Source organism: Micromonospora sagamiensis, from assembly GCF_014680085.1.
Lineage (GTDB): Bacteria > Actinomycetota > Actinomycetes > Mycobacteriales > Micromonosporaceae > Micromonospora > Micromonospora inyonensis.
This window is the reverse complement of record NZ_AP023438.1, coordinates 1,898,251-2,011,916: the sequence shown is the minus strand read 5'-3', so window position 1 is coordinate 2,011,916 and position 113,666 is coordinate 1,898,251. Positions and strand designations below refer to the sequence as shown.

At 71.9% G+C, this 113,666-nt stretch carries 103 protein-coding genes, 3 pseudogenes and 2 CRISPR repeat arrays (2 of these 108 only partly in view); of the genes and pseudogenes, 63 read left to right on the top strand and 43 right to left on the bottom strand.

The window, feature by feature from the left end; all coding sequences use genetic code 11:
- A protein-coding gene (gene guaA / locus IGA62_RS08315) for a glutamine-hydrolyzing GMP synthase (protein ID WP_145815529.1) crosses the window boundary here: on the top strand, nt 1-1,174 show its 3' portion. The gene continues 380 nt to the left of window position 1, outside the view; only the last 1,174 of its 1,554 coding nucleotides appear in the window; its start codon lies beyond the left edge, outside the window; the stop codon is at nt 1,172-1,174.
- Between the two features lie 36 nt (nt 1,175-1,210).
- Here guaA and IGA62_RS08310 read toward each other — a convergent pair whose 3' ends face one another.
- Complete coding sequence (locus IGA62_RS08310) at nt 1,211-1,477, bottom strand: PspC domain-containing protein (RefSeq protein WP_145815530.1); 267 nt, start codon at nt 1,475-1,477, stop codon at nt 1,211-1,213.
- 144 nt (nt 1,478-1,621) lie between these two features.
- On the opposite strand from IGA62_RS08310, the gene IGA62_RS08305 reads away from it, so the two are divergent.
- The 3 genes from IGA62_RS08305 to pssA all read left to right on the top strand — a co-directional run bounded on the left by IGA62_RS08305 (nt 1,622) and on the right by pssA (nt 4,864).
- Complete coding sequence (locus IGA62_RS08305; protein ID WP_145815531.1) at nt 1,622-2,569, top strand: NUDIX hydrolase; 948 nt, start codon at nt 1,622-1,624, stop codon at nt 2,567-2,569.
- A gap of 118 nt (nt 2,570-2,687) precedes the next feature.
- Nucleotides 2,688-3,638: an NUDIX hydrolase gene (locus IGA62_RS08300; protein ID WP_145821723.1), complete on the top strand. Its 951-nt coding sequence runs from the start codon at nt 2,688-2,690 to the stop codon at nt 3,636-3,638.
- A 305-nt stretch (nt 3,639-3,943) separates the two neighbouring features.
- Entirely contained in the window at nt 3,944-4,864 is a 921-nt protein-coding gene (gene pssA / locus IGA62_RS08295; RefSeq protein ID WP_145821724.1) for a CDP-diacylglycerol--serine O-phosphatidyltransferase, read from the top strand.
- Between the two features lie 55 nt (nt 4,865-4,919).
- Here the strand turns inward: pssA and IGA62_RS08290 are convergent, their stop codons facing one another.
- From IGA62_RS08290 to IGA62_RS08280, 3 genes are all read right to left on the bottom strand, one after another.
- Nucleotides 4,920-6,173 carry a phosphatidylserine decarboxylase gene (locus IGA62_RS08290; RefSeq protein WP_145815532.1) on the bottom strand — a complete coding sequence of 418 codons (1,254 nt, stop codon included), beginning with the start codon at nt 6,171-6,173 and terminating at the stop codon, nt 4,920-4,922.
- Nucleotides 6,174-6,352: 179 nt separating this feature from the next.
- Nucleotides 6,353-6,646, bottom strand: coding sequence for a hypothetical protein (locus IGA62_RS08285; RefSeq protein WP_145815533.1), 294 nt, complete (start codon nt 6,644-6,646; stop codon nt 6,353-6,355).
- A complete protein-coding gene (locus IGA62_RS08280) occupies nt 6,643-8,178 on the bottom strand; it encodes a PspC domain-containing protein (protein ID WP_145815534.1) in 1,536 nt (511 codons plus the stop codon). Before IGA62_RS08280 ends, IGA62_RS08285 begins: the two co-directional genes overlap by 4 nt.
- A 195-nt stretch (nt 8,179-8,373) precedes the next feature.
- Between IGA62_RS08280 and IGA62_RS08275 the strand changes: the two genes are divergently transcribed.
- The 7 genes from IGA62_RS08275 to IGA62_RS08245 all read left to right on the top strand — a co-directional run bounded on the left by IGA62_RS08275 (nt 8,374) and on the right by IGA62_RS08245 (nt 16,602).
- Nucleotides 8,374-9,609, top strand: coding sequence for an ATP-binding protein (locus IGA62_RS08275; protein ID WP_145821725.1), 1,236 nt, complete (start codon nt 8,374-8,376; stop codon nt 9,607-9,609).
- Between the two features lie 2 nt (nt 9,610-9,611).
- Nucleotides 9,612-10,286 (top strand): response regulator, encoded by a 675-nt coding sequence (locus IGA62_RS08270; protein WP_145815535.1) that lies wholly within the window; start codon nt 9,612-9,614, stop codon nt 10,284-10,286.
- Between the two features lie 457 nt (nt 10,287-10,743).
- Entirely contained in the window at nt 10,744-12,378 is a 1,635-nt protein-coding gene (locus IGA62_RS08265; protein ID WP_145815536.1) for a peptide ABC transporter substrate-binding protein, read from the top strand.
- Nucleotides 12,379-12,478: 100 nt separating this feature from the next.
- Nucleotides 12,479-13,540, top strand: coding sequence for an ABC transporter permease (locus tag IGA62_RS08260; protein ID WP_145815537.1), 1,062 nt, complete (start codon nt 12,479-12,481; stop codon nt 13,538-13,540).
- A 71-nt stretch (nt 13,541-13,611) separates the two neighbouring features.
- On the top strand, nt 13,612-14,556 hold the full coding sequence (locus IGA62_RS08255) for an ABC transporter permease (protein ID WP_186499716.1): 945 nt from the start codon (nt 13,612-13,614) through the stop codon (nt 14,554-14,556).
- A 5-nt stretch (nt 14,557-14,561) separates the two neighbouring features.
- On the top strand, nt 14,562-15,599 hold the full coding sequence (locus tag IGA62_RS08250) for an ABC transporter ATP-binding protein (protein WP_145815538.1): 1,038 nt from the start codon (nt 14,562-14,564) through the stop codon (nt 15,597-15,599).
- On the top strand, nt 15,592-16,602 hold the full coding sequence (locus IGA62_RS08245) for an ABC transporter ATP-binding protein (RefSeq protein WP_145815539.1): 1,011 nt from the start codon (nt 15,592-15,594) through the stop codon (nt 16,600-16,602). Before IGA62_RS08250 ends, IGA62_RS08245 begins: the two co-directional genes overlap by 8 nt.
- 154 nt (nt 16,603-16,756) lie before the next feature.
- On the opposite strand, the gene IGA62_RS08240 is transcribed toward IGA62_RS08245, so the two are convergent.
- Nucleotides 16,757-17,104 carry a chorismate mutase gene (locus IGA62_RS08240; protein ID WP_145815540.1) on the bottom strand — a complete coding sequence of 116 codons (348 nt, stop codon included), beginning with the start codon at nt 17,102-17,104 and terminating at the stop codon, nt 16,757-16,759.
- Between the two features lie 427 nt (nt 17,105-17,531).
- Between IGA62_RS08240 and pcrA the strand changes: the two genes are divergently transcribed.
- On the top strand, nt 17,532-19,949 hold the full coding sequence (pcrA, locus tag IGA62_RS08235) for a DNA helicase PcrA (RefSeq protein WP_145815541.1): 2,418 nt from the start codon (nt 17,532-17,534) through the stop codon (nt 19,947-19,949).
- A gap of 45 nt (nt 19,950-19,994) precedes the next feature.
- Here pcrA and IGA62_RS08230 read toward each other — a convergent pair whose 3' ends face one another.
- Both IGA62_RS08230 and IGA62_RS08225 read right to left on the bottom strand, forming a co-directional pair.
- Nucleotides 19,995-20,798, bottom strand: coding sequence for a M23 family metallopeptidase (locus IGA62_RS08230; RefSeq protein ID WP_145815542.1), 804 nt, complete (start codon nt 20,796-20,798; stop codon nt 19,995-19,997).
- Nucleotides 20,799-21,072: 274 nt separating this feature from the next.
- On the bottom strand, nt 21,073-21,792 hold the full coding sequence (locus tag IGA62_RS08225; protein WP_145815543.1) for a M23 family metallopeptidase: 720 nt from the start codon (nt 21,790-21,792) through the stop codon (nt 21,073-21,075).
- A 405-nt stretch (nt 21,793-22,197) separates the two neighbouring features.
- Here IGA62_RS08225 and IGA62_RS08220 point away from each other — a divergent pair, with 405 nt between their 5' ends.
- The 3 genes from IGA62_RS08220 (at nt 22,198) to sucD (ending at nt 25,170) form a co-directional block, all read left to right on the top strand.
- Nucleotides 22,198-22,602 (top strand): cobalamin B12-binding domain-containing protein, encoded by a 405-nt coding sequence (locus IGA62_RS08220; protein WP_145815544.1) that lies wholly within the window; start codon nt 22,198-22,200, stop codon nt 22,600-22,602.
- Nucleotides 22,603-23,101: 499 nt separating this feature from the next.
- Nucleotides 23,102-24,280 (top strand): ADP-forming succinate--CoA ligase subunit beta, encoded by a 1,179-nt coding sequence (gene sucC / locus IGA62_RS08215; protein WP_145815545.1) that lies wholly within the window; start codon nt 23,102-23,104, stop codon nt 24,278-24,280.
- A gap of 2 nt (nt 24,281-24,282) precedes the next feature.
- Nucleotides 24,283-25,170, top strand: coding sequence for a succinate--CoA ligase subunit alpha (sucD, locus tag IGA62_RS08210; RefSeq protein ID WP_145815546.1), 888 nt, complete (start codon nt 24,283-24,285; stop codon nt 25,168-25,170).
- 69 nt (nt 25,171-25,239) lie between these two features.
- Here the strand turns inward: sucD and IGA62_RS08205 are convergent, their stop codons facing one another.
- Entirely contained in the window at nt 25,240-25,500 is a 261-nt protein-coding gene (locus IGA62_RS08205) for a hypothetical protein (RefSeq protein ID WP_145815547.1), read from the bottom strand.
- Nucleotides 25,501-25,660: 160 nt separating this feature from the next.
- On the opposite strand from IGA62_RS08205, the gene IGA62_RS08200 reads away from it, so the two are divergent.
- On the top strand, nt 25,661-26,959 hold the full coding sequence (locus IGA62_RS08200) for a cell division protein PerM (RefSeq protein WP_145815548.1): 1,299 nt from the start codon (nt 25,661-25,663) through the stop codon (nt 26,957-26,959).
- A gap of 125 nt (nt 26,960-27,084) precedes the next feature.
- Here IGA62_RS08200 and IGA62_RS08195 read toward each other — a convergent pair whose 3' ends face one another.
- The gene (locus IGA62_RS08195) at nt 27,085-27,756 is read right to left on the bottom strand and encodes a DUF4190 domain-containing protein (RefSeq protein ID WP_145815549.1); all 672 of its coding nucleotides are present in this window, start codon (nt 27,754-27,756) and stop codon (nt 27,085-27,087) included.
- Nucleotides 27,757-27,793: 37 nt separating this feature from the next.
- Entirely contained in the window at nt 27,794-28,087 is a 294-nt protein-coding gene (locus IGA62_RS08190; protein WP_145815550.1) for a CD225/dispanin family protein, read from the bottom strand.
- A 207-nt stretch (nt 28,088-28,294) separates the two neighbouring features.
- Here IGA62_RS08190 and purN point away from each other — a divergent pair.
- From purN to IGA62_RS08170, 5 genes and pseudogenes are all read left to right on the top strand, one after another.
- Nucleotides 28,295-28,912, top strand: a pseudogene (gene purN, locus IGA62_RS29575) (phosphoribosylglycinamide formyltransferase); the annotation flags it as partial.
- Entirely contained in the window at nt 28,913-30,484 is a 1,572-nt protein-coding gene (purH, locus tag IGA62_RS08185) for a bifunctional phosphoribosylaminoimidazolecarboxamide formyltransferase/IMP cyclohydrolase (protein ID WP_198501258.1), read from the top strand.
- Between the two features lie 231 nt (nt 30,485-30,715).
- Nucleotides 30,716-31,591 carry a bifunctional methylenetetrahydrofolate dehydrogenase/methenyltetrahydrofolate cyclohydrolase gene (locus tag IGA62_RS08180; protein WP_145815552.1) on the top strand — a complete coding sequence of 292 codons (876 nt, stop codon included), beginning with the start codon at nt 30,716-30,718 and terminating at the stop codon, nt 31,589-31,591.
- An 80-nt stretch (nt 31,592-31,671) separates the two neighbouring features.
- Nucleotides 31,672-32,622: a malate dehydrogenase gene (mdh, locus tag IGA62_RS08175; RefSeq protein ID WP_145815553.1), complete on the top strand. Its 951-nt coding sequence runs from the start codon at nt 31,672-31,674 to the stop codon at nt 32,620-32,622.
- A gap of 268 nt (nt 32,623-32,890) precedes the next feature.
- A complete protein-coding gene (locus tag IGA62_RS08170; protein ID WP_091451550.1) occupies nt 32,891-34,108 on the top strand; it encodes an NADP-dependent isocitrate dehydrogenase in 1,218 nt (405 codons plus the stop codon).
- A gap of 387 nt (nt 34,109-34,495) precedes the next feature.
- Here IGA62_RS08170 and galT read toward each other — a convergent pair whose 3' ends face one another.
- The 4 genes from galT to IGA62_RS08150 form a co-directional block, all read right to left on the bottom strand.
- Nucleotides 34,496-35,569, bottom strand: a complete 1,074-nt coding sequence (gene galT / locus IGA62_RS08165; protein ID WP_145815554.1) for a galactose-1-phosphate uridylyltransferase — start codon at nt 35,567-35,569, stop codon at nt 34,496-34,498.
- Nucleotides 35,566-36,378 carry a DeoR/GlpR family DNA-binding transcription regulator gene (locus IGA62_RS08160; RefSeq protein WP_145815555.1) on the bottom strand — a complete coding sequence of 271 codons (813 nt, stop codon included), beginning with the start codon at nt 36,376-36,378 and terminating at the stop codon, nt 35,566-35,568. The genes galT and IGA62_RS08160 overlap by 4 nt, the downstream gene beginning before the upstream one ends.
- 203 nt (nt 36,379-36,581) lie before the next feature.
- Nucleotides 36,582-38,111 (bottom strand): adenylyl-sulfate kinase, encoded by a 1,530-nt coding sequence (gene cysC / locus IGA62_RS08155; RefSeq protein ID WP_145815556.1) that lies wholly within the window; start codon nt 38,109-38,111, stop codon nt 36,582-36,584.
- Nucleotides 38,112-38,197: 86 nt separating this feature from the next.
- Complete coding sequence (locus IGA62_RS08150; protein WP_145815557.1) at nt 38,198-38,764, bottom strand: DM13 domain-containing protein; 567 nt, start codon at nt 38,762-38,764, stop codon at nt 38,198-38,200.
- A 154-nt stretch (nt 38,765-38,918) separates the two neighbouring features.
- Here IGA62_RS08150 and IGA62_RS08145 point away from each other — a divergent pair, with 154 nt between their 5' ends.
- From IGA62_RS08145 to IGA62_RS08130, 4 genes are all read left to right on the top strand, one after another.
- Nucleotides 38,919-39,833 (top strand): ABC transporter ATP-binding protein, encoded by a 915-nt coding sequence (locus IGA62_RS08145; protein ID WP_145815558.1) that lies wholly within the window; start codon nt 38,919-38,921, stop codon nt 39,831-39,833.
- Complete coding sequence (locus tag IGA62_RS08140) at nt 39,826-40,713, top strand: ABC transporter permease (protein ID WP_145815559.1); 888 nt, start codon at nt 39,826-39,828, stop codon at nt 40,711-40,713. Before IGA62_RS08145 ends, IGA62_RS08140 begins: the two co-directional genes overlap by 8 nt.
- Nucleotides 40,710-41,621 (top strand): ABC transporter ATP-binding protein, encoded by a 912-nt coding sequence (locus IGA62_RS08135; RefSeq protein ID WP_145815560.1) that lies wholly within the window; start codon nt 40,710-40,712, stop codon nt 41,619-41,621. The genes IGA62_RS08140 and IGA62_RS08135 overlap by 4 nt, the downstream gene beginning before the upstream one ends.
- A gap of 66 nt (nt 41,622-41,687) precedes the next feature.
- A complete protein-coding gene (locus IGA62_RS08130; protein ID WP_091451527.1) occupies nt 41,688-42,398 on the top strand; it encodes an ABC transporter permease in 711 nt (236 codons plus the stop codon).
- Nucleotides 42,399-42,521: 123 nt separating this feature from the next.
- Here IGA62_RS08130 and valS read toward each other — a convergent pair whose 3' ends face one another.
- Nucleotides 42,522-45,086: a valine--tRNA ligase gene (valS, locus tag IGA62_RS08125; protein WP_145815561.1), complete on the bottom strand. Its 2,565-nt coding sequence runs from the start codon at nt 45,084-45,086 to the stop codon at nt 42,522-42,524.
- Nucleotides 45,087-45,242: 156 nt separating this feature from the next.
- Here valS and IGA62_RS08120 point away from each other — a divergent pair, with 156 nt between their 5' ends.
- Nucleotides 45,243-46,745, top strand: a complete 1,503-nt coding sequence (locus IGA62_RS08120; RefSeq protein ID WP_145815562.1) for a hypothetical protein — start codon at nt 45,243-45,245, stop codon at nt 46,743-46,745.
- 49 nt (nt 46,746-46,794) lie between these two features.
- Here IGA62_RS08120 and IGA62_RS08115 read toward each other — a convergent pair whose 3' ends face one another.
- The 4 genes and pseudogenes from IGA62_RS08115 to IGA62_RS08100 form a co-directional block, all read right to left on the bottom strand.
- Nucleotides 46,795-48,633 carry an ABC transporter ATP-binding protein gene (locus IGA62_RS08115; protein WP_145815563.1) on the bottom strand — a complete coding sequence of 613 codons (1,839 nt, stop codon included), beginning with the start codon at nt 48,631-48,633 and terminating at the stop codon, nt 46,795-46,797.
- 383 nt (nt 48,634-49,016) lie between these two features.
- A pseudogene (locus tag IGA62_RS08110) lies at nt 49,017-50,735 on the bottom strand (ABC transporter ATP-binding protein); the annotation flags it as partial.
- 79 nt (nt 50,736-50,814) lie between these two features.
- Nucleotides 50,815-51,336, bottom strand: coding sequence for a methylated-DNA--[protein]-cysteine S-methyltransferase (locus tag IGA62_RS08105; protein ID WP_145815564.1), 522 nt, complete (start codon nt 51,334-51,336; stop codon nt 50,815-50,817).
- The gene (locus IGA62_RS08100; protein WP_145815565.1) at nt 51,333-52,817 is read right to left on the bottom strand and encodes an AlkA N-terminal domain-containing protein; all 1,485 of its coding nucleotides are present in this window, start codon (nt 52,815-52,817) and stop codon (nt 51,333-51,335) included. The genes IGA62_RS08105 and IGA62_RS08100 overlap by 4 nt, the downstream gene beginning before the upstream one ends.
- A 220-nt stretch (nt 52,818-53,037) precedes the next feature.
- On the opposite strand from IGA62_RS08100, the gene IGA62_RS29960 reads away from it, so the two are divergent.
- Nucleotides 53,038-53,550: a hypothetical protein gene (locus IGA62_RS29960; RefSeq protein WP_232624926.1), complete on the top strand. Its 513-nt coding sequence runs from the start codon at nt 53,038-53,040 to the stop codon at nt 53,548-53,550.
- A 245-nt stretch (nt 53,551-53,795) separates the two neighbouring features.
- On the opposite strand, the pseudogene IGA62_RS29955 reads toward IGA62_RS29960, so the two are convergent.
- Nucleotides 53,796-54,614 (bottom strand): annotated as a pseudogene (locus IGA62_RS29955) (EamA family transporter); the annotation flags it as partial.
- Between the two features lie 138 nt (nt 54,615-54,752).
- Between IGA62_RS29955 and IGA62_RS08090 the strand changes: the two are divergent.
- Entirely contained in the window at nt 54,753-55,265 is a 513-nt protein-coding gene (locus IGA62_RS08090) for a MarR family winged helix-turn-helix transcriptional regulator (protein ID WP_232624925.1), read from the top strand.
- A 230-nt stretch (nt 55,266-55,495) separates the two neighbouring features.
- On the top strand, nt 55,496-56,230 hold the full coding sequence (locus IGA62_RS08085; protein WP_145815567.1) for a Type 1 glutamine amidotransferase-like domain-containing protein: 735 nt from the start codon (nt 55,496-55,498) through the stop codon (nt 56,228-56,230).
- Here the strand turns inward: IGA62_RS08085 and IGA62_RS08080 are convergent.
- On the bottom strand, nt 56,208-56,807 hold the full coding sequence (locus tag IGA62_RS08080) for an exonuclease (RefSeq protein WP_145815568.1): 600 nt from the start codon (nt 56,805-56,807) through the stop codon (nt 56,208-56,210). The two genes, IGA62_RS08085 and IGA62_RS08080, sit on opposite strands and share 23 nt — an antisense overlap.
- Before the next feature lie 162 nt (nt 56,808-56,969).
- On the opposite strand from IGA62_RS08080, the gene ychF reads away from it, so the two are divergent.
- The 5 genes from ychF to IGA62_RS29950 all read left to right on the top strand — a co-directional run bounded on the left by ychF (nt 56,970) and on the right by IGA62_RS29950 (nt 61,107).
- Nucleotides 56,970-58,055, top strand: a complete 1,086-nt coding sequence (gene ychF / locus IGA62_RS08075) for a redox-regulated ATPase YchF (protein WP_145815569.1) — start codon at nt 56,970-56,972, stop codon at nt 58,053-58,055.
- Between the two features lie 14 nt (nt 58,056-58,069).
- Entirely contained in the window at nt 58,070-58,489 is a 420-nt protein-coding gene (locus IGA62_RS08070; protein WP_145815570.1) for a hypothetical protein, read from the top strand.
- A 9-nt stretch (nt 58,490-58,498) separates the two neighbouring features.
- Nucleotides 58,499-59,332 (top strand): alpha/beta fold hydrolase, encoded by an 834-nt coding sequence (locus IGA62_RS08065; protein WP_145815571.1) that lies wholly within the window; start codon nt 58,499-58,501, stop codon nt 59,330-59,332.
- The gene (locus tag IGA62_RS08060; RefSeq protein ID WP_145815572.1) at nt 59,310-60,164 is read left to right on the top strand and encodes a class I SAM-dependent methyltransferase; all 855 of its coding nucleotides are present in this window, start codon (nt 59,310-59,312) and stop codon (nt 60,162-60,164) included. Before IGA62_RS08065 ends, IGA62_RS08060 begins: the two co-directional genes overlap by 23 nt.
- Before the next feature lie 85 nt (nt 60,165-60,249).
- Entirely contained in the window at nt 60,250-61,107 is an 858-nt protein-coding gene (locus IGA62_RS29950; RefSeq protein WP_232624924.1) for an LPXTG cell wall anchor domain-containing protein, read from the top strand.
- Nucleotides 61,108-61,200: 93 nt separating this feature from the next.
- Here the strand turns inward: IGA62_RS29950 and IGA62_RS08050 are convergent, their stop codons facing one another.
- Complete coding sequence (locus IGA62_RS08050) at nt 61,201-61,797, bottom strand: TetR/AcrR family transcriptional regulator (protein WP_198501214.1); 597 nt, start codon at nt 61,795-61,797, stop codon at nt 61,201-61,203.
- 55 nt (nt 61,798-61,852) lie between these two features.
- Here IGA62_RS08050 and IGA62_RS08045 point away from each other — a divergent pair, with 55 nt between their 5' ends.
- The 5 genes from IGA62_RS08045 to IGA62_RS08025 all read left to right on the top strand — a co-directional run bounded on the left by IGA62_RS08045 (nt 61,853) and on the right by IGA62_RS08025 (nt 65,845).
- Nucleotides 61,853-62,611, top strand: a complete 759-nt coding sequence (locus tag IGA62_RS08045; protein ID WP_145815573.1) for an SDR family NAD(P)-dependent oxidoreductase — start codon at nt 61,853-61,855, stop codon at nt 62,609-62,611.
- 232 nt (nt 62,612-62,843) lie between these two features.
- Nucleotides 62,844-63,782, top strand: a complete 939-nt coding sequence (locus IGA62_RS08040; protein ID WP_145815574.1) for an NADP-dependent oxidoreductase — start codon at nt 62,844-62,846, stop codon at nt 63,780-63,782.
- A gap of 66 nt (nt 63,783-63,848) precedes the next feature.
- Complete coding sequence (locus IGA62_RS08035) at nt 63,849-64,262, top strand: nuclear transport factor 2 family protein (protein WP_145815575.1); 414 nt, start codon at nt 63,849-63,851, stop codon at nt 64,260-64,262.
- 126 nt (nt 64,263-64,388) lie between these two features.
- Entirely contained in the window at nt 64,389-65,171 is a 783-nt protein-coding gene (locus IGA62_RS08030; RefSeq protein ID WP_145815576.1) for a DUF4253 domain-containing protein, read from the top strand.
- Nucleotides 65,162-65,845: a class I SAM-dependent DNA methyltransferase gene (locus tag IGA62_RS08025; RefSeq protein WP_232624923.1), complete on the top strand. Its 684-nt coding sequence runs from the start codon at nt 65,162-65,164 to the stop codon at nt 65,843-65,845. The genes IGA62_RS08030 and IGA62_RS08025 overlap by 10 nt, the downstream gene beginning before the upstream one ends.
- Nucleotides 65,846-65,897: 52 nt before the next feature.
- Here the strand turns inward: IGA62_RS08025 and IGA62_RS08020 are convergent, their stop codons facing one another.
- Nucleotides 65,898-66,170, bottom strand: a complete 273-nt coding sequence (locus IGA62_RS08020) for a type II toxin-antitoxin system RelE family toxin (RefSeq protein ID WP_145815577.1) — start codon at nt 66,168-66,170, stop codon at nt 65,898-65,900.
- Nucleotides 66,167-66,436: a type II toxin-antitoxin system prevent-host-death family antitoxin gene (locus IGA62_RS08015; protein ID WP_145815578.1), complete on the bottom strand. Its 270-nt coding sequence runs from the start codon at nt 66,434-66,436 to the stop codon at nt 66,167-66,169. The genes IGA62_RS08020 and IGA62_RS08015 overlap by 4 nt, the downstream gene beginning before the upstream one ends.
- A 371-nt stretch (nt 66,437-66,807) precedes the next feature.
- Here IGA62_RS08015 and IGA62_RS08010 point away from each other — a divergent pair, with 371 nt between their 5' ends.
- Nucleotides 66,808-67,461: a M15 family metallopeptidase gene (locus IGA62_RS08010; RefSeq protein WP_145815579.1), complete on the top strand. Its 654-nt coding sequence runs from the start codon at nt 66,808-66,810 to the stop codon at nt 67,459-67,461.
- A 131-nt stretch (nt 67,462-67,592) separates the two neighbouring features.
- Nucleotides 67,593-68,292: a CRISPR direct-repeat array (repeat unit 28 nt; unit sequence GGATCACCCCCGCGTGCGCGGGGAACAG).
- 470 nt (nt 68,293-68,762) lie between these two features.
- Here the strand turns inward: IGA62_RS08010 and IGA62_RS08005 are convergent.
- Nucleotides 68,763-70,886: an N-6 DNA methylase gene (locus tag IGA62_RS08005; protein WP_145815580.1), complete on the bottom strand. Its 2,124-nt coding sequence runs from the start codon at nt 70,884-70,886 to the stop codon at nt 68,763-68,765.
- 309 nt (nt 70,887-71,195) lie between these two features.
- Between IGA62_RS08005 and IGA62_RS08000 the strand changes: the two genes are divergently transcribed.
- On the top strand, nt 71,196-71,903 hold the full coding sequence (locus IGA62_RS08000; RefSeq protein WP_232624922.1) for a hypothetical protein: 708 nt from the start codon (nt 71,196-71,198) through the stop codon (nt 71,901-71,903).
- Here the strand turns inward: IGA62_RS08000 and IGA62_RS07995 are convergent.
- Nucleotides 71,860-73,140, bottom strand: coding sequence for a serine/threonine-protein kinase (locus tag IGA62_RS07995; RefSeq protein WP_232624921.1), 1,281 nt, complete (start codon nt 73,138-73,140; stop codon nt 71,860-71,862). The genes IGA62_RS08000 and IGA62_RS07995 overlap by 44 nt on opposite strands.
- 261 nt (nt 73,141-73,401) lie before the next feature.
- On the opposite strand from IGA62_RS07995, the gene IGA62_RS07990 reads away from it, so the two are divergent.
- From IGA62_RS07990 to cas2e, 9 genes are read left to right on the top strand one after another with little or no spacing between them, the layout of a single operon-like run.
- Nucleotides 73,402-75,501, top strand: coding sequence for a UvrD-helicase domain-containing protein (locus tag IGA62_RS07990; RefSeq protein WP_145815582.1), 2,100 nt, complete (start codon nt 73,402-73,404; stop codon nt 75,499-75,501).
- Nucleotides 75,498-78,338 carry a CRISPR-associated helicase Cas3' gene (cas3, locus tag IGA62_RS07985; protein WP_145815583.1) on the top strand — a complete coding sequence of 947 codons (2,841 nt, stop codon included), beginning with the start codon at nt 75,498-75,500 and terminating at the stop codon, nt 78,336-78,338. The genes IGA62_RS07990 and cas3 overlap by 4 nt, the downstream gene beginning before the upstream one ends.
- 13 nt (nt 78,339-78,351) lie before the next feature.
- Nucleotides 78,352-80,013 carry a type I-E CRISPR-associated protein Cse1/CasA gene (gene casA / locus IGA62_RS07980; RefSeq protein ID WP_232624920.1) on the top strand — a complete coding sequence of 554 codons (1,662 nt, stop codon included), beginning with the start codon at nt 78,352-78,354 and terminating at the stop codon, nt 80,011-80,013.
- Nucleotides 80,010-80,666 (top strand): type I-E CRISPR-associated protein Cse2/CasB, encoded by a 657-nt coding sequence (casB, locus tag IGA62_RS07975; RefSeq protein ID WP_145815585.1) that lies wholly within the window; start codon nt 80,010-80,012, stop codon nt 80,664-80,666. The genes casA and casB overlap by 4 nt, the downstream gene beginning before the upstream one ends.
- A 2-nt stretch (nt 80,667-80,668) precedes the next feature.
- Nucleotides 80,669-81,793, top strand: a complete 1,125-nt coding sequence (gene cas7e, locus IGA62_RS07970; RefSeq protein ID WP_145815586.1) for a type I-E CRISPR-associated protein Cas7/Cse4/CasC — start codon at nt 80,669-80,671, stop codon at nt 81,791-81,793.
- Entirely contained in the window at nt 81,790-82,491 is a 702-nt protein-coding gene (gene cas5e, locus IGA62_RS07965; protein ID WP_145815587.1) for a type I-E CRISPR-associated protein Cas5/CasD, read from the top strand. The genes cas7e and cas5e overlap by 4 nt, the downstream gene beginning before the upstream one ends.
- Before the next feature lie 2 nt (nt 82,492-82,493).
- A complete protein-coding gene (gene cas6e / locus IGA62_RS07960; protein WP_145815588.1) occupies nt 82,494-83,174 on the top strand; it encodes a type I-E CRISPR-associated protein Cas6/Cse3/CasE in 681 nt (226 codons plus the stop codon).
- Nucleotides 83,171-84,139 carry a type I-E CRISPR-associated endonuclease Cas1e gene (gene cas1e / locus IGA62_RS07955; RefSeq protein ID WP_145815589.1) on the top strand — a complete coding sequence of 323 codons (969 nt, stop codon included), beginning with the start codon at nt 83,171-83,173 and terminating at the stop codon, nt 84,137-84,139. Before cas6e ends, cas1e begins: the two co-directional genes overlap by 4 nt.
- The gene (gene cas2e / locus IGA62_RS07950; RefSeq protein WP_145815590.1) at nt 84,139-84,543 is read left to right on the top strand and encodes a type I-E CRISPR-associated endoribonuclease Cas2e; all 405 of its coding nucleotides are present in this window, start codon (nt 84,139-84,141) and stop codon (nt 84,541-84,543) included. Before cas1e ends, cas2e begins: the two co-directional genes overlap by 1 nt.
- A gap of 25 nt (nt 84,544-84,568) precedes the next feature.
- Nucleotides 84,569-85,389: direct repeats of the CRISPR family, unit length 28 nt; unit sequence CTGCTCCCCGCGCACGCGGGGGTGATCC.
- 164 nt (nt 85,390-85,553) lie between these two features.
- Here cas2e and IGA62_RS07945 read toward each other — a convergent pair.
- The 4 genes from IGA62_RS07945 to IGA62_RS07930 form a co-directional block, all read right to left on the bottom strand.
- Nucleotides 85,554-85,766, bottom strand: coding sequence for a hypothetical protein (locus tag IGA62_RS07945; protein ID WP_145815591.1), 213 nt, complete (start codon nt 85,764-85,766; stop codon nt 85,554-85,556).
- Nucleotides 85,767-86,015: 249 nt separating this feature from the next.
- Nucleotides 86,016-86,408 carry a hypothetical protein gene (locus IGA62_RS07940; RefSeq protein WP_145815592.1) on the bottom strand — a complete coding sequence of 131 codons (393 nt, stop codon included), beginning with the start codon at nt 86,406-86,408 and terminating at the stop codon, nt 86,016-86,018.
- Between the two features lie 37 nt (nt 86,409-86,445).
- A complete protein-coding gene (locus IGA62_RS07935) occupies nt 86,446-86,907 on the bottom strand; it encodes a hypothetical protein (RefSeq protein WP_145815593.1) in 462 nt (153 codons plus the stop codon).
- A 341-nt stretch (nt 86,908-87,248) separates the two neighbouring features.
- Nucleotides 87,249-87,656 carry a GntR family transcriptional regulator gene (locus IGA62_RS07930; RefSeq protein WP_145815594.1) on the bottom strand — a complete coding sequence of 136 codons (408 nt, stop codon included), beginning with the start codon at nt 87,654-87,656 and terminating at the stop codon, nt 87,249-87,251.
- A 395-nt stretch (nt 87,657-88,051) separates the two neighbouring features.
- Here IGA62_RS07930 and IGA62_RS07925 point away from each other — a divergent pair, with 395 nt between their 5' ends.
- Together IGA62_RS07925 and IGA62_RS07920 are read left to right on the top strand one after the other, a co-directional pair.
- On the top strand, nt 88,052-88,327 hold the full coding sequence (locus IGA62_RS07925) for a DivIVA domain-containing protein (protein WP_232625054.1): 276 nt from the start codon (nt 88,052-88,054) through the stop codon (nt 88,325-88,327).
- A complete protein-coding gene (locus tag IGA62_RS07920) occupies nt 88,324-88,584 on the top strand; it encodes a hypothetical protein (RefSeq protein WP_145815596.1) in 261 nt (86 codons plus the stop codon). The genes IGA62_RS07925 and IGA62_RS07920 overlap by 4 nt, the downstream gene beginning before the upstream one ends.
- 175 nt (nt 88,585-88,759) lie before the next feature.
- Here the strand turns inward: IGA62_RS07920 and IGA62_RS07915 are convergent, their stop codons facing one another.
- The 4 genes from IGA62_RS07915 to IGA62_RS07900 all read right to left on the bottom strand — a co-directional run bounded on the left by IGA62_RS07915 (nt 88,760) and on the right by IGA62_RS07900 (nt 90,617).
- Nucleotides 88,760-89,479: a SanA/YdcF family protein gene (locus IGA62_RS07915; RefSeq protein ID WP_145815597.1), complete on the bottom strand. Its 720-nt coding sequence runs from the start codon at nt 89,477-89,479 to the stop codon at nt 88,760-88,762.
- A 54-nt stretch (nt 89,480-89,533) separates the two neighbouring features.
- Complete coding sequence (locus IGA62_RS07910) at nt 89,534-89,896, bottom strand: PH domain-containing protein (RefSeq protein WP_091451398.1); 363 nt, start codon at nt 89,894-89,896, stop codon at nt 89,534-89,536.
- 43 nt (nt 89,897-89,939) lie between these two features.
- Complete coding sequence (locus IGA62_RS07905; RefSeq protein WP_145815598.1) at nt 89,940-90,236, bottom strand: hypothetical protein; 297 nt, start codon at nt 90,234-90,236, stop codon at nt 89,940-89,942.
- A gap of 72 nt (nt 90,237-90,308) precedes the next feature.
- Nucleotides 90,309-90,617, bottom strand: a complete 309-nt coding sequence (locus tag IGA62_RS07900; protein WP_145815599.1) for a 4a-hydroxytetrahydrobiopterin dehydratase — start codon at nt 90,615-90,617, stop codon at nt 90,309-90,311.
- A 184-nt stretch (nt 90,618-90,801) separates the two neighbouring features.
- Here IGA62_RS07900 and IGA62_RS07895 point away from each other — a divergent pair, with 184 nt between their 5' ends.
- Nucleotides 90,802-91,242, top strand: coding sequence for a (deoxy)nucleoside triphosphate pyrophosphohydrolase (locus IGA62_RS07895; protein ID WP_145815600.1), 441 nt, complete (start codon nt 90,802-90,804; stop codon nt 91,240-91,242).
- Nucleotides 91,243-91,431: 189 nt separating this feature from the next.
- Here IGA62_RS07895 and IGA62_RS07890 read toward each other — a convergent pair whose 3' ends face one another.
- From IGA62_RS07890 to IGA62_RS07865, 6 genes are all read right to left on the bottom strand, one after another.
- A complete protein-coding gene (locus IGA62_RS07890) occupies nt 91,432-92,487 on the bottom strand; it encodes a succinate dehydrogenase/fumarate reductase iron-sulfur subunit (protein WP_145815601.1) in 1,056 nt (351 codons plus the stop codon).
- Nucleotides 92,487-94,412, bottom strand: a complete 1,926-nt coding sequence (locus IGA62_RS07885; protein WP_091451386.1) for a fumarate reductase/succinate dehydrogenase flavoprotein subunit — start codon at nt 94,410-94,412, stop codon at nt 92,487-92,489. Before IGA62_RS07885 ends, IGA62_RS07890 begins: the two co-directional genes overlap by 1 nt.
- A gap of 15 nt (nt 94,413-94,427) precedes the next feature.
- Nucleotides 94,428-95,234, bottom strand: coding sequence for a hypothetical protein (locus IGA62_RS07880; RefSeq protein WP_145815602.1), 807 nt, complete (start codon nt 95,232-95,234; stop codon nt 94,428-94,430).
- Nucleotides 95,235-95,533: 299 nt separating this feature from the next.
- Complete coding sequence (locus IGA62_RS07875) at nt 95,534-96,919, bottom strand: metallopeptidase TldD-related protein (protein WP_232624919.1); 1,386 nt, start codon at nt 96,917-96,919, stop codon at nt 95,534-95,536.
- Nucleotides 96,920-96,956: 37 nt separating this feature from the next.
- Nucleotides 96,957-98,393, bottom strand: a complete 1,437-nt coding sequence (locus IGA62_RS07870; protein ID WP_145815603.1) for a TldD/PmbA family protein — start codon at nt 98,391-98,393, stop codon at nt 96,957-96,959.
- 33 nt (nt 98,394-98,426) lie between these two features.
- A complete protein-coding gene (locus tag IGA62_RS07865) occupies nt 98,427-98,975 on the bottom strand; it encodes a Uma2 family endonuclease (RefSeq protein WP_145815604.1) in 549 nt (182 codons plus the stop codon).
- A 254-nt stretch (nt 98,976-99,229) separates the two neighbouring features.
- Here IGA62_RS07865 and IGA62_RS07860 point away from each other — a divergent pair, with 254 nt between their 5' ends.
- The 5 genes from IGA62_RS07860 (at nt 99,230) to IGA62_RS07840 (ending at nt 105,187) form a co-directional block, all read left to right on the top strand.
- Entirely contained in the window at nt 99,230-100,318 is a 1,089-nt protein-coding gene (locus IGA62_RS07860; RefSeq protein ID WP_145821733.1) for an ABC transporter ATP-binding protein, read from the top strand.
- An 8-nt stretch (nt 100,319-100,326) separates the two neighbouring features.
- A complete protein-coding gene (locus tag IGA62_RS07855; RefSeq protein WP_145821734.1) occupies nt 100,327-101,358 on the top strand; it encodes an ABC transporter ATP-binding protein in 1,032 nt (343 codons plus the stop codon).
- Nucleotides 101,355-102,362, top strand: coding sequence for an ABC transporter permease (locus IGA62_RS07850; protein WP_145815605.1), 1,008 nt, complete (start codon nt 101,355-101,357; stop codon nt 102,360-102,362). Before IGA62_RS07855 ends, IGA62_RS07850 begins: the two co-directional genes overlap by 4 nt.
- A 10-nt stretch (nt 102,363-102,372) precedes the next feature.
- Nucleotides 102,373-103,359, top strand: coding sequence for an ABC transporter permease (locus tag IGA62_RS07845; protein ID WP_145815606.1), 987 nt, complete (start codon nt 102,373-102,375; stop codon nt 103,357-103,359).
- Nucleotides 103,360-103,450: 91 nt separating this feature from the next.
- Nucleotides 103,451-105,187 (top strand): ABC transporter substrate-binding protein, encoded by a 1,737-nt coding sequence (locus IGA62_RS07840; protein WP_145815607.1) that lies wholly within the window; start codon nt 103,451-103,453, stop codon nt 105,185-105,187.
- A gap of 76 nt (nt 105,188-105,263) precedes the next feature.
- Here the strand turns inward: IGA62_RS07840 and IGA62_RS07835 are convergent, their stop codons facing one another.
- On the bottom strand, nt 105,264-107,405 hold the full coding sequence (locus IGA62_RS07835; protein WP_190289269.1) for a S9 family peptidase: 2,142 nt from the start codon (nt 107,403-107,405) through the stop codon (nt 105,264-105,266).
- A 120-nt stretch (nt 107,406-107,525) separates the two neighbouring features.
- Here IGA62_RS07835 and mshB point away from each other — a divergent pair, with 120 nt between their 5' ends.
- The 3 genes from mshB (at nt 107,526) to IGA62_RS07820 (ending at nt 109,450) form a co-directional block, all read left to right on the top strand.
- A complete protein-coding gene (mshB, locus tag IGA62_RS07830) occupies nt 107,526-108,446 on the top strand; it encodes an N-acetyl-1-D-myo-inositol-2-amino-2-deoxy-alpha-D-glucopyranoside deacetylase (RefSeq protein ID WP_145815608.1) in 921 nt (306 codons plus the stop codon).
- 17 nt (nt 108,447-108,463) lie between these two features.
- Nucleotides 108,464-108,907, top strand: a complete 444-nt coding sequence (locus tag IGA62_RS07825) for a hypothetical protein (RefSeq protein WP_091458492.1) — start codon at nt 108,464-108,466, stop codon at nt 108,905-108,907.
- 78 nt (nt 108,908-108,985) lie between these two features.
- Nucleotides 108,986-109,450 carry a hypothetical protein gene (locus tag IGA62_RS07820; RefSeq protein WP_145815609.1) on the top strand — a complete coding sequence of 155 codons (465 nt, stop codon included), beginning with the start codon at nt 108,986-108,988 and terminating at the stop codon, nt 109,448-109,450.
- A gap of 22 nt (nt 109,451-109,472) precedes the next feature.
- Here IGA62_RS07820 and IGA62_RS07815 read toward each other — a convergent pair whose 3' ends face one another.
- Nucleotides 109,473-110,426 carry a GNAT family N-acetyltransferase gene (locus tag IGA62_RS07815; RefSeq protein ID WP_190289268.1) on the bottom strand — a complete coding sequence of 318 codons (954 nt, stop codon included), beginning with the start codon at nt 110,424-110,426 and terminating at the stop codon, nt 109,473-109,475.
- A 79-nt stretch (nt 110,427-110,505) separates the two neighbouring features.
- Between IGA62_RS07815 and fdxA the strand changes: the two genes are divergently transcribed.
- Nucleotides 110,506-110,832 (top strand): ferredoxin, encoded by a 327-nt coding sequence (gene fdxA / locus IGA62_RS07810; RefSeq protein ID WP_176737747.1) that lies wholly within the window; start codon nt 110,506-110,508, stop codon nt 110,830-110,832.
- The gene (gene dapC / locus IGA62_RS07805; RefSeq protein ID WP_186500179.1) at nt 110,829-111,944 is read left to right on the top strand and encodes a succinyldiaminopimelate transaminase; all 1,116 of its coding nucleotides are present in this window, start codon (nt 110,829-110,831) and stop codon (nt 111,942-111,944) included. Before fdxA ends, dapC begins: the two co-directional genes overlap by 4 nt.
- 79 nt (nt 111,945-112,023) lie before the next feature.
- On the opposite strand, the gene IGA62_RS07800 is transcribed toward dapC, so the two are convergent.
- Nucleotides 112,024-113,666, bottom strand: the 3' portion of a protein-coding gene (locus tag IGA62_RS07800) for a M48 family metallopeptidase (RefSeq protein WP_145815611.1). The gene runs 199 nt beyond the window's last position; 1,643 of the gene's 1,842 nt are visible here — the last part of the coding sequence; its start codon lies beyond the right edge, outside the window; the stop codon is at nt 112,024-112,026.

Genomic DNA, 113,666 nt, shown 5'->3' with positions numbered 1-113,666 from the left:
GCCGGTCTGGATGAGCCACGGTGACTGCGTGACCGAGGCGCCGGAGGGCTTCGCGGTGACCGCCGAGTCGGCCGGCGCGCCGGTCGCCGCCTTCGAGGACGTGACCGGTCGCCGGGCCGGGGTGCAGTTCCATCCCGAGGTCGGGCACACGGCGCACGGGCAGGAGATGCTCCAGCGCTTCCTCTACGACATCGCCGGCATCGAGCCGACCTGGACCCCGGCCAACATCATCGAGGAGCAGGTCGAGCGGATCCGCGCCCAGGTCGGCGACAAGGAGGTCATCTGCGGCCTCAGCGGCGGGGTCGACTCGGCGGTCGCCGCCGCCCTGGTGCACAAGGCGGTCGGTGACCAGCTCACCTGTGTCTTCGTCGACCACGGTCTGCTGCGCGCCGGTGAGGCGGAGCAGGTGGAGAAGGACTACGTGGCCGCCACCGGCATCCGGCTGAAGGTGGTCGACGCGCAGGAGCGGTTCCTCGGCGCGCTGGCCGGGGTGATCGACCCGGAGCAGAAGCGCAAGATCATCGGCCGGGAGTTCATCCGGGTCTTCGAGGCCGCCGCCCGGGAGATCGCCGCCCACGGCGACGTCGAGTTCCTGGTGCAGGGCACCCTCTACCCGGACGTGGTGGAGTCCGGCGGCGGCACCGGCACCGCCAACATCAAGAGCCACCACAACGTCGGCGGGCTGCCGGAGGATCTGAAGTTCGCCCTGGTGGAGCCGCTGCGTACGCTCTTCAAGGACGAGGTCCGGGCGCTCGGGCTGGAGCTGGGACTGCCCGAGGCGATGGTCTGGCGGCACCCGTTCCCGGGGCCGGGCCTGGCCATCCGGATCATCGGCGCGGTCGACCGGGAGCGGCTGGACCTGCTCCGCCAGGCCGACCTGATCGCCCGCGAGGAGTTGACCGCGGCCGGGCTGGACCGGGACGTGTGGCAGTTCCCGGTGGTCCTCCTCGCCGACGTGCGCAGCGTCGGGGTGCAGGGTGACGGGCGCACCTACGGCCACCCGGTGGTGCTCCGTCCGGTCTCCAGCGAGGACGCGATGACCGCCGACTGGTCCCGGCTGCCGTACGACGTGATCGCTCGGATCTCCACCCGGATCACCAACGAGGTGGCCGAGGTCAACCGGGTGGTGCTGGACGTGACCAGCAAGCCCCCGGGCACCATCGAGTGGGAGTGACGCCGCCGCACGGGTGGGCGGGGCGCACCGACCGGCTCACCGGGGTGGCGCGACCTGCGTCGGGTGCGGCCAGGCCGGCGCGTCCGGCGGCTCCTCGGGCATCAGGAACCACATCACCGGGTACGCCAGCAGCGTGACCCCGGCGGTGAGGAGCACGGACACGGCGAAGACCACGCGGACCAGGGTTGGGTCGACGTCGAAGTAGCGGCCGAGACCGCTGGCCACCCCGGCCACCATACGGTCGGTGGTGGGGCGACGGAGCTGCTTGTACGGGGCCTGGGTCGAGGGGGGCGTCCATGTCATGCCTCCACCGTGCGCCGGCCGGTGCGCGACCGCCTCGGTGGAGGCCCGGATTCATACCCTGATCGATCCCTGAGGGGGAAGTATTCAGTCAGGAATCTGACTGTTTTTCGATGTCATCGCAGGTCAGGGGGAGAATTCAGCCCCGTGACCACCATGCTGGAGCCGCTCCGCAGGATCGCGGCATACGCAATCTGTGCCGACTCGGTCGGCCGGGTGTTGCTGGTCCGCGCATCGGAGCGCTCCGGCACCCCCGGCACGTGGTCCCTGCCCGGCGGGGCGGTCGACCACGGTGAGGACCCGAACCACACCGTCGTCCGGGAGACCGCCGCCGAGACCGGGCTCTCGGTCGCCGTCTCCGGCCTGGCGGACGTCCTCGCCGACATGCGGGCCCTGCCCGAACGGGGCATCACCATCCACACCGACCGCCTCATCTACCGGGTCGCCGTCCGGGGCGGGACGCTCACCGACCGGGTCGACCGCCCGACCGACCTGGCCCGCTGGTTCACCCTGGACGAGGCACGCGGGCTGCCGCTGCGCGCGTTCACCGCGCAGGCCCTGGGTCTGCCGTCCGGGGCCGCCGACGTGGTGCCGGACGAGGCACCGGAGTTCCCGTCCTTCTACGCGGTGCCCGGTCCGGACGGGCTGCACCGGGCGCAGCGCTTCGCCGCGTACGCGGTGGCCACCGACCCGGAGGGACGGGTGCTGCTCACCCGGGTCGCCGACGGCTACCCGGGCGCGGGCTGCTGGCACCTGCCCGGCGGGGGCACCGACTACGGCGAGCAGCCGGGTGCGGCGCTGATCCGGGAACTGGTCGAGGAGACCGGCCAGACCGGACGCCTGGTCGGGCTGCTCGGGGTGGCGAGCCACCGGGACGCCGCCTCGCTCGGCCCCGAGGGCTATCCGATCGACTGGCACGGCGTCCGCGCCTTCTACCGGGTGGTGGTGGACCAGCCCGCCCCGCCCATCGTGGCCGACGTCGGCGGGTCCACCTGCGAGGCCCGCTGGTTCGCCCGCGACGAGCTGGAGGCCCTCCCCGCCGACCGGCTCACCGAGGTGACCGCCGAAGCCGTCCGGGCCGCCCGCCTCACCTGACCTCCGCCTCCGCCCGTCACACGTCGATCATGACGATGACGGTGCGACACGTCGGCTCGGGCGCGGCTAACCTCATGATCAGCGGGGCGGAGCGAACGGGGGAGCGGTCGTGGAGGAACTGGCGCAACGGCGCAGGGTCGGGGCGTACGGGCTGTTGACCGAGGCGGACGGACGGGTGCTGCTGGCCCGGGGCTCCGCGCTGGCCGACTTCCCCGGCGTCTGGCAGCTGCCCGGTGGCGGGCTGGAGCACGCCGAGCACCCGGCGGTCGCGGTGGTCCGCGAGTTCGCCGAGGAGACCGGCCTGGTCGTCGAGACCGCCGGGCTGGCGGCGGTGGTGGCCGACGTCATCCGACTTCCCGACCTCGGGGTCGCGTTGCACACCGACCGGATCATCTACCACGTAACCGGCGTGTCCGGCACGCTCCGCCACGAAGCGGACGGAACGACCGACCTGGTGGCGTGGATCGCACCCGCGGAGGCGGCCGGTCTGCCGCTGATGCCGTTCACCGCCGACCTGCTCGGGCTGCCCGTCACCCCGCTTCCCGAGGACGTGCCGCCGGCGGTTCCCCGCGTCCCGTACGACCCGCCGTCGCCGGACCGGCGGCAGCGCTTCGGGGCGTACGGGCTGGTCACCGACCCGGAGGAACGGGTTCTGCTCACCCAGATCGCGGACGGCTACCCGGGGGCCGGTCGGTGGCACCTGCCCGGTGGCGGGACCGACCACGGTGAGCAGCCGGTCACCGCACTGCTGCGGGAGATCGTCGAGGAGTCCGGCCAACTCGGTCGGGTGACAGCGCTCCTCGACGCGAGCAGCCTGCACAATCCCGCCGCGCTGGGGCCGGAGGGTCGGCCGCTGGACTGGCACGGCGTCCGGGTGGTCTACCGGGTGGTGGTGGAGGCGCCGACCGTGCCCGAGGTGACCGAGCTGGCCGGCGGCTCCACCGCGCGGGCCGCCTGGTTCGACCGCCGCGCCGCCGTGGACCTGCCATTGACCGACATCGCCGCGCGGGCCCTCCGGTTGATCCAACAGCCGATCGCTCGCCGAGCCGGGATCGACCCGCTCCGGTAGAGTCAACAGTTGAGATTGGCGGAGAAAAGGGCGCTCAGCCCGCGATGGGAATAACGGGGCGATTCACGCGGTTTGTAGGAGATGAGTACCGCCGGCAGCTATCGCCAAGTCCCATACCACTGTGCAATGGTGTACTCCGCTTTGACGGCTGCCGGGCCAGAAGCGGCCCGGCACGAGAGAGCCGGACCCCCGCCCGCGAGGCGGTGAGCCGATCCGGTGATGGAGGAAACGTGCCGAGAGCCCCATGGCGCCGGCGTCGTACGTCTGACAGTCCGCGCCCCGCAGGCCGCCGCTGGGCGGGGCCGCTGCGTCGCAGCAGTACGTTCGCCCGCCAGGTGCTGCTGGTCCGGGTGGGACGCCGGGACGGCGACCCCCGCCACACGACCGACGTGGCCCTGCCCGAGCACCGCTACGCCGACCGGCTGCGCCGGCGGTACGCCTCGGACCGGTTGAACCGGGCCGAGATCGAGGCCGTCATGCCGGTCAGCCCGGCGCTCGCCCCGACGACAGCGGTGGACGACACCCCGGCGCGGTCGATCCCGCTGCTCCCCGGTGAGCGTACGGTCGCCCGACGGGCGAAGTTCGCCCTGGTCAACGGGTGCACAGTCGCCAGCCTGATGCTCGGCATCACCGCCATCTTCCTGGCCATGCAGGGCGACGTACGCCTCGCGGCACTGCTCCTGATCGCCTGCGTCGCGTTCGACGGGCTCGACGGCGCGCTGGCCCGCAAGCTCAACGTGGCCAGCCCGTTCGGCGCGCAGATGGACTCGCTGGCGGACATGTGCTCGTTCGGCCTCGCCGCCCCGGTGGTGGTCTACGCCTCACTCGCCGGCACGCTGCCCACCGCCGCCGCCGCGCTGGCCTGTGCCCTCGTCGCGGCCTGCGCCGCGATCCGGCTGGCCCGGTTCAACGTCTCGCCGAAGGACGGCCGGTTCTTCTGCGGGGTGCCCACCACCATGGCCGCCATGGTGTTGGCGCTCGCCGTCGTCATCGACCTGCCGGTACCCCCGGTGGTCCAGGTCGCCGGGGTGGCCCTGCTCGCCTTCGCCATGGTCTCCAGCTTCCCGTACGCCAAGCTGGCCCGGCTGATCAAGCTGCCGGCGTGGCTGTGGTTGGCTCCGGTGGTCGGTGCCCTGGTCGACCCGCGACTCACCTTCGCCCTGGTCGTGCTCGCCTACCTGGCCAGCGGACCGCTGCTCTGGCTGCACCAGCGCCGGACCGCCTGAGGTTACCTACGAGAAAGGGGCGCCGCGCTGTTCGCGGCGCCCCTTTCTCGTAGGCTCAGCGCCAGCGGGCGATGACCGAGGAACCGCCGACCACCTTGTCGCCCGGTCCCACCAGCGGGTCCGCCGCGTCCGCCGGCAGGTAGACGTCGGTCCGCGAGCCGAACCGGATCAGACCGAAGCGCTCGCCCCGGGCCAGCAGCGACCCGACCGGGGCACGCTGCACGATGCGCCGGGCGATCAGGCCGGTACGCTGCGCGACCACCACGGGACCGTGTTCGGTGTCCAGCACCGTGTACGCCGCGACGTTGTGCTCGGCCGCCGGCTTCATCGCGTTGGCGAAACCGCCGTCCGCGACGAAGTAGTCGACCACCTTGCCCGCCACCGGGGAACGGTTGACGTGCACGTCGAGCACCGACAGGAAGACCGCGACGCGCAGCCACTCGTCGGCGCCGAACCGCTCGTCGTGCAGCCGCTGCACCGAGAGCACCCGGCCGTCGGCGGCGGCGACCACGGCCGACGGGTCCTCCGGGACGTCCCGCTCGGGGTCGCGGAAGAACGCCGCCACGGGGGCCGCGGCGAGCGCCGGCACCAGCCACAGCTTCGACTTCGGCCGGGCCACCCGGGCCAGCGCCGCCAATCCGAGGGCGATCCCCGCGGCGGCCACCCCGTTGGAGTCGATGTGCATGTCGCGGGTCAGCGGCACGCTCGACGGCCGGTACGCCGGGGCGAGCCGGGCCGCCTTCGCCGGGCTGACCGGGGTGAACCGGAGCCGGTACACCCGTACCGGCGGCTGGTTGCGCAGCACCAGGTCCACCCCGACGCCGTGCAGCGCACCCTGCCGGTCGAGTTCCTCCGCCGCACCCGTGGTCCGGCCCGGCCCGGCCGGCGTCGCCACGCTCAGCACACCGCCCTCGGTGAGGTACTTGGTCAGCCCGTCCAGCGTCGCGCGGGCCTCCTCACCGGTGCCGGCGAGCGCCTCACCGACGATCATCACATCGGCGGCGTCGGCCTCGGCCAGGGTGTCGACGACGTGGACCCGGTCCGCCACCCAGCTGCCCAGCGTCGACACGTGCCGGCGCAGCTCGGCGGAGCTGGTCGACCCGGCCGGCACCACGGTGAGGCGGTCCCCGGGCAGCAGTGCCTCGATCGCCACGGCGAGGAGTGGGGCGTCCGGGGTCGCGCCGACCAGCAGGGCGGCCTTGCGGTCGTCGCACCGGGCGAGTTCGGCGGCGAGGGTACGCGCGGCGCGTTCACCGATGCGGACCTCACCGAACCGGGCAAGGCTGCGCACGGCGGGGGACTCAGTCATGTCGGACGGGCTCCTAGCAGCATCGGGACGGAAATCGCAACGGACGGGCCGCGACGGCGCGGACGAGGCGTGCCGGCGGCCGGAGCGAAGTCTCCACGGCCAGCATATGCGGCCCGCGCCGGCGGTCGCACCGACGCGGGCGACGGCTCCGGTCTTCCCGGCGCCGTCGCCCGGCGGGCTCAGTCACCACGGTCTCCCCGCTCCTCCGACGACCGGTCGGAGCCGGGCCGCCTCCCGGCCTGGGGGACGGGCGGAGCCGGGGAGCCGCCGGCCGGACCGGCGTTCGCCGACGACCGGGCCGCGCGCAGCGCGCCCAGCAGACCCAGCGCGCCGACCACGACGAGCGCGCCGGCCAGGAACCAGCCGATCGGCACCACCAGGCCGAGCAGCTGCGCCAGCAGCCACCAGGCCGCGGCGGCCAGGAACAGCAGCCCGAAGGTCAGGGACAGCAGGTCGGTCCGGTGCGCTCTCACCGGGTCACCTCCAACGCGCCGGCGTTGACCTGGACGAACAACCGGAGGGTGCCGCCGCCCGGGCCGTCGGCGCCCAGGTCGGTGGACTCGTGTACCTGACGGTCCGGGCCGCCGGAACGGGTGCCGAAGATGGTCGCCTCACTGGCGTGCACCTCGGCGTGGACGATCACGTCGACGTTCGGCGGCAGCAGCACGGTCGCGTCCCCGAAGGAGATGACGACGGTGGTCCGGGTGTCCCGCTGGTCGAAGTCCACCGCGCGCAGATCCAGCACCGGGTCGCCGAAGGTGTTCTCGTACCGGGGGGCGAGATCCTCGTAGCTCGCCGGCGTCCAGGTCACGTTCCCGTTCACGCTGCGCCAGTCCGCGAACGACTCGGCCGCGGTGGCGAAGCCGAGCGCCGCCGAGGTCACCAGTCCCAGCGCGATCAACCAGCGCGCCCGGCCGAACCAGGTGCCCACCAGCAGCCCGAGCCCGATGGTCGCCAGGGCCGCCGCGAAGTACGCCGAGGCGTCGACCCGCACCACTCCGAGCAGGTCGAGCACGGCGACGATCCCGCAGGCGAGGAAGACCAGGGAGAACGTCACCGCGCCGAGTGGTGAGCGCTCCCGGGGGCGCTTCGGTGCCCGGCCCGGCGCGGGCGGTGGGGGCGGCAGGGCCGGACCGGACCGGGCGTACGGGCCGTGTGGGGCGAAGGGCGGACGGTAGCCGGGTGGGGCGCTCGCCGTGGCGACCGGTGGCACGGGTCCGACCGGGGTCGGCGGGGCCGGTGACAGTGGGCCGGCGGTCGGCTCGCGGACCGGCCACCCGCCGGCCGTCTCGGGGAACACCGGTCCCGGGGCCGGCCACGGGGCGGCGGGGGCCGGTACGGGCACCGCCGTCTCCGGCCGGGTCGCCGTGGGCGGTGCCGGCACCGGGGCGGGGTAGGCCACCGGGGGAACCGGTCCCGGCGGGGGCGTCGGTGGCCCGGCGGGTGGCGGGGTGGGGCCGGAGCGGTCGCGGGCGGGGTGGTCCCGGTTCAGCAGCAGCGCGCCGCCGATCAGGATCGCCGCGCCGAGCAGCACCGCCCGGAAGGCGTCGGTCACGATGTAGCCGAAGCTCACCGCGACCAGGATGCTCAGCACGATCACCGTGATCGGCGACATGCTCGAACGGCCCCGGCCCAGCATCGACTCCATCGGGGAGGCGCTGTCCCCCTCACCGGGGATGATCAGCCACGCCGAGACGTAGATCAGGATTCCGACGCCGCCGAAGAAGCCGAGGACGGCGAGGAGCACCCGCCACAGCACCGGGTCGGTGTTGGTGGCCCGCCCGACCGCCGCGCACACCCCGGCCAGGTAGCGCCCCTCCCGGGGGCGGACCAGGCCGTACCGGGAGGTGAAGCCGACCCCGCCGGGGACGGCGTCCGGCGCGTACCCCGCAGGTGGTGACCCGGCGTCCGGCGGCGCGGACGTCGCGGTCCCGCCCTCGGTCGGCGGCGGTACGCCCGGCTGGGTCGCCTCCGGGCGGGGCGACCGGGCGGATTCCTCGGTCATACCGGTAGATCCTGCTAGGTGCCGGGACGGGTCGTCGTCGGGACCCACCCTGAGCGCACCCTGAGATCCGGTGCTCCGGAAACTCGGGGGCGTCCCCGTGGCTCCGCTACCGTGACCCGTGTGACGATCGGTGACGACGCCACCGCGGACGCACCGGCGTCGGCCGTCGCGACCAGGGAGCCCGCGATCAGTACCGTGACCCAGCCACCCCGCCTCTACCGGGCCCGCGAGCACCGGATGGCCGTCGGCGTGGCCGCCGGCATCGCCGAGCACATCGGTGTCTCGGTGGTGCGGGTGCGGATCGCCTTCATGGTGCTGCTCGGCCTCAGCGGGCTCGGCCTGCTCCTCTACGCGGCGTTCTGGGCGGTGGTCCCGGTGCGGCCGGGGGACACCGCCACGCCGCCCCGCCGGGACATCGCGCAGCTGCTGCCGTTCGTGGTGATCGGTCTGGCCGTGCTGCTGGTGCAGATGCGGCTCTTCGACTCGGTCGGCGTCGCCGGCACTGCCGGCTGGCTGGTCGCCATCATCGCGGTCGGCGCGGGTGTGATCTGGCACCAGTCCCCGGAACGTCGTGGCCAGGCCAACGGCTCCCTGCCGCTGCCCTGGCTGAGCGCCGTGGTGGAGGAGACCGACCGGCGGGCCTTCGTGCTCCGCTTCATCGGCGGCGGGGTGCTGGTCGCGGTCGGCATCATCGGCGTCGCGGCGGTCTACTCGCCGGTGCAGAACGTCGACGCGGTCATCAACGGGGTGATCTTCGCGCTGGTCGGGCTGGCCGGTGTCGGGGTGGTGGCCGCGCCGCTGCTCTGGCGGACCTTCAACCAGCTCCGCTCGGAGCGGGAGGGGCGGATCCGGGAACAGGAACGCGCCGAGCTGGCCGCCATGATCCACGACCAGGTCCTGCACACCCTCGCCCTGATCCAGCGCAACGCCGCCGACGCCAAGACGGTGCAACGGCTCGCCCGGGGCCAGGAGCGGACGCTGCGTAGCTGGCTCTACAAGCCGACCGCCTCCCCCACCGAGCGCTTCGCCGCCGCGCTGGAACAGGCGGCGGCCGAGGTGGAGGACACCTTCGGGATCACCGTGGAGGCGGTGGTGGTGGGCGACCGGGAGACCGACGAGCGGGTGGGCGCGCTGGTCGCCGCCGCCCGGGAGGCGATGGTGAACGCGGCCCGACACGCCCGGGTGCAGACCGTCTCGCTCTACGCCGAGGTGGAGCCGGACCAGGTCAGCGTCTTCGTCCGGGACCGGGGGGTCGGGTTCGACCAGGAGACGGTGGATGATCATCGACACGGGGTACGGGGATCCATCATCGGGCGGATGAAGCGGCACGGCGGCCGGGCGGAGATCCGTTCCGGGCCGGGGGACGGGACCGAGGTCCGGTTGACCCTGCCGGTCTCCGGGAACGGTGCCACGGCGGAAAGGGACAAGTGACCATGACCGAGCAGGTCGAGCAGGCGGACGTCCGCGACGAGCGGTTGCGGGTCTTCCTCGTCGACGACCACGCGATGTTCCGCGCCGGCGTCCGGGCCGAGCTGGGCGCGCACGTCGAGGTGGTCGGGGAGGCGAGCACGGTCGCCGAGGCGGTCGCCCGGATCCCGGCGGCCCGTCCCGACGTGGTGCTGCTGGACGTGCACATGCCCGAGGGAGGTGGCCGGGCGGTGCTGGAGGCGGTGCGGCGCGCCCACCCCCAGGTGCGGTTCCTGGCGCTGAGCGTCTCCGACGCGGCCGAGGACGTGATCGGCCTGATCCGGGCCGGTGCCCGGGGCTACGTGACCAAGACGATCTCCCCGGACGAGCTGGCCGCGGCGATCCGCCGGGTGGCCGACGGCGACGCGGTCTTCAGTCCCCGGCTGGCCGGGTTCGTGCTGGACGCCTTCGCGGCCCGGCCGGACACCCCGGTCGCCGATCCGGAGCTGGACCAGCTCACCAACCGGGAACGTGAGGTGCTGCGGCTGCTGGCCCGGGGGTACGCGTACAAGGAGATCGCCAAGGAGCTGTACATCTCCATCAAGACGGTGGAGACCCACGTCTCGAACGTGTTGCGCAAGCTCCAGATGTCCAACCGGTACGAGCTGTCCCGCTGGGCGGCCGACCGCCGGCTGGTGTGACCGGCTACCCACCCGGCCCGGACACGGGCTCGAACGCCCGGAATTCAGCTGACGAACGGGTCCGCGTGTCGGATGATCCGCTGGCGCGCGGGGTACGTCCCGTCACCTCGGTACCCTCATCCGACCAGGGGCGGAGGGTGCCCGCAAAGCCGAATCCGGCATCATCCGCACGGGTGGAAACAGCGAGCTTCCGGGGCGCTGCGGAGGGTGACGATACTCACCCGAGGTGACCCGGCGGCGCCGACGTTGTGGGTGGTGGCACCCGCTGCGCAGCGCTGGGCAACCGGTCAGAGTGCGGCAATCGATGCGGATCACGGCGCGACGCGGGCCGATGTCGGCACCGTCCCGGCCGGGTATCGGCTTGATAACACCGCTTTCCGCTGCGGCGCATCGGGTGTCACAGTGGCAACCACCTCACAACCCCCTCGTGAGCCGAGCGCCCTGAGGAGGCACTCCCATGCGCGGGAAATTCCTGAAGGTGGCGGTCGCTGCGACCGCCACCGCCATGTTGGCCACCGCATGCAGCGGTGGTGGCGATGACAACCCGTCCGATCCGGGCAAGAGCGGTGGCGAGCTCCGCGTCTACGCGTCGGAGCCGGCGTTCCTGCTGCCGTCCGCCGCCGACGACGAGCCGTCGCTGTACGTGATCCGTCAGATCTACCGTGGCCTGGTCAAGTACAACGCCGAGACCGGTGCCCCGGAGAACGACCTGGCGGAGTCGGTCGAGTCCCAGGACCAGAAGCTCTGGACGATCAAGATCAAGGACGGCTACACCTTCGACAACGGTGAGAAGGTCAACGCCGACGCCTTCATCCGGTCGTGGAACTTCGCGGCGTACGGGCCGAACGCCCAGAACAACGCGTACTTCATGAAGCGGATCGCCGGGATCAAGGACGTCTCGTCCGAGGACCCGGACGGCGAGGGCCCGAAGAAGGCCCCGGAGCCGAAGGCCAAGGAGCTCTCCGGCCTGAAGAAGGTCGACGACCTGACCTTCACCGTCGAGCTGAGCGAGCCCTTCTCCGGCTTCCCGACCACGATCGGCTACCCGGGCTTCTCCCCGATGGCCGAGGCGTGCGTCAAGGACCACCAGAAGTGCAACGAGACCCCGATCGGCAACGGCCCTTACAAGATCGAGGGCAGCTGGCAGCACAACGTCGGCATCACCGTCGTCCGCAGCGACAGCTGGAAGGGCGACCCGGGTAAGCCGGACAAGATCAACTACCGGATCTTCGCCGACGTGGACGCTGGCTACGCCGCCTTCCAGGCCGGTGAGCTCGACGTGCTGTACACCCTGCCGCCGGCGCGGTACAAGGAGGCGAAGGCCACCTACGGCGACCGCCTCTACGAGCAGCCGAGCGACAGCTTCACCTACGTCGGCATGCCGATCTACAACGAGAACTTCAAGGACAAGCGGGTCCGCCAGGCCATCTCGATGGTCATCGACCGCCAGTCGATCATCGACGCGGTGTTCAACGGCCGGTTCACCCCGGCCAGCGGCTACGTCGCGCCGTCCTTCGAGGGTGCTCGTGAGAACGCCTGCCAGTACTGCAAGAAGGACGTCGAGAAGGCCAAGCAGCTCCTCGCCGAGGCGGGTGGCTGGAAGGGCGGCAAGCTCCAGCTCTGGGCCAACGCCGGCGCCGGCCACGACGCCTGGCTCCAGGCCGTTGGTGACCAGGTCAAGGCTGCTCTCGGCATCGACTACGAGCTGAAGGTCAACCTGCAGTTCGCCGAGTACCTGGAGACCGCGGACAACCGGAAGTTCACCGGCCCGTTCCGTCTCGGCTGGAGTGCGGACTACCCGTTCCTGGAGAGCTACCTCGCTCCGCTGTACAGCACCGGCGCGGACAGCAACAACTCCACCTACTCGAACCCCGAGTTCGACGCCCTGCTGAAGCAGGGTGACGCCGCCAACTCGATCCAGGAGGCGATCCCCTTCTACCAGAAGGCGGAGGACATGATCCTGGAGGACCTGCCGGTCATCCCGATGTGGTGGGGCAAGGTGGCAGCGGTCTACGGCGAGAACGTCGACAAGTTCGTCTGGAACGCCGTCGCGGACGCTGACTACGGCCAGATGACGATGAAGCAGAAGTGAGCTTCACTTCCCTGATCTAGCCGTATGACGACGTGGCGGCAGCGGTCTCCCGACAAGGGGGAACGTTGCCGCCACGTCAGCGCCGAGAGGAGAAACAGACATGGGGCGCTACGTCGTCCGACGGTTGCTCCAGTTCATACCCACCGTGCTGGGCACCATGTTCCTGCTGCACTACCTCACCTCGCTGGCGGTCCAGTTCAGCGGGAACCCCGTCCGGGCCCTATTCGGCGACCGGACGCCGCCGGAGTCGGTGCTGAACGCGCTGACCGAGCGGCTCGGTTACGACGACCCGTGTCTGGATCGGAAGGGCGACCCCTGCCTCTGGCGCGCAGCCGAGAGCGGCAGCGGTTGGCTCGGCACCGGTCTCGAGCCGGGGCTCTTCTTCGACCGGTTGGAGGGGATCTTCCTCCACTTCGACTTCGGCGTTAACCTCCGTCAGTACGAGGTGACCGACCTGGTGGCGGACGCTATGCCGTTCACCGTGAAGATCGTCGTCATCGCCATTCTCTTCGAGGCCATCGTCGGCATCATCGCCGGGGTGCTGGCCGGTCTGCGTAGTGGCAGCTTCACCGACTACCTCGTCAAGATCTCCACGGTCTTCATGATCTCGGTGCCGATCTTCGTGCTCGGCGTCCTGATCCGGGAGTTCATCGGGGTCAAGTTCGGCAACGTGCTGCGGGGCCAGAGCTGGGTGCCCGACGTGCTCGCCGACGGTGTCTTCAGTCCCGGCTACAAGCCCGACTACCCGTGGGCCAGCCTGGTCATCCCGGGTCTGGTGCTGGGGGCCACCGCGCTGGCCACCACCGCCCGGCTGACCCGGACCAGCATCATGGAGAACATCCGGGCCGACTTCGTCCGGACCGCCAAGGCCAAGGGCCTGAAGAACAAGCGGGTCATCGGCGTACACACGCTGCGCAACTCGCTCATCCCCGTGGTCACCCTGATCGGTGTCGACATCGGCGGCCTGCTGGGCGGGGCGGTGATCACCGAAACGATCTTCAACGTGCCGGGTATCGGTCGCCTGGCCGCCTTCGCCGCCCGGACCGGCGAGTCGTCGGTGGTGGTCGGTGTGGTCACCATGCTCGCCCTGGTCTTCATGATCGCCAACCTGTTGGTCGACATCCTCTACGCGGTGCTGGACCCGAGGATCCGCTATGAGTGACCGGCGACGGACACGCGGCGGACCGTCGGGGTCCCTCCGGTCGGCAGGTCGAAGCGAAACGAGGTGTGGAGATGAGTGACCTGAGCAGCGTCGGCACCGCGATGAGCGGCGACTCCTCGGCCGCCACCGCGGCGGCCGGCGCGCCGAGCCCGGACAAGGGCGGCAAGGTGCGTAGCGCGAGCCTCTGGGCCGACGCCCGGCGACAGTTGGTCCGTGACCCGATCTTCATGATCGCGGCGCTCTACGTCCTCGTGGTCGGCTCCATGGCGCTCTTCCCCAAGCTGTGGACGAGCCAGGACCCCCGGGACTGCGACACCGGCCGGTCCCGGATATCCCCGAGCGCCGACCACCCGTTCGGCTACGACATCCTCGGCTGCGACTACTACTCGCACGCCATCTACGGTGCCCGCCCGTCGATGTCGATCGCGGTGGTCGCCACCCTGGGCATCGTGGTGGTCGGTGGTCTCCTCGGCCTGCTCGCCGGCTACTACGGCGGCTGGGTCGACTCGGTCATCTCCCGGGTGATGGACATCTTCTTCTCGCTGCCGTTCCTGCTCGGCGCGATCGTGTTCCTCACCGTCATCAAGCGGCAGAACGTCATCACCCTCAGCATCGTCCTGGTGGCGCTCGGCTGGCCCACCATCGCCCGGATCATTCGAGGTAGCGTGATCTCTTCGAAGGACCTGGACTACGTCCACGCGGCGAAGGCGGTGGGTGCGAAGAACAGCCGGCTGATGTTCCGGCACATCCTGCCCAACGCCATCGCACCGATGCTGGTCTACGCGACGATCGTGCTCGGCGGGTTCGTCGCCGCCGAGGCGACCCTGACCTTCCTCGGTGTCGGCCTCCAGCCGCCGGCCCAGTCCTGGGGCATCATGATCAACGCCCACCAGGTCTACTTCCTGGAGGACCCGTGGCTGTTGCTCTTCCCCTGTGGGCTGCTGGTCGGCACGGTGCTGTCCTTCATCCTCATGGGTGACGCCCTGCGTGACGCCCTCGACCCGAAGTTCCGGTGAGCAGCATGAGTTCTGACGTCAACGTCAAGATGGACGCTCTGCCCGGCCTCGACCAGAACGCGCTGCCGTTGCAGGTCAAGAACCTCCAGGTCGAGTTCCGCACCCGTAACGGCATCGCCAAGGCGGTCAACGGGGTCAGCTTCGACGTGGCTCCGGGCGAGACCCGGGCCATCCTCGGCGAGTCCGGCTGCGGCAAGAGCGTGACCGCCCAGGCGATCATGGGCATCCTGGACACCCCGCCCGGCTTCATCACCGGCGGCGAGATCCTCTACCGCGGCGTGGACCTGCTCAAGCTCCCCCAGGAGCAGCGGCGCAAGGTCCGGGCCAACCGGATCGCGATGATCTTCCAGGACGCGCTGTCGGCGTTGAACCCGGTCTTCACCGTCGGGTTCCAGCTCGCCGAGCTGTACCGCAAGCACCGGGGCATGTCCCGCAAGGACGCCAAGGCGCGCGCGGTCGAACTGCTCGACCTGGTCAAGATCCCGGCGGCGAAGCAGCGGGTGAACGACTACCCGCACCAGTTCTCCGGCGGTATGCGGCAGCGCGTCATGATCGCCATGGCGCTGGCCCTCGACCCCGAGGTGCTGATCGCCGACGAGCCGACCACGGCGCTCGACGTGACCGTCCAGGCCCAGATCATGGCACTGCTGGCCGAACTCCAGCAGGAACGGAACATGGGCCTGGTGCTCATCACGCACGACATGGGCGTGGTGGCCGACGTGGCGGACCGGATCTCGGTCATGTACGCCGGACGGGTCATCGAAGAGGCCGGCGTCAACGAGATCTACGAAAGCCCGGCGCACCCGTACACCAAGGGCCTGCTGGAGTCGATCCCGCGGCTCGACCTCAAGGGCCAGGAGCTCAGCGCCATCAAGGGGCTCCCGCCGATGCTGACGAACATCCCGCCGGGCTGCTCGTTCAACCCGCGGTGCCGGTACGTGCAGGACGTCTGCCGGAAGGACCCCGCGCCGCCGCTGTACACGGTGTCGTCGGACCGGACGGCTGCCTGCCACTTCTGGAAGGAGGTCAAGGGCGGTGAGTGACCTCGTCCTCGAGACCCGCGACCTGGTGAAGCACTTCCCGCTGACCAAGGGCATCGTCTTCAAGAAGCAGATCGGCGCGGTCCGTGCGGTCGACGGGATCAACATCGAGCTGCGTCGGGGCGAGACCCTGGGCATCGTCGGTGAGTCGGGCTGCGGCAAGTCGACCCTGGCCCGGCTCCTGGTCGGTCTGGAGACCCCCACCTCGGGCGACCTGTTCGTCCAGGGCCGGAACATGTCCAAGGTCGGTGCCAACGAGCGCCGGAAGGGTCGACGCAACATCCAGCTCGTCATGCAGGACCCGTACACCTCGCTGAACCCCCGGATGACCGTCGGTGACATCGTCGGCGAGCCGTTCGAGGTGCACCCGGACGTGGTGCCGAAGGGCAAGCGGCGGACCCGGGTGCAGGAGCTGATCGACCTGGTCGGTCTCAACCCCGACCACATCAACCGGTACCCGCACCAGTTCTCCGGCGGCCAGCGGCAGCGGATCGGCATCGCCCGGGCGCTGGCGCTCAACCCGGAGATCATCCTCTGCGACGAGCCGGTCTCGGCCCTGGACGTGTCGATCCAGGCCCAGGTGGTCAACCTGCTGGAGAAGCTCCAGACCGAGCTGGGGCTGTCGTACATCTTCATCGCGCACGACCTGTCGGTGGTCCGGCACATCGCCGACCGGGTCGCGGTGATGTACCTCGGCAAGATCGTCGAGATCGGCACCGAGGACGAGATCTACGAGAACCCGACCCACCCGTACACCCAGGCGCTGCTCTCGGCGGTGCCGGTCCCCGACCCGAGGCTCCGTGGGCTGCGGGACCAGATCGTCCTGACCGGCGACGTGCCGTCGCCGGCCAACCCTCCGTCGGGCTGCCGGTTCCGCACCCGGTGCTGGAAGGCGCAGGACATCTGCGCCGAGCAGGTGCCGGCCCTGGAGGCACGTGAACACTCCGCTCACCCGAGCGCCTGCCACTTCGCGGAACCGCGCGACGTGGTCCACGCGGTCGAGTAGCGCACCAGGCGCCGCTGATCCGGCCACCCGTACCGGGCCAGCGGTGAAAGGAAGTGCCTCCTCAGTATCCGGGGCGTCGGTCGTCAGGCCGGCGCCCCGGATCTGTGTCGACCGCTGCCCGCCCCCGACGGGAGCGGCCCGGCGGCCGGGCCGGTCAGAGTGGTCCGCGACCGGCCCGGAGCAGCAGGAGGGCGAGCTGCACGCCGTCGGCTCCCAGCGCCGTCCGGAACCTCTCCAGAATGGCCTGCTCCCGGGAGAGCACCAGCCGGGTCCCACCGGAGGCGATCCGGGTCCTGCCGACGTGCTGCGACAGGCTGGCCCGCTCCTGCCAGAGCTCGATCAACCGCTGGTCGATCTCGTCGATCCGCTCCCGGATGGCGACGATCCGGGCCGCCGCGTCCGGCTCCTGCGTGCCGGTCTGTGCCTCCGGCGGGCCCTCCTGGGCGCCCGGTCGCGCCGTCCCGGCCGACTCGCCGTTCTGCTCCACCACGTCTGTCATCATCGGGTACCTCTCGCACGGTGGTGCCCGGTGCCCGGATCCCGGGACGGAAAAGGCCCCGGACTCCAGGAGCCCGGGGCCTTCGTAGGTCTGATCGATCAGGCGCGACCTGCGGCTGCCGGACTCCCGGAGCCGTAGTAAAAGGAGAGACGCTGACCGAACACGCCGTCGAGTATGCCCATCCGCCGGCCCGGGGCGCAAGCGTTCCGTAATTCGCCCGTACCGCCACCAGGAGCGGGACGTCCGCGCCCGCGTGGTTGCAGCCGCGCCCGGGGGTTGCAGCCGCGCCCGCGTGGTTGCAGGGGTCCCCTGCTACACAGAAAGCGGTAGCAGGGGACCCCTGCAACCCGCCCGGCCGGGCTTGCGCGCGGCGGGCCGGAGACGCACCGCGGGCGGAAGTGTCGGCCGGGCGGCATAGACTCGCCGTGCGATGCATGCTCTCTTCGAAATCCCGCCGTCCCAGTCCGCGTCGGAGTCCCCGTCCGCCGTGCCCCGTCGCGCCGGCTCCGGCCCGGCCCGGCCCGATCCGGGGGAGTTGCTGGCCGGGCTGAACGGGCCGCAACACGAGGCGGTCACCCACGCCGGGTCACCGCTGCTGATCGTGGCCGGAGCCGGCTCGGGCAAGACCCGGGTGCTGACCAACCGGATCGCCTACCTGCTCGCCGCGCGGGACGTGCACCCCGGCGAGATCATCGCGATCACCTTCACCAACAAGGCCGCCGGGGAGATGAAGGAGCGGGTGACCGCCCTGGTCGGCCCGCGTGCCCGGCTGATGTGGGTCTCGACCTTCCACTCCGCCTGCGTGCGCATCCTGCGGGCCGAGCACGAGCACGCCGGGCTGAAGTCGAGCTTCTCCATCTACGACGCCGACGACTCCCGCCGGCTGATGCAGCTTGTCGCCCGCGAACTGGACCTCGACCCGAAGCGCTACCCGGCCCGCGGGCTGGCCGCCCAGGTCTCCAACCTCAAGAACGAACTGGTCGACCCGGAGGCGTTCGCCGACCGGGCCAAGGGGCCCAACGAGCGGGCGCTCGCCGAGGCGTACACGCTCTACCAGCGGCGGCTGCGGGAGGCGCACGCGCTGGACTTCGACGACCTGATCATGACGACGGTGCATCTGCTCCAGTCGCACCCGCACGTCGCGGAGAGCTACCGTCGCCGGTTCCGGCACGTGCTGGTCGACGAGTACCAGGACACCAACCACGCCCAGTACGTGCTGATCAAGGAGTTGGTCTCCGGCACCGAGGGGATCGCGCCGGCCGAACTGTGCGTGGTCGGCGACGCCGACCAGTCGATCTACGCGTTCCGGGGCGCGACGATCCGCAACATCCTCGAGTTCGAGCGGGACTTCACCGACGCCCGGACGATCCTGCTGGAGCAGAACTACCGCTCCACCCAGACCATCCTGAGCGCGGCCAACGCGGTCATCGACCGGAACACCTCCCGCAAGCCGAAGCGGCTGTGGAGCGACGCCGGTGCCGGCGAGCAGATCGTCGGGTACGTCGCCGACACCGAGCACGCCGAGGCGGACTGGGTGGCCCGTGAGATCGACCGGCTGGTCGACGAGGGGGAGACCCGCCCCGGCGACGTGGCGGTCTTCTACCGCACCAACGCCCAGTCCCGGGTCTTCGAGGAGGTCTTCATCCGGGTCGGCCTGCCCTACAAGGTGGTCGGCGGGGTGCGCTTCTACGAGCGCAAGGAGGTCCGCGACGCGCTGGCGTACCTGCGCGCGGTGGTCAACGGTGACGACACGGTCAGCCTGCGCCGGATTCTCAACACCCCGCGCCGGGGCATCGGCGACCGGGCCGAGGCGTGCGTGGAGGCACTCGCCGCGCGGGACCGGATCTCCTTCGGCGCCGCGCTGCGACGGGTGAAGGACGCACCGGGCATCTCCACCCGGGCGGCGAATGCGATCACCGAGTTCGTGGCGCTGCTCGACGGGGTGCGGGAGCTGGCCGCCACCGGCACCCCGGAGGAGGCGCTGGAGGCGCTGCTGACCCGCTCGGGCTATCTGGCCGAGCTGGAGGAGAGCCTGGACCCGCAGGACGCCGGCCGGGTGGACAACCTCCAGGAGCTGGTCAGCGTCGCCCGGGAGTACACCGAGCGGGTCGAGGCGCTCGGCGCGGAGGGGGAGCGGGCCACGGTGGCGGGCTTCCTGGAGCAGGTCGCGCTGGTCGCCGACGCCGACCAGATTCCCAGCGACGACCCGGACCACCAGGGTGTGGTCACCCTGATGACCCTGCACACCGCCAAGGGCCTCGAGTTCCCGGTGGTCTTCCTCACCGGCCTGGAGGACGGCGTCTTCCCGCACCTGCGTTCGCTCGGCGACACCCGGGAGCTGGAGGAGGAGCGGCGGCTCGCGTACGTCGGCATCACCCGGGCCCGGCAGCGTCTCTACCTCTCCCGGGCGGTCACCCGCACGGCCTGGGGGCAGCCGGCCTACAACCCGCCGTCCCGGTTCATGGAGGAGCTGCCCACCGAACTGGTCCGCTGGGAGCGGACCGAGGGCTCGTACACGTCCTGGGCCGGCGGGGGCGGCGGGGTCGGCGGCCGGGCGGGCTCCGGGGACCGACTCGGCGCCGGGCGGGGCGGTGGCTTCACCGGTGGTACGCCGCGTGCGGCGCAGCTCGCCAAACGACTCGGGGTGGACGGCAGCCGCCTCGCCACCGCCAGCGAACTGCCGCAGGCGCCGAAGGTGGCGGTCGGCGACCGGGTCAACCACCAGCGCTACGGGCTGGGCCGGGTGACCGCGGTCGAGGGGCACGGGCCGGGTGCCCGGGCGCAGATCGACTTCGGCGACCAGCGACTCTGGCTGGTGCTCCGGCACGCTCCGATCGAGAAACTCTGACCCCTCCTCGGGTGCCGGCCGCCCGGCCGGCACCCGAGGGCGGGCTCAGCAACCCAGGTCGACGCCGCGGGCCCGCATGAACGGGGCCGGGTCGATCTGGTTCCACATGCCGCCCTGGTGCACCTCGAAGTGCAGGTGCGGGCCGGTGGAGTCGCCGGTGGAGCCCTCCCGGCCGATGGTGGTGGCGGCGGCGACCTTCGACCCGACGGACACCGAGGTCGAGTTCAGGTGGGCGTACTGGGTCAGGTAGCCGTTGCCGTGGTCGACGAAGACCGAGATGCCGTACCCGTCACCGGCGTCGCCGGCCTTCACCACCGTCCCGGCGGCCACGGCCCGGACCGGCGTGCCGGCCGGAAGGGCCAGGTCGATGCCGGCGTGCAGGGTGCCCCAGCGGGGCCCGTAGCAGGACGTGACCGCCGCACCGGGCATCGGGTTGACCCAGGCGGCCTTCGGCTTGCTGGTGGCCTTCCGGGTGGGCTTCGGGGCGCTGGTGGCCTTCCGCGTGGCCCGGGGCTTCGGGGTCGCGCTGGGCCTGGGGCTGGCCGAGGTCGGGGCCGGTGTCGGGCTGGTCGCGGTCGCCGAGGGGGTGGCCGGCGGACGGTCCGCGCGGTCGGCCCGGCGGGCGGCCTCGGCGCGGTCCTCGGCGTCCAGGGCGACCGGGGCCGGGGCGGGAGAGTCGTCGGAGCCGGTGGTGATCACGGTGGCGCCGGTCAGACCGAGACCGACCAGGGCCGCCGCACCCGCCACGAGGTACCGGGTCCGGAGCCGGTGCCACCACGGGCGTCCGACGCCGGGTTCCGTGGCCTGGTCACGGGTGTTCTGGTTCTGGCTGAAGCTGTCTTCCTGCACGGTGACCTTCACAGTCGTAAGGGCTACGGGACCCGGAAATCCTCGGTCGGGCCGACGGCGGAGGTGGTGCGGGGTTCGGCCACGAGCCGGGGACGGAACGGCGTCGCTGCCCGGCTATGTCCTCGTACGATGCCGTACGTCCCGATAAATGATCATGCTTTCCAGTGGGACCGGTCACACCTGGGCGAGTGACGCAGCACACTTTCGCCCGTACCGGGGCACAGAAAACCGCCCGGATCGTGTGATCCGGGCGGTGATCGGTCGTCGCGTTACGTCAGGACGCGGTGACGTCGCTGTAGATTGCCTCGACTTGTAGCTTGATGTCCGCTCCGCGCTCCTGGAGCCACGGCACCGGGTCGAGCGGCTCGCCCTTGACGTGGATCTCGAGGTGCAGGTGCGAGCCGTAGGAGTGGCCGGTGTTGCCGACCAGGCCGAGCTGGTCGCCCGCCTTGACCTGCTGCCCCTCCTTGACGCTGAGCTGGGAGGAGTGGCCGTAGATGGCCTCGGTGCCGTCAGCGTGCCGGACGATCACGGTGTAGCCGTACCCGCCGAACCAGCCGGCCTTGGTGACCGTGCCGTCGTGGATGGAGACGTACGGGGTGCCCTCCGGGGCGACCAGGTCGACGCCGGTGTGCAGTTCGCCCCCGCGCATGCCGTACGGGGTGGTGAACTCGTAGCCCTCGGCGAGCGGGAGCAGCCAGACCTCGGGCTCGGCGGCGTCGTCGGCGGCCAGGCGGGTGGAGTCCCGGGTGGCGCGCTCGGCGTCGATGCTCCGGTCGGCGAGATCCTGGCTGGTGACCGAGGCCTGGCGCAGCTCGTCGAGGACCGAGGGGTTGACGCCCTTGGCGTCGGGCATCGCGCTGGCGCCGAGGGCGACGACACCCGCGCCGACGAAGGCGGTGGTGACGACGGCGGCGTAGCGGCTGCGGGGCGGGGTGGGTACACGGCGGCGGCCGCGATATCTATCGGGCTCATCCAACAGCTGCTGGCGCACGCACACCCTCCGTTGTCGGGTTTCCGATGCGGTCCGGTCGGGTTCGTGACGCTCAGATGAACTCCGGCTGGCCGCGTCGTCACCCGTCCGTGGACCTGATGACAACCGTGGACACGGTAGCCAACCCCCGGACACCCCACAAGCCGGAGCGCCACATTGGAGTTTTATTTTGTCCGGTTGAGTGATGTGTTGTAGGGATTCGTTACCTTTGCTATTCGCCCTCGTTACCGCCCTTTCGTAGCTCTGCGTCATCACTACGCTGCGCATGTCCGACCGACGTGAGGCATGCCACCCGTCGATGGATCGTCGGCCGGATTTCCCGGCTGCGGTCCGTCGGTTACCGTTCGTTCAGGTGATCTGCCGCCGAGCCTGTGGAACCGCTGAGCCTGTGAGAGGTGTGCGCTGATGAGCTCTCGAATTCGGGTCGTCGTCGCCAAGCCGGGCCTGGACGGGCACGACCGGGGCGCCAAGGTGGTCGCGCGGGCGCTGCGCGACGCCGGCATGGAGGTCATCTACACCGGGCTGCACCAGACGCCGGAGCAGATCGTGGAGACGGCGATCCAGGAGGACGCCGACGCGGTCGGGCTCTCCGTGCTCTCCGGCGCGCACATGACGCTCTTCCGCCGGGTGCTGGAGCTGCTCGCCGAGCGGGACGCCCGTGACGTCGTCGTCTTCGGCGGCGGGATCATCCCCGAGGCCGACATCCCCGAGTTGGAGCAGATCGGCGTGGCCAAGATCTTCACTCCGGGCGCCACCACCCAGGCGATCGTCGAGTGGGTCCGGGGCAACATCGCCCAGCCGGTCGGCTGACCCCCGGCGAATGCCGCCGGCCCGGGTGCAACACCGGGCCGGGGACCGACCGGGAGAACCGGTGGCCGCTCGGGTGGAGCCGGTGGAAAACGGGGGGAGGGACCGGACGCACCCCTCACACGTCCGGCCCCTCTATGCACGATGCCCCGCCGCCACCCCTCGACCGACAGGGCATCGGCCGTCTCCCGTCATCGCGCTGACCAGCGCTCCGACACTTCTCTCAACGACCCCCCGGCACCAGGGGTTACGCCCCGTCGCGACGAGTTTCGCCCCGGCTGGCGGACGGACGGGGCTGCTCCCCGAGCCACCCGGGCGGAGTCCGGCGTTCCGCACGTCGCTGTGCGTTTCGGCACACCACGCACCCGCTCGGTTGCCGGTGGTGTCCTTCTCGTTAGGCTGCCGCAAACGGCCTGTCATCTGTGACGGCAGGCGTCAAGCTTTTTCCAACGCTGGTGGCGGCGCGACGGCGCGCCGCGGAGACGGGACGGGACGCGCAATCGTGGACCTGTACGAGTACCAGGGGCGGGACCTGTTCGAGCGACACGGACTGCCCGTGCTCGCCGGCGGCGTCGCGACGACCCCGGAGGAGGCACGCGCGATCGCCGAGCGCCTTGGCGGACGGGTGGTCGTCAAGGCCCAGGTGAAGGTCGGTGGCCGAGGCAAGGCCGGCGGCGTCAAGTTGGCCGAGGGCACGGAGGAGACGGTGGCCCGGGCCACCGACATCCTCGGCATGGACATCAAGGGTCACACCGTCCACAAGGTGATGATCACGGTGACCGCGGACATCGCCGAGGAGTACTACTTCTCGTACCTGCTCGACCGCGCGAACCGCACCTTCCTGTGCATCGCCAGCGTGGCCGGCGGCATGGACATCGAACAGGTCGCCGCCGAGACCCCGGACAAGGTCGTCAAGACCCCGATCGACGCCAACACCGGCGTGGACGAGGCCACGGCGCGGGAGATCGTCACCGCCGCCGGGTTCCCGGCCGAGGTCGCCGACCAGGTCGTCGGGATCGCGGTCCAGCTCTGGCAGGCGTTCGTCGCCGAGGACGCCACCCTGGTCGAGGTGAACCCGCTGGCCCGTACGGCCGACGGCAACGTGCTGCTGCTCGACGCCAAGGTGACCCTGGACGAGAACGCCGCGTTCCGGCACCCGGACCACGAGGCCCTGGTCGACCAGGCGGCGGTGGACCCGCTGGAGCAGCGGGCCAAGGAGAAGGACCTCAACTACGTCAAGCTCGACGGCGAGGTCGGCATCATCGGCAACGGCGCCGGTCTGGTCATGTCGACCCTCGACGTGGTCGCGTACGCCGGTGAGCGGCACGGCAACGTCAAGCCGGCGAACTTCCTCGACATCGGTGGTGGCGCGAGCGCCGCGGTGATGGCGAACGGGCTGGAGATCGTCCTGTCCGACCCGTCGGTCAAGAGCGTCTTCGTGAACGTCTTCGGCGGCATCACCGCCTGCGACGAGGTCGCCAACGGCATCATCCAGGCGCTGGCCCTGCTCGAGCAGCGCGGCGAGCAGGTGACCAAGCCGCTCGTGGTCCGTCTCGACGGCAACAACGCGGAGGCCGGTCGGGCGATCCTCGACGGCGCGAAGAACCCGCTCGTGCAGCGGGTCGACACCATGGACGGCGCGGCCGAGCGGGCCGCCGAGCTGGCGGCTGCGGGGGTCTGACAATGGCAATCTGGCTGACCAAGGACTCGAAGGTCATCGTCCAGGGGATGACCGGTTCCGAGGGTTCCAAGCACACCCGGCGGATGCTCGCCGCCGGCACCAACGTCGTCGGTGGCGTGAACCCGCGCAAGGCCGGACAGACCGTCGACTTCGACGGCACCGAGCTGCCGGTCTTCGCCAACGTGGCCGACGCCATGGCGCAGACCGGTGCCGACGTCACGGTGATCTTCGTACCGCCGCAGTTCACCAAGGGCGCGGTGGTCGAGGCGATCGACGCGGGCATCCCGCTGGCCGTGGTGATCACCGAGGGCGTCCCGGTGCACGACACCGCCGCCTTCTGGGCGTACAACGTGGCCCAGGGGGAGCGCACCCGGATCATCGGCCCGAACTGCCCGGGCATCGCCTCGCCGGGGGCCTCCAACGCCGGCATCATCCCGGCCGACATCACCGGCTCCGGCCGGATCGGTCTGGTCAGCAAGAGCGGCACGCTGACCTACCAGATGATGTACGAGCTGCGCGACATCGGCTTCTCGACCTGCGTCGGCATCGGTGGCGACCCGATCATCGGCACCACCCACATCGACGCGCTGGCCGCCTTCGAGGCCGACCCGGACACCGACGCCATCGTCATGATCGGTGAGATCGGCGGTGACGCCGAGGAGCGGGCCGCCGACTTCATCAAGGCGAACGTGACCAAGCCGGTGGTCGGCTACATCGCCGGCTTCACCGCCCCGCCCGGCAAGACCATGGGGCACGCCGGCGCGATCATCTCCGGCTCGGCGGGCACCGCCGAGGCGAAGAAGGAGGCGCTGGAGGCCGTCGGCGTCAAGGTCGGCAAGACGCCGACCGAGACCGCCAAGCTGATGCGGGAGATCATGTCGGCCGGCTGAGCCGAGAGCACGCACACCGGAGGGAGACGACCACGTGGTCGTCTCCCTCCGCGTCGCGGTGGTGCCCGGTCACAGGCCGTCGATCGGGTAGTTCCCGGTGGCCCGCAGAACCGCGCTGCCGATGATGTTGATCACGCTGAGCGCGATGGCCAGCCAACCCAGCACCTGCGACTGGCCGTACCGCCGGGCGTCCCGGATCGACAGCCAGCCGAAGACGATGCCGAGGATGCCGCAGCACAGCAGGCCGAGGACGATACCGAGCACGCCCCAGAGGGTGGTCCGGTCCTTGCCGGCGGCGGCTGGCGGTGGCGGGGCGTAGGGAGCGGACACGGCTTCCTCCGGGCGGTCAGGGCCGCGACCGCGGAAGGCCGCGCCTGGGCCGAGGTTAGACCGCGTGTACCGTCCCGGGCGGAAGGATCACCGAACTCGACCGTGATCCGCCGGGTTATCGGACTGCCCCCGCCCGTCCGGCGTGCCAGAGTAGAACCCGATGACCTCCGTCACCCCTGATCAGCCCCGCCGTCCCGCTGGCGTCGATCGCGACGACCGGCCGACCGGTCGTACCGGCCCGGTGCCCCGGCCGCGCCCCCGGCGTCCCGGCGCGCCCGACCGGGCGGACGGACGCCGCCGCCAGCGGGCCCCGCTCGCCGTCGCCGCCGGGGTGGCCGCCGGCTGGGCCGCCCTCACCTCGTACCTGCCGGTCGTCGTGGTGCTCGGGTTGATGCAGCTCAGCGAGGACGCGGCGTCGGTGGCCGGCGCGCTGCGCGCCGGGCTGGCCGGCTGGTTGCTCGGCCACGGTGTGCCGCTGGACACCAGCGCCGGCCCGCTCGGCCTCACCCCGCTGGCCCTGACCGCCCTGGTCGTCTGGCGGCTGACCCGGGCCGGGGTGCACACCACCCGGGCACTGGGCGCGCGGGGCACCCGGGAGGTCCGCCCGGCGCTCGTCGCGGCGGGTGCGGTCGGTCTCGGGTACGCGCTGCTCGGCGTGCTCGCCGCAGCCGGCGCCGGCACCGACGGGATGCGGCTGCACCCGGCGCGGGCCGGGATGACCCTCGGTCTCGTCGGTGTGGCCGCCGCCCTGGTGGGCGCGCTGCGGACCACCGGCCTCCCGGACGGACTGCTCCGGCGGGTGCCCTCCGCCCTGCACGACGGGGTCCGCACCGGCCTGGTCGCCGGGCTGCTCCTGACCGGGGCGGGCGCGGGGGCCGCCGGGCTGGCCATCGCCACCGGTGGTGGCGACGCCGCCGACATGATCGGCGCCTACCGGACCGGGGTGGCCGGTCAGGCCGGGATCACCCTGGTCAGCCTCGCCTACGCGCCGAACGCCGCGATCTGGGCCACCAGCTACCTGCTCGGACCCGGGTTCGCGGTGGGCACCGACACGGCGGTACGCACCAGCGAGGTCTCCGTCGGCGCGCTGCCGGCCGTACCGCTGCTCGCCGGCCTGCCGCGCGGACCGGTCGACGGGTTCGGCGCGCTGCTGCTCGCGGTGCCGGTCCTGATCGGGATGGCGGCGGGCTGGCTGCTCGCCCGTCGGCTGCTCCGGTCGGCCGCCGAGGACCGGACGCCCCTGGCCTGGGGGCCGCTGCTCGGTACGGCGGTGCTCGCCGGGCCGGTGGCCGGTCTGCTGGTGGGCGCGGCGGCAGCGGTCTCCGGTGGTTCGCTCGGCGGCGGCCGGCTCGCCGAGGTGGGCCCGGTCGCCTGGCAGGTGACCGCCGTGACCAGCGCGGTCGTGGCGGTCGGCGCGCTACTCGGGGCTGCCGCCACCCGCGCCTTCACCCGCCCCTGAGCCCCTGACGTCCCCTCCGCGCCCCACGCGTCCCGCCGTCGGCCAGAGCCGCAGGAGGCTGGCCCGGACGGCAACGGGGCGTCCGGAGGACTCCGGACGCCCCGTCTGGGGGCCGTGGTCGCTGGTCAGGACACGTTGAACGTGTTCAGGTTCAGCGCGACACCGAGGATCGCGTTCGCCAGCCCGAGGACGATGCCCACCGCGCCGGTGATCAGAGCGGTCGTGGCCTGGCCCTTGTTGTTGGCCAGCCCCTGGTCCGCCTTCTTCTGGCCCATCACGCCCAGCACCACGCCGGCGATGCCGAGGATGATGCCGAGGAACGCGCAGCAGATCGCGAAGACGATCGAGGTGATACCGACGATCATCCCGATCAGGCCGAGGTTGTTGTTCTGCGGCGCCGCACCGAACTGGCCGTACTGCCCGGCCGGGTAGCCCGGTGCCGCGCCGTACGGCTGCTGCTGCGCGTACGGGTCCCCGTACGGCTGGCCCGAGGCGGGCTGGCTGTACGGCTGCCCCGAGGACGGGTCCCCGTACGGCTGGCCCGAGGCGGGCTGGCCGTAGGGCTGACCCGAAGTCGGCTGGCCGTACGGCTGGCCCGAGGTGGGCTGGCCGTAGGGCTGACCCGGCTGGCCGTAGGGCTGACCCGAGGTGGGCGGCTGACCGTACGGGTCGTGCGGCTGCTGCCCGTACGACGGCTGCGGCGGCTGACCGTATGGGTCGGAGTACTGCGGCGAGGTGGGATCCGACGGCGGCGGCTGCTGGCCGTACGGGTCCTGACCGGGGTTGTCGGGCTGCATGCGCGCTGCTCTCCTTGTTGGTGCGGCGTTGGGAGGGTCAGACGGTTGTGTTCGCGCCCATCAGCGACCCGAGACCACCCAGCAGGCAGCAGATCAGGGCGATGGCGTACCAGGCGAGGCCGACGATGAGGGCCCACTTCGACCACTTCTTGCTCTCCGCCGCCGCGGCCTGGGCCGCCGCGTAGTTACCCTGCTGAACCAGCGGGTTGACCTTGGAGGCGTTGATCAGCGCAGGGATGGCGAGCGGCCAGAAGAGGAAGATGGCCACGATCGACATGGTCATGTTGTTGTCGATCTGTTGCGGCGGCTGCTGGGGGTATCCGGGCTGCATGGGGTGAACTCCTTGATCGGGTGACCGCGAACCGGGCCGCCCGTGGCTGGGGTGGGCCGTTCGCGCGTCGAGTATCGAGCGGGGGCAGAGTACCTGTTCGGGGCGACGTCCGGGGTGACCGGCGGGCCGTGGTCCCACGGTGAGGACCGGCTGGTGGAGGGTCCGGCCAGCGGAAGGGGGCCGACTCCCGCCCGATAGGGTGATCCGGTGACCGAGCCCGCGTCCGCCGCCCGCATCGTCGTCCTCGTCTCCGGGTCCGGCAGCAACCTCCAGGCCCTGCTGGACGCCAGCACGGATCCGGCGTACGGAGCCCGGGTGGTCGCGGTCGGCGCCGACCGGGACGGCATCGCCGGGCTGGAGCGGGCCGCAGCCGCCGGAGTGCCCACGTTCGTGGAGCGGCTGAAGGACCACCCCACCCGCGAGGAGTGGGACCGGGCGCTCACCGTCCGGGTCGCCGAACACCGGCCCGACCTGGTCGTCTCCGCCGGTTTCCTGAAGCTCGTCGGCCCGCACTTCCTGGCCGCCTTCTCCGACCGCTACCTCAACACCCACAACACCCTGCTGCCGGCGTTCCCCGGCATCCACGGCCCCCGGGACGCCCTCGCCTACGGCGTGAAGATCACCGGGGCGACGCTCTTCTTCGTCGACGCGGGCATGGACACCGGTCCGATCGTCGCCCAGGTCGCGGTGCCGGTCCTCGACGACGACGACGAGGAGACGCTCACCGAGCGCATCAAGGAAGCCGAGCGGCGGCAGCTCGTCGAGCAGGTCGGCCGCCTGGTCCGGGCAGGTTGGACGATCACCGGAAGAAAGGTCACCACTGGCGTGAGCACCCCCTCCGACGGGCGCCGGCCGATCCGGCGGGCGCTGGTCAGCGTCTACGACAAGAGCGGCCTGGCCGAGCTGGCCCGCGCCCTGCACGACGCCGGGGTCGAGATCGTGTCGACCGGCAGCACCGCGTCGACGATCGCCGGGGCCGGCGTGCCGGTGACCGCCGTCGAGACGGTGACCGGGTTCCCGGAGATCCTCGACGGCCGGGTCAAGACCCTGCACCCGTCGATCCACGGCGGCCTCCTGGCCGACCTGCGCAAGGAGTCGCACGCCGACCAGCTCGACGAGCACGGCATCACCGGCATCGACCTGCTGGTCTCCAACCTCTACCCGTTCCAGGCCACGGTCGCCTCCGGAGCGGGCGTCGACGAGTGCGTCGAGCAGATCGACATCGGCGGGCCGGCGATGGTCCGGGCCGCCGCCAAGAACCACGCCTCGGTCGCCGTGGTGACCGACCCGGCGGCGTACGCGGCGGTGGTCACCGCCCTCGGTGCGGGCGGCTTCACGCTGGCGCAGCGGCGCGCACTCGCCGCCCGCGCCTTCGCCGACATCGCCGAGTACGACATCGCCGTGGCGAACTGGTGCGCCGCGCAGCTCGACCCGGAGCAGGCGGACTGGCCGGTCTTCGCCGGTCTGGGGCTGCGCGCCCAGCGGGCACTGCGCTACGGCGAGAACCCGCACCAGCAGGCCGCCCTCTACACCGACCCGGACGCCCCGGTCGGGCTGGCCCAGGCCGAGCAGCTGCACGGCAAGGAGATGTCCTACAACAACTACGTCGACGCGGACGCCGCCTGGCGGGCGGCGAACGACTTCACCGACCAGCCGGCCGTCGCGATCATCAAGCATGCCAACCCGTGCGGCATCGCGGTCGGCGGGGACGTGGCCGACGCGCACCGCAAGGCGCACGCCTGCGACCCGGTCTCCGCGTACGGCGGGGTGATCGCCGTCAACCGGCCGGTCACCGTCGAGCTGGCCAAGCAGGTCGCCGAGATCTTCACCGAGGTCCTGGTGGCGCCGGAGTTCGAGGCGGGCGCGGTCGAGGTGCTCCAGGCCAAGAAGAACCTGCGCCTGCTGCGCGCCCCGGCCTGGGCCCCGCCGCCCGCCGAGTGGCGGCAGGTCGGCGGTGGTGTGCTGGTGCAGACCGCCGACCGCGTGGACGCCCCCGGCGACGACCCGGCCGCCTGGCGGCTGGTGGCCGGCGAACCGGCCGACGACGACCTCCTGCGGGACCTGGCCTTCGCCTGGCGGGCGGTCCGCTCGGTCAAGAGCAACGCCATCCTGCTGGCCGCCGACGGCGCGACCGTCGGGGTCGGCATGGGGCAGGTCAACCGGGTCGACTCGGCCCACCTCGCGGTGAACCGGGCCGGTGCCGACCGGGCCCGGGGCGCGGTCGCCGCCTCGGACGCGTTCTTCCCGTTCGCCGACGGGCTCAAGGTGCTGATCGACGCGGGCGTCCGGGCCGTCGTGCAGCCGGGCGGTTCGATCCGGGACGACGAGGTGATCGCCGCCGCCGCCGAGGCCGGCGTCACCATGTACCTCACCGGCACCCGTCACTTCTTCCACTGACGGCTTACTGACGACCCGCCGGCGCCGCCGGCTGCCCCCCGGGCGCCGCACCGGCGGCCCGGTGGCGCCGCACGGGCGGGGGCGCGTTCTTCGGGTGCCTGCAGGGGTCCCCTGCTACCGGATTCTGTGTAGCAGGGGACCCCTGCAACCAGCCGACCCCCACACCCCGCACCGGAGGGGTAGGGCGCGGGTCGGCGGAACGGCGGGGGTCGGTCGTGAGACGATCGGGGCGTGACGGCGACGATCCTGGACGGCAAGGCGACCGCAGCGGAGATCAAGGACGAGCTGCGAGTACGGGTCAAGGCACTGGCGGAGCGGGGTGTCACCCCGGGACTGGGCACGGTCCTGGTCGGCGCGGACCCGGGCTCCCAGGCGTACGTCAACGGCAAGCACCGCGACTGCGCGGAGGTGGGCATCGCCTCGATCCGGCGCGAGCTGCCGGCCGACGCCACCCAGGAGCAGGTGGACGCGGTCCTCGCCGAGCTGAACGCGGATCCGGCCTGCCACGGCTACATCGTCCAGTTGCCGCTGCCGGCCCACCTCGACACCCAGCGCGCGCTGGAGATGATCGACCCGGCCAAGGACGCCGACGGCCTGCACCCGGTCAACCTCGGTCGGCTGGTGCTCGGCTACGACGGGCCGCTGCCCTGCACCCCGCGCGGCATCGTGGAGCTGCTGCGGCGGCACGACGTGCCGCTGCGCGGGGCGAACGTCGCCGTGGTCGGCCGGGGCAACACGGTCGGCCGTCCGCTCGGCCTGCTGCTCACCCGCCGCAGCGAGAACGCCACCGTGACGCTCTGCCACACCGGCACCCTCGACCTGGCCGCGCACACCCGGGCCGCGGACATCGTGATCGTGGCCGCCGGGGTGCCCGGCCTGCTCACCGCCGACATGGTCCGGCCGGGTGCGGTGGTGGTCGACGTCGGCATCACCCGGGTGATCGGCGCGGACGGCAAGGGCCGCTACACCGGTGACGTCGACCCCGAGGTCGCCGGCACGGCCGGTGCCCTGGTCCCGATGCCCGGCGGGGTGGGGCCGATGACCCGGGCGATGCTGCTGACGAACGTGGTCGAGCGGGCCGAGCGGGAGACGGCGATCACGTCATAACCGTCCGACCCTGGCCTGTTCGGTGCCACGATGACTGATACGGTCCGGGAAACCGACTGGTAGCAGGGAGTGGGACGACCATGGGTAAGAAGGTCACTGTCGTCGGGGCCGGCTTCTACGGCTCCACCACCGCGCAGCGTCTGGCCGAGTACGACATCTTCGACACCGTCGTGATCACCGACATCGTCGAGGGGAAGCCCGCCGGGCTCGCCCTCGACCTCAACCAGTCGCGGGCGATCGAGGGCTTCGAGACCAAGATCATCGGTGCTACCACCGGCCCGAACGGTGAGGGCTACGAGGCGATCGAGGGTTCGGACGTCGTCGTGATCACCGCCGGTCTGCCCCGTAAGCCGGGCATGAGCCGGATGGACCTGCTGGAGACGAACGCCAAGATCGTCCGCCAGGTCTCCGAGAACGTCGCCCGCTTCGCCCCGAACGCCGTGGTCATCGTCGTCTCCAACCCGCTCGACGAGATGACCGCGCTGGCCCAGATCGCCACCGGGTTCCCCAAGAACCGGGTGCTCGGCCAGGCCGGCATGCTCGACACCGCCCGGTTCAGCAACTTCGTCGCCGAGGCGCTCGGCGTACCGGTGAAGTCGGTGAAGACCCTCACCCTGGGCTCGCACGGCGACACCATGGTCCCGGTCCCGTCGCGCAGCAGCGTCGACGGCAAGCCGCTGCGCGACGTGCTGCCGGCCGAGCAGATCGAGGAGCTGGTGGTCAAGACCCGTAACGGTGGGGCCGAGGTGGTCGCCCTGCTCAAGACCGGTTCGGCCTACTACGCCCCGTCGGCCGCCGCCGCCCGGATGGCCAAGGCGGTCGCCGAGGACTCCGGCGAGGTCATGCCGGTCTGCGCCTGGGTCGACGGCGAGTTCGGCATCTCCGGTGTCTACCTGGGCGTCGAGGCGGAGCTGGGCGCCGAGGGCGTGAAGCGGGTCGTCACCACCGAGCTGGACGACGACGAGCTGGCCAGCCTGAAGGAGGCCGCCGAGGCGGTCCGGGCCAAGCAGGCCGACGTCGCCAACATGTGACGTCCGACGCGGCCGTCCGGGTCCGGGACGCACCGACCGACCGTCGGCAAGTCCCGACCCGGGGCCGTGATCCGGCCGCCGCCGTTCCCGGTGCCCGGTCGACGCGCTGATCCTCCGGCCACCGTCGCGAGCCGACCTTCGATCGCCACGGCGGGCCGGAGGATCGTTGCTCGTGCGGCGGAGGTGGAGGGCCAGCTGCGAGGGACCGGGCAAGTTCCAGTACGCTCGTACTGCTTGAGCATGTGTCCCCCGAGAGGAGCGCCGGCCGATGGCGAAGATCAAGGTAAACAACCCGGTCGTGGAGCTCGACGGCGACGAGATGACCCGGATCATCTGGAAGCAGATCCGGGAGCAGCTGATCCTGCCCTACCTCGACGTCGACCTGCACTACTACGACCTTTCGATCCAGTACCGCGACGAGACCGACGACCAGGTCACCGTCGACGCCGCCAACGCCATCAAGGAGCACGGCGTCGGTGTCAAGTGCGCCACCATCACCCCCGACGAGGCCCGCGTCGAGGAGTTCGGCCTGAAGAAGATGTGGCGCTCGCCGAACGGCACCATCCGGAACATCCTCGGTGGCGTCGTCTTCCGCGAGCCGATCATCATGTCCAACGTGCCGCGGCTGGTGCCGGGCTGGACCAAGCCGATCATCATCGGCCGGCACGCCCACGGTGACCAGTACAAGGCCACCGACTTCGTCGTCCCCGGTCCGGGCACGGTGACCATCACCTACACCCCGACCGACGGCGGTGCCCCGGTCGAGATGGAGGTCGCCAACTTCACCGGCGGCGGCGTCGCGATGGGCATGTACAACTTCGACGAGTCGATCCGGGACTTCGCCCGTGCCTCGATGCGCTACGGCCTCGACCGCGGCTACCCGGTCTACCTGTCGACCAAGAACACCATCCTCAAGGCGTACGACGGCCGGTTCAAGGACATCTTCGCCGAGGTCTTCGAGAACGAGTTCAAGGCCGAGTTCGACGCCGCCGGTATCACCTACGAGCACCGGCTGATCGACGACATGGTCGCCGCCGCGCTGAAGTGGGAGGGCGGCTTCGTCTGGGCCTGCAAGAACTACGACGGTGACGTGCAGTCCGACACCGTGGCCCAGGGCTTCGGCTCGCTCGGCCTGATGACCTCGGTCCTGATGACCCCGGACGGCCGGACCGTCGAGGCGGAGGCCGCGCACGGCACCGTCACCCGGCACTACCGGCAGTGGCAGAAGGGCGAGAAGACCTCGACCAACCCGATCGCGTCGATCTTCGCCTGGACCCGGGGCCTGGCGCACCGGGGCAAGCTGGACGGCACGCCCGCGGTCACCGAGTTCGCCAACACCCTCGAGCAGGTCTGCATCGACACCGTCGAGGGCGGCCAGATGACCAAGGACCTCGCGCTGCTCATCTCGCGCGACGCCCCGTGGCTGACCACCGACGAGTTCATGAACGCCCTGGACGAGAACCTGGCGCGCCGCCTGGGCGCCTGATCGTTCCCGCCCGTCCCGGAGCCCGCCGGCCCAGCCGGCGGGTTCCGTGCGTCGATCCGGCCGGTGGGGCCGTCGTCCCACCGGTACCACGTGGCGGCAGCCCGCGCGGTGCCGCCGCGTCACCGGACGGGGCGTCCGGTCGTTGACAGGGTGGACGTGATGCCAGTCGCGTCCAGGAAGGTTGACCACGGTCGCATGCGGCACGTGAGCGCCGATCAGCCAGCCTTCCCGGCTGTCGCGTACAGCCAGCCGTCCCTTCCCAGCGGGGGGCCCTGTCCCGGGCCCCCCGCGCCCTGTCCCGGCCTCTTCCGCGCCCTTGTCCCGGCCTCTTCCGCCGGACCGCACGGCCCGGCAGCCGTGCCGCGGTACGGGCCGGCGGGCGGTGTCTCAGGCCTCGCGCAGCAACTGCGCGGCGCGCTCCGGGGCGACGTCGCTGATGAACACGCCCATCCCCGACTCCGTTCCGGCGAGGTACTTCAGTTTGTCCGCCGCCCGGCGGATGCTGAACAGCTGTAGGTGCAGGTGGGCCAGTTCGCGGTCGACGCGGACCGGGGCCTGGTGCCAGGCCGCGATGTACGGCATCGGCATGTCGAACAGCCCGTCGAAGCGGCGCAGCACGTCCAGGTAGAGCGGACCGAAGGCGTCCCGCTCCGCGTCGTCCAGCGCCGGGATGTCCGGCACCGGGCGGTGCGGGGCCAGGTGCACCTCGAACGGCCAGCGTGCCGCCGCCGGTACGTACGCCGTCCAGTGCTCGTTCGTCGCCACCACCCGTTCCCCGGCGGCCCGCTCGGCGGCGAGCACGTCGGCGTAGAGGTTGCCGCCGGTGCGCTCGGCGTGCCGGCGCGCGGCGGCCAGCATCGTCCGGGTCCGGGGCGTGACGAACGGGAACGCGTAGACCTGGCCGTGCGGGTGGTGCAGGGTCACCCCGATCTCCACGCCCCGGTTCTCGAAGCAGAAGACCTGCTCGACCCCGGGCAGCTCGGCGAGGGCGGCGGTCCGGTCGGCGAGCGCGTCGAGGACGGTCCGCACCCGGTCGGGGGGCAGGTCGACGAAGGCGGCGTGGTGGTCGTCGGTGAAGCAGACCACCTCGCAGCGGCCCAGCCCCGGCCGGATCTCGGTGAACGGGGTGACACCCGGCGGCTCGTCGGCGATCCGCTGGCTGAGCGCGGGGAAGCGGTTCTCGAAGACCACCACGTCGTACCCGGAGGCGGGGATCTCGCTGTGTCGGTCGCCCCGGGAGGGGCAGAGGGGGCACTGGTCGGCCGGGGGGAGGAAGGTCCGGGCCTGCCGGTGCACGGCGACCGCCACCCACTCGTCCAGCAGGGGGTCGTAGCGCAGCTGTGACGCGGGTGGGGGAGGGGGAAGCTCCCGGCGGTCGGGCTCGTCCCGGACGACGTCGTCCCGCTCGTCGAAGTAGATCAGCTCGCGGCCGTCGGCCAGCCTGGTGACCGTACGCTTCATGCCGGTGTCCCTTCTGCCGCCGCGCGGCCATCCGTCGACCGTTCCACGACGATCAGTTCCGCCACCTGTTCGGACAGCACCCGGCGACCCTCCTCGGGCAGCCGGTCGTCGACCACCACCACGTCCGCGCAGCCCAGCTCGCCGATCGAGCAGAGGCCGACCAGGCCCCACTTGGTGTGGTCGGCGAGCACCACCAGCCGGTCGGCGGAGGCCATCAGCGCCTGGTTGGTCTCCGCCTCCATCAGGTTCGGCGTGGTGAAGCCGGCCCGTTCGCTGATCCCGTGCACCCCGAGGAAGAGCACGTCCAGGTGCAGCGAGCGGATCGCCGCCACCGCCAGCGGCCCGACCAGCGCGTCCGAGGGCGTCCGTACACCGCCGGTGAGGATCACCGCCTGGTCCGACCGTCCGGCGGTGTGGAAGACCTCCGCCACCGGCAACGAGTTGGTCACCACGGTCAGTCCCGGCACGTCCACCAGACGCCGCGCCAGCGCGGCGGTGGTCGTACCGGCGGAGAGGGCCACGGCCGCGCCCGGGCGGACCAGCCGCGCGGTGTGCGCGGCGATCAGTGCCTTCTCGGCCGGCTGCCGCACCGACTTGGCGTCGAAGCCGGGTTCGTCGGCTGCCGACGGGTCGGCCACCGTCGCCCCGCCGTGCACCTTGGCCAGCAGGCCCTGGGCGGCCAGCGCGTCCAGGTCGCGACGGATGGTCATGTCGGAGACGCCGAACTCGGCGGCCAGCTCGCTGACCCGTACGCCGCCGGTCGCCCGGACCCGCTCCAGGATGGCCGCTTGTCGCTGCCGCGCCAGCATCGCCGACCTCCGCTTCCCGTGCCGTCGCTTCCGTTCGTGCGCTTCCCCGCCGTCGACGTTCTCGAACGTGTTCCAACAAAGATGAACATTAGCGCGACGAGGGCAGGGTACGGAAGCCGAGCCGGCCGGGGCGCGATGGGGCCGGGGCCGGCTCGGGTCGAAACGGGGCGGGGCGGGGCGGATCGAAACGGGGCGGAGCGGGGTCAGGCCGGCAACAGGCGGGGCTCGATCCACCCGGTCTCGGTCAGCAGGTGCAGCACCCGCTGCACCGCCTCCTCGATCGAGATGTCCGAGGTGTCCACCACCAGGTCCGCGTCGGTCGGCGCCTCGTACGGGTCGTCGACACCGGTCATCCCGGTGAGCAGCCCGGCCCGGGCCCGGGCGTAGAGGCCCTTGCGGTCCCGCTGCTCGCAGACCTCCAGCGGAGTGGCGACGTGGACCAGCACGAAACCCGCGCCGGCCGCCGCCGCCATCTCCCGGGCGGTCGCCCGCGCCTGGGCGTACGGGGCGATCGGACAGCAGATCGCCACCCCCCGGTGCCGGGCGATCTCGGCGGCGACCCAGCCGATCCGCCGTACGTTGAGGTCCCGGTCCGCCCGGCTGAACGTCAGGCCGGCGGAGAGTTCCCGCCGCACCACGTCGCCGTCGAGCAGGGTGATCGTCCGGTCCCCGGCCTCCCGCAGCGCGTCGGCCAGTCCGCTGGCGATCGTCGACTTGCCCGAACCGGAGAGCCCGGTCAGGAAGACCACCAGACCCCGGTGCCGCAGCGGCGGCCGGGCCCGGGTCAGTTCCTTCGCCACCGCCGGCGGGGTGTGCCATTCCGGCAGCGGGAAGCCCCGGTCCAGGTGGTCGTCGATCTCCTCCTGGGTGAGCGCCAGCCGCCGGTTGCGCGGGGGGATGTCGTCCCGCCAGCGCCACTGCCCGTCCCGGTTGTCGTAGGCCAGCTCCCGGGGCACCAGTACCCGCAGCCCGGCACCGGAGAGCGTCTCCTCGGTGGAGAGCAGGTGGGTCACCCCGTAGGCGGCGGAGACCCGGGCGCGCAGCAGCGCGTCGCTGATCTCGTCCCGCCGGCGGGCCAGCGGCACCGTGATCAGGGTCACCGGGGGCATCCGGTCCCGGGCGGCGAAGACCGCGCGGACCAGCGCCTCGGGCGGCAGGCCCCCGGTGGCCTCCTCGCCGACCGGGATCATCACCAGCAGGTGCGCGCCGAGCGTACGGGTCGCGTGCGCGATCTGGGCGAGCTGCGGCCGGTGCAGCGGCCGGTCGGCGATCACCCCGAGCACCCGCCCGGGAGGCAGCAGCGCCCGGACCTCCTCCGGGGTACGTCGCAGCCGCTGGAACGGGGCATGACCGCCGTCACCGAGCCGGTGGACGGGGCCACCCAGCCCGGCGGTGCCGTCCCGGCCGGACCAGACATCCTGCACGTCGAGCGCGGCGAGCGGGGCGCCCTCGCCGTCGGTGAGCACCAGCACCCGGCCCGCCGGATCGTCCGACCGCAGCCCCTCGGCCACCGCCGCCGGCACCTGGAGGGTCACCGGCACCGGCCAGGGCGTCCCGTCGGCGAGCCGGCCCCGACGACTGAGCGAGGTCAGATCGGCCCGCGTCATGAAGCCCGTCAGTGGCGCGTACGCCCCGCTGAGCAGCAGTTCCAGGTCGGCGAGTTCACCTGGACGCGGTGTGAACACCGGCGCGTCCCGGAGCACGTCGTCGGGCAGCACCCAGCCGTTGCTCATCACACCCCCCACTCGCTGACCGGCACACAGTTTCTCAGCCCACCGGCGATCGGTCGAGAGCGCCACCCACCATCGTGGCCCACGGATCAGCGCACGACGTCCAGCGGAGCCGCCCCGAACGAGACCGCGAACCGCTTGCACCAGACAGAGACGCTGGTCAGTCCGGTGAGGTCGGTGCCGGCGGGGATCCGGTACGCCTGGTCGCCCCGGTTTCCCTTCAACCGACCGAGTTCCACCCACCGGCCGTCGTCGAAGACCCGCCAGGCCGCCACGCCGGTGCGGACCGGTCGGTCGGTCAGCCACACCCGCAGGTCCGGTCCGTTCGAGGTGTCCAGGCCGACCAGTTCCAGGCGGTACGCCCCATCCGGCAACCGGACGATCCGGGCCCGGCCCGAGGTCTCGTGCTCGTGGGTGACGAAGCTTCCCTGACGTACCACGACGGGACCGGCCGGTGCCGCGGACGGTGACCCACCCGGCGTGCCCGCGGTCGACGGCGCGGGCGTGGTGGTCTGCACCGTGGCCAGGTTCTCCCGGACCTCGGTGTCGGTGACCAGCTTCCACGGCTGGAACCAGAACAGGCCCAGCGCCGCACCCGCGGCGAGGACGGTGACGGCGACCCAGGTCGCCGGAGTACGCCACAGGCGGAGGAACATGGGCGGGATTCTGCCCGAGCCGCCGCTCTGCCGACCACCGGCAACCGCCGGGGCGTCCGGAGGAACCACCGGCCGTCCCCTAGTGGAGGACGCCGCCGAGATCAGGGGCGCGCCGGGTGTCCCGGAGGTGCGTCGCCTCCCTAGGCTGGGCGACGTGACACTGCTCGCGACCGAGTCGCTGACCAAGACCTACGGCGGACGGGTCACGGCGCTGGCCGACCTGACCGTCGCGGTCGAACCGGGAATCGTCGGGCTGGTCGGTGCCAACGGCGCCGGCAAGTCCACCCTCATCAAGATCCTGCTGGGCCTGCTCGCCCCGACCAGCGGCCGGGTCCGGGTGCTCGGCCTCGACCCGACCAGCGACCCGGCCGGCGTCCGGGCCCGGGTCGGCTACATGCCCGAACACGACTGCCTCCCGCCCGACCTGTCCGCCGCCGAGTTCGTCACCCACCTCGGCCGGATCAGCGGGCTGCCCCGCACCGTGGCCCGGGAACGGGCCTCCGAGGCGCTGCGTCACGTCGGCCTCTACGAGGAGCGGTACCGGCCGGTCGGCGGCTACTCCACCGGCATGAAACAGCGGGTCAAACTGGCCCAGGCGCTGGTGCACGACCCGGACCTGCTCCTGCTCGACGAGCCGACCAACGGCCTGGACCCGGCCGGTCGGGACGCGATGCTCAATCTCGTCCACCGCATCGGCACCGAGTTCGGCATCTCCGTGGTGGTCTGCTCGCACCTGCTCGGCGAGGTCGAGCGGATCTGCGACACCCTGGTCGCCATCGACGGCGGGCGGCTGCTGCGCGCCGACCGGATCTCCGCGATGACCTCCGCGACCGACATCCTCGCCGTCGAGGTCAGCGAGGGTACGGAGCAACTCGCCGCCCGCCTCGCCGCGCTCGACCTGCCGGTGGGGCGGGACGGCCGGATGCTGCTCGTCCCGCTCGCCGACGAGGGGACCTACGACCTGATCCTCGGCGCGGTCGCCGAGCTGGACCTGCCGTTGCACCGGCTCGACCAGCGCCGGCATCGGGTGGCCGAACTCTTCGCACCGAGGGAGTCGATCAATGCCTGAGCCGACCGGGGTCATCCACGACATCGGCTACCAGCGCTACACCGGCCCCCGCCTCGGCCGCCGAGAGGTCTTCGGCGCGCTCTACGGGCACGGTCTGCGGACCGCGTTCGGCCTCGGCCGCAGCGCCAAGGCCAAGATCTTCCCCTGGCTGATCGTGGCGATCGTCGTCGTGGTCGCCGCCGGGGCGACCGCGGTACGTACCCAGATCGGCGAGGTCGTGCTGACGTACGCCCAGTTCGCCGACGCGATGAGCTGGCTGGTGATCTTCTTCGTCGCGGTGGTCGCGCCCGAGCTGGTCTCCCGGGACCTGCGCAGCGGCGTGCTTCCGCTCTACTTCTCCCGGCCGCTGCCCCGCTCCGACTACCCGCTGGCCAAGCTCGCCGCCCTGGTGACCGCGCTCTGGCTGCTGCTCGGCGCACCGCAACTGCTGATGTTCATCGGGGCCGCGTTCACCACCGGCAAGGGCTGGCGGGGTGCCTGGGACGAACTGCTCGACCTGCTGCCGGGGCTGCTCTACGCCGGGCTGTGGGCGGTGGTCTTCGCCTCGGTCGGGCTGCTGGTCGCCTCGCTCACCGGCAAGCGGGCGTTCGCCGCCGGTGGCGTGGTCGCGGTGTTCCTGATGACGACTCCGATCGTCGGCACGCTCCAGGTGATGCCGTCGAACACGGTCAACGAGCTGGCCTTCCTGGCGTCCCCGTCCACCCTGGTGCAGGCGATCGGCGGCTGGGCCCTCGGTGACCTGCTCTCCTCGCCCGGCGGCGGCTCGACCAACCTCCCGATCGGCGGATTCGGCCCGCTCTACGCCGTGGCCGCCGTGGTCCTGGTGGCCGCCTCCGTCGCGCTGCTGCTCGTCCGTTACCGGAAGGTCGCCTCCGCATGAGTGAACTGACCCTGGCCGGCGTCTCCCGCTGGTACGGCAACGTGGTGGCGGTCAACGACGTCACCATGTCCCTCGGCCCGAGGGTGACCGGCCTGCTCGGTCCGAACGGGGCCGGCAAGACCACCCTGCTGCACATGATGGCCGGGTTCCTGTCCCCGTCCCGCGGCACGGTCACCCTCGACGGCGCGCCCACCTGGCGTAACCCGGAGGTGTACCGGCGGCTCGGTCTGGTCAGCGAGCGCGAGGCGGTGCAGACCTTCCTCACCGCGTACGAGTTCGTCCTGGCCAGTGCCAAGCTGCACAAGCTGCCCGACCCGGAGGCGGCGGCCCGGCGGGCGATCGACCTCGTCGAGATGGAGAGCGCGCAGGGACGCCGGATCGGCACCTACTCCAAGGGCATGCGGCAACGCACCCGGGTGGCCGCCGCGCTGGTGCACGACCCGCAGGTGCTCCTGCTCGACGAGCCCTTCAACGGCATGGACCCGCGCCAGCGGCTGCACATGATGCAACTGCTGCACAACCTCGGCGACGCCGGCCGGACCATCCTGTTCAGCTCGCACATCCTGGAGGAGGTCGAGCAGGTCTCCGGCACCGTCCAGGTGATGGTGGCCGGGCGGCTGGCCGCCTCCGGCGACTTCCGCACCATCCGCCGGCTGATGACGAACCGGCCGCACGTCTTCGCGGTCCAGTCCACCGACGACCGGGCGCTGGCCGTGGCGCTGATGGGCGAGCCGTCGGTCAACGGGGTCGAACTGGACCGCTCCGGGTTGACCGTACGGGCGGGCGACTACGGGGCGTTCACCCGCGCGTTGCCCCGGATCGCGCTCGACCGGGGCATCCGGGTGCGGCGACTGCTGCCCGAGGACGAGTCCCTGGAGAGCGTCTTCTCCTACCTGGTGGAGGCATAACTGTGCGGGCGAGGAATGAACGAGCGCAGCGAGTGAGTCCCGCAGTCACGCACGGAAGAGGCTGACATGTCGACCGTCACCTGGATCACCGCCCGGGGCCTCTTCGGCCGCCGCCGGTTCCTGATGCTCATCCCGCTGCCGTTGATCGTGGTGGGGCTGGCGGTGCTCTCCCGGGCGCTCGGGGTCGACCCCGGCCAGTGGGGGCCGCCGGTGCTGGTCGGGCTGGGCCTGGCCGTGGTGCTGCCGGTGGTCGCCCTGATCGTCGGCACCGGCGTGCTCGGTGCCGAGATCGACGACGGCACCGTGGTGCACATCCTGACCAAGCCGCTGCCCCGCTGGCAGATCGTGCTGCCGAAACTCGGGGTGGCGGCCGTGGTCACCGCGGTCTCCTGCGCCGTGCCGCTCTACGTCGCGGGCGTGCTCGCCCACTCGGTCCGCTTCGGCCTGGCGCTGGCGCTCGCGTCGGCGGTCGGCGCGCTGGCGTACTCGGCCCTGTTCGTGGCGCTCAGCCTGGTCACCCGGCGACCGGTGCTGCTCGGCCTGGTCTACGTGCTGATCTGGGAGGGGCTGCTCGGCAACTTCGTCAGCGGCACCAAGGTGCTCTCCATCCAGCAGTACGTGATCGCGCTCGCCGACCGGATCGCCCCCACCGCACTGCTCTCCACCACGGTGTCCGTGCCGGTGTCGGCGGTGATGACCACGCTGGCCGTCCTCGGCTTCACCGCCCTGGCGGTCCGCCGTCTCCGCTCCTTCAGCGTCGCCGGCGAAACCAGCTGAGGCGGTAGCAGGGGACCCCTCCTCCTCGTCAGGTGGTAGCAGGGGTCCCCTGCTCATCAAAATGCGGTAACAGGGGTCCCCTGCTACCACCAAACACGCACCACCACCACCACCACCACCGCGTCAGAACGCGCAGGCGATGACGAGTTCGGTGGTGCGGTCGGGGACCGGGTCGAGGGTGGTGATCCGGCCGGCGGCACGCAGGTCGTCGGCGACCAGGGCGAGCTGGTCGAGGACGGCGGCCGGGGCGAGCGCCTCGGCCAGCGGCACCGGCGTCCGCATGGAAAGCTTCCGCTCCGACTTGGCCCGCCGCACCTGGCTCAGCGCGTCCCCGGCCAGCCGCAGCAGCGCCGGGTCACCGGTGCCCCGGACGGCCCGCTGGACCTCGTACGTGGTGGGCCAGGGCGCCCGGTGCACCGAGCCGTAGCGCCACCACGACCAGACCTCCTCGGTCACGTACGGCAGCACCGGGGCGAAGAGGCGCAACTGCACCGACAGTGCGGTGGCGAGCGCCGCGCGGGCCGAGTCCGCCCCGGGCCCGGTGCCGTAGGCGCGTTCCTTCACCAGTTCGATGTAGTCGTCGCAGAACCGCCAGAAGAACGCCTCGGTCGCCTGGAGGGCGGCCGTGTGGTCGTACCCGTCGAAGGCGGTGGTCGCCGTCGCGACCACGCCGGAGAGTTCGGCGAGCATGGCGGTGTCCAGCGGTTCCGTCGCCGGGGCGCGCAACGCGTCGGCGGCACCCAGCCCGAGGGCGAACTTCGACGCGTTGAGCAGCTTGGTGGCCAGCCGGCGTCCGATGCGGATCTGCGCCGGGTCGAAGGCCAGGTCCATGCCGGGCTTGCCGCTGGCCGCCCAGTACCGGACGGCGTCCGAGCCGTGCTCGGTCAGCAGCGCCATCGGGGTCACCACGTTCCCCTTGGACTTGGACATCTTCTTCCGGTCCGGGTCGAGGATCCAGCCGGAGAGGACCGCGTCCCGCCAGGGCAGCACCCCGTGCTCGGCGTGCGCGCGGACCACCGTGGAGAAGAGCCAGGTACGGATGATCTCCTGCCCCTGCGGGCGCAGGTCCATCGGGAAGACCCGGGCGAACAGGTCCGGGTCGGTCTCCCAGCCGCCGACGATCTGCGGGGTCAGCGACGAGGTGGCCCACGTGTCCAGTACGTCCGGGTCTCCGATGAAACCGCCCGGTCGATTGCGGTGCGACTCGTCGAAGCCGGGAGCCGGCTCACTGGACGGGTCGACCGGGAGCGCGGACTCATCCGGTGTGAGAGGCTGGGACCAGACCGGCTCGCCAGCGTCGTCGAGCCGGTACCACACCGGCACCGGCACGCCGAAGAACCGCTGCCGACTGACCAGCCAGTCGCCGGTCAGGCCGCCCACCCAGTGCTCGTAGCGGTGGCGCATGTGTGCCGGCACCCAGTTCAGCTCCGCGCCCCGGGCCAGCAGGTCCGCGCGGAGTTCCGCGTCCCGGCCGCCGTTGCGCAGGTACCACTGCCGGGTGGAGACGATCTCCAGCGGCCAGTCGCCCCGCTCGTAGAACTTCACCGGGTGGGTGATCGGGCGCGGCTCGCCGACCAGGTCACCCGCCTCGGTCAGCAGGTCCACCACCGCCCGGCGGGCACCGTTGACGGTCTGCCCGGCCAACGCCGCGTAGGGCCCGGCCGGCACCCCGTCCGGCGGCTCCGGCAGCAGCCGCCCGTCCCGGCCGACCACCACCCGGGTGTCCAGGTCCAGGTCACGCCACCAGGTCACGTCGGTCAGGTCGCCGAAGGTGCAGACCATGGCGACGCCGGTGCCCTTGGCCGGGTCCGCCAGCGGGTGCGCGCGCACCGGCACCTCGACCCCGAAGACCGGGGTACGCACCGACGCGCCGACCAGGTCGGCGTAGCGCTCGTCGTCCGGGTGGCAGACCAGGGCCACGCAGGCCGGCAGCAGCTCCGGCCGGGTGGTGTCGATCAGCACCTCCCGCCCGCCGGGGGCGTGGAACCGCAGCCGGTGGTACGCGCCCGGCCGCTCCCGGTCCTCCAGTTCCGCCTGGGCGACCGCGGTGGCGAAGCCGACGTCCCAGAGCGTCGGGGCCTCCGCCTGGTACGCCTCGCCGCGCGCCAGGTTGCGCAGGAACGCCCGCTGCGAGGTGGCCCGCGCCACCCGGCCGATCGTGGTGTACGTCAGCGACCAGTCCACCGACAGCCCGAGCCGCCGCCACAGCGCCTCGAAGACCTGCTCGTCGACGGCGGTCAGCGTCTCGCACAGTTCCACGAAGTTGCGCCGGGAGATCGGCGTCGGATCCCTGCGGGCCGCGTCGTCCACCGGGGCGTCCGGCGGCGTCCAGTCCGGGTCGTACGGCAGCGACGGGTCGCAGCGCACCCCGTACACGTTCTGCACCCGACGCTCGGTCGGCAGGCCGTTGTCGTCCCAGCCCATCGGGTAGAAGACCGCCTTGCCGCGCATCCGCTGGAACCGGGCCACCGTGTCGGTGTGCGTGTACGAGAAGACGTGTCCCATGTGCAGCTCGCCGGATACGGTCGGCGGCGGGGTGTCGATCGCGTATACGTCCGAACGCTCCTTCGAGCGGTCGAACGCGTACGTGCCCTCCTCCTGCCAGCGGCGCGCCCAGGTCTCCTCGATGCCGTCCAGGGTCGGACGCTCGGGGACTCCGGCGCGGGCCGTCCTCGCCGTATCAGTCATCGGTCGATCGTAGAACCGGCCGCCGCCGCGGCGCTCCGCGTTATCGGGCCGGCCCGGTCCCGTCGGCAGTTCGGCCCCGCAGGTCCGGCAGGTCGGCGGGGAGCGGGGGAGCGGCCACTGTGACAGCATCGGCGTTCGGACCCGGGGAGGCGTGTCATGGGCGACGGTTCGAGCATCCGACCGGCGGGCCCGGCGACGACCCGCCGGGTGCCGGTCGGCGTGGAAACGCTGGTCGCGGCGGTCGCGGCGGCTGCCGTCGGGGCGGTCTTCGTGGCCGCGCTCCCGTCCCTGGTGGTGTCGACCGGCTTCACCGACCTGGTCCCGGCCGCGCCGATCCGGGTCGGTGTGCTGGGCCCGGACGCGCTCGCGCTCGCTGCGGCGGTGACCCTGGCGCTGTACCGGGTGTCCGGCTGGCTGGTCGCCGTCGCCGGGCTGCTGCTGGCCACCGTCGCCGACCGGGCCGCGGACGCGGCGCTGCTGGTCCCGGTGGGCGCGCCCGCGCCGGGGCAGTTGGTGGCGCACCTCGGCGCGGCGGTCGGCGGGGGGTTGGCGCTCGGTGGGGTGCTGCTCGCGGTCGGCCAGGCCGCCCGTCCGGCACGCGCGCCGGTGGCCGTCGGGCTCGCCGTCGGCCTGGCCTGCCAACCGGCGTACGCGGCGGTGGTCCGCGCCGCCGTGGCGGAGCGCGGTCCGCTCCCGTCGTTCCCGGTGCAGCTCTGGCTGGCCCTCGGGTGCACCGTGGTCGCCGCGCTGCTCGCGTACCGGTCGCGGGGCGGCGCACCGCGGCCCGTGCCCGGTCCGCTGCGCTGGACGCCGGTGGTCGTGGTCGTCCTGGCCGGGCTCCTCGTGCTCGGCGGTCTCCTGGTGCGCTCGTGGGTGGTCCGGGCGTTCCGGGTCAGCCCGGACGGTCTCGCCGGGCCGCGCCGGGAGCAGGCCGTGGAGGCGTTCGCCCACCACTCGACCGTCGCCATCGCGGTGGTCGCGGGGCTGGCCCTGCTCTGGTACGCCCACCGCGCGGTCGGCCTGGTCGGGGCGCGCTGGGTGGTGCTCGGCTTCGCGGCGGCCCCGGTGAGCCTGGTGGCCTGGGCGCTCGACCTCGCCACCTCGCCCCGACGGGTGCTGCTGGTGGCGGTGACGGGACTCGTCGCGGTGTCGGCCGGTGCGCTGCTCGCGCGGCACGCGGCGCGGGTCCTGCCGTGGGACGCGCTCGGCGTCGCCGTGGCGGCCGTCGCGCTTCCCCTGGCCGCCCCGGCGGTACGCGCCGAGCTCCCCTCCGCGCTCACCGTCGGGCCGGTGCTCGCCGCCCTCGGGCTGGGCCTGGCCCTCGGGTTCGGGCTGACCTTCCCGGCCACCCGCGACCCCGACGAGGAGGACGGCAGCGGGTCCGTCGACCCCGGCACCGAACGGGGGTGGCTCCCGGCGGCGCTGGTGCTCGGCTTCGTCGCCTGGACGCTCACCGCCCAGGCGTTGTCACCGGTCGCGGTCCGGGCGCAGTTCCAGAACGTCCGGTCGGAGCCCGTGTTCACGCTGCCGGTGCTCGTCGGCACCGCCGCCCTGCTGCTGGCGCTCCTCTTCGCCTTCGGCCGGTTGGTCGACCGCCTCCGGAACCTGCACGCCCCGACCCGCCCGGACACCCCGACCACACCTGGCATCCCCGGCTGATCCACTCCCGGGAGCGGAGACCGGACCGGGGCGGTCGGGCCCGGGCGGCTCAGGCCAGGGAGTCGCGCCACTGCCGGTGCAGGGCGGCGTACCGGCCACCGTCGCTGACCAGGTCGGCGGGGGTGCCGTCCTCGACGATCCGGCCCGCGTCGAGCACCAGCACCCGGTCGGCGATCCGGACCGTGGAGAGCCGGTGCGCGATCACCAGCGCGGTCCGGTCGCGCAGGATGGTGCCGAGCGCGTGCTGCACCACCCGTTCGGTGGGCACGTCCAGGCACGAGGTCGCCTCGTCGAGGATCAGCACCCTCGGGTCGGCCAGGAACGCCCGGGCGAACGCGACGAGCTGCCGTTGCCCGGCGGAGAGCCGTCCACCGCGCCGGTGCACCTCGGTGGCGTACCCGTCGGGGAGCGCGGCGATGAAGTCGTGCGCCCCGACCGCCCGCGCGGCCGCCCGCACCGCCGCGTCGTCCGCGTCCGGGCGGCCGAACCGGATGTTCTCCGCCACCGTCCCTGCGAACAGGTGGTTCTCCTGGGTGACCAGCACCACCGTCCGGCGCAGGTCGGCGTCGGACGTGTCGCGCAGGTCCACCCCGTCCAGGCTGACCGAGCCGGCGTCCGGATCGTGGAAGCGGGCGAGCAGCTTCGCCACCGTGGACTTGCCCGCCCCGGTCGCCCCGACCAGGGCGACGGTCTGGCCGGCCGGCACCTCCAGGTCGAGGTCGGTGAGGACCGGTGTCCCCGTCCGGTAGCCGAAGCTCACCGAGCGGAACCGCACCGCGCCCCGGACCCCGCCGGCCGGCAGCGGTCGGGGACGCGTCGGCTCCGCCACCTCGGGCCGCTCGTCGAGCACCCCGGCGAGCTTCTCCAGCCCCGCCGTGGCGGACTGCAACGCGTTGTAGAACTGGCTCAGCTCCTGCATGGGCTCGAAGAAGCGGCGCAGGTAGAGCAGGAACGCGGCGAGTACGCCGAGCTCGAGCCGGCCGCCGAGCACCCGCCACCCGCCGTAGGTCAGCACCCCCGCCACCGTGACGTTGCCGACCAGCTTGATGCCCGGCGAGTACACCGCGATCAACTGGAACGCGTGCACGCTGGAGCGTCGGTAGTCGTCGTTCACCGCCTCGAAGATGCGCTGGTTGCGGGCCTCCCGCCGGTACGCCTGCACGGCCCGGATCCCGCGCAGCGACTCCACCAGGTGGACGATCACCAGCGTCGCCGCCTCCCGGGTGCGCCGGTACGCGGCGGTCGACGCCCGCGCGAACCAGCGGGACAGCCAGAACAGCAGTGGGAAGGCGAGCAGGGTCACCGCAGCCAGCGGCGGATCCAGCCAGAGCAGTACGCCGGCCACCGACAGGATCGACAGCACGGCGAGTACGAGACTGTCCACACCCCCGTCGAGCAGCTCCGCGATCGAGTCCAGATCGCTGGTGAGCCGGGAGACCATCCGTCCCGAGGTGTACCGCTCGTGGAAGGCCACGGGCAGGCGCAGGAAGTGCCCGTACACCCGCTGGCGCAGGTCGAGCAGGACGGCCTGGCCGATCCGCGCGGAGAGGGTGAGGAAGCCGCGCTTGCTCGCGTACTCGACGACGGCGGCCACCCCGAAGGCCGCCGCGACGGTCACCAGCGGTCCCGGGTCGTCGGCGCGCAGCGGCCCGATCGCGTGGTCGATGCCGTACATCACCAGGAACGGTCCGGCCAGGCCGGCGGCGTTCTGCGCCAGCAGCAGCGAGACGGCCAGCGCGAGCCGGCCCCGGTGCGGCCGCAGCAGGTCTCCCAGGAGGGCCCGGCTGCGGGCCCGGAGCCGGGCGACCGCCTCCGGGCCGTCCTCCTCGGCCCGGCTCCGGTCGGCGTCCGGATCGGTGCCGCGCCCCCGCCAACGTCCCAGGTCCACCGGCTCCGCTCCGGCGGTCCGCTCTGCTGCGGCCGGCTGTTCCGCTCCGGCGGTCCGCTCCGCTCCGGTGATGTGCTCTGCCCCGGCCGGCTGTGCCGTTCCGGTGGTGCGGTGCGTTCCGACCGGCTGCTCCGTCCGCACGGGTTCCGGGGCCGTCACGGGGAGACCGCCCGGTCCACCGGCTCCGCCCCGGCCGCGAGCCCGACCAACCCGCCGCCCGCCACCACGATCGGCCGCTCCTCCACCGTCGTCGTTCGCGCGGTCGTCGGTCCGTCCGGCGGGACGGCTGTCGTCCGGGCCGCCGCCGTCGGTCCCTCCGCCGCGACCGTCGCCTGCGCCGCGACCGTTGGCGGCGCCGCGACCGTTGGCGGCGCTGTTGTCGTCGGCTCCGGGCAGAGCAGCGCACGGTACGCCGGCTCGGTCGAGAGCAGTTCGGCATGGGTGCCGACGGCGGTGATCCGCCCCCGGTCGAGCAGGGCCACCCGGTCGGCCAGGGCGACCGTCGAGGGGCGGTGCGCCACCAGCAGTGCCGTGGTGTCCCGTAGCACCCGGCGCAGCGCCTGCTCGACCAGCGCCTCGGTGTGCACGTCCAGCGCGGAGAGCGGGTCGTCCAGCACCAGCACGGCCGGGCGGCCGAGCACCGCCCGGGCCAGGGCGAGCCGCTGCCGCTGCCCACCGGAGAGGGAGAGCCCCTGTTCGCCGACCCGGGTGGACAGTCCCCACGGCAGGTCGTACGCGAAGTCGGCCTGCGCCAGCGCGAGCGCCGCGTGCACCTCGTCGGCGTCGGCGTCGGGATGGCCGAGGGTGAGGTTCTCCCAGACCGACATGCTGAACAGGGCCGGCTCCTCGAAGGCCACCCCGACCAACCGGCGTAGCGAGGCGAGTCGCAGGTCTCGCAGGTCGCGCCCGTCCAGGGTGATCCGTCCGGTCCCCACCTCGTGCAGCCGGGGGACGAGGGAGAGCAGCGTGCTCTTGCCCGAGCCGGTCGCGCCGACCAGGGCGAGCGTCTCGCCCGGTTCGACGGTCAACTCGACGTCCCGCAGCACCGGGGCTGCGCTGCCCGGGTAACCGAAGCCGACCCGCTCGAAGCGCAGCCGTCCGCGTACCTCGTTGCGGGCCGGCGCCACCGCGTACGGCCGGTCCGTGATCGCCGGTGGGGTGTCCAGCACCTCCTGGATCCGGTCGGCGGCGGTCGCCGCCTCCTGCCCGTTGGCGATGATCCAACCCAGCGAGTTGACCGGCCAGATCAGCATCAGTTGCAGGCTGACGAAGGCGACCAGCTCGCCGACGGTGAGGGTGCCCCGCGCGGCGGCGGCCACCCCGGTGACCAGCACCACGCCCAGGGTCAGGTTCGGCACCAGGTCGAACAGGGCCGAGGTGCGGGCCAGTAGCCGGCTCTTACCGACGGCGGTGTCGTGTAGGGCCCGTGCGCCGGCCCCGAACCGGGTGGCCAGCTCCGGTCCCCGGCCGAACGCGCGGGCCGTCCGGATCCCCTGGGCGGTCTCCTCGACCAGCGTCGCGACGTCGCCCTGCTGGTCGCGCATCCGGCGGGCAGCGGCGTGGTACGCGCGGGCGAACCGGCGGCTGATCAGGAACAGCGGTACGGCGCTCGCCGCGACCAGCAGCCCGAGTGGTGGGTGCAGCCGGAGCAGCAGCACCACCACGGCCAGGTAGGTGACCAGGTTGAGAATCAGGAAGAGCAGCCCGAAGGAGAGGAAGCGGCGGATCATCGACAGGTCGCCGGTGGCGCGCGCGATGAGCTGACCGGACTGCCACCGGTCGTGGAAGCTCGCCGGCAGGCGTTGCAGGTGGGCGTAGAGGTCGGCTCGGATGGCCGCCTCCATGCCCACCGACGACGACGTCTGGGTCCACCGTCGAACGAAGATCAACACCGCCTCGACCAGGCCGAGCAGCAGGACAAGCGTGCCGAGCTGCACGAGCCCGGCCGGGTCGCGTCGGGCCAGCGGGCCGTCGACCACCCGCTGGACCAGCAGAGGCACGGCGAGGCCGGCTGCGGTGGCCGTCAGCCCGGCGACCAGCAGCCAGCAGAACTCGCTGACGTGCGGGCGCAGGTAGCCGCGCAGCCGCCACAGGTTGTGCATGCTCCCCCTGGTGGCGGGAACGCGGTCACCGTCCGCAGCCACTCCCCGACGGTATCGGTAAACGTGACTTCCATGACGGTCAACTTGCCGTCAACCGCCGCTCGTGACCGAGAAGCCACTTTTTCACGTCCAGCCCCCATCGGTAGCCGCCGAGGCTCCCGTCGGTGCGCAGCACCCGGTGGCAGGGGACGAAGAGGGCGGCGGCGTTGCGCGCGCAGGCCGCCGCCGCCGCGCGTACCGCCGCCGGGCGGCCGGCGAGTGCCGCGTACGCGGTGTACGTGACCGGGTCGCCGGGCTTGACGTCGCGCAGCACCTGCCAGGCGTGCGCCATGAAGACCCCGCCGGTGTGCTGCTCGACCGGCACCGTGTCGATCGCGGCGAGGTCCCCGTCGAGGTAGGCGGCCACGGCCACGGTCACCGCCCCCAACTCGGGCCGGCTGCGCAGGTCCCCGCGCAGGGTCGGGTGGACCAGGCCGAGCAGCCCGTCCAGGTCACTGGTGAACCCGGCGGCCCGGACCGCCCCGTCGGGCGTGACCAGGACACTGAACGGTCCGGCCGGGGTGTCCACCGTGCTGCTGTCGATCGTGCTCGTTCCGGTCATGCTGCTGCTCTCCAGAGTCGGACCACCGCGTACGAACGCCAGGGGCGCCAGCGTTCGGCGTACGCGTCGAGGGTCAACGGGTCGTCGGGAAGGCCGAGGGCGCGGGCGCCCCGGCGGACCGCGAGGTCGGTGGGAAGGAAGACGTCCGGGTCGCCGAGCCCACGCATGGCGACGTAACCGGCGGTCCAGGGGCCGATCCCCGGCAACGCCAGCAGCTGCCGGCGGGTCTGGGACCACTCCCCGTCCAGGGGCACTTCCCCATCGGCCACCGACCGCGCGAGCGCCCGGATCGCCTCCCGCCGCCCCGTCGGCCCCCGGAACCCCTCGTCCGGAACCGCCGCCACCTCCCGCGCCCCCGGAAACCCGCGCAGCCAGTCCCGTCGGGGGTGCTCCCCGGGACCGGCATCCCGGCCGATCCCACGATCGACGGGAGGAAAGTCGGGCGGGCAGTGGGTGAGGAGGAGGGAGAGGAGCGGGCGGGCACTGCGGAGTGAGATCTGCTGGGTGAGGATGGCGCGCACGGCCGCCTCGAAGGGGTCGTCCGGGGTACGGGGGAGTCGGACGCCGGGCTCCGCCGCGACCGGTCCGGCCAGGGCCGGGTCCGCCGCCAGGGTGGCGTCGACCGCCACCGGATCGGCGTCCAGGTCCAGCAGGCGGCGGCAGCGGGCCACCGCCGGGGCGAGGTCGCGCAGGTCGGCCAGGCGGAGCGTGGCCGAGACGTACCCGGCCGTCGGGGTCAGCGCCACCTCGCCGGGACCGTGCGGGAGGGACAACCCCCGGTGGTACGTCCCGTCGTGCACCTCCTCGACGCCGGGGACCGCCCGCAGGGCCAGGAACTCCAGCAGGGACTCGACGTGCAGGGGCGGCCGGTACGCCAGCCGTACCGTGATGGTGCCCGCGCCCCCGGCCACCGGCCCCCGCCCCCGGGTGGCGCGCAACTCGGACGGGGCGAGTGCGAAGACCTCGCGTACCGTGTCGTTGAACTGCCGGACGCTGCCGAACCCGGCGGCGAAGGCGATCTCCGCCATGCCCAGCCCGGTGGTCTCGATCAGCACCCGGGCGGTCTGCGCGCGTTGCGCACGGGCCAGGGCCAGCGGGCCGGCACCCAGTTCGGCGCGGAGCATCCGGTGCAGGTGCCGTTCGGTGTAGCCGAGTCGCGCGGCCAGTCCGGGTACGCCGTCCCGGTCGACCACCCCGTCGGCGATCAGGCGCATCGCCCGCCCCACCACGTCGGCCCGGACGTCCCACTCCGGCGAGCCGGGCGCGGCGTCGGGCCGGCACCGGCGACAGGCGCGCAGTCCGGCGCCCTGGGCGGCGGCGGCCGACGGGAAGAACCGGACGTTCTCCCGTTTCGGCGTCATCGCCGGGCAGGACGGCCGGCAGTAGATCCCGGTCGAGGTCACGCCGGTGTAGAACCAGCCGTCGAACCGCTGGTCACGGCTGTCGACCGCCCGATAGCACCGCTCGAAATCCAGCTCCACGCCACCGATCCTGCCCCGCCGACCGGCCCGCCGGCTCGCGGAAAACGGACCTGGCCCACCTCACTTTGTTTGCAGGGGCACCTTGTTACCGCTTTTTGTCGTGCAGGGTGCCCCTGCAAACCCTTCGGGGTGCCGGGGCGAACCCCTTCGGGCCTGCCGGCGCGGAAAGTGTCGGAGGGGGCGGGTACCGTCCGGGGCCAACTCAAGAAGGGGTGCGTCGATGGGGAGCGTGGCCGGGCCGGGACGGGTGGAGGCGTGGTCGGCGCGACCCGGGCTCGATCGGGCGGTGGTGCAGGGGTTCTACGACCGGATGCGGGCGGTCGCCCCGGCGGCGGTCGGCGCGATCGAGCGGGACCGCGCCGGCGATCCGGGTCGCAGGTTCGCCGACACCGCCTGTGGCCGACTCGTCCGGTCGCTCGACGATGCCGGGCTGCGGGCGTTGGGCATGTGGACGCACCACTGGTGCCTGCGGTTCTACGACGACGACACCCGGGTCGGTCGCCGGCTGATCGGGGAGATCGCCGGTCGTGCCGGGCTCGGCTGGACGGTCGACGAGGTGCGCTGGATGCTCGGCGAGTCGTACGCCGCCCCGCCCACCGTCGGTGACCGGTTCGCCCTGCCCAGGTCCGCTGCCGGTGAGCTGGACGCGGCCGACCTGCCGGAGTTCGACGCCGGCCCGCCAGGCGCGCCAACCGGATACGACGCCGTGGGCCGCGTGGCCGCCGGAAGCTGAGTGGCCGCCGGAAGCTGAGTGGCTGCCGGAGGCCGCGTGGTCGCCGGAGGCTGAGTGGCCGCCGGAGGCCGCGTGGCTGCCGGAGGCTGATTGGCCGCCGGAAGCTGACCAGCGGAGGAGACCGAGGGTCGGCCACCGGCAGGGACCGGGCAGCCGAGTGGTGGGGGAGCCGGGGTCTGACCACCGGAGGATGCCGGGGGCCGGGCACCGGGGCGTGGGGCGAGTTGCCCGGCGACGGTGGCGGCGACGGCGACGGCGAACCCGGCCTGTTGCACCGGGGTGAGCGCCTGGTCCAGCACGAGCCAGCCCAGCACGGCGGCGGTGAGTGGGCTCAACGCACCGAGCAGGGAGACCTGGGTGACCGCGAGCCGGGCCGCGCCCCGGAACCACAGCGCGTACGCCAGCGCCGTCCCGACCAACCCCAGCCAGATGTAGCCGAGCACGGCCGGGGCGTCCGGGACCGGTGGTGGGCCCTCGTCGACCAGGGCGAGAGGCGCCACCAGCAGTCCGCCCACGGTGAGCTGCCAGGCGGTGACGGCGAGGGTGCCGACGCCGGCCGGGCGTCCCCAGCGGCGGGTGAGGACGAGGCCGGTGCCCATCGCCAGGGTGGCGGTCAGCCCGGCGGCCACCCCCAGCGGGTCCAGCGCGGCGTCGGGGCGGAGCACCACCAGGGCCACCCCGAGCGGCGCGGCGACGGCGGCGACCAGCGCCCGGGGTCGGGGGCGCTCACCCAGGACCAGGACGGTCAGTCCGGCGACCAGGAGCGGCTGGACGGTGCCCAGCACGGCGGCGGTGCCGCCGGGCAGGTGGTACGCCGAGTAGAAGAGCAACGGGAAGAACGCGCCGATGTTCAGGGCACCGAGCACCGCCGAGCGCCACCACCACGATCCGTGCGGCAGTTGACGGGTGACGGCGAGCAGGAGCAGTCCGGCGGGGAGGGCGCGTAGCGTCCCGGACCACAGCGGCCGGTCCGGTGGCAGCAGTTCGGTGGTGACCAGGTAGGTCGTGCCCCAGGCGGCGGGGGCGAGGGCGGTCAGGGCGGTGTCGGTCCAGCGGCGGATCATCGGAAATTCCTCTCATCGGCAAGTAGCTTACCGCTAAGATACTTGCTGGTGAGATTGATGCGGGACGCGGCACCACTGGGTCGGCCGGCAGGGCCGCCCGGCGCGTGGCCGACGGCGGGCGCCGGGGAGAATCCGGGGGTGGCTGAGCGGACGACCCCCGACGACGTGGACGTCATCGTCGACCAGTGGCGCCGGGAGCGCCCCGACATGCGTCCCGAGCCGATGGCCGTCTTCGGCCGCGTCTACCGGCTGGCCCGGCTCGTCGGCGACGCGCAGGAGCAGGTCTACGCCCGCTGGGGGATCACCCGTGGCGAGTTCGACGTGCTGGCCTCGCTGCGGCGGGCCGGTGCTCCGTACACCCTCTCGCCGAAGGCGCTGACCGCGGCGCTGATGCTCACCTCCGGCGGTATGACCGGTCGCCTCGACAAGCTGGAACGCGCCGGACTGCTGCGGCGCTCGCCGGACCCGGCGGACCGGCGTGCTCTCCAGGTCACCCTCACCGACGCCGGCCGGCGGGTGGTCGAGGAGGCCGTCGACGCCGGACTGGAGGTGCAGCGCCGGATCCTCGACGCGCTCCCCGCCGACGACCAGGCCCGCCTCGCCGACCTGCTCCGGGACCTGCTCGCCGCGGTGGAACCCGAGCGTCCCTGACCGCCCGCGCACCGGGGGTGCCCTCCCGATCGGTGGTGGGCGGTGGGATGGGGTGCCTGCAGGGGTCCCCTGCTACCGCTTTTTGATGAGGAGGGGGCCCCTGCAGGCACCTCAGGCGACGGGCTCCAGGCCGGCGGACGCGGCCGGCGGACGCGGCGGTCGGCGGCGGCGTGCGGTGCCGGTACGGCAGGATGGGCGGGTCCCGGTAAGCCGGACCGGAAGGGGAGCCCGTGCCCGCCAGCGAACCCACCATCCTCGCCACCAGCATCGGTTTCTTCAGCCGTCGCCGTGGCCCCCTGGACTGGCGACCCGGCCCGGTCTTCGAGCTGGCCGCCGAGTTGGCCCAGGCCGGCCCGGAACCGAGGATGTGCTTTCTCGGGCAGGCCGAGGGGGACCAGCCGACCACGCTGACCGCCCTCTACGGAGCGTTCGCCGGCACCCGGTTCCGCCTCTCCCACCTCAACCTCTTCCCGATGCCCAACGTCGAGGACGTCCGGGCCCACCTGCTCGCCCAGGACGTCGTCTGGGTCGGCGGCGGCAGCGTCGCCAACCTGCTCGCCGTCTGGCGGGTGCACGGGCTCGACGAGATCCTCCGCGAGTGCTGGGCGGCCGGGGTGGTGCTGGGCGGGGTCTCCGCCGGCTCGATCTGCTGGCACGTCGGCGGGGCCACCGACAGCTACGGCCCGACGCTGCGCCCGTTCACCGCCGGACTGGGCTTCCTCCCGTACGGCAACGGGGTGCACTACAACAGCGAGGACCAGCGCCGACCGCTGATCCACCAGCTGGTCGGCGACGGCACCCTGCCCACCGCCCACTGCACCGACGACGGCGTCGGACTGGTCTACCGGGGGACCACGCTGGTCGAGGCGGTCGCCGACCGCGAGGGGGCGTCCGCGTACGAGGTGAGCCGCAACGCCGACGGCACGGTCACCGAGACCCCGATCATCCCTCGTCTGCTGGGCTGAGCCCGCGCCGCTGCCGCTGGCGGTGCAGGGCGTCGAACACCTGGGCCAGTTCGGCGGCGTCCTCGCCGGCGTGGTGGGTGTGCGGCAGGTGGGCCAGCCCCAGTTCCCGCTTCGCCGTGCTCTTGTGGCTGCGGGACCACTCCCGGCCGGTCAGCCCCATGTAGTAGCTGCGCAGGTCCACCCCGGAGCCGGTCGCCCCGAACGGGCTGCGGCCGACGAACCGGACGAAGTACCAGTGCACGAACATGCCGTCCCAGACGGCGGGAGCGGCGAGGAACACCGGCCGGCCGATCCGCCGCAGCCCCTCCACCCAGCGGGCGGCGGCGGCCATCGCGACCTCCGGCGCGGGTGCCTCCCGCCGCAGCCGCTCCCGGTCCAGCCCGGAGACCGCGAGCGCCTCGGGGACGTACTCGTCGGAGATCGGCTTCAGCTCGGTGTAGAAGGTCAGCCGGGGATGGCCGGCGACCGCCAGGCCGAGCGACAACATGCTGTACGGGCCGGGGATCGGCCCGTCGGCCTCCACGTCCGCCGCGACGTACAGCTCGGGCAGCTGCGCCGGGACAACTCGCTGGGCCATCGTGCCTCCCCGTAGATCTTCGGCAGCGCAGGGTAACAACGGCCCGGTCGTCCCCGGCACCGGTTTTCCTGGTACGCCGTTCGCCGCGCGCCCGCCACGCCGTCGACCTGGACGCGCCGCCCGGCGTGAGCGGCCGGCGGTCGGCGCGTAAGCTGGCTCGTCGTGAGTCTGACCATCGGGATCGTCGGCCTGCCCAACGTCGGCAAGAGCACCCTGTTCAACGCGCTGACCAAGAACGACGTGCTCGCGGCGAACTACCCGTTCGCCACCATCGAGCCGAACGTCGGCGTGGTCGGTCTGCCCGACGAGCGGCTGCACAAGCTGGCCGAGATCTTCGACTCGCAGAAGGTGCTCCCCGCGCCGGTGTCGTTCGTCGACATCGCCGGCCTGGTCCGGGGCGCGTCCAAGGGGCAGGGCCGGGGCAACGCGTTCCTGGCCAACATCCGGGACGCCTCGGCGATCTGCCAGGTGGTGCGCGCCTTCTCCGACCCGAACGTGGTGCACGTCGACGGCAAGGTCTCCCCGGCCGACGACATCGAGACGATCAACACCGAGCTGATCCTCGCCGACCTCCAGACCCTCGAGAAGGCGCTGCCCCGCCTGGAGAAGGAGGCCAAGCTCCGCAAGGACCGGGCCGCCGCCGTCGCCGCCGCCAAGCAGGCGGTCGAGGTCCTCGACTCCGGTACGACGCTCTACGCCGGTGCGAAGGACGCCGGCATCGAGCTGGAGCACCTGCGTGAGCTGCACCTGCTCACCACCAAGCCGTTCCTCTACGTCTTCAACGTCGACGAGGAGGAGTTGGCCAGCGCCGGGTTCCTCGACGAGCTGCGCGCCCTGGTCGCCCCCGCCGAGGCGGTCTTCATGGACGCCAAGATCGAGTCGGAGCTGGTGGACCTGCCCGAGGAGGAGGCCCGCGAGCTGCTGGAGTCGATCGGGCAGTCCGAGCCGGGGCTCGACCAGCTCGTCCGGGTCGGCTTCCGCACGCTCGGGCTCCAGACGTACCTGACCGCCGGGCCGAAGGAGGCGCGGGCCTGGACGATCCCGGTCGGCGCGACCGCGCCGGAGGCCGCCGGGGTGATCCACTCCGACTTCCAGCGCGGCTTCATCAAGGCCGAGGTGGTCTCCTTCGACGACCTGGTCGCGGCCGGATCGATGGCCGCCGCGAAGGCGGCCGGCAAGGTCCGGATCGAGGGCAAGGAGTACGTCATGCAGGACGGCGACGTCGTCGAGTTCCGGTTCAACGTCTGAGGCTGAGGATCGCCATGTCCAGCGACGTCACGGTCGATCTCATTCGCTCGTTGGTCGAGGCCATGAACGAACCCTCGTCGGCCAGCGCCGTGCAGGGACCGGTGGAGGACTGGGAATCGCTGGCCATCGTTCTGGAGTTCGGCGACGGTTATCGCAGCGCGTCCGGATACGCGTACCTGCCTGAAGGTGCGGTCGCGCCGGTGGCCTGTAGGTGGTCGAGCATCCGACCGGCTGTGGATGCCTACCTGGGGAGCTACTACCAGCCTGGTGACCTGCTGCCGGTGAAGATCCTCGTGCAGTTCGAGCGGACGACCGGAAAGTACGAGGTGACGTTCGAGGAGACGGACGAGGACCGCTGGAAGACGCGACCGACGAACTACCGGCAGATGCGAGAAGAGTTGCGCCCGAGGTTGGGCGGAGTGCGCAATGTCTAGCGGCAGGAAGTGAGCGGTCCGCCGAACGTCGTCCGGAAGGGCGACGGTCTGCCCCTGGTGGCGATCCACGGCAACGGAGTGGACCACCGGCTGCTGCTCGCGCTCGACGACTGCCTGGCGGAGCCCGGTTGTTGGGAGCGGATCTATCTCGACCTGCCCGGCTTCGGCGGGACCCTGCCGTTGGACGGCACAGGTGGTCTGCCGGAGATCGCCGAGTGGCTGGTCGACGCGGTGACAGATCTTGTCGGCGAGCGCGACTTCGCGCTGCTGGCGAACTCGTTGGGCGGGCTCCTTGCCCGTCACGTCCGCGCGCGGTTCCCCGGCAGGGTCCTGGGGGTCGCGCTGATCGCCCCGGTGGTCGACGCGGACCCTGCGCGGCGTACGCGTCCCGCGCTCGCGGTCGTCGAACGCGACGACGATCTGCTGGCGTCCCTGTCAGTCGACGACCGCGACGAGTTCGCGAGCATCGCGGCGCGCCAGGTCCCGGCCTCGTGGGTAGCTTTCCGGGACTTCGCGCTGCCGGGCATCCGCGCTGCGGACCCCGGTGCGATGGAGCGACTGTCGCGGCGTTACTTCCTGCCCGAAGTGCCCGAGGAGACGTCGCCCGGCTATGACGGGCCGACGTTGATCGTCACCGGGCGACAGGACCACGTCGTCGGGTATCAGGACCAGATGAGGCTGCTCGCCCACTACCCACGTGCGACCTTCGTGGCGCTCGACGGAGCAGGGCACAACGTGCATCTGGAACAGCCGGACATCGTCCACGCCCTCCTGCGGGAGTGGTCGGGGAGGGTCCGATCGACGATCGGTGGTGACCCGGGTGGAGTCCGCTCCGACGTCTGAGCACGGCTGGGAGTGGGACGAGTCCCTGTTCGCCGGCAGCGCGCCCTACTACGCGCGGGGCCGGCTGCCCTACGCCGCCAACCTCCCCGAGGTGCTGGAGCAGGCTCTCGACCTCGATGGCTCCGGGCGCCTGCTCGACGTCGGTTGTGGACCGGGCACCGTCGTCCTGCCGCTCGCCCCGCTGTTCGAGGCGGCGGTGGGAGTCGACCCGGACGCGGGAATGCTGGCCGAGGCGCGCCGACGGGGCGAGCAGGCCGGCGTCCGGAACGTCCGATGGGTACGAGCGCGAGCCGAGGAGCTGCCCGCCGGCCTCGGTACCTTCCGGGTGGCCGTCTTCGCGCAGTCCTTCCACTGGATGGACCAGGCGCAGGTGGCGGGTACGGTCCACCGGATGCTCGACCCGGACGGGGCGTTCGTCCACATCAGCGACGCCAAGGAGCCGCAGCTCTCGGACGGGCTCCCGCACCCGCTTCCTCCCGCCCATGGCATACGGGAACTCGTACGGCGCTACCTGGGCCCGGTGCGCCGAGCCGGTCAGGGCGTGTTGCCGCACGGCACCCCAGGCGGGGAGGCCGCCGTGCTGGCGCAGGCCGGCTTCGCCGGCCCCGAGCGACTGAGGGTGCCGGTCGACCTGGTGCTGGAGCGGACCGTCGACGACGTCGTCGCCTTCGTGTACTCCCGCTCGGACTCGGCACCCCACCTGTTCGGACCGGGACTGTCCGAGTTCGACGGTGAGCTGCGGAGCCTGCTGGCCGAGGCGTCCGACGACGGTCGGTTCTCCGAGCGGGTACCGGACACCGAAGTGTTCGTCTGGCGTCCGTCCCGACCGTGACCCCCGACCGTCCCGGGTGGACGGAGTGCCGCTGGTGACGGGCGGTATGGTGACGCGATTGTCGTCATACACCACGGGGGTTTCCATGACGATCCGCCGGTACGTCTGTGCCGTCAGCGCCACACTCCTCGCGGCCGGCCTGGCCGCCACACCCGCCGCAGCCGCCCCGGAGCCGAACGCTTCGGACCCGGCGAAGCTCGCCGCCGGCACGTTGAAGGACCCGGAGACGGGTAAGAACCGCAAGTATCTGGTCGGTCAGGGCGAGGCCGTGCCGGTCGTACTCGGCGTGACGAACGTCGGCGACGCGCCGGTCGACGGCCTCGTCCTCCAGGTCCGCGTCCTCAACGACCTCGACCTCACCACGAAGTACGAGAACTGCTGGTACGCCGTCGACAGCAACCAGGAGACGGCCTGGTGCGAGTTCGACGCCGAGCTGGCGCCCGGCGCCAGCCTGGCCGTGACGGGCGCGGGGATCTCCACCAGCCCGGACGCCCGTGCCGAGAACATCTCCTCCGTCGTGTACATGTGGTTCAGCAAGACGCACGCCGACGCGCAGGGCGGCATCCAGGCGCTGGCCGACAAGTGGGCCGGGCAGGGCACCAAGGCGGTCCGGGGCACCGGTGACACGCTGCCGACGGCCACTCCGTCGGGCGAACTCGGGGGAATCGGGGGGCCGATCGGCTTCGCCGGTGTCGGCCTCACCACGCCGCCCACCGCGACGCCGACCCCGACGACCACGGCGAGTGCCACGCCCAGCGCCACCCCGACCGGCGCGCCGACCGCTGCTCCCTCCGCCAGTGCGGGTGCCGGTGGCGAGGGCGGCGGGCTGCCGGTGACCGGTGCCGGCACCGCGACCGTGGCCGGCGTGGGCGGTGTGCTCCTGATCCTCGGGGGTGCCGGCTACCTGATCGCCCGCAGGCGTCGTACCCGTTTCGTGGCGTAGCCCCATTCCGTTCTCCAGCGCTCACCGACGCGCGACGAGGGCCAGTGACAAGACCCCGTCACTGGCCCTTGTCGTTGTCCGCCGCTGGCCCTCCTACGCTCTGCCCGGGATGAGCCGCTCGGCGGTCTGAGCGACAAGGCGGAGCTGCTCGTACCCAGCACCGTCACGGGCCTGCACGGACATCCCTTGGATCAAGGCGGCAAGTGTCCGAGCGAGTGCGTTGGCGTCGACTCCCTCCGGTAGCTCACCAGCCGTCACGGCATGGGTGAAGCGCTCGCGGAGCATCCCGACAGCGCGCTCGCGCTCAGCCCGCACAACGTCAGCCGCGAAGCGGGCGTCCGGGCTCGTCGCCAGCATCCCCGTGGACACCAGGCACCCGCGACCGGGCAGCGTGGTGAACTCTCGTGCGGCTCGGTCGAGGTAGTCGCCGACCGCCGCCACGAGGGGAAGGTCGTCACGGATCCCGAACCCGTACCGCTCCTGATATCGCTGCACAGCCAGTTCGAAGAGACGCTCCTTCGACCCGAACGCCCGATACCAGGCGGGAGCGGTCAGCCCCGTCGCCTCCTGCAACCGGGCAAGACTCGTCCCCTCGTAGCCGTGCTCCCAGAACAGCAGGAGAGCCGCCTCCAGGGCGGTGTCCGGATCGAACGAGCGGGGGCGGCCCCGCGGCCGCGTCTTCATTTCCATAGCGACTGCTACGATATCCCAAACATTATTTCGTAGCGATCACTACGGAGGAACCTTGCCCCGCTCGACCGCTCTCATCACTGGCGCCTCCCGTGGCATCGGCGCCGCCATTGCGCGTGGACTCGCCCGCGACGGGATCAGGCTGGTCGGCATCCACTACGGCCACGACCGTGCCGCCGCAGAGGACGCCGCTACCCAGATCCGCGCAGAGGGTGCAACTCCCGTGCTCATCCAAGCCGACCTGGCCCGGGGTGCGGCGGCCGCCGCGCAGGTTGCCACGCAGTGGAAGGAGGCCGTCGCGCTCCACGGGCATGCGGGCACCGACGTGCTCGTGAGCAACGCCGGCATCAATGGGGCTCAATCTATTGGTCAGCTCGACACCGCCACCTACGATCGCGTCCTGGCCGTGAACCTCGCCGCGCCGACCTTCCTCCTCCACCACCTCACCGATCACCTGAACGACAACGGCCGCGTCGTCGCCATCTCGACCGGCTACACCCGCATCGCGGCACCCACCCACATCGCCTACACGGCATCGAAAGCCGGACTCGAAGGCGTCATCAGAGCAGTCGCGCCAGAACTGGCCAAGCGAGGGATCACTGCCAACTCCGTCGCGCCCGGAGTGGTGGACACCGACATCAACGCCGACTGGATCGACGCACCAGGCGCGCGTGAACACGCCGAATCACTCTCGGCCTTCGGTCGGTTGGGCACCTCCGAGGACATCGCCGACGTCGTCCGCTACCTCGCCGGCGACGGAGGGCGGTGGATCACCGGGCAGACCATCGACGCGACCGGCGGCACCCGCCTCTAGGGCCGTTGACAACGTGGCGCGCCTGCCCTGGATGCCGCACGGGGCTCGGGCAGGACGTCGCGCGGTCTGGCTGGCTCGCCGGGTGATGGCCGGATCATGACGCATGTTGTCGATCTGGCCACTGGTCCGGCCTCGCCCATGAGGGGATGTTGGACCTGCGCAGCCGCGCAGGCGGCCAATACGACAGGTGGGGAGCGCAGTGACAACCAGTTCAGCGCGAGTGCCGGCACGGATGCTCGCCGTCAGTCAGGACGTGGGCGGGCCGCCCGACGTCCTGAAGATCATCGAGATGGACCGCCCGGTCCCGACCGTCGGCGAGGTTCTCGTCCGGGTCCACGCCGCCGGGGTCAACCCCACCGACTGGAAGACCCGGGCTCGCGGGCAGTTCGCCACCGGCGCCGTCCCGCCGTTCGTTCTGGGCTTCGACGTCTCAGGGGTCGTCGAAGAGGTCGGGCCCGGGGTGACCCTCTTCTCGCCGGGCGACGAGGTGTTCGGCATGCCGCGCTTCCCGCACCCGGCGGGGGCGTACGCGGAGTTCGTGACTGCTCCCGCCCGTCACCTCGTCCGCAAGCCGGCGAACATCGACCACACGGCCGCTGCGGCGTTGCCCCTGGCGGCGTTGACCGCCTGGCAGGCTCTGGTCGACACCGCCGACATCCAGCGGGGCCAGCGCGTCCTTGTCCATGCTGCTGCGGGAGGGGTGGGGCATCTGGCTGTCCAGATCGCCAAGGCGCGTGGCGCACGGGTTGTCGGTACCGCGAGTGCCGCCAAGCACGACCTCCTTCGGAGGCTGGGCGCGGACGAGCTGATCGACTACAGGACAGCAGATTTCGGTGCCCTCCGTGACATCGACGCCGTGCTCGACACCATCGGCGGGGACTACACGCCGCGTTCCCTCCGGACCCTGCGGAAGGGCGGGATTCTCGTTTCGCTTCTGCCCATGGACCCGGGCTTCCCCGCCGGCCTTGCCGAGGAACTCGACGTGCGCGCCACCCGGATCCTCGTCGAGCCGGACCACGCAGGCATGCAGGCGGTCGCAGATCTGGTCGCTCGCGGCCAGTTGCGGGCGCTCATCGACACCACCCTTCCGCTGGGGGAAGCGGCTCAGGCGCACAAGCGCGGCGAGACGAACAGCGCCACGGGAAAGATCGTCCTCTCAGTCGTCGTCTGAGCCGTCCTGGTGATCGCACACGATGGCCAACCCGGCCACATCCAACAGAAATGGAGTTCCACCCGCATGAGCAGTGCAACGCCAACCAGCACGGCTGCCGTCGTCGAATCCTTCTTCACGCGTTTCGCCGCTGGTGATGTACCTGGCCTGATCGACCTCTTCGCCGACGAGCTCGACTTCGTGGTCGAAGGGTCCCCTCGCATCCCGTGGTCGGGGCGCCGTTCCTCTCCGGCTGAGCTGGAGGCGTTCTTCGCATCGTTCGGTCAGGTCCTCGGGCCGGCCAAGGAGTACAACGTCACGGCGACGGTCATCGACGGGGACAACGCGGTGGTGATCGGGCACAACTCGTTCGAGGTTCTCGCCACGGGGAAGGTCTTCGACAACCACTTCGCACTGCACATGGTTGTCAAGGACGGCAAGATCACGACCTATCGCATGTACGAGGACAGCTACGCGATCAACGCCGCATTCGCGGAGTGAGCCGCTGGTGGGACGACCAAGGCTGAACCGTGCGGTGACCATGACCGATCACCGGTTCTGGTCACCGCGCGGTGCCCCGACGCCTGCCCCGCACGCCCTGTCGTACCGGTCGCCTACGCTCGCGCCATGATCACAGAGCTGCCCCGCCTGCTCGCCGCCCTACCGGCGGGGACGCTGCCGGCCGGTCGCCTGGTCACGCCGGAGGACGGCGGGCCGCCGCCGTACTGGCTGAGTGACGACCCGGCCGAGTTGACCTCCTGGGCCCGACTGCGGGCCCGGCATCACGAGACCGGGCTGTGGCCACTGCTGCTGAGCGGCCTGTCGTGCCAGGAAGACCGGCCGTGGATCGTCGGTGAGGTGAGCCCGGCGCGGATGTCGTCGCCGGACCGCTACGACGCGGCGGAGCTGCTGGCCGAGGGGTGGGCGGGCGGGCAGCCCGACGAGGACGACCCGGAGGTGCAGGAGATCACGCTGCCGTTCGGCACCCGCTGGCCCGGCCTGGCCGCCCCCGGTGCGCCGGCCGATCCACCCGACGAGCTCGCCGACGAGTGCGCCGAGTTCGTCGCGGACGGCCGGGCGCGGCTCGGGCTCGTGCCGGCCGCCCGGGGCGCGGACACGTTGGCGCTGACCGGCTGGACCGGCCCGATGAACATCACCGGCGACACGGGGAAGATCGCGTCGGTCGTCCGCAGCTGGGAGGAGCGCTTCGGGGCCCGGGTGATCGGCGTCGGGTTCGACACCCTGCGCCTCAGCGTCGCCGCTCCACCGACCACGACCGAGCACGCCCTGCGGGTCGCCGCCGAGCACTTCGCCTTCTGCCCCGACAACATCTGGCAGGGCAGTGGCACCCTCGCCGAGTACGCGGACGAGATCATCGGCGCGAACATCTGGGTGTTCTGGTGGGACTGACCGCGCCGGTGCCCGACGAGGCACCCGTTCCGGACTTCCTGGCCACCACCCGCGCCGGGTACGACACGATCGCCGCCGACTACGCCGAGCACTTCCGCGCGGAGTGGGCCAACCTGCCCCTGGAGCGGGGCATGTACGCCGCCTTCGCCGAGCTGGTCCGGGCCGCCGGCTCCGGGCCGGTCGCCGACGTGGGCTGCGGTCCGGGGCAGCTGACCGCGCACCTGCACACGCTGGGCCTCGACGTCCTCGGCATCGACCTGTCGGCGGGAATGGTGGCCGTGGCCCGCCGCGACCATCCCGACCTGCGGTTCCACCTCGGCTCGATGACGGCGCTGCCGATCGCCGACGGCGTCCTCGGCGGCCTGGTGGCGAACTACTCGATCATCCACATCCCGCCCGAGGTGCTGCCGACGGTGTTCGCCGAGTTCCGGCGGGTCCTGGCACCCGGCGGTCATCTGCTGGTCGCCTTCCAGGTGGGCGAGGACATCCTGCACCTGAGCAGCGCCTTCGGCCGGGACATCGCACTGGACTTCCGCCGGCTGGTACCGGAGCGGGTGGTCGAGCTGCTGGAGCAGGCCGGGCTGTCGGTCCAGGCCCGCCTGCGGCGCGAGCCCCGCCCCCACGAGCGCTCACCGCAGGCCATGCTGCTCGCCCGCCGGTCGAGTGGGCGGTGACGATGACACACCGCTCGTCACCGGTTCGTCCACGGCCCGGTCAGCGAGGCGGTCAGAACCGGTAGACGTCCCGGCGGTGGCCCAGGTGAACAACGAGCACCAGCAGCACCGAGTCGTTCACCGTGTAGACGATCCGGTAGTCGCCGACCCTGACCTTCAGCAGTCCGGCATGACCGGCGAGGCTGATCGCACCCTCGGGCCGTGGGGCCACGCTCAGCGCGGCGATCGCCGCAACGAGCCGTGCCTGTACCGACGGGTCAAGCTTGCGGAGCAGCTTTGCCGCCGCTCGATCGAGCTTGACCTCGTACCGTCCGGGACCGCTCACAGGCCCAACTCGGCGCGCAGATCGGCCAACGAGATCGGCTCGTCGCCCGCGTCGATGCGGGCCAGTGCCTCCCGCGCGGCGGCCACGTCCTCGGCGTCCTCCGCCCGTTCGATCGCTTCCGCTACCTCGACCGGCACGATGGCCGCCATCCGCTGGCCGCGCCGGGTGACATAGGTGATTCGACCGGCGTACGCGGCGCGGGACACCACATCGGCCAGGTGATCACGAGCATCGGAGATCGAGAGATCGCGCGCAGGTTCGGTCACGTACGGATCGTACAACTCGTACGACTGCTCCTGCCCTGCCTGGCTGAGGTCGGCCAGGCGCGCACCGAGCCTCAGCCGGCGGGCGACATTGAATTCAGGGCGCCCCGGTCCGGGCAGCCGGGCTCGGCGGCGATAATGACATACCGCTCGTCACCGGTTCGTCAAAATGTCGCACCCTGCCGATTGTTCGAACAGAATTGGTCGTGAACGGGCAATCCGCGCACCGTGGAGACGCGTCGGCACGGAACCCGAATGTGAGGTCGCGCCCCCGTTCTCGCCCGGGGGCACGCTTCCCGGAAGCGGGTCGCATTCGTTCTCGCGGATCCGTGGGCCGGCGCAGCGAAGGCTGTCGCCTCACCACGGGAGTTGGCATGACCACGAAATGCTTCACTTGGACCCGCACCCTCAGTCGGGGAGCCACCGGCAACGACGTGAAACAACTCCAGATCCGCATCGCCGGTTGGGTCGCCTACGGCGAGACCCTCGCGATCGACGGCGTCTTCGGCCCGGCCACCGCCGCCGCCGTCAAGCGCTTCAAGGCCGGCTACGACCTCGCGGACACGTCGGAGACCGCCGGCCCGTCGACCTTCACCCTGATCTACTCCATCCAGGACGACGACTGCACCCCACGCCACTTCGCGTATTCCGAGTTCGACGGTGGTTGTGGCCAGGCCGGCTTTTCCGGTGGTGCGGTCGACGCCGCCACCGTGCGGGAGAACCTGTTGCGGGTCATGTGGCAACTGGAGGCGTTGCGGCACAAGCTCGGCGACCGGCCGATCGTCATCTCCTCCGGATTCCGGAGCATCTCCTGCAACAGCAAGGTCGGCGGAGCGTCCGGCAGCCTGCACACGTACGGCAAGGCCGCCGACCTGGGCACGTCGAGCGGACCAAGTCTCTGCGAGATGTGGCGGATGGCCCGGTACTGCGGTTTCAAGGAGATCCTGGGGCCGGGTTACCCCGACCACGACGACCACGTCCACGTCGGCAACAAGTCCAGCCAGTTCTGGCGCGCCCCGAACTGCTGACGCGGCGTCCTGATACCCCGCCGTCAGCTGCCCCGGTCTCGCCGTCGATCAGCCGTTGATGCAGGGCACTACTCGGTCGGGTCGTACGTGGGGGACAGGCGACAAGACGATGCAAGACGCTACGACGCAAAGGACCACCCCCGCGTACGCGGGGAACAGATCACGGGTTTCGACCTGTACGTGATCAACAAGGGATCACCCCCGCGTGCGCGGGGAACAGGCCGAGCGTGCCGAGGGGGATAGGGCCCTCGCGGGATCACCCCCGCGTGCGCGGGGAACAGGACCACCCGCACGCGCCGATCGGGTCGTGGGCGGGATCACCCCCGCGTGCGCGGGGAACAGGCCGCCCCACCGCCCGTGGGTGTGGCCGGCGGCGGATCACCCCCGCGTGCGCGGGGAACAGTCGGCGATCGGGTGGAAGAACAGGCCGGTCGGGGGATCACCCCCGCGTGCGCGGGGAACAGTAGACCTCCCGCCACGTCCCACCCAGGTACGCCGGATCACCCCCGCGTGCGCGGGGAACAGAACGTCCTGTCCGGCGAGGTGACCCAGAGTTGGGGATCACCCCCGCGTGCGCGGGGAACAGTCGATCACGGTGTCGGTCACGGTCACGCTCTCCGGATCACCCCCGCGTGCGCGGGGAACAGAAGTCCTCAACCGTCTGCGCGAGCACGACGACGGGATCACCCCCGCGTGCGCGGGGAACAGGGGTCGGGTCGGACAGCATCAAGTGGTAGTCGAGGGATCACCCCCGCGTGCGCGGGGAACAGTATCGCTCACGGGTTCCAGGCGAGATGCGGGTTGGATCACCCCCGCGTGCGCGGGGAACAGGCTTCCTGACCTGGTGCGCTAAAGATCAACTAGGCCAATTTTCTTCACTTTGGTTGGCATGACGCTCCACCGGGGCAAGGTGACGGGCTCACGTCGAACACAGCGCACCCGACGTTAGTTGTCAAGTTGAGGGTGGGCCGCTACGTCTCCCGGTTCTTGTACCGCTGATAGGCCGGGCGCGCTCGCCAGCGGTGTCGTCGTCGTAGCTGCGGCGGTTTTCGCCTGCCTGCACCCGCTCGGGGCGAGGCGAGGCAGCAACGGGGGCCTGAGTCTGACCCTGCGCGTCGATCGAGCCCATCGGTACGTCCGGCTCGGGCGCTTCCCGAGGGTGGCGACCATCTTGGACCTGCGGCGTCTGGGGATGGTGGATGACGAGGTCAACAAGCCGGGGCCCATCAGGTCCACGGCTGGAAGAAGGCATCCGAGGCGTTTGCCGAAATCGTCGAGACGGATCCTTCCGCGGGCTGAACTCACCGGGTTCGGGCGGTGGGGACTGATGGTGGGGCAAGGCCGAGGGTGCCTGTGGTGAGGCCGTCGCCGATCTCGCTGGCCAGGGCAGCTCCGGCCGCTGCCGCCTGGTCCAGAGCGGCGCGAAACTCCACGAGTTGGCGGAACGCCCTGCCGTATGCCTGCTGCTGGTCGAGCGGCACCACGGGGATGGCGAGACGCCGGATGTCGATGCGTAGAGCCCCGTTCGCGGTGCTGGAGGCGCGGCCGGCGATCCGCGCGTTGTCCGGGCGGGACATGACACCGGCGACGAACCACGGATCGAAGCGGTCGGTGTCGACGCGGATCAACTGGACGCTGGGCCCGAGTGTGGCTCCGATCTGTGCCGGGGTGGCAACCCGAGCACTGATCTTCCGGCCGATGACGGGAACGAGGATGTCGCCGGCAGCCACCTGCGGCCCCGGGTCGTCGTTTGCGCTGCGGGCCGCCGAACCGGTGGCCGGGCTGCCAGCGAGGACGTCGGCAGCGGTCAGTACGGCGACGCTGGAGGTGACACCGGTTGTCCGGCTGCGGATGGCGGTGCGCTGGACGGTGATGCTGCCGGATCGGATCAGGTCGGCGATGTCGGCTTGAGGAGCCTCGCGTAGCGGCGTTGCCGATGTCTCGCGTACTGCGGGCAGGATGCGCCGCATGTCGTCGAGGAGCCGGTCGAACTCGTTCATTCTGGCGATGATCTGTGCCGGTGTGGCGACGAGTTCGCTGGCCTGCGGTAGGTGGCGTTGCGGTGTCAGGTCGACCTGGTCGTCGAGCAGTTCGATGGCGGGTACGGTGCGGTGGACGCCGGGCAGCTCCGCGCGGTCGTCGGACTGGTGGGCACGCCATGCGGTGCCGACGATCTCGGCGAGGGGCCGGGTGGCGGATTCCGTGGTGGTGTCGACCACGAGCAGGTCGGCTGCGTGTGGCTGGTGCGGATCAGACTGGGTGAGGACCCAGACGTGCAGTCCGATGCCGGCTGGCGGCATCAGGCCGGCGGGGAGCGCGATGATCGCGCGTAGTGCGCCGCGGCGGATCAGTTCTGCGCGGACCCGGCGGCCTGCGGGGCGCGCCGCGGCAGCCGGGGGCATGAGGACGACGACGGTGCCGCCGGGGGAGAGATGCGCCAGCGCGTGTTGCACCCAGGCAAGTTCGGGTTCGGTACGTGGGGGAAGCCCGTACGCCCAGCGGGGGTCGTACGCGAGACGGTCGTGACCCCAGTCGTGGATTCCGAACGGAAAGTTCGCCACGACGACGTCGGCCCGCAGGTCGGGTAGGGCGTCTCCGAGCAGGCTGTCGCCGATCTGCACGACGGGCGGCTCCACGTCGTGCCCGGCGTGCCGGGCGCGCAGGTGCACGAACCACAGCCGCAGCAGGGTGATCACCGCGTACTGCCGGTTGATCTCCTGCGCGTAGCACCGGGTGGGCGTGCCGTTCCGCAGGGCCCGGTCGGCGGCCATTCGCAGGAGCGACCCGGTGCCGCTGGTGAAGTCGAAGGTGCGGGCTCCGGAGCCGGCGAGGGTCAGCATCACGTCGGCGACGACGTCCGGTGTGCCGGCGAGGCCGGACAGTGAGTGGGCTGAGGCCACGTACTGGTTGTGCAGGTGCTCGAAGGCGGCTTCGGGGCCCTGTTCCGCCCCGAGTTGGTCGACTGTGCGCAGCAGCGTGGTGAGCTGCGCGGTCCACTGTCCCGGAAGGACGTCACCGATCAGCTCGGCCAGTCCGGGATCGAGGGTGCGCAGGTGGCTGACGAGCTGCCTCGGCGTGGGCAGGTCGGTGTCGGTGGTCGTGGTCTGGTCGGCGCGGACGAGCAGTAGTGCGCCGGCGACACCGAGGATGTCGCTGATCTGCGTCGCGGGCTGGTAGCTCTCGATGTGTCGCCAGGCCCATTGTTCGGTGCCGGCGTGGTGCAGCCGGCCGTGGCGGCGCAGCCAGTGCTCGACTTCCCGCGCGTCGAACGACGGACTCGTCGGCGTGCCACCCACGGGTGTCGGGAAGTCGGCGTACCGGCGGCGCCAGTTGCTGACCGCTGCCCTGCCGACGCTGGCCAGTCGCGCGATGCCACTTGCGGTCAGGGTGGCCTCGTTCGGGGCCATGCTCGGCTCATCTGTCACTCGTGAACGCTAGCATGACCCAACAGCTTGTGTATACGGTTCACAGCGTCTATGTTCCTTGGTGTTCCGGCCAACCATGCCCTTGGAGGAGCAATGCCGCGTCGTGGACGTAGTACCACCATCGGAAAGATCGGAAAGGTCCACCAGGACCGTCGAGTCTCCGAGATCAGGGTGCTCGGTGAACTGCTGCGGCGGGAGCAGGGCGCCACGCCGGGCGAGGCCGCGCCGCCGCAGGACAGGTGGACAAACGCGGAAGTTCACTGACCGGACCGACCCGTACCGACGTCTGAAGGAGGACCATGAACACCTTTGCTCGTATCTGGACTGCCGAGCACGCTGTCCCCGCGCTTCCCACCGGTGGCGTACGTTCGCCACGGCACCGCGCGGTACGGCTCGACGGACATCACCACACCCCAGGCGTACGCGCGAGTGCGCCTTGATCCCGTCGTCGGTGCGGCCATCGCGGACGCCTACCTGGCGGCGCCGATCCGGGACGAGCGGGCCTATCCCGCCTACGCCGCCTTCTGCCGCGAGACGGTCCGGCAGTACCACTTCCTGGTGGGCCGGGTGGAGTTCGGCGGCCTGGGCATCGAGGTGCGGGTCGTCGACATCGACCCGTACCCGGACGTCGCGTCGATGGTCGACGACGTACGGCGGCGCCGGCTGAAGGTGTGGGCCAGCGCGGCCAGTGGCAACCCGCACCCGTTCCTCGGCGACGGGGAGAACGACATGTTCCGGGCGGTCCACGACGTGTTCGGGCACGCGGCCACCGGTCGTGGCTTCGACCGGCACGGCGAGGAGGCGGCATGGTTGAAACACAGCACCATGTACTCGCCGCTGGCCCGGCGGGCCCTGGCGACCGAGACACGTGGTCAGAACTGCGCGCGGATCTTCCGCTTCGGCGGTGACCGCTTCCCGGAGCAGAAGGCGGTGTTGCTGCCTCGGCTGTTCAGTGATCCGCGTTCGGTGTCGGTCAGGAGGGCTGACGCGGAGCTGGGGGTGAGGGCTCCTCGCTGAGGTGCGCGATTTCCTGGCGCAGGCGCAGCACCGCCGGATGCTCCGCCCCCTCCGCCCGAGCCCGGTCCTCCAGGAGTTCCTGGAACAGTCGCGACGCCCGGCTGTGTTCGCCGAGCGCCCGGTGGGCGCGAGCGACCCCGAGCCGGAAGTCGAACACCAGCGGGTCGTCGTCGCCGTGCTGCCGTGCGTGCTGGGCGGCCAGGTGCCGCCACTGCCGTGCGGCAGCCCGGTACTCGCCTGCGGCGTGCAGCTGTTCCGCCTGCTTGGCGGCCAGTCCCACGTCGAGAGGGGTCGGCTCGGCGGTGGTCGTCGCGGTGGGGCGGGTGTGCGGGGGCACCCGTCCCACGATCGCGGCGTAGGCCCGTACCGCCCCGGCGGTGTCGGTGAGCACGCCGGGAATCGGCGGCAGGTCGTGGCAGAACGGTGCCAGCACCGTGTAGACGTCGGCGGCGGTGGCGGGCCGGTCCCGGGGATCGATCGCCAACAGCGTGTGCACCAGGTCGTCGAGTTCGTCGGGGATGCCGGGGCGTAGCTGGGTGGGGCGTGGCGGCGGACCGTCGATCTGACGCCGCAGCGTGGTCGTGGTGGTCACCTCGTCGAAGGGCGGAGAGCCGGTGAGCAGGTCGAAGAGCGTGGCCCCCAGGCCGTACAGGTCGGTGCGGTGGTCGGTGGGCTCCCCGAGGACCTGCTCCGGTGCCATGTAGCCCACGGTGCCGAGAGCGTGCCCGGTCAGGGTGATCCGGGAGTAGCGGTCGTCGTCCCGTACGACCGCCAGGCCGAAGTCGAGCACCTTCACCGCGCCGCTCGTGTCCAGCATGACGTTGCTCGGCTTGATGTCCCGGTGCACCAGGCCGATCTGCCGTGCGGCGAGCAGGACGGCGCAGATCTGCGCCCCGATGGCGGCGGCCCACCCCGGCGGGAGCGGCCCCTGTTCGCCGATCAGGTCGGTGAGCGTGATTCCGTCGATCTTCTGGAGGACGACGTACGGCTGGCCGGCATGCTTGCCGAGGTCGTAGATGGCGGGTACGCCGGGGTGGTCGAGCCGTGCGGTCAGCAGTGCCTCCCGTCGGAAGCGGCGCACCAGGTCCACGTCCGGCTTGGCGGCGTTGACGAACTTCACGATGACGGCACGGTCGAGCAAGGTGTCCTGGGCGGGCCAGACCTCACCCATGCCCTTGTGGGCCAACGGAAACCGGCCCAGCCGGTACCGGTCCTTGAGGCTCGTACCGGGGACCACGGGCTCAGCATATCGGCCGAACCGCCGGAGCCCACGCCGCATCCGTCCGGTTCGGCGTGCAATATCTGGTGAACTGGATGCACCAAGATCGGTTTGCAAGCGCGGTTCACAAAATGCTCTAATGTGGAAGCGGCGTGAGCAGCTTCTTCGACTACGCCGCTCTCCCATGCTGCGCGATCGACCCGATCGACCGTGTCCGACTCGCGACAGTTCCACCTTCCGCGCTCCGGTGCCGGCCGAGCGCCACCGACAGGGGATGGCATGCCTGAGTTGGCCCTCGGCCGGGACTTCCTTCCTGCCTACGCCAAGCTGCAAACCCGCGTGCAACGCGCCGTGATTGCCGCCATCGCCAAGTTCGCCGAGCACACCCACGCGGGCCTGCACCTGGAGAAGCTGACCGGGGCCCGGGACCCGAACGTCCGCACCATCCGCATCGACAGGTTCTACCGCGGAGTCGTCCTCGCACTCGGCGAGGAGAGGTACGCGCTGCTCAACGTCCTGCCGCACGACGACGCCATCGACTTCGCGCTGAGCCGTCGGTTCACCGTCAACCAGACCCTCGGCGTGCTGGAGATGCGTGACCAGGCGGGCATCGAGGAGTTCGCCCGCACCGAACCCGTGAGCATGCACGGCGGACTGTTCGACCACGTCCCGGCCGCCGACTTCGTCCGGCTCGGCATCGACGAGGACCTGGTGCCCCTGCTCCGCGTCATCACCACCGACCAGCAGTTGAAGAGCCTCGCCGGACGCCTGCCGGAGACCCAGCTCGGCACGCTCAACGACCTGGCCACCGGGATGACCGTGGCGGAGGTCTGGGCGGAGCTGGCCGACCGGGTCGTGTCGGGCGTCGACACCGACGACCTGCTGACCGCGGCACGCCGGACGCCCGAGCGGATCGCGTTCGTCTCCGGCCCGGTGGAACTCGCCGCCATCCTCGCCCACCCGTTCGACGTGTGGCGCACCTTCCTGCACCCGACCCAGCGCGACGTCGCCTACCGCGAGACCTACAGCGGCCCCGCGCTGGTGACCGGCAGCGCCGGGACCGGCAAGACGGTGACCGGCCTGCACCGGGCGGTGTTCCTCGCCGAGCGGTTGCCCGACGGCGAGAAGGTCCTGCTGACCACGTTCACCCGCGCGCTCGCCAACGCCCTCACCAGACAGTTGTACCGACTCACCGCCGACCCGGCGGTCCGCGCGCGGATCGACGTGATCAGTGTCGACAAGCTCGCCCACGACATCGTCACCCGGCACAGCGGGAAGGTCGCGGTCGCCGAGAGAGAGATCCTCGACCACCTGTGGGAAGCCGCTGCGAAGGCCGGGCCCACCTACGTGAACCGCGCCGGCCAGGTCACCGGCGTCAGCGCCGCCTTTCTCCGGCGCGAGTGGGAGCAGGTCGTCCTGGCGCAGCAACTGACCACCCTGGACGAGTACCTCGGCACCACACGTAAGGGCCGTGGCGCGGGTCTGCGCGCGACCCAACGCGCCCAGGTGTGGACCGCGATCGACGGCGTGGCGCGGGAGCTGGCGAAGCGACGTCTGCGCACCCACACCCAGCTCGCCGACGACGCCGCCGCGATCCTCCGTCGCTCGTCGGCCCGGTACCGGCACGTCGTCGTCGACGAGGGACAGGACCTGCACCCGGCGCAGTGGCGGCTGCTGCGCGCGCTCGTCCCACCCGGACCGAACGACATGTTCCTGCTCGCCGACCCGCACCAGCGCATCTACGACAGCCACGTCTCACTGACCCAACTCGGTATCGAGGTCCGGGGCCGGACCCGGCGGCTCACCGTCAACTACCGGACCACCCACGAGATCCTGGACCTGTCGGTCAGGGTCCTCAGCGGCGACACCGCCACCGGCCTGGACGGGCAGGACGACACGTTGCGCGGCTACCGCTCGATCACCCGTGGCGGGGCGCCCGACCTCGTCGCCCACCCCAGCCGCGACGACGAGCACGACGCGCTCGTCGAACGGGTCGGGACCTGGCTGGACCAGGGGGTGGAGGAGCACGCGATCGGTGTCGCCGTCCGGACCGGACAGCTGGTCAGGACCATCAGCCGGATCCTGGGTGAGGCGCACATCCCCGTCGCCGACGACAAACGCGGCGTCGACGGGGTGCGCGTGGCCACCATGCACCAGATGAAGGGGCTGGAGTTCCAGTGCCTCGCGGTGGTCGGGCTGGACGCCGGCATCCTGCCGGCGCCGAACGCCCTCACCTCGGCCGCCGAGGACCCGCACGCCCACCGGCAGGACCTGCAACGGGAACGCTGCCTGCTGTTCGTCGCCCTGACCCGGGCCCGCGACGTGCTGTACCTGTCCCACACCGGCACGCCGAGCCCGCTGCTGCCGGCGGGCCGATGAGCGCCGCCACCGCCGGAGGCGGTCCGAAACTGGGCGACGCGGCCCGCTCCGTCTGGGGCAAGACCGACCGCCGGGGCACCTCGCCGGTCGGGTGGCTGCCGCTGTGGCGGCACCTGGCCGACACCGCCGACGTGGCCGGGCACCTGTGGGACCACTGGCTGGGCCGGGCGGTCCGCCGGCGCATCGCCGACGAGCTGCCCGGTGGTGAGCGGGACGGCCGTACCCTCGCGGTCTGGATCGCCGGTGTGCACGACGTCGGCAAGGCCACCCCGGCCTTCGCCTGCCAGGCGTACGCGCTGGCGGACCGGATGCGCGACCACGGGCTCGGATTCCACCGGGACCTGATCCGCGCCGACCGCCGGTACGCCCCGCACGCCACGGCCGGACAGCTCGTGTTGGCGGACTGGCTGCACCAGCAGGACTGGACCGACCCCCACCCGTACGCCGTCGTCGTGGGCGGCCACCACGGCGTCCCGCCGACCGACGAGGGGCTCCGCAACGCGCAGGTGCGCCCGTACCTGCTCGGTGACCCGGCCTGGCAGCAGGTGCAGCAGGAGTTGCTGACCTGGATGACCGAGCGGTCGGGCGCGGCGCAGCGGCTCGGCGAGTGGCGCGACGTGCCGCTGTCCCAGCCCGTCCAGGCCGCGCTCACCGGTCTCGTGATCGTCGCCGACTGGATCGCCAGCAACGAGGAGTTCTTCCCGTACGTCCTCGGCGGCACGGACGGGGAGAGACTGCGGTCCGGCTGGGAACTGCTGGACCTGCCCGTCCCGTGGCAGCCCGCCGCGCCGCCACCGAGCGTGGACGAGCTGTTCGGGGCGCGGTTCGCGCTTCCCGTCGGCGCGGTGCCCCGCCCGGTGCAGCGCACCGTCACCGAGCTGGCCGAAACCATGCCCGTGCCCGGCATGATGATCGTCGAGGCGGCGATGGGTGAGGGGAAGACCGAGGCGGCCCTCGCCGCGGTGGAGATCCTGGCCCGCCGCACCGGCGCGTCCGGCTGCTACCTGGCACTGCCCACCCGGGCTACCAGCGACGCCATGTTCGGGCGGATGCTGGCCTGGTTGCGTCGGTTGCCCGACGCCCAGGTCGGCCGGGGCGACCGGGACGTGCGGCTGGCCCACGGCAAGGCGGCGCTCGACCCCGACTACGACCGGCTGCGAACGACGTCCCTGCCGAGCGGCATCGCCGTGGACGCCGGGGGTGCCGACATCGGCGTGCACGTCTGGCTCGCCGGACCCAAGCGGAGCCTGCTGTCCAGTTTCGTCGTGGGGACCATCGACCAACTGCTCTTCGCGGCGTTGCGCGGCAAGCACCTCGTGCTGCGTCACCTCGGCCTGGCCGGCAAGATCGTCGTCATCGACGAGGCACACGCCTACGACGTCTACATGGGGCGGTTCCTCGACCGGGCGTTGGAGTGGCTCGGCGCGTACGGCGTCCCGGTTGTCGTCCTGTCGGCGACCCTGCCGGCACACCGGCGGGCCGCGCTGATGCGGGCGTACGACGCGGGCCGGCTCGGACCGCTGCCCAAGCCCACCTGGCGCGACCGGGGTAAGCCGCGCGTCGACCCGTACGCGCCGCTCCGCACCGACCTGCGCTACCCCCTGGTCACGGTCTCCACCGCCGACCGGGGCGCCACCGCCACCACCTGCGCCGACTCCGGGCGGGGCAACGAGGTCACGGTGCGAACCCTGGCCGACGACCTGCCGGCCCTGGTCGAGCTGCTCAGCGACCGGCTGGCCGGCGGGGGGTGCGCGCTCGTGGTCCGCAACACCGTGGCCCGCGTCCAGGAGACCGCCGCCGCGTTGCGTACGGCCCTCGGACCGGACACCCCCGTGTCGGTGGCGCACTCCCGGTTCATGGCCCTCGACCGCGCGGCCAAGGACCGTTGGCTGCGCGACACGTTCGGCCCACCTGGCGTCGGTGACCGCCCGGCGAGGCACGTGGTGGTGGCCAGCCAGGTCGCCGAGCAGTCCCTCGACATCGACTTCGACCTGCTCGTCACCGACCTCGCCCCGGTCGACCTCGTGCTGCAACGCATCGGCCGGCTCCACCGGCACCCGCGCGGCGACCGCCCTGCCCGGCTGGAGACACCGACGTGCTGGATCACCGGCGCGGACTGGACGACCGAACCGCCGCAACCGGTCAGCGGCTCCCGCCGTGTCTACCAGCCGGCCACCCTGCTGCGCAGTGCGGCGGTGCTGCTGCCGTACCTGGACGGGGCACCGCTGCGGGTTCCGTCGGACATCGCCCCGATCACCCAGGCCGCCTACGGCGACGCGCCCGTGGGCCCGTCGTCCTGGCAGCCCGCGATGACCGAGGCGGAGGCGAAACAGCGGGACGCGTTCGAGGCCAAGGAGCTCAAGGCCGACGGGTTCCGCCTGGCCGCCGTCGGGGAGCCCGGGGTGCCCCTGATCGGCTGGCTCTCCGGTGGCGTCGGCGACGCGGACGAACGCACGGCACGAGGTCACGTCCGCGACACCGACAGCGAGTCACTGGAGGTGCTGTTACTGGTACGCACCCCAGCCGGCCTGGTCGTCCCCCCATGGGTCGCTGGGGGTGGAGAGGTGGTGCCCCTCGGCTCGACCCCGCGTTGGCGCCTGGCCCGTTCCGTCGCCCGGTGCACCCTGCCCCTGCCCCGCGCGATGACCTCCACCGAGGTCATCGACGACGTGCTCGCCGAGCTGGAGAGTCGGTACGACCTCAGTGCCTGGCAGGACAGTCCCTGGCTCGCCGGTGAACTCGTCCTGGAAATCGACGGTGAAGGCCATGCCCGCGTGGGCCCCTTCGATCTGCACTACGACCTCCACGCGGGCCTCCATGTTGTCCGAGCAGACTGATGTGGGAGCTGAGTTGACAAACCTCGATCACGGATCTGTGTTCTCGCTGGTGGACGAGGAGTGGATTCCGGTGCTGGACGCGGCGGGCCAGCGCCGCGACGTGTCGCTGACCGGCCTCTTCGCGCAGGCCGCCGAGCTGCGGATGATCGCCTGCGAGCTGCCCACGCAGTCCTTCGCGATCCTCCGGCTCGCCCTGGCGATCCTGCACCGCACCACCGGCGGTCCACCGGGCGTGGCCGCCTGGCGTGCGCTCTGGCAGGACCGGGAGCTGCCGACCACCGAGATCGCCGACTATCTCGACGAGTTCCGCGACCGGTTCGACCTGCTCCACCCGGAGCACCCGTTCTACCAGGTCGCCGACCTGCGCGCGGCGAAGGACAACACGTACGGCCTGGAACGCCTCATCGCCGACGTGCCGAACGGCATGCCCTTCCTGACCACCCGTGCCGGGCCGGGAATGGACTCGATCACGCTGGCCGAGGCGGCCCGCTGGCTGGTGCACTGCCAGGCGTACGACCCGTCCGGCATCAAGACCGGCGCGGTCGGCGATCCGCAGGCCAGGAACGGCAAGGGCTACCCGATGGGCCCCGGCTCGCTCGGATCGCTGGGCGGCGTCCACCTCGAAGGCCAGACCCTGCGGGAAACCCTGCTGCTCAACCTGGTGCCCGTCGCGCCCGGGTGGCAGGTGGCCGACGAGCGTGACCTGCCGGTGTGGGAGCGCGATCCGCAGACCGCCGGCGAGGAGGCCACCTCCACCCGGGGCCCGTACGGCGTGCTCAGCCTCTACACCTGGCAGTCCCGTCGGATCCGGCTCTTCGTCGAGGCGGGCCGCGTCACCGGTGCGATGATCTCCAACGGTGACCGGTTGGACTGGCAGGACAGGCACCTGCGGGAACCGATGAGCGTCTGGGGCCGCAGCGGGCCACGCGAGCGCGAACAGAAGCGGACCCCGATCTACCTGCCCCGGCCACACGACCACAGCCGGGCGCTCTGGCGCGGCCTGCAAACCCTGCTGCCCGCGCCGCCACCGCCCAACGCCGAGCCGCCGCAGCGGCTGCCGCCGATGGTGGTGCAGTGGCTGGCCCGGCTGACCGTCACCGGTGTCGTCGGGGCGGACTTCCGGGCCCGGACCCGGGCCACGAGCGTCACCTACGGCACCCAGCAGGCGGTCGTCGACGAGGTGTTCACCGACGCGCTCACCCTGAACGTGCTGCTGCTGGTCGAGGACTCCGCGCTGCGTACCACGGCGGTCGACGCCGCCGCCGACGCCGAGGCCGCGGTGACGGTGCTCCGCCGGCTCGCCACCAACCTGGCCCGCGCCGCCGGCAGCCGGGACACCGACAGCGGCGCGGCCGACCGGGCGGCCGAGCAGGCGTACGGCCTGCTGGACCGCGCGTTCCGCGACTGGCTGGCGCGGCTCGGACCGGACAGCGACCCGGCGGCCGAGCGCGCGGCCTGGCAACGCCGGCTACGCCGGGCCGTCGAGCGGCTCGGTTTCGAACTCGTCGAGGGCGCCGGCCCGAACGCCTGGACCGGCCGCACGCTCACCGACCAGCACGGCCGGGAGGTGCACTACTCCAGTTCGCAGGCCGAGGCGTGGTTCCGCACCGGACTGGCCAGGGCGCTGCCGATGGCAACCGAATCGTCGCACCAGAGGCAGGAGGAAGCAGCATGACCGTGGTGGAGACCGCCGATCCGGACGCCCCGACCCGAAAGCAGTGGGGACGGCGTCGCGGAGATCTCGGGGAACACGTCGCCCGGACCGTGGGCGGCCTACAGGCGAGGGTGTTGCGCACTGTTCCGGTGCCCGAGGCGGTCAGCGCCCTGGCCCGGTTGCGGCGGGGCATCGGCCGGACGCCGGGCTTCGACTACACCCTGGAGGACTACCTGTACGTGCCGGACGAGTGGGTGTCCTCCGCCGCCGAGCCCACCGACGCCGAGTACGCCCTCCACGACGCGGTGACCCTGTACGCGCTGCATCAGCAGTCCCGCCGGGAGCGGATGCACGTCGACGGGCGTGGCCTCGGTCAGGCCCTGGCCCAGCTCGTCCACGTCTCCCGCAACCCGGCGGGCGTACGCCGCCGCTTCGCCGCGCTCGGCACCGGCAGCACCTACCACGAGAGCACCTACCACCTGCGCAGCCTGATCACGATGCTGCGTGAGCACCAGATCCCCCTCGACTACGGCCTGCTCGCCGACGACCTGAAGACGCTCCGGCGACCTGCCGACCGTCCCAGGATCCAGGCCATCTGGGGCCGCGAGTTCTTCCGTAGCCGACCCCGCACCGACGTCGACACCCCCGACACCGACTCGCCCGAGGAGAACTGACCATGAGCCGCGCCATCATCGACGTCTACGCGCTCCACACCGTGCCGCCGAGCAACCTCAACCGCGACGACACCGGCTCGCCGAAGACCGCCGTCTACGGCGGCGTACGCCGGGGGCGGGTCTCCAGCCAGGCGTGGAAGCGGGCGATCCGGCTGGCCTTCGCCGACCTGCTCGACCGCTCCCAGCTCGGTGAGCGGACCAAGCGGGTGGGCGAGTCGCTCGCGGCGCGGATCAGGGACCTCGACCCGGGCCTCACCGAGGAGGACGCGTCCACCCTGGCCGCCGACGTCTTCGTGGCCGGCGGTCTCGCCAAGCCCAGCAAGAAGAAGGCGGACGCGAAGGACGTCGAGTCCGACTACCTGTTGTTCCTGAGCCACCGGCAGTTGGACAACCTGGCCACCGCCGCCCTGGACGCCTCCCGCAGCGGCACCCCCCTGAACAAGGCCCGGTTCAAGGAACTGGTCAACTCGGAGCACTCCGTCGACATCGCGATGTTCGGGCGGATGGTGGCCGACATGTCGGACATCAACGTCGATGCCGCCTGCCAGGTGTCCCACGCCATCAGCGTCCACGCCGTCGACAACGAGTTCGACTACTTCACCGCCGTCGACGACCGCAAGGCCGACGCCGCCGAAACCGGGGCCGGCATGATCGGTACGGTCGAGTTCAACTCGTCCACGCTGTACCGGTACGCCACCGTCGACGTCAACGCGCTGCACCGGACGCTCGGCGACGCCGCTGCGACCCGGGCCGCCGTCGAAGCCTTCCTGACCGCGTTCGCGCGCAGCATGCCGACCGGCAAGCAGAACACGTTCGCCCACCGGACGCTGCCCGACGCCGTGCTGGTGCGCCTGCGCGACACCCAGCCGATCAACCTGGTCGGAGCCTTCGAGACGCCGGTCCGCGAGACCGACGCCGCCGGACGGATCGAACAGGCCGCGACCGCCCTGGCCGCGCACACCGTGGCGGTCGAGAACGCCTACGGGGACCGGCCGGTCGCCAGCTGGGTCACCCACGTCGGGGAGAAGACCGCCGCGCTGGCCGACCTCGGCAAGGCGGTCAGCTTCAGCGAACTGGTCACCGCGGTGGGGGAGCAGGTCACCACGGCACTCGGAGCGCCAGCATGAGCGTGCTGGTGCTCCGGCTGGCCGGTCCACTCCAGTCGTGGGGTTCGTCCAGCCGCTTCGCCCGCCGAGGCACCGAGATCGCACCCACCAAGAGCGGCATCATCGGCCTGCTCGCCGCCGCCCGGGGCATGCGCCGCACCGAGCCGTTCACCGACCTGCTCGGGCTGGAATTCGGGGTACGGCTGGACCAGCCGGGGCAGATCCTGCGGGATTTCCAGACCGCCCGAAGTCTCGACGGCCGCCACAGCGCACCGCTGACCTACCGCTTCTACCTGTCCGACGCGGCTTTCCTCGCCGCCGTCAGCGGTGAACCGGAACTGCTGCACGGGCTGGCGGAGGCGCTGGACCGGCCACACTTTCCCCTCTACCTCGGGCGGCGGTCGTGCCCGCCGGCCGGGCCGGTCAACCTCGGCGTGCACGACGGGACCCTGGACGACGTGCTGACCGGGTGGCCGTGGCTGGCCGCCGAGTGGCACCGCCGCAAGGCGGCCCGCACCGTCCGGCTGGAGATCATCCGGGACGCCCGACCGGGTGAGCCGGTCACCGAAACCCTGCCCGACGAGCCGATCAGCTTCGACCCGGCGCATCGGCAACACACCTGGCGGTCCGTGCTGCGGCGGCACGTCGACGTCACCAACGACCTCGCGGAGCGGGCCGCTGTCGCCGACCACGACCCGCTGAGCCTGCTGGGAGGCTGAGCATGTACCTCACCCGGTTCCAGATCAACCCGGCCCGTCGGAACGCGCGGAAGCTGCTCTCCTCGCCGCAGGCCATGCACGCGGCGGTCCGCGCGGCCTTTCCCGTCGCGGAGGACCACGCGCGCGGCGACACCCGTACGCTGTGGCGCCTCGACACCGTCGGAACCGCGACCGTCCACCTCTTCGTCGTCAGCCCCGGCCGACCCGATCTCACCCACCTCGTCGAACAGGTCGGCTGGCCGACCAGCGCCGCCGAGCCCTGGGTGACCCGGGGCTACGACGGGTTGCTCGGCTCGCTACGGTCCGGAGAGCGATGGGCGTTCCGGCTGACCGCCAACCCCACCCACAGCGGACGCAAGACCGCCGACGCCAAGGACACGCAGCGCTTCGGCCACCTGCGGGAACACGAGCAGGTCGAGTGGCTCACCAGCCGCGCCGAGCGGTACGGCTTCGCCATCGCCAGCCAGCAGGACGGACGCCCCAACCTGCGGCTGCACCGCCGCCAGACGCAGACCTTCAAACGCGGTACGGGCACCGTCACGCTGACGACGGCGACGTACGACGGCATCCTCCAGGTCACCGACGCGGACGCCCTGCGGCGGGCCATGACCAGCGGCATCGGGCACGCCAAGGCGTACGGCTGCGGGCTGCTGACCCTCGCCCCCGCGCAGGCCGAGCCATGAAGATCCCCGGTGTTCCCCCTGCGGAACTGGCGGAACTCAACCGCGCACAGGACCGGCTCAGCTTCGTCTACCTCGAACGCTGCGTCATCCACCGGGACAGCAACGCGATCACCGCGACGGACGACAAGGGTGTGCTCCACATCCCGGCGGCCACCCTCGGCGTCCTCATGCTCGGCCCCGGCACCAGCGTCACCCAGCAGGCGATGATGCTGCTCGCCGACAACGGCGCTACGGCGGTGTGGGTCGGTGAACAGGGCGTCCGCTACTACGCGCACGGGCGGTCACTGGCCCGGTCGAGTCGGCTGATCGTCGCCCAGGCCGCCGCCGTGTCGCACCGCGACCGGCGCCTCGACGTGGCCCGCGCGATGTACCGGATGCGGTTCCCCGACGAGGACACCCACAACCTCACCATGCAGCAGCTACGCGGCAAGGAAGGAGCACGGGTACGACGCTGCTACCGGGAACACGCCCGGCGGACCGGCATCGTCTGGACCAACCGGGACTACAACCCGGACGACTTCACCAGCGGCGACCCGGTGAACCAGGCCCTGTCCGCAGCGCACGCCTGCCTGTACGGCATCGTGCACGCCGTCATCGTCGCCATCGGTGCCTCACCGGCGCTCGGGTTCGTCCACACCGGGCACGAGCGGTCTTTCGTGTACGACATCGCGGACCTCTACAAGGCCGAGATCACCATCCCGGTCGCCTTCGACATCGCTGCCAGCGAGTCGACCGACATCGGCACGGACACCCGTCGCGCCGTCCGGGACAGGGTGAACGGCGGCGCGCTGCTGGACCGCTGCGTCCGGGACATCCGGAACCTGCTGCTGCGGCCCGCCTGCTCGGGACCGATCGACGACGAGTGGGCCGACGAGGAAACTGGTGACGACACCGTCCGGCTCTGGGACGCAGACGGGCCGGAACTCGTCGGCGGGCGCAACTACGGCAGCGAGCTGGACTTCTGATGACCGTCATCATCCTCACCGCCTGCCCCGAGGGGCTTCGAGGGCATCTGACGCAGTGGCTGTTGGAGATTTCCGCAGGGGTCTACGTGGGACACGTCAACAGCCGGATCCGGCAGCGGCTCTGGGGCAAGGTGATCGAGATGGCCGGGCCCGGTCGGGCCCTGCTCGTCTACCAGGCCCCCGGCGAGCAGCGGCTTTCCTTCAGCGTGCACGACCACCACTGGAAGCCGGTGGACCTCGACGGTGTCACGCTGATCCGCCGCCCCACCGAACGGAAGACGTTCAACCCAGCCCTGCCGAGAGGCTGGAGCAAGGCGTCGAAACGCCGCCGGTTCGGCCGGAGGTCACCGGACTCTGGCGTACCAGCGGCTCCGAATCAAAGTGAACAAAAAACCGAGAGTTGATCTTCGGAGCCGCAGGTCAGGAAGCCTGCTCCCCGCGCACGCGGGGGTGATCCCCTTGTGCACGGTGGTGACCTGGGCGGGACGGTCTGCTCCCCGCGCACGCGGGGGTGATCCGCGGTCGGACGCCGGCGGGCACCGGGATTCCTGCTGCTCCCCGCGCACGCGGGGGTGATCCCTCCGCGCCGTTGTCAGACAGGGAATCGAACGTCTGCTCCCCGCGCACGCGGGGGTGATCCGTGGTACGGGCCGATGCTCCAGGTCGCGGAGACCTGCTCCCCGCGCACGCGGGGGTGATCCGCGGGAGTTGGAGTCGAATCCCCTGCTGGCCGCCTGCTCCCCGCGCACGCGGGGGTGATCCGCTGCGGGGCGGCATCCAGCGTGGCGAGTTCCCCTGCTCCCCGCGCACGCGGGGGTGATCCCGGGTCGTCATCGTGGTCGCACACCACCAGGGACTGCTCCCCGCGCACGCGGGGGTGATCCGCGCCGCACCCTCCTGAGACTCGGCGAGAGCCTCTGCTCCCCGCGCACGCGGGGGTGATCCCCACCACCGTGGCCGGCTCGTCCCCGGCGCTGACTGCTCCCTGCGCACGCGGGGGTGATCCCCACCACCGTGGCCGGCTCGTCCCCGGCGCTGACTGCTCCCTGCGCACGCGGGGGTGATCCCCGAGACGCCGGAGCGCTTGCGGCAGAGGCCTCCTGCTCCCCGCGCACTCGGGGGTGATCCGCGGAACGGAAGTGGCAGGCGGAAGTAGCTCGCCTGCTCCCCGCGCACGCGGGGGTGATCCAATCCGACAGGAACCACGCCGAGTCCCGGCGCACTGCTCCCCGCGCACGCGGGGGTGATCCCGTGGGGCCGTTCGTAGTTCCGGACCAAGAGCAACTCCGGTTGGCCCTGCCTGGATGACGTCAACGAGGTCGCCGAGCGGCACGGGGACACCTGGCAGCTGATGGTTGGCGGGTACTGGCTGCGCATCGGCCTGGATGCCGGGAACCATAGCTGGGACGAGATGTTAGCCGCCGTGGGACCGGTCACCAGCAGCACCGTCCAGCGAACCGCTCTGGTCGCGACGGTGGAACACGTGACGGTAGAGCAGCCGTTCCTCTCCAGAGCCCTCGCTGCCTCGAACCCGCCGGCCGCCGGCCCGATCCTGGAACTGCTCCCGCCCGGCGGCGGTCCGCTGCTGCGTACCGGCGAGCAGCGGACCCCGCTGGCCACCGTCCATCCGGACGGGCGGGTGGAGTTGCGCGGGCGACGGGGTGGCCCGTGTACGTGCTGGACGAGGGGAGCCAGTGCAACGACGAAGCCTGCCCCTGAGAAGAAATCGAAGGCGGGACGATCTGGATGGACCGGCGAACCACCGTGGCGGGCATCCGGGAAGTAGTGGCCTGGCACCGCGCCGAACACAGTTGCTGATCGAGGAGCCGCAGAGTGCCCCACAGGTTCGCCCTGCGGGCGCTTCTCCCGTCCAGCCTTACCGCCCGGTGAGGTCGACAGTCTCGGTCAAACCGGGCGGATCGAGGCTGACGGTGATCCGGGTGCCCCGGGGGGAGACCCGCGGCGGCTTGCCGTACCGGCCGAAGGTGATGACGAAGCGGTGGTAGCCGGGGCCGCCGTCGCTGGTGATGACCTTGGGGGTGACCACATCTCCAGCCGGACCTGTAGCGGTCACGGTCAGGGGAGAAGGGAGACCCGGCCCTTTCCAGGTGGGGGTCCGGAGGGCTCCGGACCCCGGCTCTTCGAGGATGTCGATCACCATCATCAGGCCATGTGGGCCATCGATGATGCCGTTGTGCAGGAGGGCCACCCCGCCGCCACGCGCGAGGATCGCCGGTGGTCGGAGGAGTCGGGGCTCAGCGACCGTCATGGCTGTCGACCCTAGTTGGTCGCCGAGTCCCGCGCGGTTACAACGAGCAGGACAGGACGGGTTCGTTGGTGCCGACGACGGTATCGAGGTAGACGCCTCGGGCGTAGACCTCGATGACCAGCCGGTACTTGCGGCGGTCGCTGTTGTCGCACCCGAGGCCGCCGGTCTTGGTGGCGACGCGTCCCGTGACCCAGTTGGTGTCCAGGGCGCCCTCTGGCTGGAAGATGATGCACCAGAAGTCGGGGCAGGTGGACTCAAGCCGGATCTTGATGCGGTGTGGCCAGTCGTCGCTGTTGTCGCAGGTCTGCTGGCCGCCGAACTCCAGCGTCGTGCTGGTGAGCAGCTTCGGACCATGGGAGGTTCCGGAGCAGTACGAGACCGGGTAGTCGACGCTCTCGGAGCGGATCTCCCATGTTCCGTCGGGGTGGACGATCAATTCGGGTTTGGCGGCGGTGGGGGCTGCGGCGTGGGCGGGGTCCACCCGTGGTTTTCGGATCAAAACAACTCCAGGCATCATGATCGCCGACGTCCACCCGACGGACCGACAAACAATGAGCTACGGCGCCTTGGCTAGCTGTAGGGGCTCGAAGGTCTGCTCCCCGCGCACGCGGGGGTGATCCCCGGATCGACGTTGACGCGCCGTCTCTCGCCGACTGTTCCCCGCGCATGCGGGGATGATTCGAGATGCGAGGGTTCATGACCTGGCTACTGGGACTGTTCTCGGCGCACGGGCTTCCCTGTTTGGCCATGCCTAGCGACTGCCTGCGCAGAGCCATAAATAAGCGCCGGCTGTTCCTCGACCGGCTTGCTCCCCTTGTCGTGGGCTATGGGCAGGGGCAGTCAGGGGCGGATCAGCTCGGTCTGGTCGCCGGGTAGGACCGTGACTTCGCCCTTCGGGTTCCGGATCTCGATCACGGGTACGCCCTCATCCAGGTCCATCTCGCGCCGCTCCCGGCTGGACGGCATCCGGACGATCGCCGAGCTGCCCGAGGTTAGCTCGACCTTGGCGCGTTCATGCTGCTCGCGGACCCACGAGCCGTGACCCTTGCTGGTGCTCACCACTCCCTCGGAGCGCAGCAGGGCGATGGCCATGCGGACGGCGTCCCGGCCGATGCCGTATTCCTGGCCCAGTCGGGCTTCGCTCGGTAGGGGTGACCCGACCGGCAGATCACCGGACTCGATCCGCGCTCGCACCAGCTCAGCGAGCTGCACATAGACCGGCGTGTGCGAGCGGGGATTGATGGTCATGGCACACAGCCTTATCGCCTCGTGCCCCACACCGGGTGTGGCCTTATGGGCATCTACATACTTGCGGCCATGTGGCAACAAGTTTACCCTCGGAGGTGTCGGCGCACGGGCTCAACGGCAAAGGCAACTATCACCGCCTGCCTGGCGTCGAGCGGTCAGCCCTGGTGTCGTACTGCTGATGGGAGCTGCGGCGGCAGGGCGGGGTGGCCCGCCCGTGCGCGGCGGGCGGGTGGGCCGCCCCTTCCAGGTCTGGTGACGGAGAGCGACAGAGAGGCGGAGCGGGCATGCGGTTCTTCTCCCGGTGGGCCGGCGGCAACCGGCGGCCGACCGGCGGCGGTAGCCACCAGCGGACCGGCGGCGGCAGTCACCGGCCGGGCGGTGGTGACCCGGGGGCGATGCGTCCGGCGGAGCCGGGTGTCTACCGGTCCCGGGCGTACGCGCCGCTGCGGTCCTGGCAGGTGCGGCGGCGACGGTTCCGCAGCGTCGGCCCGTTCCGGCGTGGGCTTGACCCGGCGGACGTGCGGGAGTTCCTCGACCGGGTCGCCGACGACCTGGCCGAACTGTACGACGAGCTGAACCAGAGCCGGGAGGAGACCAGCCGGATCAAGGATGCGCTGCGGCGCTGGCAGTCCGAGTACGCACCCCGGGTCAACGAGCGGGCGTACCGGTGACGCGCGGCCGGGAGCGGTTCGTGATCCACCTGCCGGTGCTGGCCGGGGACCTGACCGGTGCGGTGCGCCTGGCCCGGGTGGTGGCCCGGTGGGCGAGCAACCTGCCGTACACCGACCCGGGCGAGGCCACCGTGTCGTACGAGGACGAGCAGGGCGTACACCACCGAGTCTTCTGCGACACCCGGCTGCCCGGCGGGCAGCGCTGCCCGCTCCGGGCCGGACACGACGGCCCGTGCACCCGCCGGTTGCTCCGGTAGCCCGTAGCCGGCGGCCGGGCGGTGGTCGGTGGCGGTGCCCCGTCTGTGCGGGCAGCTCCAAAGGACGTCCCTACCTATTGGTCGCCCGGCGGCGGCCAGCCGGTGAGCCGGCCGTTTCGGTCCGGCGGCGAACCAGCCGGCGAGCCGGGCCGTCCCGCCGAGCCGGTAGCCGGCGTCAGCCGGCGAGCAGGGCGTCGTCGACGCTGGTCTCGCGGCGGCCGAGGTGGGCCGGGTCGCGGCCGGAGAGGACGTCCAGTACGGCCTTGACGGCGGCACCGTGCTCGCGGCTGGAGCTGATCCGCCAGGTCCGCTCGTACGCGCGAGCGGTCTCGTCACCGACCCCGTTGGCGTCGACGCCGAGGCGCCGGCACACCGTCACCGCGCGCGGCAGGTGGAAGGACTGGGTCACCACGGTCGCCCGGTCCACGCCGAAGATCCGTTTGGCCCGGGCGCACGAGTCGTACGTGTCCAGGCCGGCGTGGTCGCGCACGATCTTGTTCGCCGGCACGCCGCGCTCGACCAGCCAGCGTCGCATCGCGGTCGGCTCGTCGTACTCGGGATGGACGTTGTCGCCGGAGACCAGGATCGCGCCGACCTTGCCGGTGGCGAAGAGCTGCCGGGCGATCTCCAGGCGGGCGGCGAGGAACGGCGACGGCGTGCCGTCCGGCTGGACCTTGGTGCCGAGCACCAGGGCCACCGGCGCCTCCGGCACGCTGGCCGTGGTGAAGAGACGCCCCTCCGCGCCCTGCCGGATCCAGTTCACGCTGGCCACCGTGCCGGCGGTCAGCAGCACCGCGCCGACGACCCCCAGGCCGACGGCGATCCGTAGCCACCGGGGGACGGCCCCGGCCGTCGCGCGCCACGTCCCGATCGTCCTCGCCAGCCGTCGCCCCATGCCAACCAGTATTCCAGCGGCCGGCGAAACCTGATCTTGCCGAGAAGCGGCGGGTCAGGAGATGTAGTGCAGGACCACGTTGTGGACGTGGTGGGCCTTGTCCGAGCCGCGGAACTCGACCTCGTACGTGTGCGTGCCGACGTGGATCGCGATCGCCCCGGTGGAGAAGAACTGCCCGCCCCAGGACTTGTTGCTGACCACGCTCACGCTGGTGATCTTCGAGTACGGGATGCTGGTGATCGCGAACCGCTTCCCGACGAAGGAGCGGTCCTGGATGATCACGCGCCGGTCGGTGAGGCCGATGAAGCCGGTGCCGGTGCCGATGGCGTCGTAGACGGCGATGATCTGCTCGCCCTGGAGCAGGCCGCTTGCGATCTGGTTGTACTGCTCTTTCCGGTCGTACGTCGCGTTCGCCATGAATGCCACGGTAGGCGGGGCGTGCCAGTGCGCGCCCCGGCGCTCAGTCGTCGGCCGGCGGGGGTGGGGCCGTCCGGGCGAGACGACGGCGGCGCCACAGGTCGAGGCCGAAGCTCGCGGCCAGCAGGACCGCGAGCGCTCCCTTCCAGGCGCGTTCGAACGTCGGGCGGTTCTCGCCGAGGGCAGCGTCGCCGGCCAGGATCAGCCACGACACGACCAACAGCCAGAAGTACGGGCGGGACGTGTCGTGGACGATCGAGAACTTGCCCCGGGCGGTCGCCAGCAGCACCTGGGCCAACATCAGCACGAGCAGTAGGGGTACCACCACGTCCACGCTCATCGGACGAGTATGGCCGCTGGCCCTCGCGGAGCCGCCGGGGGTCAGCGGATGGTGCGGGGCCGCCGGGCGCGTTCAGGAACCGGTGACCGCGCGGTACGCGTCCTCGATCCGCGCGGCCAGCAGGACCTCGCCCTCGGTGAGCGGCTCGTCGTCGCCGTGTCCGACCCGGATCAGGGTACGGTCGGCCGAGCGGCTGATCTCGGGGCGCAGGTGCAGGGCGTCGGCGACGACCTTGACGCGTTCGGTCAGCGCGGCGTGCTGGCAGTCGTCGATCACGAGGGTGCGCCGGATCTGCTCCCCCTCTCGGATCCACCCGGAGAGCAGGGCGAGGGCGTCACTGAGGTAGTCGCGCTTGGTTCGACTGCGGAACAGCGCGCGCATCACCGCACCTCCCAGGCGTCGTTGCCGGCTCGTGGCCGAATCGTCGCCGTCCTGTGTCCCTGTTGGTGTTCCCTAGTCTGTCGTCACACCGGGGGTGTGTCCACGCCCACACTTCCCTCTCTTGTTGGCCTAGCGGTCGGCGACGGTATCCAAACCGCCGATTGATCTGGCACCCTGGTCAGCCGTGCGGACCGAACGGATTAGCGGTGACGGGCCGGCCGAACGCCGGGACGTGAAGGTGGTCGTGGGCGCGGCCATCGTCGCCGACGGGCGGGTGCTGGCCTGTGCCCGGTCCGCCCCGCCGGAGGTCGCCGGCCGGTGGGAGTTCCCGGGCGGCAAGGTCGAGCCCGGGGAGAGCGAGACCGCCGCCCTGGTCCGCGAGTGCGCCGAGGAACTCGCCGTACGCGTCGAGGTCGGCGACCGGGTCGGGCGGGACGTCCGGATGGCGCACGGCCGTTCCGTGCTGAAGGTGTACGCGGCCCGGCTCGTCGGCGGCGACCAGCCGAGGGCGCTGGAGCACGCCGAGATGCGGTGGCTCTCCGCCGACGAACTCGACACGGTCGACTGGCTTCCTGCGGACGTCCCCATCGTGGCTGCTCTCCGCCCCCTTCTCGCCCGGCTCTGACCGGCGCGCCCGCCTGCTCCGGGTGTTTGCAGGGGGCCCTTCCTCCACAAAAAGCGGTAACAGGGGACCCCTGCTACCACCCACAGCGTCGGGGTTCGGCCAGCTGTCACGTGGGAGACCGTTGTCGGAATGCGAACGGGGGCCGTGCGGCGCAAGCCGCACGACCCCCGTTTCCGTTCGCGGTGTCGCTCAGTGCTGCTTCTTCTCGTCCTGCTCCGGGTGCGCGTAGTTCAGGTGCTCGGCCGGGATCGGGAACGTCACGTCGTCACCGAACGGCGACGGCGCGGCGGCCCGGTCGAAGGTGAGCTCGCTCAGCGGCAGCCGGCCCCGCTCGTCCACCGCCGGGGCGGTCGGATGCGGCACCTCGCGGTTCCAGTTGAGACCGCGCTGCGCCTGCGCCTCGGCTGCCGGGTCGTGCGAGCCACCGGCGTGCGAGTGCAGGCCGTGGTGCACGCCGACCTGCGGCCGGAAACCGGGCTGGGTGGTCTCGTCCTGACCCCGACGGAAGATCTTGCTACCAAGCCACACCAGGGGATCATACTTGCGATCCACGACCCGTTCCTTCATCGGGATGATGGCGTTGTCGGTGATCTTGATGTGCTCGGGGCACACCTCGGTGCAGCACTTGGTGATGTTGCAGAAGCCCAGGCCCTGCTCGGCCTGCGCGTACTCCTTGCGGTCGGTCTTGGTGTCGAGCGGGTGCATGTCCAGCTCGGCGGCCCGGATGAAGTACCGGGGACCGGAGAAGGCCTGCTTGTTCTCCTCGTGGTCCCGGATCACGTGGCAGACCGTCTGGCACAGGAAGCACTCGATGCACTTGCGGAACTCCTGCGAGCGCTCGACGTCGACCTGCTTCATCCGGTAGTCGCCCGGGGCCACGTCCTCCGGGGGCGCGAAGGCCGGCGTCTCCCGCGCCTTCTCGTAGTTGAACGAGACGTCGGTGACCAGGTCCCGGATCACCGGGAAGGTCCGCAGCGGGGTGACCGTGACGGTCTCGTTCTCCTCGAAGGTCGACATCCGCGTCATGCAGCCCAGCCGCGGCTTGCCGTTGATCTCCATGGAGCAGGAGCCGCACTTGCCGGCCTTGCAGTTCCACCGGCAGGCCAGGTCGGGCGCGTCGGTGGCCTGGAGGCGGTGGATGACGTCGAGGACGACCTCGCCCTCGTTCACCTCGACCGTGTAGTCCTGGAGGTCGCCGCCGTTCTCGTCGCCCCGCCAGATCCGGAATTGGCGCTTGCCGCCCATTACTTGCCCGCCTCCTCGGTCTTGGCGTCGGCGACGAGGGCGTCGAAGTCGGCCAGCTCCTCGTCGGTCAGGTACTTGGCCAGCTCCGCCCGATCGAAGAGCCCGATCAGCTCCGCCCGCATCTTCGGCAGCGGCTTGTGCTCCAGGCGTACGGTGTCGCCGTCGAGCGAGCAGACCAGGTTCACCCGACGCCACTTCGGGTCCATCCCCGGGAAGTCCTCCCGGGTGTGGCCGCCGCGCGACTCCTGCCGCTCCAGCGCCGCCTTCGCGGTGCACTCCGAGACGACCAGCATGTTGCGCAGGTCCAGGGCCAGGTGCCAGCCCGGGTTGTAGCGACGGCCGCCGGCCGCGCTGACCTTCGCCACCCGCTCGCGCAGCTCGGCGAGGCGGACCAGCGCGTCGGCCAGCTCACCCTCACGCCGGATGATGCCGACCAGGTCGCCCATCACCGCCTGGAGGTCCTGCTGGAGGGCGTACGGGTTCTCGCCGGTGTCCCGCTGGAGCGGGGCGAGCGCGGTCTCCACCGCGGCCTCGACCGCGTCCACCGACACCTTGGGACGGGCGGTGAGCTGGTCGGCGTAGGTCGCCGCGTGCCCACCGGCCCGCTTGCCGAAGACCAACAGGTCCGACAGGGAGTTACCGCCCAGCCGGTTGGAGCCGTGCATGCCGCCGGAGACCTCGCCCGCAGCGAACAGCCCCTGCACGGTGCCGTACGCGGCCCCGCTGTCCGGCTCGACCTCGACGCCACCCATCACGTAGTGGCAGGTCGGCCCGACCTCCATCGGCTCCTTGGTGATGTCGACGTCGGCCAGCTCCTTGAACTGGTGGTACATCGACGGGAGGCGACGGCGGATCTCCTCGGCCGGCAGCCGGGAGGCGATGTCCAGGTAGACGCCGCCGGCGGGCGTACCGCGACCGGCCTTGACCTCGCTGTTGATCGCGCGGGCGACCTCGTCGCGGGGGAGCAGCTCCGGCGGACGCCGGTTGTTGTCCGGGTCGGAGTACCAGCGGTCCGCCTCGGCCTCGTTGTCCGCGTACTGCTTGCGGAACACGTCCGGCACGTAGTCGAACATGAACCGCTTGCCCTCGGAGTTCTTGAGGACGCCGCCGTCACCCCGGACCGACTCGGTGACCAGGATGCCCTTCACCGAGGGCGGCCAGACCATGCCGGTCGGGTGGAACTGGAGGAACTCCATGTTGATCAGCGTCGCCCCGGCGCGCAGCGCCAGCGCGTGCCCGTCCCCGGTGTACTCCCAGGAGTTCGAGGTGACCTTGTACGACCGGCCGACGCCGCCGGTGGCGAGCACCACGGCCGGGGCCTCGAAGAGGACGAACTCGCCGGACTCCCGGTAGTAGCCGAACGCGCCGGCCACCCGGTCGCCGTCCAGCAGCAGCTCGGTGATCGTGGTCTCCGCGAAGACCTTGATCCGCGCGTCGTAGTTGCCGAACTCCTTCTTGTCCTCCTGCTGGAGGGAGACGATCTTCTGCTGGAGGGTGCGGATCAGCTCCAGGCCGGTCCGGTCACCGACGTGCGCCAGCCGGGGGTACTCGTGCCCGCCGAAGTTGCGCTGCGAGATCTTGCCGTCCTTGGTGCGGTCGAAGAGCGCACCGTACGTCTCCAGCTCCCAGATCCGCTGCGGCGACTCCTTCGCGTGCAGCTCGGCCATCCGGAAGTTGTTGAGGAACTTGCCGCCGCGCATGGTGTCGCGGAAGTGCACCTGCCAGTTGTCCCGGCTGTTCACGTTCCCCATGGCGGCCGCGGCGCCGCCCTCGGCCATGACCGTGTGCGCCTTGCCGAAGAGCGACTTGGAGATGATCGCGGTCTTCTTGCCGGCCAGTCGGGCCTCGATCGCCGCCCGCAGACCGGCGCCACCGGCCCCGATCACGACGACGTCGTAGTGGTGTCGTTCGATTCGCGTAGTCATCTGTGTCCGGGCCCTTTAGTTGATGAACCGCAGGTCGCTGAACCAGCCGGCGGCCAGCGCCATGATGTAGAAGTCGGTCAGCGCCAGAGTGCCGAGGGTGATCCAGGCGAGCTGCATGTGGCGGACGTTCAGCCACGAGATGCCCGTCCAGGCGCGGTAGCGGAACGGGTGCTTCGAGAAGTGCTTCAGCCGGCCGCCCATGATGTGCCGGCAGGAGTGGCAGGAGACCGTGTACGCCCAGAGCATGATCACGTTGACCAGCAGGATCACGTTGCCCAGGCCGAAGCCGAAGCCCTCCGGGGAGTGGAAGGCGAGGATCGCGTCCCAGGTGTTGATCAGGGAGATGATCGCGGCGGCGTAGAAGGCGTACCGGTGCAGGTTCTGGCCGAGCAGCGGGAAGCGGGTCTCGCCGGAGTAGGTCTTGTGCCCGTCCGGCACGGCGCAGGCCGGCGGCGAGAGCCAGAACGACCGGTAGTACGCCTTGCGGTAGTAGTAGCAGGTCAACCGGAACAGCAGCAGGAACGGCAGGGTCATCGCGGCGTCCGGGATGATCCACCAGCCGGGCAGGAAGCGGCCGAAGTGCGCCGCCTCCGGCACACACGCCTCGGTCACGCACGGCGAGTAGAACGGGGTCAGGTAGTGGTAGTCGTCGACCCAGTACCACTTGTGCATGAAGACCCGGACCGTCGCGTACGTGACCCACGAGCCGAGGCCGATGACCGTGATCAGCGGCGCCAACCACCAGCGGTCGGTACGCAACGTCTTCGCCGCGATGGCGGCGCGCGCTCGCGCACCCCGCGGCCTCGTTGCCGTTGAAGTCATTCCAGTTGTCTCCCTGACGGGGCCCTCGCGGGCACGGATCGGTTCCGGCCGGGCACGCGGGCCGGCGCACCGCCCCCGCAGCCACGTCCCCTGCGCACACCCACAACCACGCCGGGGCGTACCGACGCAGCTAAGTGACACACGTTACGCCGCTCACCGCGAGCCGTTCGCGCAGGGAGTGTCGCCCGAATGCGCCCGGTTGGAAAGCTGTGGCGCTCCGATCGCTGTCCGATGTTAAGAACCTCACGTCGGGGACGATCCGGGCCCATGGGGGTCAACGATTCAGCGCCCGGGGCAGCTCACCCGGAGGCACCGCCCGTGAAGTTCCACTCGGCCAGGCGCAGCGGCGGCGCGCTCCACCAGGTGTCCGCGGTCCGGTCCGGCTGCCGGAGGGCGACCCGGCCCACCCCGAGCACCGCGCCGGGCGCCAGCGCGCGCGGGTACGCCTGGGTGAAGCGCAGGTCCCGGACGGCGCGGGTGACCACGCCGTCCTCGACCAGCCAGACCCCGTTGCGGGTCAGCCCGGTCACCGTCAGCGCCTTCGGGTCGAGCACCCGGGTGTACCAGAGGTCGCTGACCAGCAGCCCCCGCCCGACGCCGGCCACCAGGGCGGCGGTGTCCGGGTCGACCACCGGCCCGGCCAGCGTGCCCGCCGCCGGTGCCGCCCCGGCAGCGGCCAGCAGCCGGACGGTGCGCGGGAACGGGCCGAAGGTGGGCGAGTCGAGGGACCCGTGCCCGGTCGAGGCGGCCCCGGTGGCGGCGGCCGTACGCCGGTCGTGCGTCACCGCGCCGGTCGTGCCGGCGGTCACCAGGGGCAGCGCGCGCCGGGCGGTGCCCTCGGTGTCGACGGGCAGCCCGGAGGCGGCGAGCGGATCGTCGACCAGGGACACCGCCCGGTCGAACTGGGCCGCACCCGGCTCGGCGAAGGACTTCCGTTCGGCGTACGCCTTGCCGTTGAAGCCGTACATGGCGAGGTTCGCCAGCAGGTCGGCGACGGCGGCCGGCTCGAAGACCACCTCGTACCGCCCCGGCGGCAGCTCGACCGGGTCGACGCCGGAGCGCGCCTTCCCCGCCGCCCGCGCGCCGAGGGCCGCGCCGTCCAGGTCGGCCAGCCGGTCTGCGGCGAGCCGGGCCATCCCGTCCACCCCACCGGCGCGCGCGATGCCGTCCATGGCCGCCTCGGCCATCCGCCCCCACGCGGTGTGCCCAGCGGTGTTGGCGAACGCGACGACCTGGTGCGAGGTGCGGCAGTAGCCGGCCGTCTCCAGCCCGCCGGCCGCGTCGACGAAGGCGCGGACCCGGGCGGCCCGCTCGTCCGGTTCCGCGTACGCGGTGGCCTCGTCGGGCGTCGGGGCGGCCGGTGTCGGAGCGGGCGGGGTCAGCCCCGGCCAGCCCGGGTCGGGCGGGCAGAGCCGGGCCGCGACCAGGGTCCGCTCGACCAGCTCCCGGACGCCGTCCGGGCTGGTCAGGCTGCCACTGCCGGTGGCCGTCCGCCCGTCGGCGTGCAGCCGCAGCCGGATCGACACCGTCGACTCGGCGACGTTCTGGTGGATGAACGAGTTGGCGAACCGGGTCAGCGCCGCGTCCGTCCGGGTCACCGTCACCTCGGCCTGCGCGGCCGGGCCGGCGAGGCGGCCCACCAGCTCGACCACCTGCCCGGCGATCTCCGTCTCGCGCCCGCTCACGCGGCGACCCCCTTGTTCGCGACGGTGGGACCCGTGCTCACGCGGAAACCCCCACCCGGACGTTGCGGAAGCGGGCCGGGGCGGCCGGATGGCCGGTGTGCCCGACCTGGCCCGGCTGGCCCTTGCCGCAGTTGGGCGTGCCCCAGGGGACGATCTCGGAGGAGAGCATGTCCATGGAGCGCCAGAAGACCGGCCCGATCCCGGTGTAGGTGGGGTTGCGCAGCATCCGGCCGCGCCGCCCCTTCTTGATCTCCCACCCGATCTCGCAGCCGAACTGGAAGTTGAGCCGCTTGTCGTCGATGGACCAGGAGCGGTTGACGTCCATCAGCACGCCGTCGTCGGTCGCCTCGACGATCTCGTCCAGGGTGTGCGGCCCCGGCTCCAGGCCGACGTTGGTCATCCGCACCATCGGCAGCCGGGCGTATCCGTCGGCGCGGACGCTGCCGCCGTAGCCCAGGCCGGCGACGGCGGCCGAGTCCCGACCGGCGAGCACCCCCACCCAGCGTCCGGCGCGGACCGCGTCCCGGCGGACCGCCGGGGAGCCCTCGTCGTCGAAGCCGAAACTGCCCAGCGCGCCCGGGATGGTCGGGTCGATGGTGATGTTCATCAGGTCGGAGCCATAGCGCAGCGAGCCGAGCTGCCGCAGGTCGAGCCAGGAGGTGCCGGCGAACGCCGCCTCCCAGCCGAGGATCCGGTCCAGCTCGATGGCGTGCCCGACCGACTCGTGGATCTGCAACGCCAGCTGCTCGCCGCCGAGGATCAGGTCGGTCTCACCGGCCGGGCAGAGCGGGGCGGTGAGCAGTGCCCGTGACTCCTCGGCCATCCGGGCGGCGTTGCCGACCAGGTCGAGTGAGTCGACCAGCTCCCAGCCGGTGGTGCCGTACTGGCCGCGGTAGCTGGGCCAGGACCGGCGCTGGGTCTCGCCGTCGCCGATCGAGGTGGCCGAGATGCCCGCCCCGCACTCGCGGACGTGCTGGTCGATGCGGTGCCCCTCGCTGGAGACGAACCACTTGCCGGTGTCCCAGACCTGGTAGAGCCCCTCGGCGAGGTCGGCCCCGTGCTCGGCCATCGTCGCGGTCGCGGCGACCAGCAGGTCGCCCTTGCTGCTCAGCGGTACGCCGAGCGGGTCGACCTGGCAGGGGGAGGCCCAGGAGGCGGTGGTGGGCGTGGCCGGCACCAGCTCGACCGGCGGGCCGGAGACCCGGGCGCTCGCCGCGGCGATCCGCGCGGCGCGGTGGCCGGCGTCGCGGGCGGCGGCGTCGGCCAGATCGGGTACGGCGTAGAAGCCCCAGCTCGATCCGACCAGGGCGCGGACCCCGAGCCCGAGGTCGGAGTCCTGGGTCAGCTCCTCGATCTCGCCGTTGCGGGCCGACATCGACTCGTAGCGGCGGTGCATCACCCGGACGTCGACGTACCGCGCACCGGCGTCGAGCGCGGCCTGCACCGCGAGGGTCGCCGCGTCGAACTCCGTCATGGACCCGACCCTAGGCGAGCCCCCCGACACTTGTCAGTCCAGCAACCGCTCCGGCCGGATGGCGACGTGCACCGGCTCCGTCAGTTCCAGCAGGCCGCCCGGAGCGGCCGTCGACTCCTCGACGTGGTGGCCGTTCTTCTCCCGGTAGAGGTGCAGGCTGCCGGTCTCCTGCTCGACCAGCAGATACCAGGGGATACGTGCCTCGGCGTAGTAGTGCATCTTGAGTACCCGGTCGGTGGCCGCGTTGCCCGGTGAGACGATCTCGCAGATCAACCGGACGTCGGCCGCGTCGATGTTCACCTGGTCGAGGTCGATGGGGCCGGTGATCACGACATCGGGGATCGGAATACGGTCCGGTCTGAGTCGTACGTTCACCGCTTCCAACAGCTCCAGCCCGGCCGCCTCGGCGGCCGGTTCGAGGACGTTGCCGAGCCTGCGCGCGATGCGTTGGTGGCGGGGCGTGGGGGCTGGGGTCACGTGGAGGCTCCCGTCGAAGAGTTCGACGCGTTGCCGCGTCTCCCCGAGGGCGAGGTACTCCTCCTCCGTCCACGGTCCGTCGTGGCCGAACAGCGCTGCGGTCATGGTCACCTCCACCTCGGGCGCGGGAATCCTCTCGTCGTCGCCCGCCCCATCGTCGCACCCCGGGTGCGACCAGCAGGGCTTCCCGGCCGCGTCCGGGCAGGTCCCGGCCGGGGTGATGAACACGGTGATGCCGACTCGTTACGGGACCGACGGCTGACAGGACGGCGCTTGTAGCTTATTTTCACCCTCTGGGAACCGCTGCAAGTTCTCTTCGTCAGCCAGGGGGGCGGTCGGTCGTGAAGAGACCCGAGTCGATGCCGGCCGAGAAGCCGGACGACCACCGTGCCGCGCCGGGGGAGCATAGCGCGAGTGGGCCGTATCTGCGGGTGACCGATCTGCGGGTGCAGTTCGCCACCGAGGACGGCGTGGTGCGGGCGGTCGACGGGGTGTCGTTCGCGGTGGAGCGCGGCCGGACCCTGGGGATCGTCGGCGAGTCCGGGTCGGGCAAGAGCGTGACGTCCCTGGCCGTCCTGGGCCTGCACGACCCGCGCCGGGCCACGGTGACCGGGGAGATCCGGGTCGGTGACCACCAGTTGGTCGGCCTGCCGGAGGAGCGGGCCCGCCGGCTGCGCGGCCGGGACGTCGCGATGATCTTCCAGGACCCGCTCTCCGCGCTGCACCCGTTCTATCCGGTCGGACGGCAGATCGCGGAGGCCTACCGGGTGCACCATCCGGGGGCGGGACGCCGCGCGGCGTGGACGCGGGCGGTGGAGATGCTGGACCGGGTCGGGATTCCGCAGCCGGGGCGGCGGGCCGAGCAGTACCCACACGAGTTCTCCGGCGGTATGCGGCAGCGGGCCATGATCGCGATGGCCCTGGTCAACGACCCGCAGCTGCTGATCGCCGACGAGCCGACCACGGCCCTGGACGTGACGGTGCAGGCGCAGATCCTGGACCTGTTGACCGATCTCCAGCAGGAGTTCGGCTCGGCGATCGTGTTGATCACCCACGATCTCGGCGTGGTCAGTCAGGTGGCGGACGAGGTGCTGGTGATGTATGGGGGCCGGGCGGTGGAGTACGGCGACGTCACGGAGGTGCTGCGGTCGCCGGCGCACCCGTACACCTGGGGGCTGCTCGGCAGCGTGCCCTCGTTGCACGGGGACGCGGACGCGGACCTCCGGCCGATCGCCGGCAACCCGCCGAGCCTGATCGACCTGCCGTCGGGCTGCGCCTTCCATCCCCGGTGCCGGTGGGCGGACCGGACCGACGGCCGCTCCCGGACGCAGGTGCCGGAGCTGGTGCCGGTGGGCGACACGGGGCACCGGGTGGCGTGTCACCTGCCGGCGGACGAGCGGGCACGGATCTGGGCCGACGAGGCCGAGCGGGTGGGGGTGGCCCGGTGAGCGCCCCGATGACCGGCTCCGTGGAGCCGCTGCTGAGCGTCCGGGGGCTGACCAAGCACTTCCCGGTGCGGGAGGGACTGCGCCGGTCGGGACTGGTGCGGGCGGTCGACGGCGTGGACTTCGACGTCGAGGCGGGGCAGACCCTGGGCCTGGTGGGGGAGTCCGGGTGCGGCAAGACCACCACCGGTCGGATGCTGGTACGCCTGATGGAGCCCACCGCCGGCACCGTCACCTTCGCCGGGCAGGAGATCGCCCGGGCGCGGGGCCGGGACCTGCGCCGACTCCGGCAGGACCTCCAGATCATCTTCCAGGACCCGTACGCCTCCCTGAACCCCCGGCACACGGTGGGGCGGATCGTGGCGATGCCGCTGGAGGTCAACGGCATCACCCCGCCCGGCGGGGTCCGGAACCGGGTCCGGGAGCTGCTGGAACTGGTCGGGTTGAACCCGGAGCACTACAACCGGTACCCGCACGAGTTCTCCGGCGGCCAGCGGCAGCGCATCGGCATCGCCCGCGCGCTCGCCCTCAACCCGAAGCTGATCGTGGCCGACGAGCCGGTCTCGGCGTTGGACGTCTCGATCCAGGCGCAGGTGGTCAACCTGCTGCGCCGGCTGCAACGCGACCTGGGGCTGGCGTTCGTGTTCATCGCCCACGACCTGGCGGTGGTGCGGCATTTCAGCCAGCGGGTCGCGGTGATGTACCTCGGCCGGATCGTGGAGATCGGCGACCGGGACGACATCTACCAGCGCCCGCAGCACCCGTACACCCGCGCGTTGCTGTCGGCGGTGCCGGACGTGACCGGCCAGGGGGCGGAGGGGCGGATCCGGCTCGTCGGGGACGTGCCCACGCCGCTGGACCCGCCGTCGGGCTGCCGGTTCCGTACCCGCTGCTGGAAGGCCACCGACCGGTGTGCCACCGAGACCCCCGCCCTCGTCCCGAGGGAGGGCGGCCGGCAGGCCACCGCCTGCCACCACCCCGAGACCGGGCCGCTGGCGTCGACCGGCGACGTGGTGGCCGTACCGAATGAGGTGTCGCGATGAGCCTGTCCCCGGTGGAGGGTGAGGTCCGGGCGGAGATCGCCCCGGCGACCGACGGCGGCGGCGTCGCGAAACGCGAGGTCGTCGGCCGGTCGCCGGGTCAGCTCGCCTGGGTCCGGCTGCGCCGCGACCGTACGGCGGTGGTCACCGGCGTGGTGCTGCTGGTGCTGATGCTGGTCGCGCTCGCCGCCCCGTTGATCTCGAAGCTGTACGGCGTCGGCCCGAACGAGCAGTTCCAGGAGCTGCTGGACGGCAACGGCATGCCGCTCGGCTACGTCGGCGGGGTCAGCGGCGACCACTGGTTCGGGCTGGAACCCCGGCTCGGCCGGGACATCTTCATCCGGATGGTGTACGGGCTGCGCACCTCGCTGTTCATCGCGTTCGCCGCCGCCGTGGTGACCACGGCGATCGGCGTGGTCGCCGGCATCCTCGCCGGTTACCTGGGCGGGATGGTCGACACGGTGATCAGCTGGATCACCGACGTGGCGCTGGCCCTGCCGTTCCTGATCTTCGCGCTGGCCGTGGTGCCGACCGTGGCGCTGCGCTTCTACGGCCCGCGTGAGGAGGTGCCGCCCTGGTTCCAGGTGGCCGTGCTGATCGGGGTGTTCGCCGCGTTCAGCTGGACCAGCACCGCCCGGCTGGTCCGGGGCCAGGTCGTCTCGCTGCGCGAACGGGAGTTCGTGGAGGCGGCCCGGGCCAGTGGCGCGGGACTGGGGCACATCATGTTCCGGCAGCTCCTGCCGAACCTCTGGGCGCCGATCCTGGTGGCGTTCTCGCTCGCCGTGCCGCAGTACATCACCGGTGAGGCGGCGCTGTCGTTCCTCGGCATCGGCATCCTCGAACCCACCGCCGACTTCGGCCGGATGATCTTCCAGAGCATCCCGTACCTCCAGACCGACCCGGCCTACGTCTTCTTCCCGGGCATCACGATCTTCGCGCTGGTGCTCGCGTTCAACCTGTTCGGTGACTCGCTGCGCGACGCGCTCGATCCGAAGTCGTCCCGGTGAGGAGCCCCTTATGACGCGATTCCTGGTCCGCCGGCTGCTCAGCGCCGTCCTCACCCTCTTCGCGGTGAGCGTGCTCAGCTTCCTGATGTTCTTCGCCCTGCCCAGGGACCCGGTCAGCGGCATGTGCCCGAAGAACTGCAACGCCGAGCGGCTCGAACGGGTCCGCGACGAGCTGGGCCTGAACGACCCGCTGGTGCAGCAGTACGCGAACTACATGAAGGGCATCGTCGCCGGGCGGGACCTGGGCAGCGCCCAGGGCGGCCGGTGTGACGCCCCCTGCCTCGGCTGGTCGTACGTGAACAACGAGGCGGTCACCGACACCCTGGTCCGGGTGCTGCCGGTGACGCTGAGCATCGTGCTGCCGGCGGCCATCCTCTGGCTGGTGGTCGGGGTCGGCCTGGGCATGGTCTCCGCGCTGCGCCGGGGGACCTGGCTGGACAAGGCGGCGATCGGCTTCTCGCTGGCCGGTGCGTCGTTGCAGCTCTACTTCGTCGGCGCGGTCCTGCTGCTGATCTTCACCTATCAGCTGCGGCTGACGCCGGTGCCGGGGTACACGTCGATGTTCGACGATCCGGTGAAGTGGGCCAGCGGGCTGGTGCTCGCCTGGGTGTCGTTGGCCTTCCTGTTCTCCGCGATCTACGCCCGGCTCTCCCGGGCGCAGATGCTGGAGACGCTCTCCGAGGACTTCGTCCGCACCGCCCGCGCCAAGGGCCTGCCGAAGCGCACCGTGTACGGGCGGCACGCGCTGCGCGCCGCGATCACGCCGGTGGTCACCATCGCCGGGCTGGACGTCGGCGGCGCGCTCGGCGGCACGGTGATCACCGAGACCACCTTCGGCATCCAGGGGCTCGGCCGGACCGCCGTCGACGCGGTCCGCTCCGGCGACCTGCCCACGATCATGGCCACAGTGCTGATCTCGGCGGTCTTCATCGTGCTGGCGAACGTCGTCGTCGACCTGCTCTACGCGGCCATCGACCCCCGGGTCCGGTTGCGATAAAGCATCGACCCTGTTCCACCCGTGGAAAAGTATCCATCGGTTCTGTTAGACCACTCGTAAATTTCTTACAGGCAGGGGAGGAGGGCGCGACATGCGCCTGAAGAGGGCAGCCGCCGCAGGCGGAGCGCTCGCACTGCTCGCGGCCATGGCGGCGTGCAGCGAGAACAAGGGCACCGAGGGCACCGTCGACTCCGACCGGGTGCAGAGCGGGTCGATCGCCACCGACCCGAAGGACTCGATGGGACCGGCCCCCGAGGTGCCGGGCGCGGCGAAGGGCGGGACCTTCCGGGTGATCCGGCAGAACAAGATCTCGCACATGGACCCGCAGCGGATCTACTCGTTCGCCGGGCTGATGAACGCCCCGCTCTACAGCCGTTTCCTGACGACGTTCAAGGACGACGGCTCGGGCAAGGTCACCCTGGTCGGCGACCTGGCCGAGACGCCGGGCAAGGACGTCAACTCCGACTGCAAGGTCTGGGAGTTCAAGATCAAGGACGGGGTGAAGTTCGAGGACGGCACCCCGATCACCTCGAAGGAGATCGCCTACGGCATCGCCCGCTCCTTCGACCCCGACCTGACCGGCGGCCCGACCTACCTCCAGGAGTGGCTCGCCGACACCCCGCAGTACGACACCAAGTGGAACTTCAAGGCGAACAAGACCTCGCTGCCGCCCGGCCTGACCACCCCGGACGCGAAGACCCTGCGCTTCGAGTTCGCCAAGGCGCACTGCGACCTGCCGTTCGCCGCGTCGCTGCCGTACACCGCGCCGCTCAAGCCGGAGAAGGACACCGGGGTCAACCTGGACAACCAGCCCTTCTCCTCCGGGCCTTACAAGATCACCAAGAACACCGCCGGCGTCGAGCTGCTGATGGAGCGCAACGAGCACTGGGACGCGAAGACCGACCCGGTGCGGCACGCGTACCCGGACCGGATCGTCTGGAACTTCGGGCCGGACCCGGAGGCGGGCGCCAACCGGGTGATCGCCGACAACGGTGACGACCAGGCGGCGCTGGCCTTCAACGGCGTCCCGGCCGCGCTGGTCGCCCGGGTCGCCGGAGACGCCGCGCTGAAGCCGCGCACCATCCAGGGGCCGACGCCGAGCCTCTGGCGGCTGACCATCAACACCAGCCGGGTCACCGACCTCCCGGTCCGGCAGGCGCTCAACTACGCCATCGACCGGGACGGCTTCATCAAGGCGTACGGCGGCGAGTCCTCCGCCCGCGCGGTGACCACCCTGCTGCCGCCGTCGACGATCGGCTACCAGAAGCACGACGCCTACCCGGCGGGGCCGAACGGCAACGTGGACAAGGCCAAGGAACTGCTCGCCGGCAAGACCCCGGAGCTGGTGCTCGGGATCGGCGACGACTCCACCGAACTGGCCACCCAGCTCAAGGGCAACCTGGAGAAGGCCGGCTTCAAGATCACGGTGAAGGTCATCCCGGCCGACGCCAAGCTCGACGAGGTCGGCAAGAAGGACAACCCCTGGGACATCTGGATCGACCAGTGGGCCGCGGACTGGCCGAGCGGCGCGGCGATCCTGCCGGTGCTCTTCGACGGCCGCACCATCAAGGCCACCAACAACAGCAACCGGTCGTACGTCAACAGCGACGCGATCAACGCCGAGTTCGACCGGGTGCTCGCGCTGCCGGTGGCCCAGCAGGGCGCCGAGTGGGCCAAGCTGGACGAGCGGATCATGAAGGAGCTGGCCCCGGCCGTGCCGCTGTTCGTGGAGAACGGCTTCTACGTGCACGGCTCCAAGGTCGGTGGCGTCTTCATCGACAGCATCTTCGGCTACCCGTCCTTCGTGAACGTGCACGTCAAGCAGTGACCTACCCCCTCGGCTGAGGCCGAGGTGGTAGCAGGGGTCCCCGGTTCGCGCTTTCCGCCGAGCAGGGGACCCCTGCTCACAGGTGGGTACGGAGGAAGTCCAGCTCCAACCGGAGCAGCCGTTCGGCGGTGCCACCGGCGGCCATGTGGGTCGCCCCGGTCAGCGGCAGCACCGCGTGCGGACGGCCGGTGGCCAGCAGCGCCGCCGACAGGCGCAGCGTGTGCGCGGCCACCACGTTGTCGTCGGCCAGGCCGTGCACCAGCAGCAGCGGCCGGACGTCGTCCGCGCGGGCCGGCGGCTCGGCGGCCAGCTCGACCAGGTTGTGGTGGCTGTAGACGTCCGACCCCTCGTCCGGCAGGCCCAGGTAACGCTCGCTGTACGCGGTGTCGTAGAGCGCCCAGTCGGACACCGGTGCCCCGGCGATCCCGCAGCGGAACCGCTCCGGGTGCCGGAGCACCGCCAACGCCGCGAGCCACCCCCCGAACGACCAGCCGCGCACCGCGACCCGCCCCAGGTCGAGGTCGGGGTGCTTCTCGGCCAGCGCGGTCAGCGCGTCGAGCTGGTCGGCGAGGACCACGTCCGCCACCCGTCGGTGGATCACCTTCTCGAACGAGGGCGAGACACCCGGCGTACCCCGGTTGTCGACGGTGACCACCGCGAAGCCCGCGTCCGCCCACCACTGCCGTTCCAGCCAGGCCCCCCGGGCGGCCACCACCTCCTGGTGCCCCGGGCCGCCGTAGACGTCCAGCAGCACCGGCAGCCGCCGCCCGGCGACGTGGTTGCCCGGGTAGACGACCGCGGCGGGCAACTGCCGGTCGGTCACCCGTTCCAGGGCCGGTCGGGGTGCCCAGGGCGGGGTGGCGGCGTGCGAGCGCAGCGTGGCGACCTCCTCGTCGCCCCGGCGCACCGTCCAGCGGACCCCCGGATGGTCCAGCGAGGCGTACCCGACCACCAGCACGTCCCCGCCGACGACGGCGGTGTGCCAGCCCTCGTCCTGGGTCAGCCGGCGGGCGTCCACCCCGCCCCCGATCACCGTCCGGACCCGGAACAGGTGCCGCTGGCTCGGCTCGCCGTCGCTCGCCTCCACCAGCAGGTCGGCCGGGCCGCTGCCGGCCGTGAGCCGGCCGACCACCCGGCGTACGTAGAGCGAGGGCGGGGTGAGCAGGGTGCCGTCGGCGAAGAGGCACCGGGCGTCGTACCCGTCGTGGGCCAGTTCGCCGCCGACCAGCACCCGGCCGTCCGGCAGGTGCGCGGGGGTGCCCGGGATCGGGTCCACCCAGCGCGGGTCGGCCAGCTCGGCGTGCACCTGCGTCTCGCCGGTGCGCGGGTCGACCGCCAGCACCAGGCCGTGCTGCTGGGACCGGCGCAGCACCGTGATCAACGGCCCGCCGTCGACCCAGTCGACCGCGACCAGGTACGGGTAGGTCTCGCGGTCCCAGTGCACGTCGACCCAGCCGCCGTCGAGGTCGAGCAGGTGCAGGCTCACCTCCGCGTTCGGGCCACCGGCCACCGGGTACGCGACGCTCACCGGGGGGCTCGCCGGGTCGGCCGGGTCGTGCAGGTGCCAGCGGGTCAACCGGGACTCGTCGACCCGGGCGGCCAGGATCGACCGGCCGTCCGGCGCCCACCAGTAGCCCCGGAACCGGTCGAACTCCTCGGCGGCGATGTGCTCGGCCAGCCCCCAGGTCACGCGAGAGTCCTCACCGGCGAGCATGGTGTCCGACCCGTCCGGCTCGATCACCCGCAGCTCGCCGCGGCGGGTCGTGGCCCCGGCGTCGGTGACGTACGCCAGTCGCTGGCCGGTCGGATCCGGGCGCGGGTCGATCGCCGGACCGGCGGTGGCCACCTCGACCACGTCGCCGTGCACCAGGTCGGCCCGGAACAACCGACCGGCGAGGGTGAAGACGGCCACCCGGGCGGCCGGGTCGGTCGCGTACGAGCCGATGCCGCCGGCGCTGAGCCGCAGCCGCTCGCGCAACGCCCGCTCGGTGGCCGGCAGGTCACCGGCTGCTCCGTCTCCGCCGAGCAGCGCGGTGGGTTCGGCCACCAGGCGCTCCGCACCGGAGGTGACGTCGAGTAGCCAGAGCGCGTCGGTCGGATCCTGCGGACCGCCCGAGCGCAGGAAGACCACCCGCGATCCGTCGTCGGCCACGGTGACGGCGCGCGGCGCCCCGTGGCTGAACCGTCGGGTGCGGGCGGCCAGCTCCGGATAGTCCACACGGCCGATCGTAGAGGCGGACCGGGGGCGATGTGGCCGACCTGCCGGTACGCGTCGGGAACCGCCGCCGGCCCGCGCGGTACGCGTGGAGAACCGACGCGGGCCGCCGCGACGGTTAGAGTGGCCGGCGTGACGACGCTGCCCGACCGCCGGCTCCTGCTGGTCCACGCCCACCCCGACGACGAGTCGATCGGCACCGGGTCGACGATGGCGCACTACGCCGCGACCGGTGCCCACGTCACGCTGGTGACCTGCACCCTCGGTGAGGAGGGCGAGATCCACGTGCCGGAGCTGGCCGGGCTCGCCGCCGCCGAGGCCGACCAGCTCGGTGGGTACCGGATCGCGGAACTGGCCGCCGCCTGCGCGGCGCTCGGCGTCACCGACCACCGCTTCCTCGGTGGCGCGGGTCGCTACCGTGACTCCGGCATGATGGGCCTGGCCACGAACGAGCACCCCCGCGCCTTCTGGCAGGCCGACCTGGACACCGCCGCCGGGTACCTGGTGGAGATCATGCGGGAGGTACGTCCGCAGGTCCTGGTCACCTACGACGAGAACGGCTTCTACGGGCACCCGGACCACATCCAGGCGCACCGGGTGGCGATGCGTGCCGTCGAGCTGGCCCGGGCCGAGGGTTTCGCCCCCGCCAAGGTCTACTGGACGGCGATGCCGATCAGCGTGCTGGAAGCCGGCCTGACCCACTTCGCCGACTCCGCGGACAACCCGTTCGCCGACGTCACCGACCTGTCCGAGCTGCCCTTCGGCACCCCCGACAAGGACATCGCGGCGCGGATCGACGCCACCGACCAGCACGCCGCGAAGGAGGCGGCGATGCGGGCCCACGCCACGCAGATCCCGGACAACTCGTGGCTGTACTCGATCGCCGGCAACTTCGGCAGCGAGTTCATGGGCGTGGAGTACTTCTTCCTCGCGGTCGGCGAGAAGGGACCCGGCAGCGGCCCGTACGGCTGGGAGGACGATCTCTTCGCCGGGTTGGACACGACCGCGCCGCGGGACGCCGCCACGGCGGCCGGTCACCGGTGACCCTGCCCACCGCGTCGATGTCGGTCACCCCGGAGCCGGAGCAGGCCGCGCCGCCGTCGTCGCCCGGACGTGCGGTACGGGTGCTCGACCTGGCGCTGCGGGTGGCCGGCGGCGCGCTCGCCGTGTTCGGGGGTGCGCTGACCGCGGTGGTGGAACTGGTGCTCGCCGGGGTCCGGGTGGGCGGTCAGCTCATCGGGGTGTCGGTGCTGGTGGCGATCGTGGCGAACGTCGTACTGGGCTGGTTCGCCCACGTCACCGTGGGGCGTCGTTGGGCGGTGGTGCTGCCGGCGGTGCCCTGGTTCGCGATGATGGTCGTGGCGGCGGGCCGCACGGACGAGGGGGACGTGCTGCTCTCCGGGAACAACTGGGTGGGCCTGGCGATGATCGTGGCGGGTGCCATGACGTTCGCCGTGGCGGGTTTCCGGCTGATGCTGGCCCCGCCGACCCGAACGGCCAAGTGACGCTGGCCCCACCCTGGTGGTAGATATTCCTGCCAGGAAGCCCGCCGCCGGGGCGGGCGGTACGGCGGGAGGCGTGCGATGAGGGACCAGTGGCGACCGATCGGCGTGCTGGCGGGCGTGCTGTTCGCGGTCAACGTGGTCGCCCGGCTGGTGGCCCGGTTCGCTTTCGACGAGGATCCGGTCGCCGCCGACCGGGTCTCGCTGGTCATGTTCCTGGTGATCGGGGTGATCCTCGCGGCCGTCACCTTCAACTGGGCACGGCGCAGCGCGGTGTCCCGGTGGGGTGGTGACCTCGCCGCCGCCGTGGGCGCGGCGATGCTGCTGACCGTCCTGGTCGGCCCACTGCTGGTCGGCAACAACCCGTTCGCCGGCGGCGCGGGCACCTTCTTCGCCCAGATCGGGCTCTACCTGCTGGCCACCGGAGCCGGCATCCTGACCGGCTACCTGATCGCCACGGCGCTCGGCGTCGACTACCGCTCCCAGCAGCTCAAGCGGTACGCCGAGGTGAAGAGCGCCAAGCCGCGCCGCCCGGTCCGCCGCTGACCCGACCCCGCACCGGCCGGGATCAGGCGGGGGCGACCCGGGTCAGGTACGTGTGGTGGGTGGTGAAGCCGAGGCTCCGGTACAGGGTGACAGCCGGCGTGTTGCGCTGCTCCACCTGGAGGAAGACGTCGGTGGCGCCGGAGTCGGCACCCCAGTCGGCGAGCGCCCGGACCACCTGGCGGGCCAGCCCCCGGCCCCGGAACTCGGGCACCACCTCGATCAGGCTCAGCCCCAGCCAGCGGCCCTCCCCGGTGACCGTCCCCCGGCCGACCGCGACCAGCGCGCCGTCGGCGTACAGGTGGGCGAAGCGGAGTCGGTCCACGGCGGTGAGCACGTGACGCGCGGCGTCGGGGAGGCCGCCCTTGCGCCCGGCGGCGACGGCGAGCCACTGCGCCGACGGGGCGGCCGTCAACTCCACCGTGGGCCCGGGGGCCGGCAGCGTGGCCCGCAGCCGGTCCAGGGCCACGGTCTGTACCAGCGTGAGCGGCCGGGCCCCCCAGCCGCGCGCGTCCAGCTCCGCTCCCACGGGTGTGGCCAGCGGTAGCGGGGTGTTGACCATCGCGGGCTGTCCCTGGTCGGCGTACCAACGTTCGACGGCGTCGACGGCGGCCGGCAGGGGCCGGTCGGGGTCGCCGATCGGCAGCGCCGTGTTCGCGCGTCCGGTCCAGCCGGCGGCGCTGCGCAGCAGCCAGTCACCGAGGCGCCCGCGTACCGGGGCGGGCCAGGCCTCGTCGGCGGCGAGTTCCAGGGCGATCACCGCGGCGGCGGTCGGTCGCCGGGCCGCCGGCACCCACTTGGCCCGGTGCACCTCGTCCCGGGGGACCTGGACCCGACCCTGGTCGGTGGCGAGAGTGATGTGGGTCTCATCCAGCTCGACCAATTCGCCCAGTGCGTCGGAGAAGAGGGGGCGGCCCTCACGAATCCCCACAATCCGACGGACCACGATCCGATGTCCCACATCCTGCTGTCGGAGCACGATCGACCTCCTCCCCGGCGAGATACTAGGCTCTTACCGTCGCGGCGGATCGCGACGCGTCTTGCGGAGGAGAAGACCGGTGACCTACATCATCGCCGAGCCGTGCGTGGATGTGCTCGACAAGGCATGCATCGAGGAGTGCCCGGTCGACTGCATCTACGAGGGCAACCGGATGCTCTACATCCACCCTGACGAGTGCGTCGACTGCGGTGCCTGTGAGCCGGTCTGCCCGGTCGAGGCGATCTTCTACGAGGACGACGTCCCGGAGAACTGGAAGGACTACACCTCGGCGAACTACGAGTTCTTCGAGGACCTCGGCTCTCCGGGCGGCGCCTCGAAGATCGGCAAGATCGAGAAGGACACGCCGTTCGTCGCCGCCCAGCCGCCACGCGGAGAGGGCCACTGAACCGGCCCGCGCCGGTCTCGTCGCGGCTGCCCGAGTTCACCTGGGACACCCTGGACGCCGCGGCCGCCCTGGCCGCGGCGTACCCGGACGGGATGATCAACCTGTCCATGGGCACCCCGGTCGACCCGGTGCCCGAGGTGGTCCGTCGGGCTCTGGCGGACGCGTCCGACGCACCCGGGTATCCGCTCACCGCGGGCACGCCCGCGTTGCGCGAGGCCATCGCGACCTGGGTGCGGCGCACCTGCGGGGCGACCGCCGACGGGTTCGGCGTGCTGCCGACGATCGGCTCCAAGGAGCTGGTCGCCTGGCTGCCGACCCTGCTCGGCATCGGTCCGGGTGACGTGGTCGTGGTGCCGTCGGTCTGTTACCCCACCTACTCCGACGGGGTCCGTCTGGCCGGCGCCACCGAGGTGCGGACCGACTCGCTGACCGCGGTCGGGCCGACCCCCCGGGTCCGCCTCGTCTGGGTGAACTCGCCGGCCAACCCGACCGGCCGGGTGCTGCCCGCCGCGCACCTGCGCAAGGTGGTCGACTGGGCGCGCGAGCGGGGCGCCGTGGTGGCCAGCGACGAGTGCTACCTGCCGCTGGACTGGTCGGCCGACGCCGAACCGGTGTCGGTGCTCTCGCCCGAGGTCTGCGGCGGCTCGTACGAGGGCGTCCTCGCCGTGCACTCGCTCTCCAAGCGCTCGAACCTCGCCGGTTACCGGGCCGGGCTGGTCGCCGGGGACCCGACCCTGGTCGCCGAGCTGCTCAAGGTCCGTAAGCACGCCGGCATGATCGTGCCCGCACCGGTGCAGGCGGCGATGGTGGCCGCGTTGACCGACGACCGGCACGCCGACGAGCAGCGGGAACGCTACCGGGCCCGGCGGGAGGCGCTGCTCGCCGCGTTCACCGGGGCCGGGTTCACGGTCGAGCACTCCGAGGCGGGGCTCTACCTCTGGCTCAGCCGGGGTGGTGAGGAGTGCTGGCAGACCGTCGACTGGCTGGCCCGGCGGGGCATCCTGGCCGCCGCGGGGGCGCTCTACGGGCCCGGCGGCAGCCACCACGTCCGGATCGCGTTCACCGCCTCCGACGAGCAGGTCGCGGCGGTGGCCGGCCGACTCGCCCGCTAGCGGCTCCCGTCGATCGCGCGAGGAAGGGACCCGTTCTGACGCCCTGGCGTACCAGAGGGGTCCCTTCCTCGCATCCGGGTCAGTTGTCGACCGAGTTCAGGACGGTGAGCAGGGCGTCCCGGCTGCGCTTCTCCAGCAGTTCGCTGCCGTAGAGCTCCTGCACGGTGACCGTACGGCCGTCGTACAGGGTCAGCTCGGCCTTGACCGGGATCCGCTTCCGGATCGTGGCCGAGGCGATCTCCTCGTACGGCAGGAAGCCGTTCGCGGCGGCGATCTGTGCCACCGGGGCCGACTCGACCAGCTTGCGCAGCCGCTTCTGGCCCTTGTTGGCCCGGCCCGGCTTGCCGACCAGCACCAGCCCCCGGTCCAGGATCAGCAGGTCGTGTTGCACGCCGTTGATCTTCGTGTTGGCGATCCCACCGATCAGCTCGGCGTCGTGGGCGGTGACCCGCCGCTCGACCACGGTGACCCGGGTCGGGTCGACGCCGAACCCGGCGAGCCGGGCCAGCGCCTCGTCGAGGGTCTGCGGTGCGACGGCCAGCTTGGCGGCCTCGGCCAGGTCAAGCGGCTCGCCGGCCCGGCCGACCAGGCGGGCCGGCCCGGTCCAGGAGTGCTCCCACCGGGCCACCCCGGCGCGGACGGTGGCGTTCTCGAGCAGGATCTCCATCGGCTCGGCGAAGAGCTGGGCGGCCTCCCGGCGGGTGGCCTCGGGGAAGAACTGCTCGGCGAACTCGCCCAGCCGGTTCGTCCGGCTCAGCTCCAGCACCGTCCACAGGGACGGGTCCGGGGTACGGGTGAAGCGGCCGACCGCCCGGTAGATGCGGTCGGCCTGGCGCTGCACCGTCACGGCCACCGCCCCGGCGGTGAACTCGGTCCAGGGCAGCCGCTGCCGCCGGCCGTGGTCGACGACGACCTGCTGGAGCTGCCGGCCCGCGCCGGCCAGGTCGGCGACCAGGTGGGCGGCCGGGCGCGGGTCCGGGGCGACGACCCCGGCCGGCGCGTTCCGCATCGCCGCGATCCGCACGCCGATCGGTGGGTGGGTGTCCCAGGGCGACTGCTGCTCGGGTGGCGGTGCTGCCCGGAGCGTGGCCAGTTCCTCCTGGCGGGCGGCGCAGAACGCGGCGAAGCCGCCGAAGAGGTCGTCCGGGGCCAGGTCGGCGCTCCAGCCCGGCTCGACGTACCGGCGCATGTAGAAGCCCCACGCCGCGTCCAGCGCGGGGAGGGCCCGCAGCGCGGAGGCCGCCGCCTCCGGGCCGGCGAGCAGCACCGACGACCGGTCCGCCTCCAGTTCCTGGCGGCGCGACGCCGCGTTGTCGACCCGCAGGTAGAGCTTGGCGTAGGTCTTGAAGACCCAGCCGATCGGGTTGCGTCCGCTGATCCGGGCCACGGTGCCGAGGATGGCCAGCCGTCCCCGGTACGCCACCCCGCCCAGGCGGGTGTGCTGCCCGGAGTAGTGGCCCAGCTCGTGCGCGAGCACCGAGCGCAGCTGGTCGATGCGCATCGTCTGGAGCAGCGGGAGTCCGACGTAGAGGGTGCGCCGGCCGGCGACCAGACCGAGGAGCCTGCTGTCCTCGGCGACGGCGGCGTTGACGCCGGGCACGATCCGGATCTCGTCGGGGGCGCGGGTGCCGACCGCGGCGGCCAGCTCGCGGACCGTGGCCCAGAGCAGGGGCGCCTCCCGGTCGCCGACGATCAGGCCCGGCTCGGGCTCGTTCGTCGCGC

What these genes read in the sequence shown, in the direction of transcription:
- IGA62_RS07930 (WP_145815594.1), bottom strand. Translation starts at nt 87,656, where the DNA reads ATGACCATCAATCCCCGCTCGCACACGCCGGTCTATGTGCAGCTCGCT.
- IGA62_RS08130 (WP_091451527.1), top strand. Translation starts at nt 41,688, where the DNA reads ATGTCGACCGTCACCTGGATCACCGCCCGGGGCCTCTTCGGCCGCCGC.
- IGA62_RS07825 (WP_091458492.1), top strand. Translation starts at nt 108,464, where the DNA reads ATGTCGGTCACCCCGGAGCCGGAGCAGGCCGCGCCGCCGTCGTCGCCC.
- IGA62_RS07905 (WP_145815598.1), bottom strand. Translation starts at nt 90,236, where the DNA reads ATGAGCGTGGACGTGGTGGTACCCCTACTGCTCGTGCTGATGTTGGCC.
- IGA62_RS08135 (WP_145815560.1), top strand. Translation starts at nt 40,710, where the DNA reads ATGAGTGAACTGACCCTGGCCGGCGTCTCCCGCTGGTACGGCAACGTG.
- sucD (WP_145815546.1), top strand. Translation starts at nt 24,283, where the DNA reads ATGGCAATCTGGCTGACCAAGGACTCGAAGGTCATCGTCCAGGGGATG.
- cas5e (WP_145815587.1), top strand. Translation starts at nt 81,790, where the DNA reads ATGAGCGTGCTGGTGCTCCGGCTGGCCGGTCCACTCCAGTCGTGGGGT.
- IGA62_RS29960 (WP_232624926.1), top strand. Translation starts at nt 53,038, where the DNA reads ATGGGGAGCGTGGCCGGGCCGGGACGGGTGGAGGCGTGGTCGGCGCGA.
- IGA62_RS08270 (WP_145815535.1), top strand. Translation starts at nt 9,612, where the DNA reads ATGACCGAGCAGGTCGAGCAGGCGGACGTCCGCGACGAGCGGTTGCGG.
- IGA62_RS07945 (WP_145815591.1), bottom strand. Translation starts at nt 85,766, where the DNA reads ATGGACGGTGGCCAGCGGGGTCCGCTGCTCGCCGGTACGCAGCAGCGG.
- IGA62_RS08070 (WP_145815570.1), top strand. Translation starts at nt 58,070, where the DNA reads ATGTCCAGCGACGTCACGGTCGATCTCATTCGCTCGTTGGTCGAGGCC.
- IGA62_RS07845 (WP_145815606.1), top strand. Translation starts at nt 102,373, where the DNA reads ATGACGCGATTCCTGGTCCGCCGGCTGCTCAGCGCCGTCCTCACCCTC.
- IGA62_RS08140 (WP_145815559.1), top strand. Translation starts at nt 39,826, where the DNA reads ATGCCTGAGCCGACCGGGGTCATCCACGACATCGGCTACCAGCGCTAC.
- IGA62_RS08265 (WP_145815536.1), top strand. Translation starts at nt 10,744, where the DNA reads ATGCGCGGGAAATTCCTGAAGGTGGCGGTCGCTGCGACCGCCACCGCC.
- IGA62_RS08280 (WP_145815534.1), bottom strand. Translation starts at nt 8,178, where the DNA reads ATGACCGAGGAATCCGCCCGGTCGCCCCGCCCGGAGGCGACCCAGCCG.
- IGA62_RS08160 (WP_145815555.1), bottom strand. Translation starts at nt 36,378, where the DNA reads ATGCTGGCGCGGCAGCGACAAGCGGCCATCCTGGAGCGGGTCCGGGCG.
- IGA62_RS07925 (WP_232625054.1), top strand. Translation starts at nt 88,052, where the DNA reads ATGCGTCCGGCGGAGCCGGGTGTCTACCGGTCCCGGGCGTACGCGCCG.
- IGA62_RS08050 (WP_198501214.1), bottom strand. Translation starts at nt 61,797, where the DNA reads ATGGAAATGAAGACGCGGCCGCGGGGCCGCCCCCGCTCGTTCGATCCG.
- IGA62_RS08260 (WP_145815537.1), top strand. Translation starts at nt 12,479, where the DNA reads ATGGGGCGCTACGTCGTCCGACGGTTGCTCCAGTTCATACCCACCGTG.
- IGA62_RS07865 (WP_145815604.1), bottom strand. Translation starts at nt 98,975, where the DNA reads ATGACCGCAGCGCTGTTCGGCCACGACGGACCGTGGACGGAGGAGGAG.
- galT (WP_145815554.1), bottom strand. Translation starts at nt 35,569, where the DNA reads ATGAAGCGTACGGTCACCAGGCTGGCCGACGGCCGCGAGCTGATCTAC.
- IGA62_RS08120 (WP_145815562.1), top strand. Translation starts at nt 45,243, where the DNA reads ATGGGCGACGGTTCGAGCATCCGACCGGCGGGCCCGGCGACGACCCGC.
- IGA62_RS08150 (WP_145815557.1), bottom strand. Translation starts at nt 38,764, where the DNA reads ATGTTCCTCCGCCTGTGGCGTACTCCGGCGACCTGGGTCGCCGTCACC.
- IGA62_RS07860 (WP_145821733.1), top strand. Translation starts at nt 99,230, where the DNA reads ATGCCGGCCGAGAAGCCGGACGACCACCGTGCCGCGCCGGGGGAGCAT.
- pcrA (WP_145815541.1), top strand. Translation starts at nt 17,532, where the DNA reads ATGCATGCTCTCTTCGAAATCCCGCCGTCCCAGTCCGCGTCGGAGTCC.
- IGA62_RS07870 (WP_145815603.1), bottom strand. Translation starts at nt 98,393, where the DNA reads ATGACGGAGTTCGACGCGGCGACCCTCGCGGTGCAGGCCGCGCTCGAC.
- IGA62_RS07940 (WP_145815592.1), bottom strand. Translation starts at nt 86,408, where the DNA reads ATGACGGTCGCTGAGCCCCGACTCCTCCGACCACCGGCGATCCTCGCG.
- IGA62_RS07850 (WP_145815605.1), top strand. Translation starts at nt 101,355, where the DNA reads ATGAGCCTGTCCCCGGTGGAGGGTGAGGTCCGGGCGGAGATCGCCCCG.
- IGA62_RS07840 (WP_145815607.1), top strand. Translation starts at nt 103,451, where the DNA reads ATGCGCCTGAAGAGGGCAGCCGCCGCAGGCGGAGCGCTCGCACTGCTC.
- IGA62_RS08195 (WP_145815549.1), bottom strand. Translation starts at nt 27,756, where the DNA reads ATGCAGCCCGACAACCCCGGTCAGGACCCGTACGGCCAGCAGCCGCCG.
- IGA62_RS07885 (WP_091451386.1), bottom strand. Translation starts at nt 94,412, where the DNA reads ATGACTACGCGAATCGAACGACACCACTACGACGTCGTCGTGATCGGG.
- IGA62_RS07915 (WP_145815597.1), bottom strand. Translation starts at nt 89,479, where the DNA reads ATGGGGCGACGGCTGGCGAGGACGATCGGGACGTGGCGCGCGACGGCC.
- IGA62_RS08030 (WP_145815576.1), top strand. Translation starts at nt 64,389, where the DNA reads ATGATCACAGAGCTGCCCCGCCTGCTCGCCGCCCTACCGGCGGGGACG.
- IGA62_RS08220 (WP_145815544.1), top strand. Translation starts at nt 22,198, where the DNA reads ATGAGCTCTCGAATTCGGGTCGTCGTCGCCAAGCCGGGCCTGGACGGG.
- IGA62_RS07990 (WP_145815582.1), top strand. Translation starts at nt 73,402, where the DNA reads ATGCCTGAGTTGGCCCTCGGCCGGGACTTCCTTCCTGCCTACGCCAAG.
- IGA62_RS07820 (WP_145815609.1), top strand. Translation starts at nt 108,986, where the DNA reads ATGAGGGACCAGTGGCGACCGATCGGCGTGCTGGCGGGCGTGCTGTTC.
- IGA62_RS08170 (WP_091451550.1), top strand. Translation starts at nt 32,891, where the DNA reads ATGGCGAAGATCAAGGTAAACAACCCGGTCGTGGAGCTCGACGGCGAC.
- IGA62_RS08035 (WP_145815575.1), top strand. Translation starts at nt 63,849, where the DNA reads ATGAGCAGTGCAACGCCAACCAGCACGGCTGCCGTCGTCGAATCCTTC.
- cas1e (WP_145815589.1), top strand. Translation starts at nt 83,171, where the DNA reads ATGAAGATCCCCGGTGTTCCCCCTGCGGAACTGGCGGAACTCAACCGC.
- IGA62_RS07900 (WP_145815599.1), bottom strand. Translation starts at nt 90,617, where the DNA reads ATGCGCGCGCTGTTCCGCAGTCGAACCAAGCGCGACTACCTCAGTGAC.
- IGA62_RS08250 (WP_145815538.1), top strand. Translation starts at nt 14,562, where the DNA reads ATGAGTTCTGACGTCAACGTCAAGATGGACGCTCTGCCCGGCCTCGAC.
- IGA62_RS08200 (WP_145815548.1), top strand. Translation starts at nt 25,661, where the DNA reads ATGACCTCCGTCACCCCTGATCAGCCCCGCCGTCCCGCTGGCGTCGAT.
- cas3 (WP_145815583.1), top strand. Translation starts at nt 75,498, where the DNA reads ATGAGCGCCGCCACCGCCGGAGGCGGTCCGAAACTGGGCGACGCGGCC.
- IGA62_RS08080 (WP_145815568.1), bottom strand. Translation starts at nt 56,807, where the DNA reads ATGGCCCAGCGAGTTGTCCCGGCGCAGCTGCCCGAGCTGTACGTCGCG.
- IGA62_RS07910 (WP_091451398.1), bottom strand. Translation starts at nt 89,896, where the DNA reads ATGGCGAACGCGACGTACGACCGGAAAGAGCAGTACAACCAGATCGCA.
- IGA62_RS08105 (WP_145815564.1), bottom strand. Translation starts at nt 51,336, where the DNA reads ATGACCGGAACGAGCACGATCGACAGCAGCACGGTGGACACCCCGGCC.
- IGA62_RS08240 (WP_145815540.1), bottom strand. Translation starts at nt 17,104, where the DNA reads ATGATGACAGACGTGGTGGAGCAGAACGGCGAGTCGGCCGGGACGGCG.
- IGA62_RS08190 (WP_145815550.1), bottom strand. Translation starts at nt 28,087, where the DNA reads ATGCAGCCCGGATACCCCCAGCAGCCGCCGCAACAGATCGACAACAAC.
- cysC (WP_145815556.1), bottom strand. Translation starts at nt 38,111, where the DNA reads ATGAGCAACGGCTGGGTGCTGCCCGACGACGTGCTCCGGGACGCGCCG.
- casB (WP_145815585.1), top strand. Translation starts at nt 80,010, where the DNA reads ATGACCGTGGTGGAGACCGCCGATCCGGACGCCCCGACCCGAAAGCAG.
- valS (WP_145815561.1), bottom strand. Translation starts at nt 45,086, where the DNA reads ATGACTGATACGGCGAGGACGGCCCGCGCCGGAGTCCCCGAGCGTCCG.
- cas7e (WP_145815586.1), top strand. Translation starts at nt 80,669, where the DNA reads ATGAGCCGCGCCATCATCGACGTCTACGCGCTCCACACCGTGCCGCCG.
- IGA62_RS08255 (WP_186499716.1), top strand. Translation starts at nt 13,612, where the DNA reads ATGAGTGACCTGAGCAGCGTCGGCACCGCGATGAGCGGCGACTCCTCG.
- IGA62_RS07890 (WP_145815601.1), bottom strand. Translation starts at nt 92,487, where the DNA reads ATGGGCGGCAAGCGCCAATTCCGGATCTGGCGGGGCGACGAGAACGGC.
- IGA62_RS08040 (WP_145815574.1), top strand. Translation starts at nt 62,844, where the DNA reads ATGCTCGCCGTCAGTCAGGACGTGGGCGGGCCGCCCGACGTCCTGAAG.
- IGA62_RS08310 (WP_145815530.1), bottom strand. Translation starts at nt 1,477, where the DNA reads ATGACATGGACGCCCCCCTCGACCCAGGCCCCGTACAAGCAGCTCCGT.
- IGA62_RS07855 (WP_145821734.1), top strand. Translation starts at nt 100,327, where the DNA reads ATGACCGGCTCCGTGGAGCCGCTGCTGAGCGTCCGGGGGCTGACCAAG.
- IGA62_RS08010 (WP_145815579.1), top strand. Translation starts at nt 66,808, where the DNA reads ATGACCACGAAATGCTTCACTTGGACCCGCACCCTCAGTCGGGGAGCC.
- IGA62_RS29950 (WP_232624924.1), top strand. Translation starts at nt 60,250, where the DNA reads ATGACGATCCGCCGGTACGTCTGTGCCGTCAGCGCCACACTCCTCGCG.
- mdh (WP_145815553.1), top strand. Translation starts at nt 31,672, where the DNA reads ATGGGTAAGAAGGTCACTGTCGTCGGGGCCGGCTTCTACGGCTCCACC.
- IGA62_RS08290 (WP_145815532.1), bottom strand. Translation starts at nt 6,173, where the DNA reads ATGACTGAGTCCCCCGCCGTGCGCAGCCTTGCCCGGTTCGGTGAGGTC.
- cas2e (WP_145815590.1), top strand. Translation starts at nt 84,139, where the DNA reads ATGACCGTCATCATCCTCACCGCCTGCCCCGAGGGGCTTCGAGGGCAT.
- IGA62_RS07880 (WP_145815602.1), bottom strand. Translation starts at nt 95,234, where the DNA reads ATGACTTCAACGGCAACGAGGCCGCGGGGTGCGCGAGCGCGCGCCGCC.
- cas6e (WP_145815588.1), top strand. Translation starts at nt 82,494, where the DNA reads ATGTACCTCACCCGGTTCCAGATCAACCCGGCCCGTCGGAACGCGCGG.